Origin of the sequence: Rhodohalobacter sulfatireducens (assembly GCF_022012475.1) — a bacterium.
In the GTDB taxonomy this organism is placed as follows: domain Bacteria; phylum Bacteroidota; class Rhodothermia; order Balneolales; family Balneolaceae; genus Rhodohalobacter; species Rhodohalobacter sulfatireducens.
On sequence record NZ_JAKLWS010000003.1, the window covers coordinates 1 to 115,343 of the forward strand.

The 115,343-nt window shown below is 42.3% G+C and carries 96 protein-coding genes and 1 pseudogene (1 of these 97 running past the window's edge); 46 read left to right on the forward strand and 51 right to left on the reverse strand.

Translation table 11 applies throughout. From position 1 onward, the window contains the following. The 21 genes from L6773_RS21590 to L6773_RS03480 all read right to left on the reverse strand — a co-directional run. Positions 1-5,054, reverse strand: a 5,054-nt coding sequence (locus L6773_RS21590) for a nuclear transport factor 2 family protein (protein ID WP_304622106.1), incomplete at its 3' end; no start/stop codon positions are given. Next, on the reverse strand, positions 5,051-5,248 hold the full coding sequence (locus L6773_RS03390) for a hypothetical protein (protein ID WP_237852444.1): 198 nt from the start codon (positions 5,246-5,248) through the stop codon (positions 5,051-5,053). The genes L6773_RS03390 and L6773_RS21590, both read right to left, overlap by 4 nt. A 96-nt stretch (positions 5,249-5,344) precedes the next feature. Beyond that, a complete protein-coding gene (locus tag L6773_RS03395; protein WP_237852445.1) occupies positions 5,345-5,728 on the reverse strand; it encodes a response regulator in 384 nt (127 codons plus the stop codon). A gap of 10 nt (positions 5,729-5,738) precedes the next feature. Further along, entirely contained in the window at positions 5,739-10,982 is a 5,244-nt protein-coding gene (locus tag L6773_RS03400) for an ATP-binding sensor histidine kinase (RefSeq protein ID WP_237852446.1), read from the reverse strand. A gap of 62 nt (positions 10,983-11,044) precedes the next feature. Beyond that, a complete protein-coding gene (locus L6773_RS03405) occupies positions 11,045-11,959 on the reverse strand; it encodes a hypothetical protein (RefSeq protein WP_237852447.1) in 915 nt (304 codons plus the stop codon). 1 nt (position 11,960) lies between these two features. Next, positions 11,961-14,225 carry an NAD(P)-binding protein gene (locus tag L6773_RS03410; protein WP_237852448.1) on the reverse strand — a complete coding sequence of 755 codons (2,265 nt, stop codon included), beginning with the start codon at positions 14,223-14,225 and terminating at the stop codon, positions 11,961-11,963. A 219-nt stretch (positions 14,226-14,444) separates the two neighbouring features. Next, a complete protein-coding gene (locus L6773_RS03415; RefSeq protein WP_237852449.1) occupies positions 14,445-15,014 on the reverse strand; it encodes a hypothetical protein in 570 nt (189 codons plus the stop codon). A gap of 219 nt (positions 15,015-15,233) precedes the next feature. Next, positions 15,234-16,325, reverse strand: coding sequence for a lectin-like protein (locus tag L6773_RS03420; RefSeq protein WP_237852450.1), 1,092 nt, complete (start codon positions 16,323-16,325; stop codon positions 15,234-15,236). A 602-nt stretch (positions 16,326-16,927) separates the two neighbouring features. Then, a complete protein-coding gene (locus L6773_RS21440) occupies positions 16,928-17,056 on the reverse strand; it encodes a hypothetical protein (RefSeq protein WP_255727691.1) in 129 nt (42 codons plus the stop codon). A gap of 89 nt (positions 17,057-17,145) precedes the next feature. Beyond that, a complete protein-coding gene (locus L6773_RS03425) occupies positions 17,146-18,489 on the reverse strand; it encodes an FAD-dependent oxidoreductase (RefSeq protein WP_237852451.1) in 1,344 nt (447 codons plus the stop codon). Positions 18,490-18,832: 343 nt separating this feature from the next. Continuing rightward, positions 18,833-19,099, reverse strand: a complete 267-nt coding sequence (locus L6773_RS03430) for a hypothetical protein (RefSeq protein ID WP_237852452.1) — start codon at positions 19,097-19,099, stop codon at positions 18,833-18,835. A gap of 153 nt (positions 19,100-19,252) precedes the next feature. Beyond that, complete coding sequence (locus L6773_RS03435; protein WP_237852453.1) at positions 19,253-19,831, reverse strand: nuclear transport factor 2 family protein; 579 nt, start codon at positions 19,829-19,831, stop codon at positions 19,253-19,255. Between the two features lie 122 nt (positions 19,832-19,953). Further along, entirely contained in the window at positions 19,954-20,991 is a 1,038-nt protein-coding gene (locus L6773_RS03440; protein WP_237852454.1) for a methyltransferase, read from the reverse strand. 105 nt (positions 20,992-21,096) lie between these two features. Continuing rightward, complete coding sequence (locus L6773_RS03445; RefSeq protein ID WP_237852455.1) at positions 21,097-21,987, reverse strand: dioxygenase family protein; 891 nt, start codon at positions 21,985-21,987, stop codon at positions 21,097-21,099. A gap of 23 nt (positions 21,988-22,010) precedes the next feature. After that, complete coding sequence (locus tag L6773_RS03450) at positions 22,011-22,955, reverse strand: SDR family NAD(P)-dependent oxidoreductase (RefSeq protein WP_237852456.1); 945 nt, start codon at positions 22,953-22,955, stop codon at positions 22,011-22,013. A 93-nt stretch (positions 22,956-23,048) separates the two neighbouring features. Then, a complete protein-coding gene (locus tag L6773_RS03455) occupies positions 23,049-23,525 on the reverse strand; it encodes a nuclear transport factor 2 family protein (RefSeq protein WP_237852457.1) in 477 nt (158 codons plus the stop codon). Positions 23,526-23,585: 60 nt separating this feature from the next. Next, positions 23,586-24,422, reverse strand: a complete 837-nt coding sequence (locus tag L6773_RS03460) for a hypothetical protein (protein WP_237852458.1) — start codon at positions 24,420-24,422, stop codon at positions 23,586-23,588. Between the two features lie 53 nt (positions 24,423-24,475). Continuing rightward, positions 24,476-25,123 carry a hypothetical protein gene (locus tag L6773_RS03465; protein ID WP_237852459.1) on the reverse strand — a complete coding sequence of 216 codons (648 nt, stop codon included), beginning with the start codon at positions 25,121-25,123 and terminating at the stop codon, positions 24,476-24,478. 87 nt (positions 25,124-25,210) lie between these two features. After that, the gene (locus tag L6773_RS03470) at positions 25,211-27,199 is read right to left on the reverse strand and encodes a copper amine oxidase (protein WP_237852460.1); all 1,989 of its coding nucleotides are present in this window, start codon (positions 27,197-27,199) and stop codon (positions 25,211-25,213) included. A 140-nt stretch (positions 27,200-27,339) separates the two neighbouring features. After that, positions 27,340-31,446, reverse strand: a complete 4,107-nt coding sequence (locus tag L6773_RS03475; protein WP_237852461.1) for a hybrid sensor histidine kinase/response regulator transcription factor — start codon at positions 31,444-31,446, stop codon at positions 27,340-27,342. A gap of 215 nt (positions 31,447-31,661) precedes the next feature. Next, on the reverse strand, positions 31,662-35,156 hold the full coding sequence (locus L6773_RS03480; RefSeq protein ID WP_237852462.1) for a sensor histidine kinase: 3,495 nt from the start codon (positions 35,154-35,156) through the stop codon (positions 31,662-31,664). Between the two features lie 415 nt (positions 35,157-35,571). Between L6773_RS03480 and L6773_RS03485 the strand changes: the two genes are divergently transcribed. From L6773_RS03485 to L6773_RS03505, 5 genes are all read left to right on the forward strand, one after another. Then, positions 35,572-35,910 (forward strand): STAS domain-containing protein, encoded by a 339-nt coding sequence (locus tag L6773_RS03485; RefSeq protein ID WP_237852463.1) that lies wholly within the window; start codon positions 35,572-35,574, stop codon positions 35,908-35,910. A gap of 156 nt (positions 35,911-36,066) precedes the next feature. Beyond that, positions 36,067-36,576 carry a Dps family protein gene (locus L6773_RS03490; protein WP_304622107.1) on the forward strand — a complete coding sequence of 170 codons (510 nt, stop codon included), beginning with the start codon at positions 36,067-36,069 and terminating at the stop codon, positions 36,574-36,576. Between the two features lie 137 nt (positions 36,577-36,713). Next, entirely contained in the window at positions 36,714-37,523 is an 810-nt protein-coding gene (locus tag L6773_RS03495; RefSeq protein WP_237852464.1) for a mechanosensitive ion channel family protein, read from the forward strand. 198 nt (positions 37,524-37,721) lie between these two features. Then, a complete protein-coding gene (locus tag L6773_RS03500) occupies positions 37,722-38,546 on the forward strand; it encodes a mechanosensitive ion channel family protein (RefSeq protein ID WP_237852465.1) in 825 nt (274 codons plus the stop codon). Positions 38,547-38,700: 154 nt separating this feature from the next. Further along, entirely contained in the window at positions 38,701-40,998 is a 2,298-nt protein-coding gene (locus L6773_RS03505) for a DUF349 domain-containing protein (protein WP_237852466.1), read from the forward strand. Here the strand turns inward: L6773_RS03505 and L6773_RS03510 are convergent. Both L6773_RS03510 and bshA read right to left on the reverse strand, forming a co-directional pair. Continuing rightward, the gene (locus tag L6773_RS03510; RefSeq protein WP_237852467.1) at positions 40,995-41,393 is read right to left on the reverse strand and encodes a DUF4405 domain-containing protein; all 399 of its coding nucleotides are present in this window, start codon (positions 41,391-41,393) and stop codon (positions 40,995-40,997) included. The two genes, L6773_RS03505 and L6773_RS03510, sit on opposite strands and share 4 nt — an antisense overlap. A 162-nt stretch (positions 41,394-41,555) precedes the next feature. After that, on the reverse strand, positions 41,556-42,686 hold the full coding sequence (bshA, locus tag L6773_RS03515) for an N-acetyl-alpha-D-glucosaminyl L-malate synthase BshA (protein ID WP_237852468.1): 1,131 nt from the start codon (positions 42,684-42,686) through the stop codon (positions 41,556-41,558). A 273-nt stretch (positions 42,687-42,959) separates the two neighbouring features. On the opposite strand from bshA, the gene L6773_RS03520 reads away from it, so the two are divergent. The 4 genes from L6773_RS03520 to L6773_RS03535 are packed head-to-tail and all read left to right on the forward strand — an operon-like array spanning position 42,960 to position 47,042. Then, positions 42,960-43,721 carry a YebC/PmpR family DNA-binding transcriptional regulator gene (locus L6773_RS03520; RefSeq protein ID WP_237852469.1) on the forward strand — a complete coding sequence of 254 codons (762 nt, stop codon included), beginning with the start codon at positions 42,960-42,962 and terminating at the stop codon, positions 43,719-43,721. 57 nt (positions 43,722-43,778) lie between these two features. Continuing rightward, complete coding sequence (locus L6773_RS03525) at positions 43,779-44,510, forward strand: tetratricopeptide repeat protein (RefSeq protein WP_237852470.1); 732 nt, start codon at positions 43,779-43,781, stop codon at positions 44,508-44,510. Continuing rightward, the gene (locus tag L6773_RS03530) at positions 44,494-46,281 is read left to right on the forward strand and encodes a BatD family protein (protein ID WP_237852471.1); all 1,788 of its coding nucleotides are present in this window, start codon (positions 44,494-44,496) and stop codon (positions 46,279-46,281) included. The genes L6773_RS03525 and L6773_RS03530 overlap by 17 nt, the downstream gene beginning before the upstream one ends. Beyond that, complete coding sequence (locus tag L6773_RS03535) at positions 46,278-47,042, forward strand: SH3 domain-containing protein (protein ID WP_237852472.1); 765 nt, start codon at positions 46,278-46,280, stop codon at positions 47,040-47,042. Before L6773_RS03530 ends, L6773_RS03535 begins: the two co-directional genes overlap by 4 nt. Before the next feature lie 76 nt (positions 47,043-47,118). On the opposite strand, the gene L6773_RS03540 is transcribed toward L6773_RS03535, so the two are convergent. Next, positions 47,119-49,161: a GWxTD domain-containing protein gene (locus L6773_RS03540; RefSeq protein WP_237852473.1), complete on the reverse strand. Its 2,043-nt coding sequence runs from the start codon at positions 49,159-49,161 to the stop codon at positions 47,119-47,121. Positions 49,162-49,317: 156 nt separating this feature from the next. Between L6773_RS03540 and dnaX the strand changes: the two genes are divergently transcribed. The 4 genes from dnaX (at position 49,318) to L6773_RS03560 (ending at position 54,293) form a co-directional block, all read left to right on the forward strand. Beyond that, positions 49,318-51,156 (forward strand): DNA polymerase III subunit gamma/tau, encoded by a 1,839-nt coding sequence (gene dnaX / locus L6773_RS03545; RefSeq protein ID WP_237852474.1) that lies wholly within the window; start codon positions 49,318-49,320, stop codon positions 51,154-51,156. A gap of 190 nt (positions 51,157-51,346) precedes the next feature. Next, a complete protein-coding gene (locus tag L6773_RS03550) occupies positions 51,347-51,694 on the forward strand; it encodes a YbaB/EbfC family nucleoid-associated protein (RefSeq protein ID WP_237852475.1) in 348 nt (115 codons plus the stop codon). 40 nt (positions 51,695-51,734) lie between these two features. Then, positions 51,735-52,340 (forward strand): recombination mediator RecR, encoded by a 606-nt coding sequence (gene recR / locus L6773_RS03555; RefSeq protein ID WP_237852476.1) that lies wholly within the window; start codon positions 51,735-51,737, stop codon positions 52,338-52,340. Between the two features lie 15 nt (positions 52,341-52,355). Continuing rightward, positions 52,356-54,293 carry a M1 family metallopeptidase gene (locus L6773_RS03560; RefSeq protein ID WP_237852477.1) on the forward strand — a complete coding sequence of 646 codons (1,938 nt, stop codon included), beginning with the start codon at positions 52,356-52,358 and terminating at the stop codon, positions 54,291-54,293. Between the two features lie 69 nt (positions 54,294-54,362). Here L6773_RS03560 and L6773_RS03565 read toward each other — a convergent pair whose 3' ends face one another. Continuing rightward, on the reverse strand, positions 54,363-55,214 hold the full coding sequence (locus L6773_RS03565; protein ID WP_237852478.1) for a proline dehydrogenase family protein: 852 nt from the start codon (positions 55,212-55,214) through the stop codon (positions 54,363-54,365). Between the two features lie 209 nt (positions 55,215-55,423). On the opposite strand from L6773_RS03565, the gene L6773_RS03570 reads away from it, so the two are divergent. The 6 genes from L6773_RS03570 (at position 55,424) to L6773_RS03590 (ending at position 60,088) form a co-directional block, all read left to right on the forward strand. After that, the gene (locus L6773_RS03570) at positions 55,424-56,356 is read left to right on the forward strand and encodes a DUF4097 family beta strand repeat-containing protein (protein ID WP_237852479.1); all 933 of its coding nucleotides are present in this window, start codon (positions 55,424-55,426) and stop codon (positions 56,354-56,356) included. Positions 56,357-56,495: 139 nt separating this feature from the next. Beyond that, complete coding sequence (locus tag L6773_RS21445; protein WP_255727692.1) at positions 56,496-56,630, forward strand: hypothetical protein; 135 nt, start codon at positions 56,496-56,498, stop codon at positions 56,628-56,630. A 4-nt stretch (positions 56,631-56,634) separates the two neighbouring features. Beyond that, a complete protein-coding gene (locus L6773_RS03575; protein WP_237852480.1) occupies positions 56,635-57,111 on the forward strand; it encodes a cytochrome c oxidase subunit II in 477 nt (158 codons plus the stop codon). Beyond that, positions 57,108-58,799 carry a cbb3-type cytochrome c oxidase subunit I gene (locus L6773_RS03580; RefSeq protein WP_237852481.1) on the forward strand — a complete coding sequence of 564 codons (1,692 nt, stop codon included), beginning with the start codon at positions 57,108-57,110 and terminating at the stop codon, positions 58,797-58,799. Before L6773_RS03575 ends, L6773_RS03580 begins: the two co-directional genes overlap by 4 nt. 105 nt (positions 58,800-58,904) lie before the next feature. Next, the gene (locus L6773_RS03585) at positions 58,905-59,432 is read left to right on the forward strand and encodes an SCO family protein (RefSeq protein ID WP_237852482.1); all 528 of its coding nucleotides are present in this window, start codon (positions 58,905-58,907) and stop codon (positions 59,430-59,432) included. Positions 59,433-59,515: 83 nt separating this feature from the next. Next, positions 59,516-60,088 (forward strand): plastocyanin/azurin family copper-binding protein, encoded by a 573-nt coding sequence (locus L6773_RS03590; protein ID WP_237852483.1) that lies wholly within the window; start codon positions 59,516-59,518, stop codon positions 60,086-60,088. Positions 60,089-60,167: 79 nt separating this feature from the next. Here L6773_RS03590 and L6773_RS03595 read toward each other — a convergent pair whose 3' ends face one another. Beyond that, positions 60,168-60,551: a Bor/Iss family lipoprotein gene (locus tag L6773_RS03595; RefSeq protein ID WP_237852484.1), complete on the reverse strand. Its 384-nt coding sequence runs from the start codon at positions 60,549-60,551 to the stop codon at positions 60,168-60,170. Between the two features lie 155 nt (positions 60,552-60,706). On the opposite strand from L6773_RS03595, the gene L6773_RS03600 reads away from it, so the two are divergent. Together L6773_RS03600 and L6773_RS03605 are read left to right on the forward strand one after the other, a co-directional pair. Further along, a complete protein-coding gene (locus L6773_RS03600) occupies positions 60,707-61,174 on the forward strand; it encodes a GNAT family N-acetyltransferase (protein WP_237852485.1) in 468 nt (155 codons plus the stop codon). Between the two features lie 126 nt (positions 61,175-61,300). Next, complete coding sequence (locus L6773_RS03605; protein WP_237852486.1) at positions 61,301-61,993, forward strand: hypothetical protein; 693 nt, start codon at positions 61,301-61,303, stop codon at positions 61,991-61,993. 65 nt (positions 61,994-62,058) lie between these two features. Here L6773_RS03605 and ppdK read toward each other — a convergent pair whose 3' ends face one another. Both ppdK and L6773_RS03615 read right to left on the reverse strand, forming a co-directional pair. Beyond that, positions 62,059-64,704 (reverse strand): pyruvate, phosphate dikinase, encoded by a 2,646-nt coding sequence (gene ppdK, locus L6773_RS03610; RefSeq protein WP_237852487.1) that lies wholly within the window; start codon positions 64,702-64,704, stop codon positions 62,059-62,061. A gap of 176 nt (positions 64,705-64,880) precedes the next feature. Continuing rightward, positions 64,881-65,678 carry a sulfotransferase family protein gene (locus L6773_RS03615; protein ID WP_237852488.1) on the reverse strand — a complete coding sequence of 266 codons (798 nt, stop codon included), beginning with the start codon at positions 65,676-65,678 and terminating at the stop codon, positions 64,881-64,883. A gap of 182 nt (positions 65,679-65,860) precedes the next feature. On the opposite strand from L6773_RS03615, the gene L6773_RS03620 reads away from it, so the two are divergent. Next, complete coding sequence (locus L6773_RS03620; protein ID WP_237852489.1) at positions 65,861-66,334, forward strand: DUF456 domain-containing protein; 474 nt, start codon at positions 65,861-65,863, stop codon at positions 66,332-66,334. Positions 66,335-66,511: 177 nt separating this feature from the next. Here the strand turns inward: L6773_RS03620 and L6773_RS03625 are convergent, their stop codons facing one another. After that, positions 66,512-67,723 (reverse strand): 6-phosphofructokinase, encoded by a 1,212-nt coding sequence (locus L6773_RS03625; protein ID WP_237852490.1) that lies wholly within the window; start codon positions 67,721-67,723, stop codon positions 66,512-66,514. Between the two features lie 187 nt (positions 67,724-67,910). On the opposite strand from L6773_RS03625, the gene hutH reads away from it, so the two are divergent. From hutH to lptB, 7 genes are all read left to right on the forward strand, one after another. Further along, a complete protein-coding gene (hutH, locus tag L6773_RS03630) occupies positions 67,911-69,425 on the forward strand; it encodes a histidine ammonia-lyase (RefSeq protein WP_237852491.1) in 1,515 nt (504 codons plus the stop codon). A gap of 57 nt (positions 69,426-69,482) precedes the next feature. Continuing rightward, positions 69,483-70,421, forward strand: a complete 939-nt coding sequence (miaA, locus tag L6773_RS03635; protein ID WP_237852492.1) for a tRNA (adenosine(37)-N6)-dimethylallyltransferase MiaA — start codon at positions 69,483-69,485, stop codon at positions 70,419-70,421. An 89-nt stretch (positions 70,422-70,510) separates the two neighbouring features. Continuing rightward, the gene (locus tag L6773_RS03640) at positions 70,511-70,987 is read left to right on the forward strand and encodes a porin family protein (protein ID WP_237852493.1); all 477 of its coding nucleotides are present in this window, start codon (positions 70,511-70,513) and stop codon (positions 70,985-70,987) included. Positions 70,988-71,100: 113 nt separating this feature from the next. Then, positions 71,101-71,346: a phosphoribosylformylglycinamidine synthase subunit PurS gene (gene purS, locus L6773_RS03645; RefSeq protein WP_237852494.1), complete on the forward strand. Its 246-nt coding sequence runs from the start codon at positions 71,101-71,103 to the stop codon at positions 71,344-71,346. Positions 71,347-71,363: 17 nt separating this feature from the next. After that, on the forward strand, positions 71,364-71,705 hold the full coding sequence (locus L6773_RS03650) for an ATP-dependent Clp protease adaptor ClpS (protein WP_237852495.1): 342 nt from the start codon (positions 71,364-71,366) through the stop codon (positions 71,703-71,705). 6 nt (positions 71,706-71,711) lie between these two features. Next, the gene (purQ, locus tag L6773_RS03655) at positions 71,712-72,413 is read left to right on the forward strand and encodes a phosphoribosylformylglycinamidine synthase subunit PurQ (RefSeq protein ID WP_237852496.1); all 702 of its coding nucleotides are present in this window, start codon (positions 71,712-71,714) and stop codon (positions 72,411-72,413) included. A gap of 27 nt (positions 72,414-72,440) precedes the next feature. Beyond that, the gene (gene lptB / locus L6773_RS03660) at positions 72,441-73,199 is read left to right on the forward strand and encodes an LPS export ABC transporter ATP-binding protein (RefSeq protein ID WP_237852497.1); all 759 of its coding nucleotides are present in this window, start codon (positions 72,441-72,443) and stop codon (positions 73,197-73,199) included. A 213-nt stretch (positions 73,200-73,412) separates the two neighbouring features. Here lptB and rho read toward each other — a convergent pair whose 3' ends face one another. The 8 genes from rho to glgB form a co-directional block, all read right to left on the reverse strand. Continuing rightward, the gene (rho, locus tag L6773_RS03665) at positions 73,413-74,618 is read right to left on the reverse strand and encodes a transcription termination factor Rho (protein WP_237852498.1); all 1,206 of its coding nucleotides are present in this window, start codon (positions 74,616-74,618) and stop codon (positions 73,413-73,415) included. A gap of 176 nt (positions 74,619-74,794) precedes the next feature. After that, entirely contained in the window at positions 74,795-76,111 is a 1,317-nt protein-coding gene (locus L6773_RS03670; RefSeq protein WP_237852499.1) for a tetratricopeptide repeat protein, read from the reverse strand. 50 nt (positions 76,112-76,161) lie between these two features. Further along, on the reverse strand, positions 76,162-77,499 hold the full coding sequence (locus L6773_RS03675; protein ID WP_500809306.1) for a BamG-related protein: 1,338 nt from the start codon (positions 77,497-77,499) through the stop codon (positions 76,162-76,164). Then, positions 77,486-78,853, reverse strand: a complete 1,368-nt coding sequence (locus L6773_RS03680) for a DUF4270 domain-containing protein (RefSeq protein ID WP_237852501.1) — start codon at positions 78,851-78,853, stop codon at positions 77,486-77,488. Before L6773_RS03680 ends, L6773_RS03675 begins: the two co-directional genes overlap by 14 nt. Then, complete coding sequence (locus L6773_RS03685) at positions 78,798-79,604, reverse strand: glycogen/starch synthase (protein ID WP_237852502.1); 807 nt, start codon at positions 79,602-79,604, stop codon at positions 78,798-78,800. The genes L6773_RS03680 and L6773_RS03685 overlap by 56 nt, the downstream gene beginning before the upstream one ends. Before the next feature lie 18 nt (positions 79,605-79,622). Next, entirely contained in the window at positions 79,623-80,450 is an 828-nt protein-coding gene (locus tag L6773_RS03690) for a phosphosulfolactate synthase (protein WP_237852503.1), read from the reverse strand. 80 nt (positions 80,451-80,530) lie between these two features. Beyond that, positions 80,531-82,036 (reverse strand): 4-alpha-glucanotransferase, encoded by a 1,506-nt coding sequence (gene malQ / locus L6773_RS03695; RefSeq protein WP_237852504.1) that lies wholly within the window; start codon positions 82,034-82,036, stop codon positions 80,531-80,533. A gap of 126 nt (positions 82,037-82,162) precedes the next feature. After that, positions 82,163-84,361: a 1,4-alpha-glucan branching protein GlgB gene (glgB, locus tag L6773_RS03700; RefSeq protein WP_439653419.1), complete on the reverse strand. Its 2,199-nt coding sequence runs from the start codon at positions 84,359-84,361 to the stop codon at positions 82,163-82,165. A 106-nt stretch (positions 84,362-84,467) separates the two neighbouring features. On the opposite strand from glgB, the gene L6773_RS03705 reads away from it, so the two are divergent. Next, on the forward strand, positions 84,468-85,694 hold the full coding sequence (locus tag L6773_RS03705; protein WP_237852506.1) for an FtsX-like permease family protein: 1,227 nt from the start codon (positions 84,468-84,470) through the stop codon (positions 85,692-85,694). A gap of 183 nt (positions 85,695-85,877) precedes the next feature. Here L6773_RS03705 and L6773_RS03710 read toward each other — a convergent pair whose 3' ends face one another. Next, positions 85,878-86,765: a hypothetical protein gene (locus L6773_RS03710; protein WP_237852507.1), complete on the reverse strand. Its 888-nt coding sequence runs from the start codon at positions 86,763-86,765 to the stop codon at positions 85,878-85,880. Positions 86,766-86,834: 69 nt separating this feature from the next. Then, on the reverse strand, positions 86,835-87,746 hold the full coding sequence (locus L6773_RS03715; RefSeq protein WP_237852508.1) for a hypothetical protein: 912 nt from the start codon (positions 87,744-87,746) through the stop codon (positions 86,835-86,837). Between the two features lie 316 nt (positions 87,747-88,062). Here L6773_RS03715 and L6773_RS03720 point away from each other — a divergent pair, with 316 nt between their 5' ends. From L6773_RS03720 to L6773_RS03730, 3 genes are read left to right on the forward strand one after another with little or no spacing between them, the layout of a single operon-like run. Continuing rightward, positions 88,063-88,626, forward strand: a complete 564-nt coding sequence (locus L6773_RS03720) for an RNA polymerase sigma factor (RefSeq protein WP_237852509.1) — start codon at positions 88,063-88,065, stop codon at positions 88,624-88,626. Beyond that, on the forward strand, positions 88,619-89,323 hold the full coding sequence (locus tag L6773_RS03725; RefSeq protein WP_237852510.1) for a hypothetical protein: 705 nt from the start codon (positions 88,619-88,621) through the stop codon (positions 89,321-89,323). Before L6773_RS03720 ends, L6773_RS03725 begins: the two co-directional genes overlap by 8 nt. Further along, positions 89,320-90,606, forward strand: a complete 1,287-nt coding sequence (locus L6773_RS03730) for a hypothetical protein (protein WP_237852511.1) — start codon at positions 89,320-89,322, stop codon at positions 90,604-90,606. The genes L6773_RS03725 and L6773_RS03730 overlap by 4 nt, the downstream gene beginning before the upstream one ends. Here L6773_RS03730 and L6773_RS03735 read toward each other — a convergent pair. After that, complete coding sequence (locus L6773_RS03735) at positions 90,584-90,757, reverse strand: hypothetical protein (RefSeq protein ID WP_237852512.1); 174 nt, start codon at positions 90,755-90,757, stop codon at positions 90,584-90,586. The genes L6773_RS03730 and L6773_RS03735 overlap by 23 nt on opposite strands. A 73-nt stretch (positions 90,758-90,830) precedes the next feature. On the opposite strand from L6773_RS03735, the gene L6773_RS03740 reads away from it, so the two are divergent. The 4 genes and pseudogenes from L6773_RS03740 (at position 90,831) to L6773_RS21925 (ending at position 93,903) form a co-directional block, all read left to right on the forward strand. After that, a complete protein-coding gene (locus tag L6773_RS03740) occupies positions 90,831-91,703 on the forward strand; it encodes a sterol desaturase family protein (protein ID WP_237852513.1) in 873 nt (290 codons plus the stop codon). 355 nt (positions 91,704-92,058) lie between these two features. Then, a pseudogene (tnpA, locus tag L6773_RS03745) lies at positions 92,059-92,511 on the forward strand (IS200/IS605 family transposase). A 191-nt stretch (positions 92,512-92,702) separates the two neighbouring features. Next, complete coding sequence (locus L6773_RS03750) at positions 92,703-93,008, forward strand: GNAT family N-acetyltransferase (RefSeq protein WP_237852515.1); 306 nt, start codon at positions 92,703-92,705, stop codon at positions 93,006-93,008. Positions 93,009-93,144: 136 nt separating this feature from the next. Next, positions 93,145-93,903 carry a hypothetical protein gene (locus tag L6773_RS21925; RefSeq protein ID WP_237852516.1) on the forward strand — a complete coding sequence of 253 codons (759 nt, stop codon included), beginning with the start codon at positions 93,145-93,147 and terminating at the stop codon, positions 93,901-93,903. 218 nt (positions 93,904-94,121) lie between these two features. Here the strand turns inward: L6773_RS21925 and aat are convergent, their stop codons facing one another. The 5 genes from aat to sucC all read right to left on the reverse strand — a co-directional run bounded on the left by aat (position 94,122) and on the right by sucC (position 99,147). Beyond that, entirely contained in the window at positions 94,122-94,730 is a 609-nt protein-coding gene (aat, locus tag L6773_RS03760; protein WP_255727693.1) for a leucyl/phenylalanyl-tRNA--protein transferase, read from the reverse strand. A gap of 49 nt (positions 94,731-94,779) precedes the next feature. Next, positions 94,780-95,358 (reverse strand): class I SAM-dependent methyltransferase, encoded by a 579-nt coding sequence (locus L6773_RS03765; RefSeq protein WP_237852518.1) that lies wholly within the window; start codon positions 95,356-95,358, stop codon positions 94,780-94,782. Positions 95,359-95,371: 13 nt separating this feature from the next. Further along, positions 95,372-97,420 (reverse strand): excinuclease ABC subunit UvrB, encoded by a 2,049-nt coding sequence (gene uvrB, locus L6773_RS03770; protein WP_237852519.1) that lies wholly within the window; start codon positions 97,418-97,420, stop codon positions 95,372-95,374. 21 nt (positions 97,421-97,441) lie between these two features. Next, positions 97,442-97,822 carry a transposase gene (locus L6773_RS03775; protein WP_237852520.1) on the reverse strand — a complete coding sequence of 127 codons (381 nt, stop codon included), beginning with the start codon at positions 97,820-97,822 and terminating at the stop codon, positions 97,442-97,444. A gap of 116 nt (positions 97,823-97,938) precedes the next feature. Further along, the gene (gene sucC / locus L6773_RS03780) at positions 97,939-99,147 is read right to left on the reverse strand and encodes an ADP-forming succinate--CoA ligase subunit beta (protein ID WP_237852521.1); all 1,209 of its coding nucleotides are present in this window, start codon (positions 99,145-99,147) and stop codon (positions 97,939-97,941) included. A 337-nt stretch (positions 99,148-99,484) separates the two neighbouring features. Between sucC and L6773_RS03785 the strand changes: the two genes are divergently transcribed. Next, a complete protein-coding gene (locus tag L6773_RS03785; RefSeq protein ID WP_237852522.1) occupies positions 99,485-100,030 on the forward strand; it encodes a hypothetical protein in 546 nt (181 codons plus the stop codon). Positions 100,031-100,162: 132 nt separating this feature from the next. Here L6773_RS03785 and L6773_RS03790 read toward each other — a convergent pair whose 3' ends face one another. Next, entirely contained in the window at positions 100,163-101,581 is a 1,419-nt protein-coding gene (locus tag L6773_RS03790) for an NAD-dependent malic enzyme (RefSeq protein ID WP_237852523.1), read from the reverse strand. A gap of 269 nt (positions 101,582-101,850) precedes the next feature. Between L6773_RS03790 and L6773_RS03795 the strand changes: the two genes are divergently transcribed. Then, positions 101,851-102,531: a sulfotransferase gene (locus L6773_RS03795; protein ID WP_237852524.1), complete on the forward strand. Its 681-nt coding sequence runs from the start codon at positions 101,851-101,853 to the stop codon at positions 102,529-102,531. A gap of 75 nt (positions 102,532-102,606) precedes the next feature. Here L6773_RS03795 and L6773_RS03800 read toward each other — a convergent pair whose 3' ends face one another. From L6773_RS03800 to L6773_RS03820, 5 genes are all read right to left on the reverse strand, one after another. Continuing rightward, complete coding sequence (locus L6773_RS03800; RefSeq protein ID WP_237852525.1) at positions 102,607-103,326, reverse strand: N-formylglutamate amidohydrolase; 720 nt, start codon at positions 103,324-103,326, stop codon at positions 102,607-102,609. Then, positions 103,304-104,548 (reverse strand): carboxylate-amine ligase, encoded by a 1,245-nt coding sequence (locus tag L6773_RS03805; RefSeq protein ID WP_237852526.1) that lies wholly within the window; start codon positions 104,546-104,548, stop codon positions 103,304-103,306. Before L6773_RS03805 ends, L6773_RS03800 begins: the two co-directional genes overlap by 23 nt. A 2-nt stretch (positions 104,549-104,550) precedes the next feature. Further along, positions 104,551-106,011 (reverse strand): RimK family ATP-grasp domain-containing protein, encoded by a 1,461-nt coding sequence (locus L6773_RS03810; protein WP_237852527.1) that lies wholly within the window; start codon positions 106,009-106,011, stop codon positions 104,551-104,553. Between the two features lie 12 nt (positions 106,012-106,023). After that, positions 106,024-106,713, reverse strand: coding sequence for a C39 family peptidase (locus L6773_RS03815; RefSeq protein ID WP_255727694.1), 690 nt, complete (start codon positions 106,711-106,713; stop codon positions 106,024-106,026). A gap of 108 nt (positions 106,714-106,821) precedes the next feature. Beyond that, positions 106,822-107,997, reverse strand: coding sequence for a CynX/NimT family MFS transporter (locus L6773_RS03820; RefSeq protein ID WP_237852529.1), 1,176 nt, complete (start codon positions 107,995-107,997; stop codon positions 106,822-106,824). 151 nt (positions 107,998-108,148) lie between these two features. Here L6773_RS03820 and L6773_RS03825 point away from each other — a divergent pair, with 151 nt between their 5' ends. From L6773_RS03825 to L6773_RS03855, 7 genes are all read left to right on the forward strand, one after another. Continuing rightward, a complete protein-coding gene (locus tag L6773_RS03825; protein ID WP_237852530.1) occupies positions 108,149-108,643 on the forward strand; it encodes a hypothetical protein in 495 nt (164 codons plus the stop codon). A 131-nt stretch (positions 108,644-108,774) separates the two neighbouring features. Then, the gene (gene pyrR / locus L6773_RS03830; protein WP_255727695.1) at positions 108,775-109,323 is read left to right on the forward strand and encodes a bifunctional pyr operon transcriptional regulator/uracil phosphoribosyltransferase PyrR; all 549 of its coding nucleotides are present in this window, start codon (positions 108,775-108,777) and stop codon (positions 109,321-109,323) included. Continuing rightward, positions 109,316-110,263 (forward strand): aspartate carbamoyltransferase catalytic subunit, encoded by a 948-nt coding sequence (locus tag L6773_RS03835; protein WP_237852532.1) that lies wholly within the window; start codon positions 109,316-109,318, stop codon positions 110,261-110,263. Before pyrR ends, L6773_RS03835 begins: the two co-directional genes overlap by 8 nt. A 131-nt stretch (positions 110,264-110,394) precedes the next feature. Continuing rightward, the gene (locus L6773_RS03840; protein ID WP_237852533.1) at positions 110,395-111,072 is read left to right on the forward strand and encodes a TetR/AcrR family transcriptional regulator; all 678 of its coding nucleotides are present in this window, start codon (positions 110,395-110,397) and stop codon (positions 111,070-111,072) included. A gap of 62 nt (positions 111,073-111,134) precedes the next feature. Beyond that, positions 111,135-112,610, forward strand: a complete 1,476-nt coding sequence (locus L6773_RS03845; protein ID WP_237852534.1) for a TolC family protein — start codon at positions 111,135-111,137, stop codon at positions 112,608-112,610. A 21-nt stretch (positions 112,611-112,631) separates the two neighbouring features. Then, entirely contained in the window at positions 112,632-113,720 is a 1,089-nt protein-coding gene (locus L6773_RS03850; RefSeq protein WP_237852535.1) for an efflux RND transporter periplasmic adaptor subunit, read from the forward strand. Between the two features lie 9 nt (positions 113,721-113,729). Further along, positions 113,730-115,343 carry the 5' end (the start) of an efflux RND transporter permease subunit gene (locus L6773_RS03855; protein WP_237852536.1) on the forward strand. It continues 1,896 nt past the right edge of the window, so only the first 1,614 of its 3,510 coding nucleotides appear in the window; its start codon is at positions 113,730-113,732; its stop codon lies off the right edge, out of view.

Consider the following 115,343-nt stretch of genomic DNA (forward strand, 5'->3'; position numbering starts at 1 on the left):
ATCACCCGGCTGAAGTCTTCGGTGATCATTTCGACTTCTCCAACATTCTTATCTAAATCCAGTTCAATATCAACGTTGATTGGATCCTTTCCGGCGCGCATTCCGTGAAAGGCCAGGTTGCTGTACTCTTTAATAAGAGCATTGATATTGGTCGCTTCCATTTTGCCGGAGCCGCCGCGGCTGTGCTGGAGCATCGATTTGACGATACCATCGGCGCGTGTGCCGTGTTTGTGGATGGTTTTGAGATTGGTTTCGATGTCGTTGAGGATTTCGAGGATCAAGCCGTGGTTCGTGGCCTCATCAGACACCCCTCGCCTTCGCTCCGCTTCGGCACTCCCCTCAAGGGGAGAGTTCTTCGGTCCCCTGTCCCCGGTCACACGTCGTACTTCATCCCTTGCTTCTTCCACCAATTCAATACTCAAATCCGAAAAATTATTTACGAAGTTCAAAGGGTTCTTGATTTCGTGAGCGATGCCGGCGGTAAGCTGACCCAAACTCGCCAGTTTTTCCTGCTGTACTAGCTGATCTTTTGCGGCTTCCAGCTCTTCGAAGGCTTCTTCTATTTTCTGTTTGGCCTGCTCGAGTTTGTTGAAATCTTCGTACCTGTCGTAGGCTACTGAAAATGCGCTGGCCAACGACTGGCCAAGGTCCAGATGCTCCTGCGAAAGAGGCTCGGTATTACCAATGTACAGCATGCCATGTTTGAAAGGAAGGAAATGCAGATCCAGCGTTTTTGGGACGGACCCGGCGGAGTATTTCTTTTTGGATTGAATAAAACCGCCTTCAATCAGACTTTGAGACCAGTCTCTGAAATCTTGCTCATCCCAATGAACCGTGTAGATCTCCTTGTTTTTCCAGGATGACATAGAGTTTTCCACCAGTGGGAACTCCGTTAAGGGGAGATGCAGAGCCGCAATAGGTTCACCCTGGGATGTACTTAAATAGGTGTGAGAAACTCCGTTTTCTTCATCGATAATAAATACCCCGCAGCGGATAAAAGGAATCTCGAGAGTTTTGAGTTCATCCCAGATGATGGGGGTGATTTGATTCAAATCCTCGGCACTTCGCATAGAGGCGATTTCGGCCCGGATACGATCAAGTGAAGACTGCCGGGCGGTTTCGAGAGCCAGTTTTTCGGCTTTTTGCAAATCCTTGAAACGAATATATGCTTGTTTAAATATCCGGGTAAACCGGACAAACAGATCCTCCTGTTCTTCCGTAAGTTTTGTTCCCGTTACAAGAGTCATGTATCCATATTCAAAATTTCCACAGTAGAAATAGGTCGGATTCGGTAATTTGTTCGTGATTTCTTTCACTTCTTCCACGTCCACTGCTGGAGTAACAACGGCAATATGATTCGCCAGTTCTTGATCAGCGGCTTCCTGGCAAAAAAGTTCTACCCGGTTTTTCCATTTATTATACCTTTCGTCCAGGATGGGGTCCCCCTTTAACGGGATAACAAATTTTTCTTGAGGGCTGCCGTCCAATCGGGTCATCCAGCAATGCTGGAGTTGAGTTTCTTCATCCATTTCCTGGTATCCACAAGTAATAAAATCAGTGATCCCCAATTTTCTCATTTCTTCATATAAAAGGGTTGCAACATCTCCCAATTCATCGCTTTTTTGAATGCCCATTGAACGAGAACGGACTCTCTCCAAAGCCGCTTCTATTTTTGCTTCCCTGGCTTGATCTTCGGCTCGCTTAACGTCTAAGAAACGAGTATAGGCTTGCTCGAAAGTTTGGGCAATTCGCTTTAATGTTGGAAATACCTTTTCGGGAAAGGGGTCTGTATCGATAAACTGGACAAAACCGTGCTTTGTGTTGGCATATTCAAAAAACACCTCATTCACACCGGTGATAGCCTTTTTAACTTGTTTTGGGAGATTTTTCATTCCAGTTTTTTCAAACAAGAAGTTGTTGAAGTCGAATTTCTCTTCATCCTTTAAATGAATACTCAGGAACTCCTCATCACTTTTCCAGAACTGCAAGGTTTTTCTTATCAGTGCATGATGCTGATTATCAATGTCATATGGTTTTGGGTGTTCTTCATTCGAATAATCTGAATACCAGATCTGTTGGTTCTCATCTTCATCGATAACAATCACCTTGCATCCCCAATTTGAAATTCCAAGTTTTTCAACCTCATTGTATATCACCTGGACTACTTCACTCAACTCATCACTGGATTGCATGCCCATAGACCTGGATCGGATACGCTCGAGTGCCGCTTCTATCTGGGCTTCGCGGGCTTGTTCTTCGGCCTGTTTGATATCGTTGAAACGGGTCCAGGCTTGCTGGAAAACTTTTGCAAAGCGTTCAATCAGTGAAAAAGCCGCATCGTCCAGATATTCAACGGAAGCAACAAAAAAAGCACCGAAATCCTGGAAAGAGTTATACAAATGTATTGGATCGGGTTCACGCATCCCCATTTCGACCTCTTCCGGAAGATTCCAAAGGCCCGTTTCACTAAATAGGTGGTCGTCCCAGCTGTTTTTTGCCTCACCCGATAATTCGTAATAGTGTTTTGATTTTCTTTCTTCCCAAAGTTTCCAGTAATCATTATACACCGGATTATCATTATCAGCTATATGAAAGCTCTCAGTACCACTCTCAGCTTCGGGATTTGCAGCCCACCAGGTTACAGATCGGCCTTCAGGATGATAGATCCAGATTACGACCCGCTCTAAATCTACTCGCAGTGATGTGAATTCCTCGAACATTTTGGCAAGCACTTCATTTATCTCTTCTGACTTCTGCATGCCCATCGACCGGGATCGGATTCGTTCAAGAGCTGCTTCGATCTGTGCTTCGCGGGCTTGTTTTTCTGCTTTTTGGAGGTCGAGGAAACGGGTGTAGGCTTGTTCAAAGACTTTTCCTAAGCGCTTAAAAATATCCTGCTCATCCTCGGTAAATTTGTCAAGATTGAATCTGCTTAATTGAAGGCAGGCTTCATTTAATAGTACGGTGCACCGCGTCCAACCGGGTGCATTGAGAATAATATCCTTTCTCTCTTGTGGTATTCTTTTTAATTCTGTTTCATTAAATGCATACTTAAAATAAGACGCTATTTCTGATTTTGAGTAGGTACTACTAAAAAGAGGAAGATCCTTTTCAATGGCTTCGATGAGTTCCGAGTCGATTGGATGATCTGAAAGTGGAAAATGGAATTTTTCCAAGTAGGATTGACCCTCAACATGCAACCAAATATTTATACTTGCATTTGGGTCAACCGAAATGTCTGTCCATATCTGAGAATTATGGACCTCGATTCCCATCTCTTTTAATTCACGGCCGATCTGCTGGACGACATTTATCAACTCCTCACTTTGTTGCATCCCCATCGATTGGGCTCTCACTCGTTCAAGAGCGGCTTCAATCTGGGCTTCCAGGGCCTGGGCTTCTGCTTTTTGCAGGTCGAGGAACCGGGCGTAGGTCTGCTCGAAAATCTTAGCAAAGCGCTGTAGCAACTTTAAGTTTTCTTCTCCTGTCTGTTCTACACCTTGATAGGTCAACATACCGTGAGAAAAATAGGCGTTATGGGTAAACCATTGTTTGATGTGGTTATCCCGGAATTGCCGAATGACATGCTCCCAACCATGGAGGGATGCTAGTTTTTGTAAAAATTTCTCAAAAATGGAACCACTATACTCATTAACGATGAGTAATTCATGTCGCTTCTCCGGCTTTGTTTCTCGCCAACGTATGTATTCCTCATTCAAGGGAAAAATTTCGGTGAAGGGGAGACGCAACATCACTTGTTTACCGGTAAAACTGAAAGCTGTCTGCCAGACTTCCGCCGCTCCGGTAGCTTCATTAATTATGCATACCTCAATATCTATGTTGTCTTCGGCTATTACCAAATGCTTAAACTCCTGGTAAAGCATCGCCACTACCTCCTGGAGTTCTTCACTTTGATGCATAGCCATGGTGCGCGAACGTATGCGCTCCAGAGAGGCTTCAATCTGTGCTTCCCGGGTCTGCTCTTCAGCTTTTTGAAGGTCGAGGAAACGGGTGTAGGCTTGTCCAAAAACGCTTGTAAAACGTTTAAATAGATCTTTCTCTTCATGGTTAAACTCCTCGAGCCTATATCGGGCAAATTGCATCGAGCAGTTATTTTTTATCACAACACAATTTACCCATCCGGGGGCTTCTAAAATGAAATTCTTTCTTTCTTCCGGAATATCTTTGAAATCAGAGTGCTCGAATAACAGTTTGAAATAGGCGTTCTTTTCCGGCTTTGAATATTTTACTGTGAAAGAACCCAGATCATTCTCTAAGGTTTCATAAAATTTTGTAGTAATTGGATGATCTATAAAGGGTATGTGAAATTTTTGAAGATATCGCTGCCCCTCAACAGAAACCCAATCATTCAATCCATCATGTGGATCGTCAGTGAAGTCAATTACGATCTGTGTAACATCAATATCAATTCCCAACTCCATGATCTCCTTTTTGAGTTGGCGAACCACTTCCACCAATTCTTCACTTTTATGCATCGCCATTGATCGCGCCCTAACCCGTTCAAGGGCTGCCTCAATTTCCAACTCCCGGTTTTTATGCTCGAGCTCGGCAGTTCGCCGCTTCACCGCATCGCGAAGCTCGATATTCTCTTTGGTAATCTTTTCAATGGCGAGTGTTTCACCTTCGCCGACTCGCATATCGGGGAGTGACCCGTGCTGTTGTGCCATCTTCCATCCGTCCTCGGTTTCCCGGAGCATGGCAGAGCTTCGAAATTTTGAGTAAAAAGACCAATCGGTTTCCGAAAGCACATAGAGATCGCAAAACTCATTGATCAGCATCACGTTGCCAATTGGTAACTCTGTAACCTCCCTGTTTCTCATTTCTACACTTCCAATCAGCTCTTCTTTTTGTGCTTTGATGAATTCTATACCTTCGGCCTTATTATGGCAATGTTCACTTTCGGACGTGCCGATCATCTCAAAGTTCTCGTCCAGCGTGGCCGCAAATGTATCAATATCCCCAACCAGGTAGCTGTCCCAGAACAAGTCGTATACCTTGCGGGCTTCTTCGATATGTTTAATGGGTTTTTTCATCGAAAATCCCTCTTGTTCGATCCTGGAAATAGTGCCACATGGTTCATGTTGAACAGTCGAAGCACACCGGTCTGCTTGCAAAAAATTGATGGTAAAATGGAGTCCGGCAGTTTTCTCTTTTCAGTCGTCATTCCAATGGTTGAAGTATTGGCAAATAGGGATACAGCTTCCGCTTGCTGCCAGGCGGAAAACACTGCTCCGCGATATACCTTTTATGTTAATTTTTTGCGTTTAAAGAACGCAAAACTTCAAACCCGTTTGGAAAGAAATCCCAGCTACTTTAAGCAGGATCACTCATTATCTTCCAGAACGTCATGAAGTTCCTCACGTAAATTTTTAAAGTCGATAGGCTTCGTGAAAAACTCTTTAGCCCCGATCTCTTTTGCTTTTTGGTAATTCTCTGTATCTCCATAAGCAGAAATCATACTGACATGAATATGCGGATAGTCTGATTTAACTCTCTCCAACAATTCAAAACCGGACATCCCCGGCATATTTATATCAGAAAAAATATAGACAATATCAGGCGGATTCGTACTCTTGATAATCTCTAATGCCTCTTGACCTGAAAAGGCGAATACCAATTCTACTTTGCCGCTGCGAATTTCTCTTCGAAAACGCTGCCGAAACAGGGTTTCAACATCATGTTCATCATCAACTACAAGAAACTTCATATCTATATGACTATCTATTAATATTCAATTCAATTACAAATCGTGTGAATTCATTTTCTTCAGATTGAATGGTTAACATACCACCATGAGCTCTGATAATATCGTTGGTAATATAGAGCCCCAATCCGGTTCCCTCTGTTCCTTTTTTTGTTGTGAAAAAAGGTTGAAGAATTTTCTTTCTCAGCTTTTTAGGTATTCCCGTGCCATTGTCTTCAACAATAATGTTTATCAAACTACCACTTCTGATGGTTCGTACAAATAATTTTGGTGAATAACTTTCAGAAAGAGTCGATTTTAATTTTTCCCGCATCGCATCAAAGGCGTTGTTACACAGATTAACAACAACCCTGCTAAAATCTTCAGAAATTAAAGGAACTTCGCCAATGGAGGTGTCCAGCTCAAATTCAATGTCCACTTCAAATGGCCTGTCGCCGGCTCGCATACCATGGTAGGAAAGATTGACAAACTCCTTCAAAAGCGGGTTTATCTCTGTGGGTTCCATAATTACACCGCTTCCCCTTGAATGCTGAAGGAGTGATTTAATGATCACATCAGCCCTTGAGCCATGCCTGTGAACAGTCTCAAGGTTGGCCTCAATATCATTGAGTAAGTCTTTAAGCACTTGAGAGCTGTCTGCAGTCAATTCACTTTTTGCTTCATCTATCAGCTCGATACTCAACTCCGAAAAATTATTTACAAAATTCAGTGGATTTTTAATCTCGTGGGCAATACCGGCCGTAAGTTGACCCAAAGACGCCAATTTTTCCTGTTGAATCAGCTGCTCCTGTGCCGACTTTAGATCTTCATAGGCTTTTTCAATTTCGCTGGTTCGTTCTTTTACCTTCTCTTCCAGGTTGCTGTACAGGTTTGCATTCTCGATAGATATGGCAATTTGCCCACTTAACATATTGAGCAGTTCAACCCTGTCTTTAGTAAAAGCATTGGACGTTAAATTGTTTTCGAGATAGAGAAGTGCTTTAACCTTTCCCTGGTTTTTGATAAGTGTGCAGAGCAGAGACTTAACATTCGATTTTTTAATGTATTCATCTGCAGACCACTTTTCGTGAGATGAAGCGTCGGGGATAATCAGTTCTTCACCGGTACGAAGAGTATACAAGACAACGGACTGAGGCAGCTTGCCAAACTCCTTAATACTAACTCCGTCAAGGATTTTAATTTTTTTAATCGTGCCTTCTGCCACAACTTCAAGTTTATCATCGTTATTAACGATCAAGATAGCCCGTTGTGCTCCCGCATTTTCAATTACAATTTTCAACAAGGTTCTCAAAAGGTCATTCAGGCGGATTTCCCCCGACAGAGATGTACTTGCTTTTACAACTGTAGAAAGATCGAATATTCCCGATCGTTTTCCACCGCTCCCGGAGCCGCTAGAGGATGATGAAGTGCCGTCTGTACTCAAAAACTCAAACTCCCCGAGAAGCATATTGGCTTTAGCTTCGGCTCCCCAAAACGTGTAAGCCCGGTAAGCTTTATTCATAAATAACTCTCCTTGCACGTTCAGGTCATTGGCCATGCAAAATCGTGCGGCCAGTTCACTGACCATCGCAACAACCTGGGCATACTTCTGCTCACTTGCGTGATGGATCGCTTTATCAAAAAGGGTCGTAGCTTCTGCAATGTTACCGTTCGCTGCAAGCAATCCGGCTTTTACAGCCAGATACTTATGGAGATAATTTTCAGGGGCAGATTCAGACCATTTCTTGAGTTTTTTCAGGCTCTTTTTAGCACTCTTCAGAGCATCGGGTTTATTTTCCAGGAGTGAATGGTAGATAGCTGCAATGGATGCAAAAAACGTGGTAAACGTTAAATCCGGCAGGCCTGCCACGGCTTCTTCAAAAACTTTTGTTTTTTCGGCATGATGAAGTGCTTTATCCGATTCAAGTCGCAGAAGGTGCAGTAAAAGTTTATTGGAATGATAGAAATAAGCAGACGTTTTGTCGTTCATGCCTTCCAAATCTTTCAGCATCTTTTCTTCACCGCCATCGAAATGATCGGCTAAATTCACTCCGATTTCATCTTCACCTGTAAGATTTTGGATAACGTTTTGCAGAATGGAAGTCCGGTTATACGCTGCTTGTTGTTTGAGCTGATCAAATGTTCGTTTGTAAGAATCTACCTTTTCCCCGAGCATCGAAAGCTCTTCTGATATATAAAATTGCCATAGCAGGTAATAATAAGCCGCCCAAATTCCACCAACCAGATTTCCAACCTTTAAACCACTTTTGTATGATTCCAAAAGCGGATCTAAAGAGAGGCTGAGATGTTGCTTCCAGTGATTCAGAAAACAGTCGGTAACAAACAGAACTTTAACGCGGTACTCTTCGGAATCAAATTTGTCGACCAGTTCCAGGGCCATCTGCCCGAAACGGTATCCGCCGTCATAATCCCCCAAAACCGCACTCAGTGAGATACCGTAGGAACCATATCCGAAAGCTGAGTAGGGCATATTTCCGTATTTAACGGAGAGTTCAACCATCTTAAAAACGATAAGCGGAAACATATTACTTCCAGACATGTATGCAGGCGGCACAATCCTTTCAAGTATTGGTAGTGCCGCAGTCATATTCGGATCGGTCATCACCTCCAGTTGCATGAGGTCTTCAGGCTGCTTGCCCTTCAACAACCATTTTGTTTTCGTAAGCCCCATAAGAATATGAAACATCTTTGGATTGCCGGGAAAATCAACACCCAGTTTTTCCAAAATATCGAGCCCGGCCTGTAAGCCTTCCGGCAACATGTTTTGGGATGTCAGGTGATCGATCCTCAACATGTAAACTTTCTTTTGTTCAGGTGGTGTTTTGGAATGCTCGATCACAGAATTTATCAACTGGTCCATTTTTGATGCCTCACCCATCAGGTAGGCTGCTTCAGCTCCTTTTTCTGAGAGTCGATGCATCAGTTCATAGTGCTCATCCCAGGCATTTTCCGGCATGAGACGCAATCCGTTTTCGATCAGTTCGAGGGCTGTGCTGTGCGCTGATGACTCGACCGCTTTTGTTCCCGCATGCAGATTGAGCCTGGCAAGATGAATTTTTTCTTTCGGGTCTTCAATCAAACGGAGGCCTGTATTCAACTGGAAGACAATATCAAAGATTTTTTCATTTCGTTTTTCGCCGGTGATATTTCGATCAAGCAACCGGCCGATTTGAAGATGCACTTTCGTTTTTTCCTCGTCATGTATAAGCGAATAGAACGACTGTTGAATTCTGTCGTGGATAAAGCTAAACTCAATCTTTTGATTTGTAAGATCGGTGTCTGTTAAGACTAACCGGTAGTTATTGTCTTTTGGAAGAATCAGGCTTTCGTCAATGGCGGGATCAAGGAGTTGGATCGTTTTATCGAGGGGAATTTCAGCGATAAGCCTGAGCAGATTCGCATCAAAACTGTTTCCAATACAAGCTGCTAATTTGATGATTTCCTGGGTTTTCTCGGGCAGTCGCTTGATTTTAGACATCATCAAGTCAACGATATTATCAGAAAGCTGCAACCGGTTAATGGCTTCTAAATCCCAGGTCCACTCATCCTCATTTGGATCAAATGTCAGCAGTTCCTCGCTGTGCAGAGCCATTAAAAACTGCTTTAAGAAAATTGGATTCCCGCCGGTTTTCTCATAAACAAACTCAGCCAGAGCTTGGATTGACTTTTCCTCAACAAAAAGTGCATCGGAAATAAACTCAGAAACATCACTTAACTCCAGGTTCCTGAGTTTCAGAAAAGAGAGTGGTATGAACTCTTTTTTTAGATTATCGATGAAAATCTGGAAAGGGTGTGTGCTGTCTACTTCATTATCCCTGTAAGCTCCAATGACAAAAAAGTGGTGATTCTCCTTATCCTCCAGCCACCGGCTTATGAGATCGAGCGACGCTGAATCAGCCCACTGTAAATCATCAATAAAAATCAGAAGAGGCGAATTTTCACGAGAGATAGCATTAATAAACTGCCCGATAACGTAATTAAATCGGTTTTGGGCTTCCTGTCCGCTCAGTTCGGGTACCTCAGGCTGCTGACCGATAATAATTTCTATTTCCGGAATCAGGTTTACGATTAACTGGCCGAGGCCTTCTGTGGAGTCAAGAATAATTTCTTTCCACTCCTCTAATTTTTCTTCCTTTTCCGTTAGAATAATTCGCACCCATTCCGTCAGAGCTTTCTGAATAGCATAGTAGGGAATGTTTCGCTGGTATTGGTCGAACTTTCCGGAGATAAAGATGGCACCCTTTTTGGCAATATCTTTCTGAATCTCTTTCACAAGTGCTGATTTTCCAACACCGGGTTCCCCGTGGATCAGTACCATCTGCGGCTGAATCTGTCCAATGTGAGACAGTGATGAACTCAACTGCTGCAGCTGCTGGTCGCGCCCGTACAATTTTTGAGGAAGGATAAACCTTTGGTGGGTATGCTTTGTACCGAGCTTAAAAGCTTTGTTTAAAATTCCCTCTTCAAAATATTCGAGACATAATTCAAGATCGGCCCGGAGTGAGTAGGCGGATTGATATCGATCATCTGCATTTTTTGAAAGCAGTTTCATCAGGATGTCCGATAATGCAGAGGGTATGGTCTCATCAATCTTCTCGGGACGCTGAGGATTCACTGCCATGTGGGCATGAATAATTTCGAGGGGATCATTTGAAATAAACGGGAGCTGCCCGGTGAGCATCTCATAAAAAACAACACCCAGTGAATAGAGATCGGATCTAAAATCAACAACCCGGTTCATCCGTCCGGTCTGTTCAGGTGAGATGTAGGGCAAGTGTCCCTGCAGCATTTCCGGACTGCCCTGGTGGTTTATAATCAGATCGCGACGCGAAGCGATGCCAAAATCTATCAGGTAAACATCATCCTGATTTGTGAGGAGTATGTTTTTTGTGTTGATGTCTTTGTGGATTATTCCCTCATCATGAACAAGTCCCACAATACGGCTCAACTTGATTGCAAGATCCAAAAACTCCTCAATTGAAAACGATCTCTTTGCTAAAAAGTCTGCGAAAGAATCGCCTTCAATATATTCAAAGACAAGGGCCTCCCTGTTGTTTATGCGGGTTTTGTCAATTAGTTTCCGTACCCCCTCTATCCTGCAATCCTTTAGGATATTATACTCGTTGTTGAGCATCATAATAGTTTCGGGGTCGGGAAAATCTGCTTTGTATGATTTAACTAAAACCTCTCCCCGTTCGGCGAAATCCGATTGTCTCCACAGGCGGAAATTTTCATTTTCGTATAAAATGGGAGGCATAAATAACTATATATTTTTTTGATTCGCTGCTTCTGTGATAAAATCAACAGTTGTTTAAGCTTTTATTGAATAAAAGGATAAACTGGTTTTCCATCATCAATGAAAGACATCAATTCAGGTGTATTGTTGATTTTTGAAGCAGTTTCATAAAGTTCATCGGCATGCGGGAGTATCAATACATCGTCCAGAAAGTGGACCTCCAATTCCCCAACAGAGTGTTTTCTGCCTAAAATGATATCCTGTTCCTCTTTGCTCAGGGGATAGCTGGAGGGATAGAAAAAGTGATCGTTCACAATAAAATTGACTGCAAAACCCCTTGGATTAGCCAAAAATTCCCCTAACCTTCCAAAGGCAAAATGTTCCGCTTCAACCATCGCCTGGGCGTATAAAAGGCGGTATAGTACCATGTTGATAAACACCTGCTCAGGGTGAATCTCTTCGTGAGCAAGTTCCGCATATTTATGATAGCCCGAAATGATACTGCTGTTATGGGCTTTGTACCAGTGTTTCGAGCTGGGTTCTTCAATAAAGTCAAGCCAGTGTTGAACCTGGATTTCAAGATCAGTAAGATTTTCTTCTTCCCAACCTGCCAGGTGTATGAGGGCAGCCAGTTCCGACCAGTATATAAACTGAAGGTTCACCTCGCTCCACCACGGACTGCCTGCAGGATTGCTGTTGGGTGGATGTAACACTCCTCGTTCCTCCCAGTGCAAAAACGCGAGTTCTGAATTGCCAAATCCAAATCTGCTGAAATGGCCGTGACCAAATTCATCGTAGAATAGTTCTCGTATCTGGTATCTTTCATGCGGTTTGTCTCTAATCATTTCAATACGATGCGACGCAAGAGACTTCAGTGAATCCACAGAAACCCCTGTTAAATCGCTTGGGTACAGCAATTCCGGAGCGATGGGCTCTTGTTCAGGCGAACAATAGTCCATGAAAAACCCAAGTGCGAGAAGTAGAATAATTTTTTTCACATTAAAAAATCTCTTTGTTGATTTCTAAACCTTGTGATTCGCGGATGGCGTGTGCAGCCCGAAGGCCTGCGGTTACGGCCCCTTCCATATGGCCTACGTTAAATCCAAAATCGATCCAGTCGCCGGTTAAAAACATGTTGCTGAACCCGGACTCATCAGCTTTTTTTCGGTATTGATTACTGTCCGGAACTGCCAGGACATACCTGTCGGAAGGCTCGATATTGAGCAGGAAGAACTGCTGGTAAAATTTCTCAATCGGGGTCATATCCTCTTTTTCTTCAAAAGGTGCCAGGTATTCAAAATTGAATCCCTGCGGGTTTTCGCGGCTTGTAGTATCCGGCCATAACCATCCCCCGTTTGATAAGAGCCACTGCTCGGTAATTCCCATCATCCGTGCCTGTTGAGTTTTTGGGAACCAGTGGTTTGAGAATGGCTCAATTGGAGAAGCGTCCGGAATGGTGCCGCACCAGTAACTCAGGTGTCCCGGTTTGAGATGCTCGGGCCATTTTTCCATATCTAAAATGAGGCTCATGTCTGTCCAGGAATAGAGATAGTTGGCGTAAATCACGGAGTTGGGTTCATCACCTTCTGCCATTCCCCAGTCCTCAACCTTGAAGCCCATCTCCCTGAGGGTTGGTTTCATCCAAAGCTGAACCTGTGCGGTTTGAGTTGTTTCAACCTTATCAACCATGTTTTTCCAATCTTCTCTCTTATCAACAATTTCGCTGCAGATATGCTTAAGAGCTGCGACTGATATACCCAGCAATACCTGGTCGAAATCTTCTCCTTTTTCGAGTGTAAACTCCCGATAATTTTCCCAGTCGGCCCAGGAGCTTTCGAGGTTAACTTCATTTTCCCGAAGTTTTTCAGCCTGTTTGGTATCAATCTGATCATACAGCGGCTCTGCAGGCCAGGAATTAAGCCCGTCTATTTTTCGGAATGGATTGTACTCGGTTATACCATCCCGAAGTTTTACCTGTTCAGCCATCGATATTTTTTCAATTTTGCCGCTGTCTGAATGGTGAACTTGCTGAACCTTATGGAAAAATTTGAATTTCACTCCGCGATGCATCAGTACCTGGGTAATGGGCGTGATGATGGTATCGGCCGTTCCAGCCCTCAATTTCCAAACCAGGCATCCTTTGTAATCAACGGAAAGTAAAACCATTCTCAGGCCGATGTCAGCTGCAAGCAGCCCGGTACCTCCTTTTAGCATGTTTGCGAAAGCGCCTGTATACATAAAGCGAACTAACGGACAATCGAGCACCAATTCAGAGGCTCCATGTTTTTTCAGCCAATCCAGGTAGTTGTATTTATTGATATTTTGATAGTCAAACTCTCCTGTTTCGGGATTGTAAACATCGTGGAGAATCCCCGTTAAGCTAACCTCCATCCACTCTATCACAGAGATCACTCTTCGAACCTGGTCGTGTTTTTCGATAGCGTGAGAAAACATTTTTTCGAACCAGTGTGTAAATTTAGAAAAGTGATCAACGACCTTTTCCAGTTCTTCCAGCTCAATTTTTTTAGCATTTTCGCCGGTTGTTCTTTCAATTTGCTTATCTATGATTTCCACTGCCTTGTGCAGCATTTTTACTTCAAGGGGTACAACCGTTTTCCGAAAAAGCTTTTTAATTCTATTCAAAATTCGGCCCCACCAGCTTTTTCTGGACTTGTGCACGGCTTTCGTATCACCAAACTTCTGATTTACATCCAAAAGATGTTCCATCAGCTCCTTTCTCAGATATCCTTCGCCTTTTTGGTATGGTTCGCCAATAACCATCTGCAGGGCGATTCCGAGCACTTTTCTGATCAATTCCAAAGGTGTTGATTTACCGGCTGTTCCCGGTTCCTGGTCGTTCATGGGAAAAATAATGGGCCAGTTGATCCATTTGTCATCCCTGTGAGACCATTCCGTAAACAATGAGGCGTTGTCTGGCACGATAGCCTCCGACCATTTTTTGAGCGGGCTGTCCGGATTTAAATTATGCTCTTCCTGGATATGATACGCATCCTTTACCATTCTGAACGCATTGTCGTACCAGCCCTGGAAAATATGGATACCTTTTTCTTCAACCCTGTTGTGTAATCCGCGCCCGGTAGCGGTTTTGCCACCTAACCTCCAACCCATTTGGTAAACCGTAATCTCGTAATGGTCATCCCATCCCGGATAGTCCGTTAATTCATATACAGAGGAGAGAGCACTGAGCCCCCCGCCGAGTACTGCTATTTTCTTTCTCTTTGAATCTTTTTCGGGTCCTTTCATATGATCATTTGTTAGAGCAGCGGCATTGCATGCGCAGAGGTTAAACTACACCGCCGGAATTTATATCTTAAGTGTTGTTTTGGAAAAGCTTAAATCTTCAAGTCTTCCACACATATATACATCAATTATTTTTCTTTTTGAAACAAAATTCGATTGAATTTCCTCAAATATTAATAAAAGCGGCCTAAGTAATTGGACCGCTTTTTCTTATTCAATTTCTTAAATACGGCTGTCTTTCCCGGTATTCACAAATCGAATGCACTGTCCCTGGTTTTTGAACCCGTACTCATCCCATTGGCCATTTTTGCAGTCAGCTTTGTTCTCGGGATTAAAATAGCAAGCAGTAGATCCCGGGCTAAAATTTGTACTACCTTCTGGACAAATAGAACATACGGCGGCGCCCGAAATGTTTGAGAATTTACCAATAGGACAAAGTTCAGCCTGAGCTGCACCTTCACTGCTTACAAAAGATCCGGGTTGGGCAACTTTGCATGCAGCTTGTCCAGTTTCATCCTGATACGTGCCTATTTCGCAAGGTAATGCTTGTGTAGCTCCTGCTTCAGGGACATATTTTCCAACAGGCGCGGGTTCACAAGGTGTGTTTCCTGTGGCACTATAATAACCGGGTTCACAAGGTGTTTCGACGTTTGCAGCAGTAGTTATCTGTGCCGATTGAATACCTTCGTTGGAGGTGCCGGCGATATCCTGGTTACAGCTTACAACGGTTACGCACAGCAGGAAAAGTGCAATCATACTCCCTGTTTTGGAGAATTTTATTAAAGGTTTCATGAGCAATCTATTAGTTGAATGGGTGCAGGTGTCAGCTTAAGATCAAGATATCTGACAGAAATGTAGTTTTTAAATACGGTAATAATGTCGCATACAAGAAGGAGAGAATCTTGTACTTATTGAGCAAATCTTTGGACTATTTAATCCATTGGGCGTTCAAACAAAAAAGGAGGTGATTTGTTATCACCTCCCGTTTCTTCAATTGATAAATTGATGAACTTAATGTATCTGGAAGTTTCCTTTCCCAACGACTAATGAAGCTCCGAAAGCGGGTCCGAATACATCTTCGGTCGGCTGGAGTGTACAGAAGCTGGCAAGATTAAGATCTTCGCCTGTACCCGGATTAGACTCAGTTGCATAGAATCCAACCAGGTCATCATCAGCATTTTTGCCTTGTCCGTTATCAACTATACGCCAGAGAAATGTGATGCCTGTTGGAATAATGGATTCATCCGATGATTGGGTAACCCGGGTACCGATCCAGGCATTGTTGCCCCATACACTAAGGCAGGTTGATTCCATATGGAACGAAATTTTTGATCCGTCAGGATTTTGCAGGCTGCTTTGGGCCTGTCCTTTTACTACCAAATCACCGCCTTTTTGTGCATTAAATCCATAAATACGTTTTTGGATATCGCCATTACCTGTAACAACACGGATCACCTGTCCGCCCCCCGTAACCTTGGTTGGGCATTCGTATTCAACGACATATCCTTCAACAGCATAGAATGTTTCCCCATTATTTTCGAATGAGGTTGAATTTCCGTTCTGATCATTCCATCCTCCGTCTCCACCAGCGAATATTGTTGGAAGAAAATGAATGGAATTTTCATCAACAGCATTTGCATTGTTCGGTTCTCCTAAACGCCAGTTCGTATAGAAAAATGTTTCGCCGGTTACCCACTCCCAGCCCCCTGCTGGTTCATCGGAACCGGATGCTTGAGAACCGCCCAGCCAGTAACCACCTTCTACAGCGTTCGGAAATGTATTAACGATCCAATCCTGTTCATTTTGTGAAGTTATCGTTGCCAGGTGAGCTTCGCATTTACCATAGCTAAGTTCTTGAGCAGCGACATTGGCATCATCCCAGGTAATACCAAGATCCTCTATTGCTGAGTAATAATTCCCGTTGTGCTCGTTGTAAACAAGACCTTCGGGTACACTTTTACCAAGAGCATCGACACCTAATTCCGATTGAATGCCATCGCCAGTATTCGTAGGCAGGGATGATTGGTCGCATGCTGCAACCAAAAGTAAAATTGGCAAAATCCATAAGACAGTATTTTTCAGACTTTTTAATTTGTTATTCATGATCTTTTTTTTGCTTTGATTGGTTTATTCTTGATTATTCCAAACCTGGTAATATGCTTGCCCATACCAAGTAGATGGTGATATTTTTAAACACCATTCCTTAATTTCGATTTATAGAGATCGAAATCTATCCTTCCCGATCGTTTAGTGATATTAATCGGTTGTCTAAAGTCAGTCCATTCTTTATCTGACTTCAAAATCAGCCGGCAACTCTGGAAAAGCTGTTTGCCTCAATAGATTTGAATCTTGGAGAGAAAGTAGACAGTACTTAAATACTGAAAATTCTAAAGGCCTGGTTAGGATTTTCTGACCTAATATTAGGACTAATGAGTTAATTTTCTATCAAAAGTGTACTTTAAGATAATGGTCCAATCAATTTTCTGATTAAGCAACTTCTGGATAAGTAATAGGATGAATTACTTAGAAAAGACTGAGTTTAAAATTATTTGATAAACGGTTTTGGTTCAGAATTTGAATAGCTTTTTGTTGTCGCAGAAAGCCAAAACCTTACTTTCTCTGCGTTGACTGTATCGAATGATTTAAAAAGAACAATCGACCCTCAATCAACGTCGATTAGTGGTGGAAGATATATTTTCCAGACCTCAATCATCAGCCAACTCTTTTATATCCAAAATGATATTGCTGATAAATGCTATACCGTAGTTCCTTGATTCAGATGCAGTATGATTCTCCAGCTCGTATGTGATAGTAGCTTCCTCAAAGTTATGCATCACCATTTCAATACCGGTGAGTTTCCAATCTTCTTCGTTATTCTTTGGGACCCACCATAAAAATCGTTTAAAATCTAATTGTGGCCGGCTTATTTATCCCTAACAAACCAGGAGGTGGTTTGGTTATTCAGTTTTGCAGATGCAGGGTTGTAAGCACTGTTTTGTTTTAAAAGCCTATCACTCCCTAATGCTGCTTTTGTTTGCTGATAGATTGTTGTCTCTTCCTCTTGTTGAAGTAAAAGATTCGCACCAATTAACCCATAGGTCATCGTGCCTTTGGCCCCCACTCCAGACATACCGCCAAGAACAATAAAGTTCGGATCGGGCTGATTTTGATCATCCAGAATATTTGTTACAAAGGGCACTTCCGAAGTTGTGAGTGAATAGACACAGGAATAGCCATCAACATATTGCAAATCTTCATTTTGAACAGGAATATTCAGTTGCTGCAAATAATTCAGAGTTGCCCGGATTCCCCAGCTTTTCTCATCTTCATTCAGTTCCTTTTGCCATACCTGGTCCAAACTTTGAATCTCTTCTCGAATTAGGTGACCACCAATTTTGATGATAGGTACACCGTCGGAGTCCTCTTTTTCAATCATCGAATACATCAAATCCGATGTAAAATCCGCAACAGGGTAAAACTCCCTGATCTTCTGTTTTTGATTATTTGTAAGAGACTTGTACTTCTCCGGATCGATTTTCATAAAAACAAGGAATACGCGCTTTGGGGAGATCAGCTCATCAAATTCCGGCGCAATATCCTTCAGTAGTTTGCCGGTATAGGGGCCTGCAGCTGAAACTACCTTTTTGCTGAGAATAGTCTGAGTTTCCCGGTTTTTCGTGTTTGTAATTTGAATCTCATAGAGACCTTCTTTCTTTTTTAAGCCGGTGACTTCATGGTTATACCTGATCTCATTTCCATGATACTCAATCCCTTTATGGAGTTTTTTAATTAGCTCTTTGGGATTGAGAGTGCCGGAGTATTGTTTAAATTCGCGCAATACGAGGGCTGAATCAGGAACAGACATCCCAAACTTCATTGATACTTCTTCGGCAGATGCCGCATATTCAAACGGATCACTCTGATTCTTGACGAGGTTATTAACTGTATTCTGAAAGGATCTATAATAGATGTAAGAAACAGGAGAGGTTGAATAAATATCATCCATCTGATGATTATTCGCACTCTCTTTTTCATTCAGAAAATCAATGAGCTTTTCTGTTTCTGAAACAGTTCGATTATGCAGGTAGGAAAAAATATCGTTTTCGGGCCCCAAACTCCGGGAAATCCGGGCCTCCCCAAAACTCGATCCGAAAGTGTAAACGGAGTCCTGCTGCTCAATCAGTAAAACATTCTCTCCTTGATTTGAGAGATGCCATGCCGTTGAGCTTCCCATCAGCCCGCCGCCGATCACTACAATATCTTTCATATCTTTTTGCATACAGGAGGTAAAAATAGCAGATATCAGGATAACTGCGAACCTAAATTTTCCTGAGAAATCAGTTTTATTCATTCGGTGTTTTTTCGGCTCAACTAAAAACATTGTCGTAAACCTGGTACGTAAATCGTCCCATTTCCCCTTTTGTAGTGCGAAACTATTTGAAGCAGCATTGCTTTCATTTATCGGGAAATTTAAACGCTTCAATGAATGGAGTATAAACTCTATGATGCCGGTGTTTAATAATTATGAAGAATGAAGCCACGCCGCAAAAGAAGCTGAATAAATAGTTGTTCTAAATATTCAGCATCTTCAACGCGCATGAGTTTGCAGGTTATAATTCAACCTGCGTTGACATACTGATGGGTTCAATCACTGTATGAAGATCTTTAACTTCCTGATTTTTCGGGTCGTTAATGATCGCTCCAAGTAATTCCAGGTCGGTAACTTCCAGGACTAAAGTCACTGAATTTGGGTCATCAGTATTCTGGAATGTTTTAAAACCCGTAACTGCCGGGGCAAAGAGATTGACCCGATCCTGGTGACCTTTGAGCCATGTTTTGATGTTGCCTACTTTGTGTTGAACTACGATTGTTGCCATTTTTTCCATTTTAACTTTTTCTTGCCTACTCTTTGCGGTTTTCGGCTTTCCCCGGTTATGCTAATTTGTTGAAACCAATTTCCTCCCGACCTTCAAAAAACTCAAAGTGCCGGGGATATTATTGCTTTCAAAAAAAGAAGTTCAGTAAATGGATTAATCGGTTTCCGGGTTAAGAATATCTACATTCATCGCTTCAATGATCAGAGCCCTGTCGTAATACGTGTAATACCGGTCGATTAAAGAGTCTTCATTAAAGTGAAGAGCAAAATTCATCCTGAGATTTACAGTATTTCCGTTGTCAAAAGCCAATTCATTCGAGAAATAGGAAATCACAAAAACACCCGTCAATGCCGAGTAATTGAGAGCTTCACTATTTACGCGAATGGGCATTAGATCTGGTTGTGTAATTGTCATCGATTCAATTCCGGATGATGCTACCCAGTTCTTCCACCAGTTGACGACTTCTGTCTTTCCGTTTAAAACGGTTCTTGTTCCGGAATCTCCGTCAGGGAAGTAATACTCAACATCATCTGCAAGCAATGTGCCCCAGGCATCAATATCGAAATCGGACAGATGATTGAGTGCCTCCAACGAAAGATCGACATATTCTTCCGATGCAATTTCATATCGTGAATTTTCAGCTGAGCTTGAAGGCTCCATGGTCTCACCCTCGCATCCCAGGACAGTTAGAATACAGGCTATAGAAAGTATGGGTATTAGGTTGTTTTTCATTGTTTTTTTCATTGTTGTGACCCCAGTTTTTAGTTGGTTAACATGTTTTTTTTGAATGATTGATACATATGATTGTAGAAAGTGAGAGAGAATTGCTTACAAATCATGCCGGCTCGTTCTTGTTATTTGTAAGCAATAGCTGCGCTTGAAGGCCCGGCAAGCGGTAATAATTCAACGGAACTGAAACCGGCTTTAGAGGTCCAGTGGTCGAAATCTGATAACGTGTAATCGAACCCGTTTTGAGTTTCGATCAGCATGTTTAAGCTCATCGTCATCCCAAAAATATTACTGTTTCTCTCGTTGTCTATAATATTTTCGATGACAACGAAAGCTCCATTCTCAGGCAGTGCATCGTACGCTTTTTTGATGAGCACCTGCTTCTTATCCATTCCCCAGTCATGTAAAATATTGCCCATCACAATGACATCTGCTTTTGGGAAATCATCTACAAAAAAATCACCACTAATAGCTTTTACCCGGTCCGTAACCTTAAATTTTTGAATGTTCTCGTTTGCGATGGGTTCAACGGGCGGCAGGTCCAAACTGGTGCAAGACATATGCGGTTGATGAAGAGCTACCTGAATACTCAATGTTGCACCGGATCCGCCAATATCACAAAGGGTTTTGTACTCGGTAAAATCGAAACTATTGGCAAAGCCGACGAAATTTCCCATTTGAACACCGGTCATGGCATTAATAAACTCCTTGAGTCTACCATGATCACTGTAAATGGCTTCGAAAATATCATCCCCGTGTTTAGATTCGTTCTGAGCTTCACCGGTTTTTATCGCCAGGTCTAAATCAGCCCAAAAGCGAAATAACCGGTTATTTGCCATCTTTAGCATACCGCCGATGTAACTGTTTTTGTCTTCATCCAGGAAAACATTCGACTCAAGTGAATTACTGTAAATAGAATCCAGTCCAACGCCTTCACGATTAAGGAAACCGAGTGAGTGAAGCGTATCCAGAAAATCCATAGCATGGCGATCTGTACAGTTCCAATTCATTCGTTTTTTGATGTCATTGATTGATTGAGGTTTATGAACCAGGTGTGTAAAAAGACCTTCATTTACAGCTGTTAGCAAAACTTTTGAAGTAAAAAAGCCCATACCGATCTTCATGATATGAGAGGGATCCGGTTGGTGTTCTGTTATTTCCATGGTGTTCGGGGTTAAGAAATTATGGCTTACCATGTCATTCTATGTGATGCTACAAATGACGAATCGCATCAGAAATTTTCCGGTGCAATTAAGAAGTAAGACCGTTTATGCATCTTTGATATAAATGGAACTATGCTCATTAAAATCCATGTCAGTAAGCGTCATCCTCAGCTTTACTGAACCAGAGGGAAGAATTTCGAAATGTAAATACTGGTACATAGCATCAGGATTACCCGGATATTGGAATCTGTTGTTTCCCACATATTCAAACATTTCACCGTGCACTTCATTTTTCATCCAAAGCTTATTATTGCTTTTAAAAAATTCTACGGCCGATTCGGGATTCTGCTCGTGAATGTATTCTCCGGTCAGTTTATCAATCGAAGAAGGCTCAATAGAGAGAGTTTTTGCCATATTGACCGGAAAATGAACCCGTGTGCTTCCATTGGAAAGCTCTTCAACATCAAGAACTCTTCCTTTTGCAGCTGCAGCCCATGGATCGGACTCAATATGCTGATCTCCGGAAAAGTAGAGCTGTGTGACGAGGGGCTGGTACTCCTCCGTCGAAATCATCATATGAAAATGAGCGGGTCGAATAGTGCCGTCACCTACATCATAAGGAATCGGTAAAATGGTTTGGAAACTGTAACTACCGTCACTATTTGTGTAGGTAGTTCCCCTGTACCGGAAATCATCGGAACTGTTATCATATACCCCGTAGCCGTCGCAGTGCCACAGTTCAACTTTGGCATTTCTGTAGGGTGTTTTGCAATCCTGGTGTCTTACAACTCCGCTAAGCTCGATCTGCCTCCCGGCTTCGCCCTCTATTAAAAGCGAATTTCGAACCGGACTGTCCGGCCTGTAAAATGGCCCCAGGATGTCTGAGGTTGTTTCACAATCTCCAACAAATTTTTCGCCGTCGTATCGAATAAATCCAAATGTACTGACGGCTATGGCTGCAATCCCTGATTTTTTTAAAAAGTCTCGTCGCTTCATATGGGATTTATTTGTTTTAAGTGTTATTGATTGGAAGCATAATCTTTAAAGGATTCAGATGCCGGTTTAAAGGCTAGTGTCAAATCGCGCTCAGCATTATTGGCGCTGTAGACAAATCGGGGCTTACCAAGGATATTCTCACTGTTGAGCATGTGTGAAATATCCGACACTTTCCAGCTCTCGTTACTCAGGTAGTACTGTTTTCCGTGAAGGCCGCTGATGGTTGCAGATTTATAAATTCCTTCAGCAACATCCCGAACATCCACAGTGGCAAATTCTACATCTTCATCAAAAAGCATTTGCACAAATGGGTTGGGTGCAATTTTGTTTTGAAACAGGTATTGCATACCCATGGAAGTCGAATCTTCGCGATTTGAAAGAGCCGGCCCAATTACGAAAACAGGATAAACACTCACGATTTCAGCATTTGACTCGGGGTAATCCTTCACAAACTTTTGTACAATTTGATCTGCGTAGTATTTAGCCTGTGCATAAGGATGTCCCTCTTCATTGAGATATGGTTTGTCTGATTCGGTATACATATCATCCGGAGAACGCCCAACAATCGGCATTGGGAAGTTGGTATTAAATGCGGCAACCGATGCAATAATCACCACTTTTTTTACCGACATCGATTCTTGAACCGCCTTTAAAAAATTTTCAGTACCTCGAATGGTTGGCTCAAACAGATCTTTCGTCGGATCTTTAACATCCAATTGGAAAGGCGTACCTCCGTGGATAACGATCTCGCAATCTTCTACAAAGGGTTTGAGAGAGTCGATATCACGAACATCTACTTGGCAGATATCAAGTTTTTCGGCATTTTCGAGTTGCTCTAGGTGCGCATATTTTTTCTGTTTTGAAGCATCTCTGACGGATACTTTTACATGATATCCTTCTTTAAGAAATTTTTGGGTTACATAACTGCCGATGTAACCAGAACCACCAATAATACCTGCTGTTTTCATAATTGTTTAGTAGTAGAGTTATTAATTGAGGTCTCGAAATGAAGATCTCTAATAATCTTCATTTCGAGATTTTCAGATGATGAAATCTGAACCTTATTCCATCTCTGCGTCAGCCAACTGTTTGGTGTCAACGTACTGTTGGAAGCGAGTTACCATACCATCTTCAAACCACCAAATGTGAACATGTTGTGCATTGATTGTTTTTCCGGTTATTGCATGTTCTCCCTGGTATCTGCCAGTGGCAATAACCATATCTTCACCGACTGCATAAAGGGTTTGGTCGGTCAGGTTAAATGTCTCCCATTCCTGTCCCAGCCGGCCAAAAATACCTTCCGCAACTGCCTGGGGTCCCACGTAAGGATTGCCATCCGCAAGTGAATTACTTTCAGCTTCATTCCAGACAATATCCGGTGAGAACTTTGCCAGGACAGCACCGCCATCGCCGGCGGCAAACGCATCGTACATTCCCTGCAGGATTTCTACATTTGGATTATTGTTTTGTACCTGACTGCACCCAACCAGAAACAGAGATGCTACGAGTGCAATAGTTATTTTTTTGATTTTATACATGTTTTCCAAAGATTTATGAATGTTTTGAGTTGAAAAATCAGATTAAAAAGAGACCTTTATTTATTCCGGCATCGGCCGGCTTAACTCTGTATCTTTTCGAAACATATACGACCATGTTACATCTACAGCTTCCCTGTAATCAGCCTGGAGTTCTTCTCTTCGATTGGATCCATGTTCATTTTCAACAACGGTCCAAACTCCATCCATTTCAACATCCATAGCAGCGAAGTTTGAAAAAGGGGTCACAACAAAATAATGGGGGGCTTTCGTGTTTCCTCCAACTGAACTGTACCAGTATCCTCTTGGTTCTCCCTCAGCTTCACGGATTGTGCTTTCAACTTCTTCAACTGTTTCTCTGAAAAGGGTACTATTATTAACCCTCCAGAAAAATACCGTTATCACATTATTCTCAACCAACTCGGGTTTGCTCAGTTCAGGAATGCTTCTGGCTAAATTAGCTTCAGATTTTTCAATATTAGGCATGATTGAATTTTGAACAATAGATTGGCATTCTTGTCCTGCGGGATCGTTCTCATCCATTTCTGCCCAATTATTCATAAAGGATGATAGTATATAGACGTTTCCTTCACCTTGTACTCTTCTCCACATATTCCAGGCCCAATCTCCATCATTTTCCATATAACAATTAATCCAATCTTTAACACCGGAACGAAACTGACTGTTATGATTAGCTTTAATGGTTAATTCAGATAAGGATAATATCTGACTTTGAGCTTCTTCTTGTGCATATACGTTAGAAGAAGTGATCGTAAAACAAAGAACAACTACAACAGCTCCCAGAGCTTTCTTTAATATTCTCATCGTTTTCATAATATGAAGTGTTTTATTGTTGCCTACTCTTTTTGGGATTTTCGGCTTCTTCCATTTTGTAATCATCCTCTGTGTCGATTCACGTAGCCTAAATCAACTCATGGAATTTTTTGCAAAGGCTAATCCATTTCCATAGAATGAGCGGTTGTATGATGCTCGCAAGAAACGTTTGGATTGAAAGGATTGAACACGCCGTTCGGATTTTCACGATGCACCCAAACATGGCGGTCATAGTGTTCTTCAAACATGTGTGCTTCATCGAGTTCGGTATCAGGATTATCTTTCATATGGTCGAATACCACTCCGTGAAATGTAGGTGGGGCGTCATTTCCATTAGCATGCCATGCTTCAGCAAATACAAGGTTTTCAACAGCGACGAGCTCCATTGAGCCGTCCTCCTGAGGTTCGTATAACAAAATAGCTGGTTGACGAAAGTCAGTGTGAGTACCTGCTCCATCTACACGGGGTTCGGTAGCTGTAATCCCCAGCAGATCAGGTCGAAAATAGTGGATTCCCATTCCACCTTCTTCAGCAGGGCGTCCCATCATCGTTGCCATTTCACACGTATTCATTGGGTCGGCGATATAACCTTCTTCCAACGCAACATTCACATCTTTGTATTTGTTAGTGGCCGTTCGTATCTCTTCAAGTGTCGGCTCATTCATTTTTTTCTGTTGTGCAAGGACTGTATTGGAGATCGGAACAAAAAGAAGAGCTGCAATGACAGACCACAGAACAGTACACAAACATTTTTTTAATGTGTCCATGATCGTTAATTAATTGAATTTAAGTGCCTACTCTGTTTTGGGATTTTCGGCTTTCTCCTGGTAAAACAAACTGTAGTTTATTTGAACCTATTTTTCAGGTAAGTCAAGTGCCGGGTTGCGATTAAAGAAATCAAATGGTCTCAACTCAAATGAGTGCCATAAAACAGGCATCACCGGCCAGTCTTCAGCTCTTACCATATGGTGCATTCCTATTGTATACCAAAGCACAATGTCATCGCTTTCTATAGATCGATTGGCGCTTGTCCACTCAGGCAGGCCTTTTTCGGGTAAGCTCAGTGTTGGAAAATCACCTACTGCAAATCGTTCATTTTCCTGGTATTGAGTAACCCAAAGATGATAATCGATAAACCCAACTCGCATTCTTGGATAATCATCTTCACTTAATAGTGTATTCGCAGTTTTTCCCGGCATCAACTGGTAACTGGTAGGATATCCAACATGATTTTTCCGGTCATTACTAATTACCCGCCACAGGGCCGGTCGGTCGAGATTGATTTTTAACTTGGCTTCTGATTCAGTTTTAGGAATCATTGGCTGGGTAACCCATACACTCCGGCGGGGATGTTCTTCAGGTAGGATTTGTGTTCTCAGGCGGTCCATTTGAAAACTGTTTGTACTACCATCCACATCAAAATCAATTCGAAAACTGAAGTAGTGGTCATGGTTCACAGCCACAATATTTGGGTCAACAAATCGCCCATAGGCATCCCCGGCGGTTCCATTTAGAATTTCTGAGGAGGCATCTTTCTGATTTACAGATTTTGCTTCGGCAATTCCGGTAGCTCCCACCTGGACACGCACAGACCCATCCTGCTGGAATATCCAGTCAAAAATGTAATCATAATTACCCAACACGGCTGCTGACCGCACAACCAGCTCTCGTTTTGAACGGCTTTCATGATTCAATCCGGTGCTGTAATGCCGCCATGATGGATCTCCGGGTTCTCTTTCAAAAATGGCAATCATATTGGCGACAGGTGTAGGCCTTCCATGATCGTTAATTACCAATCCATCCGTATAGTGTGCATAATCTGGTGCATCTAGACCTCTCAGCAGGGGCTTGGTGAGGCCGCCGGCAGTATATTCCCCTGCATCAATAAAATTTCGTGGATACCAACCAAAAGCCGGATCCATATAAGGCACAAAAATTTCAGACATAAATCCTTCATAGAATACTTTTCTTTGATCAGCTCCATCTTGGTAGGTAACGGTCGAAAGAATCATTCCTACACGATGGTCGGGGCGTACGTGAAACTTCCATTTTTGCCATTCGACTACATAATCATTGATTGTAAATCCGGCTCCAAGCGGTTGGCTGATGTTGATAGGTCCGGGCACTTCCCGCGGCGTTCCAATGGAAGCGGGGTCATAGTCGATATTTACATCCGGAATGGAAACGACTCCCTCATCAACCACGCGAAGGATCTCTTCCGTTTGCAAATCAACGACAACAGTAAGGCCACTGATTCCCCGTCCCCAGGTGTTGCGGGCAAATCTTGAATCTACAAAATGGCCGTGTGCAATCCGCCGTCCTGTATCTTCATCGGTTCCAAAATAGCCGGGAGGACCAAAAAACCCTTCAATAAAGGTCAGGTCATTATACCCTCTCTTTTTCATGGCGGCAATAAATTCAGGATGCTCCTTTACCTTTCCAAGCATGCTCCCGAATTCTTCACCTAAAAACGTAGGTTGGATATCTGTAAGTTCTGTCCAGTTTTCAAGAACTTGTTGGGCAATATTGATTTCGGCACGGTAGGTCTTTTCGCCCTGGTGAACAATAGCAAAAGCTCTTCTTTGAAGATTATCGGTCCCATCCCAATTCCACACTTCATTTTTGTCCGGAAGTATTAGGTTGATATGAGAAAACCTTGTGTCTTCGTCAAGATTATCTGTTTGATGCAGTACATCCAACACTACCCAGTATTCTTGCCAGGTTAAAGGATTCAGGGGATGTGTGATGCCTTGGCCTTTAACTGCTGTGGAATAAAGACTTACACAAAGGGTGAGCAGAATCGACAGAGAAATTAGTCCCCCGATTCTTATTCGATATTTCATAAACGTTGGATTTTAGTGGATGTCCCGTTAAAAGCACCATTGTAGCTAGTGCTGAACCCGGAGATCATTTTACCGTTCAGAAATCCGAAAGTCTGGTACTTTTTGAGCTATTATTTGGATTTTCCGGTCAGGGGTGAGAATTAAATCGATAACTTCCTGAAAGTAGATGGACTTTTGCCATACTGCTTTTTGAAAGCCCGGGAGAAATAAGCCTGGTCATTAAACCCAACTTCGTAACAGATCTCCGCAATGGTTTTATCTGTTTGATTGAGTAGTTCGGCAGATCGCTGTAACCGAATAGAGCGAATGAATGTACCCGCAGGCTGATCAATAAGTGCATTGAGTTTCCTGTTGAGCTGGGATGTACTCATATTCAAAGATTCTGCAAAGTGTTCAACACGGAAGTCATCATCACATATATGCGTTTCGATAATTTCAATAGCTTTTTTCAGAAATGTCTGATCAACGGAGCTTTTTGTTATGGTTGACGGCTTGAAATAAGTGGCGCGGCTAAACTGCTCTTTTAAATTTTTTCTTTGGTCAATGAGCGCTTTTACTCTTGTTTGCAACTCCTTTACATGGAATGGTTTAGTGAGATAGGCGTCGATACCAATTTCAAGGCCTTCAATTTTAGGGTCCAGGCCCGCTTTGGCAGTTAACATGATAATGGGTATATGACTTGTTTTTACGTCGCTTCGGACCTTTTCGCTAAACTGGTAGCCGTCCAATTCAGGCATCATTAAATCGGTGATAATCAAATCGGGAATGGTTCTACGCGAAATAGCAATTCCCTCCTGGCCATTGGCAGCTTCAAGAATTTTATAGTCTGCTTCTAGCTGCTCACGGATAAATGACCGCACCTCTGCATTGTCCTCTACAATGAGTATCATCTCGTCATGCTCAGAAAGAAGGGCATCGAAATCTGGAATTTCCAGTTTTGAGGAACCGGTTTCAGCAGATCTTCTTTTACTAATCATAACATCAGATTGGGCAGGAATAAGATCATCTTCAAATGGAAGCTGAATAATAAATTCGGTTCCAACATCTACTTTGCTTTCCACTTCAAGTGTACCGTTGTGGAGTTTAACTAATTCATAAGCTAATGAGAGACCTATTCCCGTTCCTTCATACTTGCGAGTGTTAGATGTATCGACCTGGTAAAATCGATCGAAGATATGAATCAAACGATCTTCTGAAATTCCAATCCCGGAATCTCTGAGCACTATTTCAACAAATCCGGCATTTTTTAAACCAATGGATAGGTCAATTCGCCCACCTGCACCTGTGAATTTAAAAGCATTGGATAAAAGGTTGAAAAACACTTTCTCTAGTTTGTCTGCATCAAAACTAATTTTGATATCAGCTTGGACGGAGGAAAAATTGAGGCTTATATTTTTCGATTCTGCCAACGATTCAAAGGAGTAGAGCAGATTCTTTAGAAATGATACAATGTTGAGGGGTTCTGCATCCAGCTGCATCTTTCCAGCCTCCAGTTTAGACAGGTCCAGGAGTTGATTAATCAGTTCAAGAAGGCGTTCAGCATTCCTGTTTACAGATTCCAGTTTTTGTTTCTCTTTTTGGCCTACTTCTGTTCCAATAAGGGTTTCTATCTGACCAATGATTAAAGTAAGTGGAGTTCTGAATTCGTGAGAAATATTGGCAAAGAAATGAGATTTCAGATGGTCTAGGTTGCGCAAAGTATCGGTTTGAATGCGTTCTATCTCAAGCTGATTCTTCAGGTTAAACCTGTTCAACTCATACCGCCGGGCACCGTAAAGCAACGAAAGCATCAGGATTCCATAAATTCCATACGCCCACCAGGTTTGCCACCAGGGCGAGGTCACAATTACAGCAAGGGCCAAACCATCTTCATTCCACACGCCGTCGTTATTTGAGCCTTTAACACGGAATGTATATTCGCCATGTGGAAGGTTTGTATAGGTGGCCGAGGCCAGGTTACCGGATGAGATCCATTCGTCGTTAAATCCGTCGAGTTTATACGCATATTTGTTTTTTCCCGGTGCTGAATAATCCAGTGCGGCAAATCCAAACGTAATAACATCGTCACGATAGGAAAGGGTTAGCTTATCACTTTCAGATACGGATGCCTCCAAAAGATCAGGATTGGATTTAAAGTAAATCATCTCATCACCGATCTTTAAACTTGTAAGTACAACCGGCGGTTCATGTGGGTTATCTTTTATTTCATCCGGATAGAAATAGTTGAGCCCCTGGATTCCTCCAAAGAATAACTCTCCGCTTTTGCTTCTGAAGTAGGCGCCGGTGTTGAATTCATTACTCTGGAGGCCATCAAAAACATCGTAATTTCGAAACGTTTCTGATTGCGGGTTAAATCGAGATAGGCCTTTGTTTGTACTGAGCCATAAATTTCCGGCTTCATCAGGAAGTATTCCGTAGACGACTTCATTGGGGAGGCCGTCTTCTTCTGTAAAATGTTCGAATATTCCGGCTCTGTAATCAAACTTATTGAGTCCGCCTGAAGTGCCGATCCAGAGAGTTGTTTCGGGATGAACCGGATCTTCAAGAATAGATTTTATAAGATTGTTGCTCAGGCTGTTGGGTTGGTCGGGATTGTTTTGAAATGCAGTAAATGTTTCACCGGATGAATCAAAACGAATCAAGCCGTTAGCCGTGCCAATCCAAAATATGCCATCCAAGTCCTGGAAAATAACCGGGCGTGGGGAATTATTAGAGGGTCCTGATGAATTAAATCGATAATGTTTAAACGTGCCGGCCTCTCTGTCGATCATTTTACTGAAGTGGTTGCGTGTGGCAATCCAGAGGGTACTGTCCCGATCTTCAAAAACGGCATTGACTTCCGGGTAAAGTTGTCCGTCGATATTTTCAAGTGTATGGTTGTATAACCTCGATTCATTTGAAACCGGGTCGTACCTGAACAGCCCCCTCGCAGAGGCCGTCCAAAGATATCCATCAGTAGCCTGGATCATGGAATAGGCATCGGTATTTCCAAAATCATCGGGGCGGTCGGAGATGGTTTCGAAACTTGTCAATTCCTCCGTTTCCCGGTTCCATCGATAGAGTACATCTGCACTGATCCAAACATCTCCGGAGTTATCTTCTAAAATGGAGCGTATACTAAATCCTGTAATCCTGGAGGATGAATCCGGTGTTCTAGTGAGAGTCGGAAAGCGATTCGCCTTGAAGTCAAGGATGTTAATTCCAAGCCCTGATGTCCCTGCCCACAGAATGCCGGTATCGTCAATTAAGAGGCTCGAAATAAGGTTATGGCTGATTGATTCTGGATTGAGTGGTTCGTGCCGGTAGTAGGTATACTGTTTCGTTGACGGATCAAAGCGCATCAATCCCCCTGCTGTACCCAGCCAGAGATGCCCTATTTCATCTTCTGCGATGCGATTCACACTCCCCCAACCGTACCGATGCACCTCATACATGTGTGGATAGAACTCATAATTGCCGGAGTTCCGGTCAAATTGTACCATTCCGCTTTGGGTTCCAATCCAAAAATCGTTCCCTTTTTTACTGAGATGTATTGAGCAGATCTTATAATCTCCGGATGTTCGGGGAGCTTCCGGGTGCTTGGTTTCAAAAATGGTTCGGGTGAACCGTTCACTGTCCGCATGGAATTTATTGATTCCGTTTTCAGTACCCACCCAAAGAGTTTCATTTTCATCAATTAAAAGATTTGAAACAATATTGCTGCTCAGGCTTAGTTCGTTATTCGGATCATTCAAGTATTGCTTGAAGGTGTATGAATTTTCGATGTTCTGATCAAAAATTACGTTGAGAAGGCCATCCCCAATGGTTCCGATCCACATTGTTCCGTCTGACCCCTCAATGATTTCTGTGATTTCATTTGAGTTTATTTTCTCGCCGTTATCATTCAATAGCGATATTCGTTGAAAAACGTCCGATTCTCTGTGAAAAACATTGATCTCTCCCGACAAGGATCCTGTCCAGATGAGGCCGCGGCTGTCTTCATATAACTTCATTACAAACGCATCAGAGATTGTAGTGGAATCGAAGGGATTGTGCTGATAGACGACAAAATTTCGACCGTCGTATCGGTTCAGCCCGTCTTTGGTACCAAACCACATAAAACCTTGGCTGTCCTTAAGAATGGAATAAACGGCATTTTGAGAGAGTCCGTCATCAATGGTGAGGTGACGAAAAGCCGGTTGCTGGGCATACCCGTTTAACGCCTGCAAAAATAACAGGATACAGATGCCCTTTATTAAAGATATCAACAGCTTTTTCATTATTGAACCCAAAGACCCCAATCATCCATTGCAAAGGAAAAAGAACTGCAGGATATATTTCCCAATGTATATCAATGTTCTGCACATATTACTGAATCAGAAACATTAATATCAGCTTTTTTTGGGTTATGAGTTTTTTACTCTTGTCTTTTATCACCTTGGTTCGCAGTTACTAAAAATTCTTAGGGCTTTCTCTCCAATAATTACTTCGAAAGCGTAATCGTAAAACAGGTTGATCCCGGTTCCGATTCGATATCAATCTGACCTCCGTGGGCATTGATAATATCGTTAGTGATAGATAATCCCAGCCCGGTTCCTTGGGTTCCTTTTTTCGTTGTAAAGAACGGCTGCAGGATTTTTGCCTTGAGGTCTTCAGGAATACCCGGGCCATTATCCTCAATATCTATCGAAACCTTTTTGCCTTTTTTAATGGTTCGAACCGTTAATTTTGGCAGGTATTCCTCTTGCCCGTCCAGATTTTTTACTTTTTCGTGCATCGCATCAAATGCATTGTTGCAGATATTCAGAATTACCCGGCTGAAATCCTCTGCAATGACCGGAATTTCACCGACATTTTCGTTGAGGTCAAAATCAAGGTCCACATCATAGGAATTTTCGGTAGCCTTCATGCCATGGAAGGAGAGATTCGCGGCCTCCTTCACAAGTTTATTCAGATCAGTTGGTTCCATTTTTCCGGAGCCTGTTCGGCTGTGCATCAGCATCGATTGTACGATGGAATCAGCACGCTTCCCGTGTTCATTGATTTTACTCAAACTGCCGTGAATATCTTTTAAAATATATTCGAGTTCTTCTCGAGCTTCGCTTTGCTCTTTCAATTTTGCTACTTCGTCCTGTGCCTCCTCAACCATCTCTACACTGATCTCAGAGAAGTTATTCACGAAGTTCAACGGGTTCTTGATCTCATGAGCGATACCGGCTGTCAGTTGACCAAGTGATGCCAGTTTCTCCTGTTGGACGAGCTGATCCTGGGTGCGTCGTAAATTTTCATGAGCGGTTTCGAGTTTGCTGTGAGCTTTTTCAAGATCATGGTAGGCTTTTTCAATCTCTTTGGCCTGTGCCAGTTCACGTTCACGTGTCCGCTCGCGCTCTCTTCGGATGAGTCTTCGTCGCTGCACTCTGTCTACAATAAACATGCCGATTGCAAAAATCAGGAAATAAAAACCGTACGCTAACCATGTTCTGTACCATGGCGGGAGTACACGCAGAATTTTAATTTGGTCGTCGCCGTTACTCCAAATCCCATCACGGTTGCTGGCCATCAGTTTAAAATCGTATTCACCGGGCGGTAAGTTGGTATATGTAGCACTGCTGATGGTTCCTCCGCTCTTCCAGTCCGTATCAAAACCTTCCAGCATGTATCGGTACTGGTTTCGGTTTGGACTTGCAAAATGGAGAGCTGAAAATTCAATGGTAATGGTGGTAACCGAAGGCGGAATGGTAATCTGTTGAGCGGTTAAAAGAGGGCCCTCGATTGCAATACCTTCAGCCGGGTCAACCAGTGTTCCATCGAGGTAGAGATCACGGAAGACCAAGTCTGGCGGGAAGGGATTGGGTCGGATATCCTGTGGATCAAACACATTCAACCCGCCGGCACCACCAAAATAGATCAGGCCGGATGACCCCAAATCACTGACGGTTGGGTTGAAGATATTGCCCTGCAGCCCGTGATCGTAACCAAAATGAGAAATCTCTTCAGTTATTGGGTTGAATTTTACAATACCGTCAATCGTTGAGAGCCAGACATTGCCTTGCTCGTCTGATTGAATGGATGATATTTCGCTGGTTGTCAGGTCTAAATTTTGCTCGGTGTAGAAAACAGATAGTTGACCGTTTAAGGGATCGAATTTCCCAAATCCGGAATTTGTGCCGATCCAATATTCGCCCGAATCTGTTTCGTGGATCGACCGGTATTCCCCGATCTGGTCGATTAAGGGTGTTCCATCCGGAAGCTGCAATACAATGGGGATAACCTCCATATTCTCGTGATTCAGATATAACGGATGTTTTTGACCCTCTTTAAAGATCCAAATATTTTCATTGGAATCTTCGTAAAGAAATTGAGTTCGGTTTTTGTCAACAATGGCGGAATCCGGTAGTTCTACTTCGGTAATTTGTTCATTGCGAGGGTTGATCCAATGGATGTTATCGGTAGATGAGAGAAACCAAACACGGTCACTTCCGTCAGTTTCAATTGCTTGGATATTGTTATTGGGTAATGAGTTCGGGTCCTCCTGTTCGTGCTTAAATCGAGTGATGGTTGAGCTTCCCGGGCGTATACGGTTGAGCCCTCCAAATATAGTTGTTGAACTTCCGGTCCCGGCCCATATTGATCCATCCTGAGATTCAGCCAATGCCATTACATGCGGGTGACTTAATTGACTGGCAACGGTTCTGCCGTTGGGGGCATCAAAATAACTGGTGCCGTACCGGGCCACCACCGATCCATTTTGATTGAGCCGAAGTAAACTATTTCCGAGCATCCGTGTTCCTACCCAAAAAGTTCCGTCACCGGCTTCCAACACAGATATTACATCGTTCGTGGGAAGCTGGTTGAAAATATTGTAGAGCTGAAATCCACCGCTGTAAAGATCAATCCGGCTGATTCCCGAGGCGTATCTTGCAATCCATAGAACCCCCTGGCGGTCGATATACATCCGGCTGTCTTCTCCTGAACGAACAGGTAGTATGGATGTGGGATCTTCCGGATTGTGCCGAAACTCGTCGGCCCGGCCGGTTTCAGGATTGATACGGCAAAGAACTTCTTGGTTTTTTACCCACAAAAGTCCCTCTTTATCGAAAAGTGCTTCCCGAAGATTATCGAGGCACGCGCGGTTACGAACAGGAAGTATTTCCCAATCCTGGCTTTCAACGGGTTTTCTTGCAATATGACTTTCGTTTACAAGCCATTCAGTGCCGTTTTCATCCGAAAATACATGCATTCTGTAAGGGTGACTTCCTGATGGATTTAATCTGCGCGTAACATTTTCATAGGTATATTCGCCTGAGGTGTCACGTCGCCCAATTAAAAGTTCGCCAGTTGGTGCCTGGTGGAAGTAGATCAGTTCTCCATTATTGTAAGCCTTAATTCGATAGGTACTCCCAATTTGCTGGCCCTCTTCGCGGGAAAATCGATCGGTGTCTGAATTCAATCGATACACAGAGCTGTCCGTTGCAGCCCAAACGTTCCCGCTGTTATCTATACTTACTTCAGTAAAGCGTTGTCCTGCGGGCAGCCCATCCGATGCCCTGTACTTTCGAAAGCCTTCAATTTCAGGATCATAGTAATCAAGACCCTGGTCGGTAATCGTTATCCAAACGCCCCCTCTGTTATCGGCTGCCAGGTATTGGGCATCGAGGCTGGAAATGGACAGAGAATCACCGGGATCAGGACGGAAGTGATTGAATGATTCTCCATCAAACCGGCTGACTCCATCCTGAGAACCGATCCAAATGAATCCATACTGGTCCTGTGTAATATCAACCACAGTGGTGGAGGCAAGTCCATCTGCTGGAGTCAGATGTTTGAATTGATAGGAATTTCCCTGTCCGAGCAAACTGGCAGGAATGATTAAAATTAAAGCCAGGGTAAGTAAAAAATGATTCTTCGTGCAATCCATAGTTAACTCATGAGTTTCAAAAATTGTAAAAACATTCAAACGAAGTGCCGAGAATTGCATTCATTTATCTCTCCGGGCACTTTTCTTCTGCACCAGGCTCTGCTGAATGTTGATGCAAAATGTTCGCATTTCATGAACGAAACAATGCTCAGTAATATGGTACTCAGCGTTGAATCGATTTGGGTTTGACGAAGTTAGAAACTGACATCAATCCGAAAAACCAAAATTCCCAGATACAACATAAAACCTTGAAATGGCCAGCCTTAATTAAACAATTGAATTTAATAAAATCTTTCCCCTTGTTTGAATTGTGATATAAAAACTGAATTATGTACTAAGGTAAAGCCAAACAAAAATTTATTCGATATCCAAACTAAAAGAAAGCTAATTAATTCAAAATTATTTTAAATATTATTTATATAAATTATCTTTGATTAACCAAACATCTTAAAAACGAAATTTAACAGAGGTTAACATGAAGACAAATGTAAGCGAAAAGTACGGTTGCGTAATCATTGAACTAAAAGGCAATGTTATGGGCGGCCCAAGTACAGAAGAATTCAGCGACCTCTTGCATTCACTTGTTGAAGAAGACAAAACGAACGTAATCGTTGATCTGGGGAAAGTGAAATTCATGAACTCATCCGGTTTGGGAATGTTAATTGGTGGATTGACGACTATGAAAAAAGCGGGGGGAGACCTGAGAATCTGTCGCGCAGACAATAAAATTGAGAGTCTGTTGGTTGTTACTAAGCTCATTACTGTGTTTAAGCATTTCAAAACACTGGACGAAGCTGTAGAATCATATAGCTGAGATTCTTTTTAAAATTTCTCTGCCCATAATGTGGGCAGAGTTTATCTTATTTAATCCATTCTTTTCGTACTTTTACTAATATCGATGAGGGAATGAAAGGGTACTCATATTTGTATTTATTTATATAGAGAAAGTTGAATACAAATTTCTTAAAACATGAGTACTACAGTTTTAAACGAAAATAAATTAAAAGGCATGGAAGTAAATATTGGAATATCAAAAGAGCAAAGAAAAGAAATCGCTGATGGCCTGTCTAAAGTATTGGCAGACAGTTATATGTTATATTTGAAAACACATAACTATCACTGGAATGTAACAGGTGAACATTTCCATTCGCTTCACGAACAATTTGAAGAGCAATATACAGAACTTGCAGAAGCGATTGATGAAATTGCAGAGCGTATTCGATCACTTGGTTACCGGGCGCCCGGCTCATTTCGAGAGTTCAAAGAGATCACCTCAATAGAGGAAGATACCGATCATGATATTAAAGCGATGGAGATGGTGCGACGGATTGCCGTAGACAATGAAACAGTACTAAGAACCGCCCGACAGGCTGTGCCCGCTTGTGATGAAGCCGGTGATGAAGCAAGTTTGGACCTATTAACTCAACGGCTGGATGTACACTCCAAAACAGCTTGGATGTTGCGCAGTCACCTGGAATAAGTTCAATTATTTTGAACAGATATTTTTTGAACTAAATTTTTTGGAACCGAAGCTGTTAAAATTAGTTTAACGGCTTCGGTTTTCTTATTTGGGAATATCATTTACCAATACTAACTAACCATAAAGGAGAAAGATATATGGAATCATTAGCTAACATAGATTTTATGGGGCTTGTAATTGAATACGGGCCCAGGCTTTTATTTGCAGTACTAACGCTTGTAATCGGTCTTTGGATCGTAAAAATTATTGCCAAGGGAGTTGAAAAAGGACTGGAAAGGGGCGAGACGGATGAAACGCTTAAAGGATTTTTAACCAGTATTGTTTCAGTTTTATTAAAGATATTGGTGTACATCACAGCCTTAGGGATGCTCGGTGTACAGATGACCTCCTTTATTGCCATTCTTGGTGCTGCTGGTTTGGCAGTTGGTTTGGCGCTCTCAGGTACACTCCAGAATTTTGCCGGGGGTGTGATGATACTTCTCTTCAAACCATTCAAAAAAGGTGATTTTATTGAAGCTCAAGGATATTCAGGGACAGTCAATGAGATTCAAATCTTCATGACTATTCTGAAGACTCCCGACAACAAGACTATAATGATTCCAAATGGCCCTCTTTCAAGCGGTTCCCTGACTAATTACTCCACAGAACCAACACGCCGGGTCGACTGGACTGTAGGTATTGGATATGGTGATGACGTGGATAAAGCCTATGAGGTAATACAGAATTTAATAGACGGGGATGATCGTATCCTGGATGAACCGGCACCTTTTATTGCGGTAAAAGAGTTGGCGGATAGTTCAGTAAATTTTACAGTTCGTGCGTGGGTTAATGCGTCTGATTACTGGGGAGTATTTTTCAGAATGAACGAAGAAGTGTATAAAACATTCGAGAAGGAAGGACTTAATATCCCGTATCCACAGACGGATGTTCACATCATAAAGGATTAAAGGATTGCTTTTTAACTTCAAAGCCCTGCTCAACACCAGGGCTTTTTTTATTGGGCAGACAGGTACATTTTTTAGATGACTTTTCATAAAATTTTTATGGTTCTGGGCGGTTGGGCTAAATCGCAATATGTGGAATAACAAATGACTTTCAATAACTCCGCAACACAAATTTTAATCTCTTAAAATTTATATATAGATATGGAAGAGACATTTAATCAATACTCAGAAAGTTTAATGCCACTCTTTGTAGAGTATGGACTCAGTATTATTGGGGCGGTGTTGATTCTGTTTATTGGATGGACCATTGCAGGATGGGCATCGAGAAAAACTGTAAAAAAAGCTACCGACTCAGAAAAGATCGATGAAACGCTGATACCTATTCTTGGGCAAACAGTCCGAATTCTTCTGCTTCTTGTAACCATACTCGCTGTACTCAATCAGTTTGGAGTAGAAACGGCCAGCATAATTGCAGTACTGGGTGCCTCTGCCCTTGCCATTGGCCTGGCACTGCAGGGAACCTTAAGTAATGTTGCGGCTGGAGCCATGTTGTTAATTCTTCGTCCCTTTAAAGTGGGTGATGCCGTAAGCATTGGCGGAACAACCGGTATTGTTGATTCTATCGGGTTATTTACAACCGAAATGCACACGTTTGATAATATCGGGGTTTCGATGCCCAACTCTCGTGTTTGGGGAAACGAAATTCAAAACTTGAATAAGTTTGATACCCGGCGTGTAGATATGGAGTTCGGAATCAGCTATGATGACGATATGGATAAAGCAATAAGTATAATCAAAGATATTCTTGATGCAGATGAACGAGTTCTGGATGAACCTGAACCTTTGTTAGCCATTGGGAACCTTGGTGATAGCTCCGTTATAATCAGAGTTCGACCGTGGGCGGCTACCCCTGATGTTTGGCCCCTTCGATATGATATCATCAAAAAAGTAAAAGAAGAGTTCGACAATAACGATGTAACATTTCCATTTCCGCAAAGAGATGTTCACATGTTCAACCAAAATTAAAATTAGCTGATAATTAGCAAGCCCTGGTAAAACAGGGCTTTTAAATTATAAAGAATATGGCGTTTACCTTGCTTCCAGTTTGAATCTTCGTTAAACTTCAAAGCTTACAGGAAGGCTTCGGGCCGTAATTTTGCAACCAAATGAAGTATCTGTTTTGACTGACACCAATTCAAATAACACCAGTAGTAACCATCTCTTCGAAAATAATTTTGCCTACGTAACCGAAGAGGGTGAGATTTTCCTTAAGAAAACCAAATTTTTTGACAAGAGAGTGCTTACCAAAGTAGATCCCGATTCTGTGGATGCCCAAATCAAAAAGCTGGAAGATGCTTTTTCCATAATCGAAGAAAAATTCGAAACACTATTCGAAGAAGCTTCCACGGAAACGAAAGAACAGGTTGATGAACTTGAGGAGAAATTGCAAAGCCTGAAGAAAGATGTAACCGAAGCAGATGCCATTGGAGATTTTGAGGAATTGATCAGCAATGCTGATAAGAAACTTGCCAAAATGAAGAAATCAGTAACAGAAGTTGCCGAGAAGGAGAAACAATCTGAAACGGCAGAGGAAGAAGTTGAGCAACCATCCGTATCAAATGAGGCAGAGAAGACGGAGGATGGTGAGGTTACTGAGAATGAAAAGGCAGAGGAAAAGAAAACAGCTGCTGAAGAAGAATCTGCGGAAACAGATGATGAAGAAGAGTCGGACGAAATTGTAGTTGAAACGGAAGATGAAGAGTCTGAAGTTTCAGAAGAATCCGACGAAGATGATATCGACGAAGAGGAAACAGCAGAAGATTATTACAAAGGATTAGCAGAGAAAGCAGAGACCCTTGCCGAAATGGGCGACTGGGCTTACGCTTCCATGGAGTTCGATAATATTGATACGCAGTGGGAGGAAGGTCCCGATCCGGAAGGTGCCGACATCAAACCTTACCGGGAAAAAATTGATGAACTGCGGGAGCAATTCGAACAAAAGAAAAAAGATCACTACGAGGAACAGAAGAGGATCAAACAAGAGAATCTTGAGAAGAAAAAGGATCTGCTTGATCAGTTGAAGAAGATTGTGGATGAGGAAAAATGGACTCATACCCGTGAAGTCGGAAAAATTAAAGGAAAGTGGGATTCCATTAAGCCGATTCCTGCAGGTGAGCAGGAAAAGCTGGAAAAATCATTCCAAAAACATCTTGATACCTTTGATGAGCATAAGGTAGACCGGTTGGTTAAGAAGAAGCAGCAGGAGGAAGACAATCTTACGGGTAAGCTGGTCACCCTTGAAAAGATGGAGAAGTTCCTGAACAGTGTAGATGAAGAAGCGGACTGGAAAGAACTGGACAAGAAGTTTTCAAAGTATGCAAAACAGTTCCGAAAAATCGGACGAGTCCCGGCTGATAAAAACCAACAGACTTGGGATCGATTTCACGAGACCCAGGACACATTCCACTCCATGCGGTTTAAGTACGATAAAAAATACCGCAAAAATATTGAGAAGTTTCTATCCAAGAAGAAGAAATTGATTGATGAAGCAGAGGCACTCCTTGATACCGACAATATTGCAAAGGCTGCCCGACAGGTGAACAAACTTCACCGGCGCTGGAAGAAGGTTGGGAATCTGCCTCAGAAAGATGAAAACGAGCTTTGGGATCGATTTAAAGCAGCAACCGACAAGTTCAATGATAAGAAGGGTGACAACATTGAAGTTCTCAGACAGCAGGAAGATGAGAACTATAAGCAGAAGTTGCAGTTGATCGAAAAGGCTGAAGATATTAAGGATTCTGAAGATTGGGAGAATACTCATAATGAGTATCAAAAATTGATGGACCAGTGGAAGAAAGTGGGTCCTGTTCCGAGAAAAAAATCCAGCAAAATCTGGAAGAAGTTTAAAGGAGCGATGGACCATTTTTACGACCGGCGCCGGGATCATTTCAAAGAGGTGAAGGAGGAGCGAAAAGATAACCTCAAAGAGAAAGAGGAAGTTCTTGAAAAACTAAAAGCGCTTAAAACACATGAGAACCCAATTGAAGCGGTAAATGAAGCAAAACCACTTCAGGAAGAGTTCAAAAAAGCGGGCTACGTTCCCATCAAACACAAGAACCGAATGTGGAAGGAGTACCGTGAAACCTGTGATGTTATTTACGATCGGTTCCGCGCTGCAAAATCAGCTGCGCAGGTCGTTGGAAAAGAGAATGTTGATAACTTCTCTACCGACGATATCGCCGAGATTCGGGATAAGAAGAAAAAAGCTGATAAACTCAGAAAAGAGATCAAGAAATTGAGCAGCGAACTCATTCAGAAGAAAGAATCGCTCAGTTATTTCAAGCCTTCAAATAGCGGAAGTTCACTACTCGACGATGTGAAAAAGAAAATTGATGAAGCGGAAGAAGAAATAGCAGAGAAAGAAGACGAACTTCAAGAACTTGAGATTGAGATCGACAAGATTAAACGAGGAGCTTAACGAATAGCTTCAGCATGAACGTCCTGCCTCCCATGCCCTGCATTACTTTTCTCAACAGGACTTAAGAAAGGCGCCATCAAAAGCAGCAGTACAATGATGAAAAGTGCAATTGCAAATGTACTTCTCTTCTTTGTATGGTGAAGATCACCTGAGCTGCCCTGGATTTTTATTTTTATCCATTTCCAATGCAAGATTACGTGAATTGCCATCATAATGAGAAATGAAATTGCGATCCAAAAATGGATATTTCCCCAATCGTGTCGACCCATTCCCCAAACGGCATAACCTGATCCGGGAGGAATTACGAGGAAAATTAAGAATCCTGTAGACAACAGGCACAGGAACAGGAAAAATGCGATGGAGTCCACGAAAAAGTTTACTGCAGGTTTCTTCATATCTCTCTCAATATTTGAAATAATTTATAAGTCTTTATCTAATAGACTATCAATCTGCTGTTAATATTGTATGAAGTGTGTAACATCAATTATGAAAAACCCTAAAATGGCGAAGGTTGTATTGTCTTCGTAGACCTGCTGCTGCTTTAAGAAATGAGATGATTACAAAGAACTTTTCACATCTTCATAGTAGTCTTCGTAAACGGTAACAATCTTGTCGATCTCAAATTTTTCAGCACGTTTCCTGGCGGCTTTCGACATTTTCTGCTGCAATTTTTCATCCGTTAAGATTTCAGTGGCGTGTTGTGCCATACAATCGATATCACCAAGTTCGCACAGGTATCCGGTCTCTCCATGAATATTCACTTCAGGTAATCCGCCAATGTTAGAACTGATAACCGGCACACTGCAACTCATTGCTTCCAGTGCAGCCAGGCCAAAGGTTTCGCTTCCGGAGGGAATCATAAACAAGTCGGAGATTGAGAGTACTTCCTCAACCTGGTCCTGTTTTCCAAGAAATCGTACCTGGTCGCAGATACCGAGCTCGCGACACTTATTTTCAGCTTTAGTGCGTTCCGGGCCGTCACCAACCATCAGGAGTTTTGCTTTTACGCCGTTTTCTAACATTTTACTGAATGTGGAAACTACATCTGTCACACGTTTTACCTCCCTGAAATTAGAGACGTGAGTCACGATTTTTTCATCTTCCGGACAGATCGCTTTTTTGAAATGTTCTTTTTTTGATTTTTTGAATCGCTCCAGGTCAATAAAGTTTGGAATCACTTTAATATCCTTGTTGATGTCAAACAGGCGATAGGTTTCTTCTTTTAGGTATTCCGAAACAGCCGTTACCCCATCACTTTGGTTGATGGAAAAGTCAACTACCTTCTTGTAGGTAGGGTCGGAGCCCACCAGCGTAATGTCAGTTCCGTGGAGCGTTGTGATGACAGGTACGTCTTTGGCTTCTTCTTTTAAAATCTGTTTGGCAAGATAGGCGCTCGTAGCATGCGGAATGGCGTAGTGCACATGCAGAATATCGATGTTTTCAAATTGAATGAGTTGAACCATCATGTTGGCAAGAGCCAAATCATACGGTGGAAATTCAAATAGCGGGTAAGTGCTTAAATCTACTTCGTGATAGGCGATATCTGTTCTGAATGAATCGAGACGGGCCGGTTTTGCATAACTGAGGATGTGTAGCTTATGCCCGCGATTGGCAAGTCCCTTGGCGAGCTCAGTAGCAACAACACCACTACCGCCAAATGTTGGGTAACAAACAATTCCAATGTTCATAGAAAAACGAAGTTTACTTGTTATGAGAATACATTCAACCGAACAATTAAATTTTATCCAGCACGATTATTCAGCCATTTAATGTATCAACAATTGTTGTGAAATACAGGCATGTAAACATAATTTTATATTTATATGATAAATGATCGGTGCGTTCGTTTCATCCATGTACAATAGAGGTGCGTTTCTTTAATTGCAGTATTAGGTGAAAATTCTCAATTCCGTTATATTTAAAACCGTTTTTCATTTAACTCTTTATTGATTCATATCATTATGGCCGGACATTCGAAATGGGCGAATATTAAACACAAAAAGGCAAAGGAAGATGCCAAACGCTCGAAGATTTTTACAAAGCACATTCGCGAAATTACGGTAGCTGCACGCGAAGGTGGAGGTGATCCCGATACCAATCCGCGGCTTTCCCTGGCTATAGACAATGCTAAGGCAGATAATCTCCCGAAAGACAATATTGAGCGTGCCGTAAAAAAAGGTACCGGTGAGCTGGATGACGGTACAGGAAACTACGAGGACGTAACCTACGAAGGATATGGACCGGGGGGCATTGCATATTTCATTGAGGCCACCAGCAATAATTTAAACCGAACTGTAGGCGACATTCGTCACATATTTACAAAGCACGGCGGAAACCTGGGAACAGATGGATCGGTTGGATATATGTTTGATCAGAAAGGATCTATTAAAGTGAAAAATGAAGGCTTGGATGAAGAGGAGTTTATGTTGATTGCAATTGATGCCGGTGCAGAAGAGTTTGAGGCAGAAGAAGATTTTTTTGAAGTTATTACGTCTCGTGAAACTCTTTTTGATGTACGTAAGAACCTCGAAGAGCAGGATGTGGAGATTGAATCAGCTGACTTGATTCGAATACCGGCTACCGAAGTAAAAGCCGATCCCGATACAGCTCGAAAGAACTTAAAATTAATGGAGAAGTTTGATGATAATGATGATGTTTCAAACATCTTCACCAATATGAAAATGGATGATGAAACACTGGCACTTGCAGAGGAAGAATCCTGATTTGAAATATACTCAAGAAGTTTCTTTATCGTTTATATGTCGGATCAAAAAATTGCCATGATGAGAACAACTTTATTTCTGATACTTTTTTTATTTCTTTCGGCGTCCTCCGTTGAAGATGCCCGAAGAGCAAATGATGCCTTTGAAAATGGAAACTACCAACAGGCTGTAGAGCTGTATCAACAGGCGATTGAGGAGGATCCTGAGAACGCAAAGCTTTATTTTAACCTTGCATCAGCTCTGCACAAAGTTGGCAAGACGGAAGAAGCGATGCAGGTGTATGACCGGTTTGAAGATCTGTCGGAATCTGCTGAAGAACAATCGTATGCCAGTTACAACCAGGGCACAATGTTGACCGAACAGAACAAATACGATGAAGCGGTAGAATACTTTCGCGAAGCGTTGAAGAAGAATCCTAATGATTCCGATGCCCGCCACAATTACGAGCTGGCGCTCCAAAAGCAACAGCAGCAGGAGCAGCAACAGCAACAACAGGACCAGGAGTCCGGTCAGAACGATCAACAGCAAAATCAGGATCAGCAACAGCAGGACGGAAATAACAATGAGCAGCAAGATCAGAATCAAAATCAGCAACAACCTCAGGGCGGCCAGCAAGACCAGGAACAACAGGAAAACGAGCAGCGTCAGCCTCAACCACAGCCTACGGAGATGACACCCGAGGAGGCACAAAATATTTTAGACGCCTTAAAGCAGCTTGAACGGGAACTGCTTGAAAACATGAAAAAAGAATCGAGTGAAACACCCACTACAAATGAGAAGGATTGGTAGTTCTCTTGCGGCCAGGTTCGGTATTCTGAGTCTCATTTTATTGTTGATTCCCTTCGGCAGGATTACCCTGGCTCAGCAGGATTTTCAGCTTGAAGCCACTGTTTCGGAAAATAAAATTTTTATCGGGGAACAGTTTAACCTGCGGGTTGAGGTAAGCGGTTCTTCCATGCGCGATGTCTCTCTGCCGGTTGTTCCGGATATTGAAGGTATCGGGTTGCTTTCCCAAATGCCTTCTCGAAGTTCAAGTATATCCATTGTAAACGGGCGAACAACCACATCAACTACGTACAGTTATGGCCTGATTGCACGTGAAAAAGGGTTTTTTACAATCCCTCCAGTCACTATAGAGATTGATGGACAGGAATACCGAACCGAATCGATCCAGGTTGAAGTGATTGAGAAGGGGCAACTTTCTTCAGACGGAAACAGGCAGTTGCCTGAGATATTCCTGGAAGTAGAGATTGATGAACAAAATCCGGTACCCGGACAGCAAATTGTTGCCAGTGTACAGCTCTTTTTTAAACAGGGAATAGAAGTGACCTCCTTTCAGCCCAATGCGGGGTGGCGAACCGACGGTTTTTGGAAGGAAGAGCTGCAAAATATTCGTCAACCCCAGGCAGAGTCAGTGATACTCGAGGGTGTTCGATTTCGTACGGCAACCCTTATTCGATATGCCCTTTTTCCTACACGAAGCGGAGAGTTAACACTTTCTGAATTTCCCTTGAATGTCGGTATCCGAACTCAATCAGCCAGAAACGATCCATTTGGAAGTTTTTTCGGATCGGCTGGAAGCCAGCGGCGGGTTACGCTCGAATCGGAGCCGATCACTATTGATGTAAGAGATATCCCTTCTGCTCCAAATGCTCTTTCTATGAATGCCGTAGGAGATCTTTCCATAGAACGAACTCTGGCAACGGATAATGTTATGGTAGGTGAGACACTGGAGCTTACCACGAGAGTAAATGGTGAAGGAAATATTCCGTTGGTTCGAAAGCCGGAATATAATTTCCCGGATAATCTTGAGCTGTATACACCGCAAGAAAGCAGCAATATTGAACGGAGGGGGCTTACCATTAGCGGAGAGAAGGTGTTTACTGAATTACTGGCACCCCGTGCGCCCGGAGATTACGAAATTCCAGCTGAAAGAATCGCCGTTTTTGATCCCGGAAGTGGTAATTATGATTTTGTAAACCTTCCCGCACTCAGGTATACAGTTCATCCCGGTGGAAATGTGCAAAATGCCGTTTCATATTCCGATGGATCACAGATTCAGCCCGTAACCGGTTTAGCAGTCTGGCATGAGGCCACATCGGAATCGATATTTAGCCGTTTTTGGTTTTGGCTTCTTTTCATTATTCCGTTTGCAGGCTTGATTGTTGCGATTCGCAAAAAACGATTGTTGATGAAATTATCGACCGACAAGGAGTTTGCACGCGCTCATCGTGCGGCTGATTTGGCCCATGAACGCTTGGAGTATGCCCGGTCGATTGTGGATGAGGCTGCCCCGAAAGAGATCTATAACATTTTGCATAAAGCTTTGTTTGGTTATCTCACTGATAAGTTCCATCTGCCGGAGGCGGGACTTTCTGACCAGGAGTTGATCCAAGAAGTCAGAAAGAGTGAAATCGAGGAGGCTCAACAGTCTCAGATCAAAAAGATGCTGGACAAATGTGCCACAATCAGTTTTGCACCTTCCGGCGACAGAACAGATTACAGGAGTGATATAATCAGAACGGAAAAATTGATTTCAGAATTAAACGAACAGCTTTGAAGAGGTACATTTTTTTAATTGCAGTTTTCTGTTTGTTAGTGCCGGGAAGTATGGCCTTTGCCCAACAGCCGCTCTTTGATGAAGCAAATTCCCTGTTAAGTGAGGGGAATTATCAACAGGCTGTTAATATGTATCAATCGATTGCCGATGACGGATATGAGTCCGGTGCATTATGGCAGAATCTGGGAGTTGCATACACCCGTTTGGACTCCCTGGGAAAGGCTAAATATTATTTTCTCAAAGCTGAGAAATTCAGTGAAACTGAACAGCAGGCCGAGACAGCACTCCAGTTTATCAACAATCAATTTCCAAGGCAATCGGCCGTTTTACCTGCTTTACCGTGGATTCGATTTATCAATTTTCTCTCAGAAAATATTGGTTTAAAAGCAATTGCGTTTGCAGCACTCTTCTTTTTATACCTGGGTATTGCGTCTAAAATTGGAGCGTGGTTTCGGTTCGATTTCAAAAAAACTCTTAATTATGTTAGCTACGGTTCAATTATTTTTTCAGTCGTACTGCTGATATGCTCCATCGTTATCCAATACCAGCAAAACCGTTACTCAACCGGTGTGATGATCGATCGCGAAGCTCCCGTGTATCAGAGGCCTGAGGATAATTCAACAGTCATAAGCACAGCTTATGAAGGATACAAGATGCAGGTTGACAAAACCGAGAGTGAGAATCAACAGAGTTGGAAATATATTCGACTGGAAAATGGAATGTACGGCTGGATCCGTGACGGACATATTATGACGTTTTGAAATATTCTCCCCTTTAGGGGAGTACGACTTTAGTCGGGAGGGGTGTAAGAATTGATTTCAATCTCATCAAAAATGATCACTCAACTACTTCAAACCGGATTTTTCTCTCCTTGTTTTGATTGGATTCCGTATCGAGAATGGAAACGACTAACTCGTAAAAACCGGGATTAAGATTCGCGGTTTCAATTTGCAGGTTCTCTCTTACAATGGTGGTTTCATTCGTGAAATTCAATGTGAGGACAAACTCACTTTGATCTCTGCGGATATTGCCCTGCTCATCAACGGGAAGAATTCTGTATGTCATTTCAAAATGGGTGAAACCGTCGGCCTGCCTCATCAAGTTATAGACTTCAAAATGTAATTGAAGTGTTTCACCAAATGGAATCAATCGGTTATTGGCGACTTTAAAATCAAACGGTTCCGTTGTTTCGCTGGGGTGATTGAATCCCAATATCAGATCGGAGACTTCCAGGGTGTCGGGATAGCTGCTAAGAGGCTCTGGTTGACGATACTGCTGTTTGTTCCAGCCACGTAAAGCGGGAGGAAACGGGGTTTCAAAAAGTGATTGCGAATTTGGATTGTAGTTCATCAACTCTACTGATACCGATTGAAAAGTTTTACCGACATGATTCTGGTGGAAAACCGAAGTTGAAACCTGGTCTTCTGTTGGCCTCGTAATAATTAAGGGTGGTTGATCGGATCGATTTGCAGAAATTTCCCAGGATTCGTTATAAGCCTGGAGGTTATGAACCAATTCGTAATAGGTGTGTTGGTCAATCGCATTGTATTGCTGGCCGAGGTCACTCTGCAAAAGGTTCTGTCCCTCATTTCGATTGTAATCAATCAGGAAGGCTTCCTGGGCAGAACTTTCCACATAGGTTAATATTTCCGGATCCAGTGAATCACTCAAAAATCGGTATTGATAGACACTGAGAGGTATTTGCGGGATCAGGTCGGCATAGGTTGATTTTTGTACGGGCGCTTTGTTTACCTGTTGATTGATGATTTGTTGACTCTCCGTTTGAAAGGCCAGATCCATACCCTGGAACGCCTGAATCCCCTGGTCAAGAATTCTTTTTTGAAGTTCATTCAAGCGCTGTGCAAAAAAATCATCCACCTGTGCAAGCTGTTCGTAGTACAAAAGTTGAAGAATGAGCGCGGGAGTGATACCGGCACGCGTAAAGTTTAGGGATTCCTCATCTTCCTCTTCATCAACATAAAAAGCGCGTTCGGGGATAAAATCTTCCAGGCTGGTTTGAAGGGCGAATTTGTCATTTCGAACATCAGTTCCAAAAAGAAAAATGATTGGTTGATTTTGTGGCTCAACAACCTGGTCATAAAACCAGATTTCATATTCGGGGTAGCGATGAAATTCATAAATGGCATCTTGCAGCCGTTGCATCACCTGGCGGTCAGCATCTTGTAAGTTCTCCGGTGTACGATTTTCATTTTGTCGATCCGGTGCCAGTTGATTTTCAAGCCAGTTTCGAATATTAAAACTCTGCAGAGTAAGGATCCCATTTTTAGAACGGTCCGGTTCACCATAGCGAATATAAATCAGTGCACGCTCGTCCGTACCATAAACTGTTTCTTCATTTTTGGTATAGCGATTCTGTGCTTCCGCAATGCGCTGCCAGTGTTCAATTAACCGTTCATTCGTAATATTTGCCGGAGTTGGATCGTGCTGAACCCAAAACCCTTTCATATCAATTCCAAGGTTTGGATTTTCATTATTCCACCAATTCAACCACTGGCGAGAAATTCCATCACCAATTACTGGTTTAAGCCGTTCTATTTCCTGACGAACGGCTACGTGACTTTCTATACCGTTGCCATCCGTCATTGCCCGGTAGTATAGCAGGGTGGCGGGTTCATAGTAGCTGCGCATATTATTTGCCGATACTACCCGAATAAACTCAATGCCAATACGGGAGTCCACAGAGGATGAGTTCTGGTAAGAATCGTACCAGATATCCAGCGCTTGGGAGGTGTTTCCACGGTTCAACTGCTCCAAACCCCGTTCATATGCTTGCTGTGCCTGCCCAAAAACAGGTGCAACATTCAGAAACAGGAATGCCAAAAACAGTTGTATGGATATTCTTTTTTTAAATCTCAACATCAGGTTATACAAATTAACGGATTCTTAAAAAAATACAACGTACAAAATAGGGGTTTCTTTGAATCAAAAAGTCGTGGAAATGTTCAGAAAGAAATTTCATTTTTTGTACCTTGTATCAGTAGCTTCAAAATGGTCTTTTAGTATCCACTTTCTTCCATGGCAGATAATTACAGAGTTTTAACGCGCACATACCGACCACAGACTTTTGATGATATCGTATCTCAGGAACATGTGAGCAGTACTCTGAAAAACGCGATCAAGCAGAACCGAATTTCGCATGCCTATATGTTCTGTGGCCCGAGAGGGGTTGGTAAAACCACAATGGCGCGTGTACTAGCGCGTACACTGAATGAGATTGATGCGTCTGTTGATGGTGAATCTCTAAGCCAAACGTTAAATGTAGTTGAAATTGACGCCGCCTCTAACAACAAGGTAGAGGATGTTCATCACCTTCGCGAAGTAGTTCGAGTACCTCCTCAAAGCGGAAAATACAAGGTATTTATTATTGATGAGGTTCACATGCTCAGCAAATCGGCGTTTAATGCGCTGTTGAAAACACTGGAAGAGCCGCCGCCGCATGCGATCTTTATTTTTGCCACGACTGAACCACACAAAGTTCTTCCCACAATACTTTCACGCGTACAACGATTTGATTTCAAGCGCATTAGTGTTGATGAGATTGTTGAACAGCTTCGAAATGTGTGTAAAAATGAAGGAATTACTATAGATGATGAATCCCTTCACGTAATTGCCAAAAAAGCTGATGGTGCATTACGTGATGCTCTTGGATTGATGGACCAGGCGATTGCCTTTTGTGGAAATGAGATCACCTATTCGCAGATTACCCAGGCCCTGAACATTGTTGGGAATGATGAACTCTTTGAGTTTACCGACGCGGTCAGTAAACAAAATGCTGAGCAGGGATTGCTTTTGATCGATCAACTGCTGAAGGATGGTGTGGATATTCTCGAATTTTTAGTATCGCTGACCTCACATTTTAGAAATTTGTACGTGGCGCATCAAAATGAGCAGATGCATTTGGTTGAAGCTACAGCGGAAACCAAACGGAGATACCAGGAAACGGCTCAACTATTTTCTGAGGATGATCTGTTGAGAATGCTTCACATGGTGAGTGATGCGCAAACGAAAATTCGTGATGTACAACAGCCGCGAGTTCATTTCGAAATCCTGATGCTGAAATTGGTTCACATGAGCCGGATCAAAAATCTCAAAACTCTCCTTGATGAAGCAGCTCAGTTAAAAAAAAAGGGCAGTAACAGGGTAGCTGCCAAGAATTCTGCTCAAAAAGAAAAATCGGGAGAAAAACCGAGTCTTAACGGTCATTTAAAAGAGGAGAACCCGGATAAAGGCCCGTCCCGTCCAAATCAACAGATGTCTGAAGAGATAGAACCGAAAGAGGAAGGCACCAATGAAAGTAAAGAGGTCTCTACTTTAGAAGATAAATCCCCAGTCGAGGCAGCTCAAACGGAGGTTACCGAAGAGGAGGACGAAGATCTTGATGAATTGTTGATGGGTAAGCCCAGTCTCGGATTTGCGAAAGGAATCAGTACAGCAAACGGTGTTAAGAAGAAAAAATCGGTTCAGAAAAAAGAGGTACAAAAGCGGGCACTCCGCGGTGTTGAAGATGTTGAGGAATGTTGGGATGAGTACCTGGAGTTACTGAAAAGCGAAGTTCAGTATTTATTATTCGAACAGATGAACCGTGTGCGTTTAAAAGACTTGAAAGGATCGGAAGTGATCGTTTCGGCGAGTGATGAATTTTCTCGAAAACTGATTCATGAAAATCAACAGACGCTAACTGCATTGTTTAAAGAACAGAACGGTGTTTTTGTACGTTTTAAATGTGTTGTTGAGAGAGCTAAAAAGAAAAAATCTCAACAACTAAATCCGTACGAACGCTTCCGGGAATTACAGAAGAAAGATCCTCAACTGCGATCGATTGTAGAAATTTTTGGTGCTGAATTTGAGTATTAAGACATAAGTTTTACGGTCATCCAGAACCTGTCTGACGAAGCTTTAGCACAGGCAGGCTTAATTCAGGATCTCCTGTCGTAATTAATGTTGGAGATTCTGAGTCGAGCTCAGAATGACAAATCGAAACGAATCATATTGGTGAGGATTCCGTTTCACTAATTCAAACAGAAAATTAAAAAAACAGAATATTATGAGTGATCAGAATATGGCCGATATGTTTGGAAAGATTTCCAACATGCAGGCAAAAATGAAGGAAGTACAAGACCGTTTGGGAGAACTGACTGTGGAAGCGGAAGCCGGCGGCGGTATGGTAAAAGTAACTGCTAACGGAAATCGCAAGATTGTAAGTATTGACCTTGATAAAGATGTAATTGACCCGGAAGACAAGGAGATGGTTGAAGATCTTGTTGTTGCGGGTGTAAATAAAGCATTAGAGAAAGCAGAAGATGCAGCAAAAGAAAAAATGCAGGAAGTGTATAAAGATATTCTCCCCGGCGGCGGTATTCCGGGCATGGATATGAGTAAGCTCGGCCTGTAATTTTTGCTCAATAATTAAAGTCTCCTTTATAGAACTCTAAATGCAAATCACCTCTGAAGCTCTTGAACGGGCGATTGAAGAACTGGCTAAACTCCCCGGCACGGGTCGGAAATCAGCTCAGCGTATAGCTATCCATCTGTTAAAGCAAACAGATGAGCATGTTTCAAAATTGGCTGATGCTCTTATTCAACTCAAAAAATCTGTAACACGCTGTTCTGTTTGCGGAACCATTACGGATACCGACCCCTGTTCAATTTGCAGTAATCACAAGCGGATGAATGGTGTAGTTTGTGTGGTTGAGGAGTTCCAGGATGTGTATATCATAGAAAAAACGAATGAGTTTCGAGGGCGATATCATGTGTTAGGCGGAACCATCTCTCCATTGGAAAACATTGGCCCCGATGATATTCGTATTAAAGAACTTCTGGATCGCATCGCCGATGAAGATGAGTCGATTGAAGAGGTGATTCTTGCTCTCAACCCCGATGCCGAAGGAGAAGCGACCTCCTACTACATCAATAAATTGTTAAAAAATTACGAGATAGAAATCACTCGAATTGCCTATGGGATACCGATGGGTACCGAACTTGAATTTATTGACGAAGCTACTCTCAGCCGTGCATTCGCCAGCCGAACATCTTTTTGACTAATTTAATATTTCATGCTTTTTCTCTACAATCGATTTTCAACGAAGGTTCTCTATACTCTTTTATGCCTGATTATTACAGGATTTATTCGACCTGATCCATCTAACGCCCAAAGGGCCGGTTACTGGCAGCAGGAAGTCCACTACGAGATGGAGATCGATATGGATGTGGAAATGAATCGGTTTGATGGAACGCAAAAACTAACTTATACCAATAACTCACCGGATACACTGAATCGGGTGTTTTATCACCTGTTTTTCAATGCGTTTCAGCCGAACAGTATGATGGATAAGCGCTCGCGGACCATCGCAGATCCCAGCAGTAGAATTTCTGATAAGATTGTTGGGTATGATAGCACTCAAATCGGGTATCAAAGAATTGATCACCTGAAACATAATGGTCAAGAGGTGGACTATACTGTTGAAGGAACCATCCTGGAAGTGCAATTGCATGAACCGATTTTGCCCGGTGAAGAAGCTGTGTTTGAAATGGATTTTAATGCTCAGGTTCCTCTTCAAACTCGCCGTTCGGGAAGAGATAATGCCGAGGGTGTTCGTTTTTCTATGTCGCAGTGGTACCCAAAAATTGCAGCTTATGATGAAGATGGCTGGCACCCAAACCCATATGTGGCTCGAGAGTTCTATGCTCCCTTTGGTGTGTTTGATGTTACGATACACATTGACCGGGATTATGTAGTCGCGGCGGGATCCATTCTTCAAAATCCGGAAGAAGTAGGTTATGGTTATGAATCGAAAGGTATGACGGTTAATCGGCCGAGTGGTGAGAAACTTACCTGGCAATTTCGGTCGGAAAATGTACACGATTTTATGTGGGCCGCCGATCCTGACTTCAAGCATACAACAGCTCAAGTACCCGACGGTCCACTGCTTCGATTCTTTTATCAAACCGATCCGGTGGCTGAGAACGCTTCGGAAGAAAAAAACAAGGAGCTGGCTGAACGATGGGAGAATTTACCGTGGTATACCGTGAAAGCATTTCAGTATATGAATAGAAACATCGGGCCATATCCTTATGATGAATATTCGGTGATTCAGGGCGGAGATGGCGGCATGGAATATATTATCGGAACTTTGATAACTGGAAATCGGAGTTTGCGAAGTTTGGTGGGGGTGACCATTCACGAGCTGGTTCATTCCTGGTTTCACGGGGTTCTGGCCAATAACGAGGTTTATGACTCGTGGATTGATGAGGGATTTACCAGCTACTTAGATGAGTTTGTAGAAAATGCGGTATTTGGAGAAACTGTTGAAAATCCAATGGCTTACAGGTACAGGAGCTATAAACAAATTGCCACAGCCGGGGGACTGGAGGAACCGATGCATATCCATTCAGATCACTATGAAACAAATACGGCTTATTCGAGAGCCTCGTACACGAAAGGCGCGCTATTTCTGCATCAACTCGGTTATATTATTGGACAGGAGACGTTGAATAGAAGTCTCAAAACATTTTACAGGGCCTGGCAGTTTAAGCATCCCACTGGAAAAGATTTTATCCGGATAGCAGAGGAGGAAAGTGGAATGGTACTGGACTGGTATTACGAATATTGGGTTACAACGACCAAAACTATCGATTACACCATTCAATCTGTAGATGCATCGGGTGAACAGACCGAAATCACACTTGAGCGAACAGATCTGATGCCAATGCCCATTGAAGTGGAAGTGACATCCACAGACAGCTCTTCAACCGTCTATTACATTCCACTTGAAATTATGTGGGGTGAAAAAGAAAATGAATATTCAGAAAAAGAGTGGGTTCAGAAAGATGATTGGCAGTGGGTATTCCCTGAATATACATTGACGATTGATCAACCTAAGAGTGATATTCAAAAGATTGAGATCGATCCCACCCATCGCATGGCTGATATCAACAGGGAGAATAATGTATGGCAGGCTCCTCTCCCCGAAGTTGAAACTCAATCACCTTGAAAGTTCTCAAAGAAATTCTCAGACAGACATCCTTAAAACTTTCACTTAACACCTAATAAATATAGGATCTTATTTTTTGAGTAGAGTTTTAAGTACGAAAAAGATGTTCTCCTTTCTCTCCATTAAGCGTCGTTTAAAGTAGGGGAACCACATTGTACCGAACGGAACATATATACGGGCGTTGAACCCATTTTTGGTGAGATTTTCCATGGTTTCCTGTCGCAGCCCGTACAGCATCTGGAATTCAAAGCGGTCTTTATTGATGTTGTTTTTGTCCGTGTAATTCTTCACGAAGTCAACCAGCTCCTCATCGTGTGTGGCAATTCGGGGAAAATCGGTTTTTTCGAGGAGTACTTTCGAGTAGTTTTTAAACGCCTCGCGTATATCAGCCATATCTTGCAATGCAATCAGCTTTGGTTCTTTGTACGCTCCTTTGCATAACCGTATATCAGCTTCCAGATCGGTAAGTTCTTCTATATCCTCTTTTGTTCTGTGTAGGTACGCCTGAAGAACAATTCCCACATGTTTGCCATATTTTTCAAATGCATCTTTAAAAATATCGATTGTTCGCTGGGTATAATCCGAGCCTTCCATATCAATTCGAACAAACGAATTAAGTTCTTTTGCTAAATCGAGAAGTTTGAAGACGTTGTTTTTGCAATACTCCTCATCAATATCCATCCCTAACATGGTAAGCTTTATGGAGATGGTGCTTTTTAACCCGGCATTATGAATTTCTTGCAGGAGTTGTCGATAGATCTCTACGGTGTCGTCAGCTGTGGTTTTCTTCTTGACATTTTCACCCAGCAGGTCGAGCGTTACCTTAATTCCCTTATCATTCAGATCTTTAATCTTGGGTATTGTCTCATCAAATGTTTTGCCCGCTACAAAGCGTCTCGCAAGAAAAAAAGGTAATTTCATAACAGAAAAATACTATTAATATGGATTAAGATGAAAAGGATTGGATTCAATAATCGTTAAAGAAAACAGAAATTAAGCAGAGATTCATTCAAAAAAGCGTAACCCTTTAATGCTTTCTCCGTACTAATTTCTTGTAGGGTGGAATGAACTATTCTAAAAAAGAAAATCTCATTTCACACATATCGGGTCAAGGAAAAAACATTAAAATTATGATAGAAAAAACATATAAAGCAGTCGTTGCCTTTTTGGTATTGGTCCTATCTTTTGTCTGCTCGGCGAATGCCCAAAATAGTGACCGGGCTTATCGTATTGATACTTTTAACACCACTGATTCTCCATCTGTCATGATTGAGACATCGGGCGGTTCGATTGATGTTATCGGACAAAACTCAGGCGAAGTTCGGGTTGAGATGTATGTTCGCAGAAATGGCAGATACGTAGATCCATCAGATACGGATCTGTCGGATTTTGATATTGAGATAGACTCGAACGGAAATACCGTAGTTGCCAAAGCCGATCGACGTGGCAGAAGCGGTTGGAGCCTCTTCGGCGGCAGAAATATTTCGATCTCTTTTGTGGTATTTGCTCCTCAAGGTTCTGCGGTTACGGGAAATACCAGCGGAGGAAGTGTTTCGGCCGAATATATCATGAATTCAGTCAATCTGAGAACAAGTGGCGGTAGTGTGAATCTAAAAGATCTTTCCGGAGAAACTGATGCACGTACATCGGGTGGGAGTATAAATGTAGAAAATGTTTCCGGAACGTTGAGTGCCCGCACAAGCGGTGGATCCGTATCTGCCTATAACGTTGATGGCGTTGCTGATCTGCGCACGTCCGGCGGAAGCATCCGTCTTGAAAATATTTCTGCTAAAATGTCTGCTCGAACAAGTGGCGGTAGTATCCGGGCAGATTTTTTATCCTTTTCGGATGATATTGAGCTGCAGACCAGTGGAGGAAGTATCCATATTGATATACAAAATGCATCAGATTTTGAATTGGATTTAAGTGGAAACCGGGTTAATACGGAACTCAGAAATTTTACCGGAGAGTTTGAGAGAGACCATATAGAAGGTAGAATTGGTAATGGCGGGCCAAAATTAACGGCTAGAACTTCCGGAGGATCTGTTAACCTGGATTACTAAATATATCGCTCACAATGAGTTAAAAGTGCGCATCTAACGGTGTCGCACTTTTTTTATTTTGGACACACTTGTCTTTTTACTTTTACATTTCTTTAAGTTTACATTAAGTTCTTTATTAACCAAAATAATCGGAGGATAAATGGGGAACACAGACCAAAGCACCGAACAAGAAGATTTCCAGCCTAAAGGGGCTATCGCTTTTTTCCTGATTCTAATTGTGATGTATACTGTGATGTGGTTTTCACTTTACTTTGAACTTTTAGGGAGGGGATAGCAAAATGGATAAATCAGAGAAAATGGCCTTAAGCCTTAGTGGAATGCTGTTAGTTTTGTTCTTTGGAGCAATTATGTATGCAGCAGTTGTTGAAGATATCCAGGTTCCAACATGTATTACAGATATGGAACCGTTCACATCAGACACGCTGTTCCAAAGTGGCCCGGAAACGTACGAGTTACAGATGGTTGCTCGGATGTGGGCATTTCAGCCATCAACAGTTCGCTTGCCCGTTGGCTCAACAGTAGATATGTATTTAACGTCTCAGGACATTACCCACGGGTTTATGATTGAAAATAAGAACGTAAACCTGATGGCGGTGCCGGGTGCAGTAAACTATATTCAAGTTACCTTCGATGAACCGGGCGAATACTTCTTTGCGTGCCATGAATTTTGTGGGGCAGCACATCACACTATGTCTGGACGGATTATTATTGAAGAAGAAGGAGTAGCAGGTAATCAAATGGGGGCATTACAATGAATTTAGAGACATTTCAATTTTCAAAATCAGCTAAGAAGCTAAATTCACTACTCATTATTATCCCGATGGTACTGCTGTTTATCGGGGTATATGGTGGCTTGATGCAGACTCTATTCCGAGCGGGAATCATCCAGAGTGATCCTTTTATGGGTGGAGATTATTACAAGGGATTAACTATTCACGGTGTTTTAAATGCAATTGTATTTACCACATTTTTTGCGGTAGCACTTGGCAATGCATTGATTCCGTATTCTCTGAAGATGAACCTGAATACGAAAGCTGCCTGGGCATCGGGTATACTGATGCTGGTAGGATCAGTGATGGCAGGTGTTGTCATGCTAATGGGTGAGGCAACGGTATTATACACATTCTATCCGCCTTTGAAGGCACATCCGCTGTTTTATGTGGGCCTGACCTTATTGGTTGTTGGTTCATGGGTGGCATTTTTCAACTGGATACCGATGTACCTGAAATGGCGTCGAGAGAATCCCGGCGAAAAAACCCCGCTAACAGTTGTGGGAATGTTCACCACGTTTATCGTATGGCTGATTGCCACGGCATCCGTTGCTGTTGAAATTTTGTTTATGCTTCTGCCATGGTCTCTTGGTTTGATAGATGAGGTAAATGTGATGCTTGCAAGGACATTATTTTGGTTTTTTGGTCACCCATTGGTGTACTTTTGGTTATTGCCGGCATATGTGATGTACTATTCATTCATGCCAAAACTTGCTGACGGTAAGCTCTATTCCGATATGGCCGGCCGACTGGTATTTATGATGTTTGTGGTATTTTCCGTTCCGGTTGGTACACACCACCAATACATGGACCCGGCTATTGGATCGCAATGGAAGCTGATACATGGTATCTTTACGTTTGCTGTTGCGCTGCCAAGTTTAATTACAGCATTTACCCTGGCGGCTTCTCTTGAATATGCAGGACGACAACGCGGAGGTAAAGGATTGTTCGGATGGATTACGAAACTCCCCTATTTCGACAAAGAAAAATGGTTTTTCTCATATCTCATTTCCGGATTGATCATTTTCATCTTTGGCGGGATTAGTGGAATTGTGAATGCATCCTATCAAATGAACACGGCTGTCCATAATACAGCATGGGTTCCGGGACACTTTCACCTGACGGTTGCCGGTCCGGTATTGCTTGCTTTCTTAGGCGGCAGTATGTATTTAATTCACCAGTTTATGGGTAAACCAGTGAAGATGAAAGGCTGGACATTATCCGTTCCGTATATCTATACAATTGGTGTCTCGATCTTTTCATGGGGCTTGATGCGAGGAGGCCTTTTGGGTATGCCGAGACGTACTAACACCGGGGCATCATATGCAAATCCGGAAAGTGTTTTATATCAACCCGACTGGATGCCATACATTGATATTACGGTGATTGGCGGAATTATTATGTTCCTGGCAATTGTAATCTTTGTGGTTGCATTCTTTGCTACGGTATTTGCCCGAAGTGAGGTAACAGCCGAGGAACCCAAGGTTACATTCCCAATTACGGCTCCGTTGCATAACGAACCTTCACTATGGTTAAGAAATTTCAAACCATTTATAATAATTGCTATCATCTTAATCGTACTTTCATATACACCTGTTATATATGATGTTTTACAGTCAACATACGACGGTTCACTACCCTATTCACCGAATAGTCCGGTACCGTTACGTTAAAGAATGATAAAGACAATTAGTCTGGCAATGTTTAAAAAGAAGTTTTTTTGGCAAATCATAATATTGCTGGGGATCACAGTTCTGTATCTGCAGAGCTGTGATCGTTTGTCAGTAGAAAAAGACCTGGAGGGTGTAGAATATAATTTGGTTGATCAGGACAGCAGTAAGATTGCATTTCCTGAAGACTTTTCCGGAAAAGTAATGCTCGTGGGGTATGTTTACACACACTGCCCGGATATCTGTCCCATGATTACCTACAATATGAGAGACGTACAACAGGAACTGGGGCAACACGAAGATTTCATGCTGGTGAGCGTTTCATTCGATCCGACACGAGATACGCCCACTGTTTTATCTAATTATGCCAACAGCTATAGTATCAACCAAAATAATTGGCGGTTGTTAACAGGTGATAAAGACGAGGTAGATTCACTCCTCGAAGAGCTTGAGATTGCAACCGTGAAGACTCCCACTCGATTTACGGAAGATAATACTCCTATCTACTTTATTGATCATACCGATCGAGTAAGTCTGATAGATCGGGAGGGTCGTGTGCGGAATTCGTATCTTGGGAGTGAATTAAGTTCTGAAGAAGTTATTCAGGATTTAGAAAAACTTTTAAATGAAACTTGAAAAAACTTTCTCGTATGAATGTTGTATTTTTAATACTTGTTCAAAAGAGAAGAATTTTAACACAAAACATATAACACATTACAATGAATAAATTACTTTTCAACTCTATTTTTGTAGCCCTGCTATTTGCGTTTACAGCCTGTGGTGGTGGCGGTGATACCGCTGAAGAAACAGCCAGCCAGGATGCTGAATCAGCAGAAGCAGTAGATGATGGTATACGAACGATCGATATCATCGGTACAGACGATATGAAATTTGTAGTAGAATCGGAAGGCGAGGGGCTGGTAACAGGAGGTACTGCCGGAGAATATATACTTCTTGAGGCAATTGAAGTTGCACCCGGCGAAGAGATTCGAATTAACCTGACTACAGTAAGTAATCTGCCGCCTACTGCAATGTCTCACAACTGGACACTTGTAGAGATGGGAACCGATACTGATGCGTTTGCACGTGCTTCTATAACTGCCAGGGATAATGAGTACATCGCCCCTGACTTTGAAGACCAGGTGATTGTACACACCGCAATGCTTGGAGATGGTGAAACAGACTCAATAACATTTACTGCTCCTGAAGAGCCCGGTGATTATGATTATATCTGTACATTCCCGGGTCACTATGCCGGTGGAATGGTTGGTATTTTAAGAGTACAAGAATAATTATAAAACCTTCAACTACTTTTAAAACGAAAGGCCATGTGTTAAACATGGCCTTTTTTATTTTTGATATCTGTAGTGATTATTTAAACTCGATATACACCGGTTTTTTTGTTTGCGAGGCAACGGAAACTGCTTCACTATAGGTCTTTTGCTGGATTTCCTTAGATGATGACTTTGCTAATTCAATAGGTTCATTGTCACCTTCTACAGCTCCCATCCCGGATGCACATGTTACAGTTATTTCCATTGGTGAATAAAGACTAAATGTAATCGCTTGTGCAACCATATTAAGGAAGCTATGTCGGGTTTCGACTTTGGCAACACCGTTAGAGCAGTGCTCAGTTGCGTCGACAATATCCGGCGGTACCAGCCCTGCAATAAACCCGGTGGCCCATTTTTTCTGGTAAACTTCACTTGAGGCTTCAAGCCCGGTTGTTACCTGTGCGTGATAGCAGCCAGACATCAACATGGCGAGCGCGAAAAGAAATACAGACTTTTTAAACATAATATTAGGATGATTTTGTGATTGTTTTTTACATATTTGGTGAAGAGTGTATCTTCATTTTTAATATGCGTTAATTTAAAGTAAAAAGTCTCAAAAGGATTTAAGTATAAGAGATGAAAGAGCTGAATATTATAGAAGCCGATTTATCAAATGAAAAACATACGGATGCAATATTGCATGTAACTAATGAATATGCAAAACATCCAATGGGATTGGGAAAACCTTTGCCCGAAGATATCCGGGAGAAATTAATTGATGAGATTCAAAATTTTCCGGTTTGGTTTAGTTTAATTGCATTCTATGATGATCAACCGGCTGGAATTGTCAATTGTGTTTACAGTTTTTCTACATTCAATGCTGCCAAAGTCATAAATGTTCACGATTTAGCGGTATTAAAAAATTTTCGAAGTAAAGGCATTGGTGAGGCTCTGCTGGCTGCTGTTGAGAAAAAGGCTAAAGAGACGAATTGCTGTAAAATCACGTTAGAAGTTCGTGCAGACAATCGTGCAAAAAATCTGTATGAAAGAATGAATTTTGAATATGGAGAACCAAAAATGTTTTTTATGAGTAAATACCTGTAAAGGTTGTTTTTATTGATAAAGCTTAAATAATATTCAATAAGACAGAGCCGAGTAAAGTGATCATGCAACTACAGGATTCTAATTGCGTATTATTATCAACGTGCAAAAATTGAAAGTAAAGATGGGATGAGTCAAAAAAGTAAAGATCGAAAGACAAATGTAAGGGATTCAGGAAATGATTCACTTTCAGATTTCCTGGCAAAACACGAACAAAACACGCCTCAGGCTGAAACGTCTTCTAATAACTTCACGAAAAATGTTCTTCTGGTATCAATTGTTGTTGTGCTCGGTCTCTATTTTGTACAAGATATCAGCAGAATTTCTCTAAACCCGATTAACTCTATTGTTAATACCATCAATTTTGATGGTTACAGTGAAGATCTGCTCAATAGCATGAATGAGATGATGGCCGATATGGGGTATACAGCTCTGACACATGAAGACTTAACGGAACTTCGGGATGAGGGAGTTACAGCCACATATATATCTAATATACGATCGCTGGGCTATACGGGCCTTACACTTGATGAATCTGTTCGACTCGCCAATGCTGGCGTGTCATCCACGTTTATGGCGATGATGATTGAACTGGGATACGATCTGACAATCGATGAATTTATTGAACTCGAAAGGGCAGATGTTACAGCCTACTATACCAGCAATATCCACGATTTGGGATATACCGATGTTACTACAGATCAACTCATTAGAATGCAGAGAATAGGTGTAACGCCCGAGCTTATCCAAACACTGCAGGAAGAACGTGGAGAAGATATCCCTCTTGAGGAGATTATTCGATATCGTATCAGCAATCAGTAAGCCATTTCGGAATTATTCCGAAACGACTTACGATCACTAATCATGTCTTACTCAGTAATATATCTTTAAACATTTAAAGCTGCCTGAGCTGCTGCCAGCCTCGCAACAGGCACACGGAATGGTGAGCATGAAACGTAGTTCAATCCCTGTTGATAACAGAACGTTACACTGTGTGGCTCACCGCCATGTTCGCCGCAAATTCCCACTTTTAAGGCAGGTTTTTGTTCCCGACCTTTTTTCGTGGCCATCTCAACCAATTGTCCGACCCCTTCCGTATCAAGCACCTGGAACGGGTCTTCCTGAAGGATGCCTTCTTTGAGATATTCTCCAAGAAATTTTCCGGCATCATCGCGGCTGTAACCGAATGTCATTTGAGTTAAGTCATTCGTACCAAAGGAGAAGAATTCAGCATCCTTAGCAATCTGGCCGGCCACAAGTGCAGCCCTTGGGATTTCAATCATCGTTCCCACTTTATAATCAATGGAATCCCCGAGCTCCTCAAATACATCTTTAGCCGTACGGTCAATCACAAGTTTTTGACTCCTGAACTCTTGTGGTGTACCTACCAGGGGAATCATGATCTCGGGAAAGAGTGTGTATCCTTCATTTTTCAGTTCAATTGCAGCTTCAAGAATAGCCCGCGTTTGCATTTGGGTAATTTCCGGATAGGTAATTCCAAGCCTGCAGCCTCGGTGCCCCAACATGGGATTAAATTCCCGAAGTGAGCGAACTTTCTGAGCAAAAACACTCGGTTTTATACCCAATTCTTTCGCAACAATCTCGATATCTTCTTTTTCTTCAGGTAAAAATTCATGTAACGGAGGATCAAGCAGCCGAATCGTAACTGGAAGATTATCCATGGATTTAAATATCTCCTTGAAATCGGCTTTTTGATAAGGTAAAAGTGTTGCTAACGCATCTTTACGATTTTCAAAACTATCCGAAATAATCATTCTCCTGATTGCACGAATTCGGTCTTCGCCAAAAAACATATGCTCGGTTCGGCAAAGTCCAATACCCTCTGCTCCAAAATCTCTTGCTCGGCTCGCATCTTCCTTGGTATCTGCATTCGTACGAACGTTCATATCTCTAAACTGGTCTACCCAGCTCATGAAGGTCTTATAGTTTTCGTCCAATTCAGGTTTGATTACATCTTTACGCCCTTCAATAACAGTTCCGCGTGCCCCGTCAATGGAGATCCAGTCACCTTCGTGAACCGTAATTTTGCCGTTTGTGAATGAAAGGTTTTCATAATCGATAATAATATCGCTACACCCGGCAACGCATGGTTTACCCCATCCGCGGGCAACAACGGCAGCGTGGCTGGTCATGCCGCCTCTGGAGGTCAGAATTCCCTCAGCAGCCGACATGCCACCTACATCTTCAGGGCTGGTTTCAATTCGAACTAGAATCACGGGATCGTCTTTTAAGGCAGCTTCTTCTGCTTTTTCTGAATCAAATACAACCTTTCCAACGGCCGCACCCGGTGATGCTGCAAGGCCTACCCCAATTACAGATTTCTCTTTTACGGTGTCAGCGTCAATTTGTGGGTGGAGTAATTGATCTAAGTGATTCGGCTCAACCAGGTTCTTTACAGCATGCCGTTCATCAATTAAACCTTCAGCAACCATATCTGTTGCAATTTTAATTGCTGAATGTCCTGTACGTTTACCATTTCGAGTCTGGAGGATGTAAAGTGTACCTTTTTGAATGGTAAACTCAATGTCCTGCATATTTCCATAGTGCTTCTCCAGTTCCTTGCCCCAATCTAGTAGTTCATTGTATGCTTTGGGCATTACCTCCTTCAGTTCGGTTATATCCTTTGGAGTTCGAATACCTGCTACTACATCTTCACCCTGGGCATTCACGAGAAATTCACCATAGAGTTTATTTTCTCCGGTTGATGGATTCCGAGTGAAGCAAACACCTGTTGCACAATCATCACCCATATTTCCATAAACCATCGCCTGCACATTAACGCCGGTTCCAAGCAGTCCGGTAATGTGATTTATTTGTCGATACTTAATAGCACGATCACTATCCCAAGATTTAAAAACAGCGTTAATGGCCCATTCTAGTTGCTCAAATGGATCCGTTGGAAACATATACCCTGTGGCTTTCCGGTACACTGCTTTGTATCGATTCACTAACTCTTTCAAGTCTTGCTTGTTCAAATCGGTATCCAGTTCAGCCCCTTTTTCTGATTTGAGTGATTCCAACGCATGTTCAAATTTTTCGTGAGGAATGCCCATCACGACGTTTCCAAACATATCGATAAACCGCCGATAGCTGTCGTAAGCAAATCTTTCGTTATTCGTATGGCTGGCCAAAGCTTCTACAGAGGTATCATTCAATCCCAGGTTCAGAACAGTATCCATCATTCCGGGCATTGAAACAGCTGCACCCGATCTCACTGAAAGCAATAACGGATGTTCTGAATCCCCTAAATTTGTTTTCATGATATCTTCAATGAAATGAACTCCTTTTTTAACCTGTTCCTTTAACCCTTTGGGCCATTCTGAGCCGTGGCTGCTGTAGTAATTACAAGCTTCCGTTGTAATCGTAAACCCAGGAGGGACTGGCAAACCGATTGAGGACATTTCTGCGAGATTAGCTCCTTTTCCTCCCAATAGCTCCTTTAAGGTCTTGTCTCCATCAGCTGAGCCAACACCAAACTTATAGACGTGTTTCTCTTTTACATCTTTCTCCATAATTATCACCTTTTTTGTAGTTGAAGGTCTCTTGTAAATTTATTTCAATAGGTAACATAGTTCACAATTGTTATGATTTTATGAACTTTTATAGAATTGTAATTTTTCTCCACCCATTTTACCCTACCGGAGAAAGAAATGATTTTTTTCAACGGAAAATCATAATTAAGTGAAGCCTATCTGATCTGTTTCAGAGAATCTAGTATGTATGTTTGTTCCTCTTCATTGAAGATCTCATAAAAAATTTTACCATTTTGATTTGTAATCGGTTGAAAGATTATTTTATGATGTTTACCGGTAGAATGGGGCGCTATTTCTGCTTGAATTTTTTTGTACTTATGAAGCATGCTTTCTTCAAAACCTGTACCTAAAAATGAACAGACATTTTGTAATACAACATCCGTTTGCTGGCAAAGTTCTTCATACGAAACAAAATAATGAGCGGGCTGGCTTGTATAAATTTCTTCAACCTTTCTGTCACGCATACAGCGATTAATGCAATCATCAATGGTCAGCGGCGAATTCCATTTTCCTCTCGATCTTTTATACAGTGAGGCCACAACATCAGCACTATTCCTCTGTATGTGTAGAAAAACAGCACCTGGTAGATGGTATTTAATGGTCGGAATGACACTGAGATGTTCAGGTGTTTTTTCAATCCAAATGTTTGCACCGTAATTGTGTGCTAATTGGTCAAGTAACTGTTTAAAAAAAAGTACTGCGCTCTTTTCTCTAAAGAATAATGGGACTTTACTATTAATTTTTTCTTGATGTGAAGGCGGTTGTTTTTTAATAAATGTTATTAATCGTTTTTGAACGTGAGGTGTAACAAAACCTGAAAATGAGTATTTATCCAAGACCGTAAAAAATTTACTTTCTGAGAAAGAGATAATTTCAGAATGTGCAGCCAATAGATTCCGAAGCAAGGTCGTTCCCGACCTTGCTGTTCCAACTATAAAAACCCGTTTTATCATACTCTTAAATATTTATTCTCTTTGGGTCAGAGTAAATGCGTCAAATATTTTAAACCAATGTAACAAGATCTGATTATTGCATCATGACAAATAAAAATCAGTTTATGCTTACAGATTTCGATATTTTTTGTAAATAATGAATCAAACAAAAAACTGACTCGTAATTTCTTAAAAAGATTTTCATGGAAATTCTCTGGATCATAGTAGGAAGCTTATTTATTGTCGCCGGATTTGCAGGCGTATTTGTTCCGGTTATTCCCGGAACACCACTCATCTATGTTTCACTATTGATCATGCAGTTGGCATTAGGGGCACCCTTTACATGGACATTTTTAATCTTATGGGGAATTGCTGTTGCCATTGTTGCTACATTAGACGGCCTGATTCCTGCCGAGGGGGCAAGGAGAATGGGAGGTTCTAAATATGGTATTTACGGATGTTTAATTGGTGCGTTTATTGGATTGGTTTTTTTCCCACCATTTGGAATTATTGTAGGGCCGATAGTTGGAGCTTTTGGAGGTGAGCTGTTAGCCGGTCGAAAATCGGGATCAGCACTGAAAGCTGCAATGGGATCATTTATTGGTTTCCTTGTGGCAACGGTCCTGAAGATGAGCGTGTCAGTTATTTTGGCATATTATTTCTTTTCTAACATTTGATTATTGAGATAGGGTATGTCTAATGCTAATTATTTGGATTTAGCATTTATTAGATAAAAAGAACTGAAAGTTTGATCAGACATATCACGTCTTAGTATTCATCCGATGAATAGATCAATAAAAAAAGCCGGATGGAACTGAATCCAAGCCGGCTTTTTGATTCCTGTAAGAGGTCAATTATTTGGCAATTTGGCTCGCCATAATGAAGAGCGGCTGATCCTCAAAAATATTGTAGTAAGGTCTGTAGCGATCTGTGTTGTAATACTTTTCAACATCTACAGTTTTACTTCCGCTTTCAATCACATCGATTGATCGGTCTCCATACTTACCATTATTCAGGACTACCAGGCGACCATATTCTTGTCTGAGAACCAGATCAAGCGCAATGTTACCAAATGCCATTGGAGCAATGCTGTCAATTGCATCCGGATTTCCGCAACGCGTGGTATATCCGAGTTTCTGGTTAATGGTTCCAATGGAACGTCCGTTATTGAATTTCTTCGAAAGTGTTTTCAGCCTGTCTGAAACCATATCACCAATTCCGCCAAGTTTCTTGTGGCCGAAAGCATCGGCTTCACTATCTTCAAAAACCATCTCTTCTCCTTCAATCACGGCTCCTTCAGAGATCATCACCATCGAGTAGTTGCTCGGGTTTTTCTTGCGGTCTTCAACCAATAGCTCTGTAAGTTGTTCCACGTTGAACTTGTGTTCCGGGATGATGCACCTGTGTGCAGCACCGGCAAGTGTAGGTAGCATAGCGGTAAATCCGGCATAACGCCCGAAAACTTCCATTACACAGAACCGTTCGTGCGAACCGGTTGGAGTTCTCAGTTCATTTGCAAGTTGAATGGTTCTGGAAATACAGGTACTGAACCCAATGCAATAATCTGTTCCGGGGACGTCGTTGTCCATTGTTTTTGGAATGGCAACCACATTAAATCCTTCCTGGTGGAGGCGTAATCCATAACTCAGGGTATCGTCGCCACCGATGGGTATCATAATATCAATACCGAGCCAGTCGAGATTTTTCAGTACTTCTTCGGTCAGGTCATTAATGTCATCAGTATACTTGTCTTTATACTGATTTGGCATATCTTCCTTGCTAACCTTACTTGGATTGGTTCTCGATGTATGAAGGAACGTACCGCCGGTTCTTGCAGCTTTGGTTACTACTTCTTCAGTTAGTTCGAAAAAGTTTTCGCTGTTATCAGCATTTTCATCACGAACAATGTCAATTAATCCGCCCCAGCCACGACGAATACCAATCACTTTATAGCCTTCGCGAATGGCCCTTATCGTTACACCTCTGATTGCAGGGTTTAAACCCGGTACATCGCCACCACCGGTTAGAATTCCAATAACTCCTTTTGTTTTGTTTATGTTGGCCATAATGTGGATAAAATCTATTTGATTACGATTATATTTCTTTCAGTAAGCATGTAATATAAAACTATATAGGGAATGATTAGTAATACGAGCGTAAAATTAACAGCCTGATAATGAAAGCGGTTTCATTCCCGTTATTTTATAAATATATCTGATATCACAAAAAAACCGAATTTTGCTATTTAGTTCAATGAAAAAATCACGGGTATCTGTAAAATTATCATCCCTTTACGAAGATTTACATGAAAGTTTGAGAAAACTCAAGAGTGATCCATCACAAGTAGTGGATTCGAGAGAGATTGTGGAAAGTGCATTGAACGATGGTGAGGCTTATTATGGAATTAACACCGGTTTTGGAATTTTAGCGAATAAAAAAGTGTCGGAAGAACAACTTTCCCAACTACAGAGAAATCTGATTCTTTCTCATTCAGTAGGTGTTGGAGATTTGGTTCCAAAAGAGATTTGCAGGCTTATCATCCAGTTAAAGATTCATGCACTTGGAATTGGGTACTCGGGTATCTCGTTGGCGACTTTCAATCGACTTATCAAATTCCTGGAAAATGATTTAATTCCGGCCATTCCTGAAAAAGGGTCTGTAGGTGCATCGGGGGATTTGGCACCGCTCGCTCATATGTCTCTGCCTCTTCTGGGATATGGATATTTTTGGAATGATGCGGGATCGGATATTATCGAAGCATCAGTAGCTCTGAACCGGATGGAGATAGAACCTATCGAATTGCAACCCAAAGATGGATTGTCTCTTATTAATGGCACTCAACTAATGTGCGCCTATGGAGCTTACGTTCTTGAAAAGACATTGCACCTGCTTCAAGTGGCAGATGTCGCCTCAGCGATGAGTTTGGAGGCTCTGCAGGGAAGTATTGTTCCTTTTGATGAGCGAATTCATGAAATAAGACCACATAAGGGACAGAGAGAGGTCTCGGCGAATATTCGCTATCTGCTTCAGAACAGTGAGATCCTGGAATCGCACAGGCATTGTGGAAAGGTTCAGGATCCATACTGCCTGCGATGCGTTCCGCAGGTTCATGGTGCAAGCCGCGACGCTATTCACCATTCTATTCAAACAGTGGAAACTGAAATGAATTCAGTGACAGATAATCCACTTGTATTTGAGAATGGGGATATTTTAAGCGGGGGCAATTTTCACGGTCAACCATTGGCGCTCGCACTTGATTATGCGAAAATAGCACTCGCAGAATTGGCAAGTATTGCTGAACGAAGAACCTACCTTCTGCTTGAAGGACACGACGGGCTTCCAGAATTACTGATGGAGAAAACAGGCATTAATTCCGGGTTTATGATTCCGCAGTATACTTCGGCGGCATTAGTATCAGAAAACAAGGTATTGTGTCATCCCTCATCGGTTGATTCCATTCCAACCAGCATGGGTCAGGAAGACCACGTAAGTATGGGAAGTATCAGCGCGCTTAATCTTTTGAAGGTGTATGAGAATGTAGAAACCGTTATGGCTATTGAGTTATTTACTGCCGCCCAGGCGCTGGATTTCAGAAAGCCTCTGAAACCCGGTGATGGTGTAGAAAAAGCACACCAGGTTATTCGAGAGGCTATTCCGCATGCAACGGAGGATCACTATTTTAAAGATGATATCAGCAAAGCGGTGGATCTGATTCGTCAACGAAAGCTAATAGAGAACCTGATGGAATCAGACGATGATTTACTTTAAGCTATAAAACGGCGATGTTTTCAGTTCAGCAGATCAGAAATTATAGAATAGCCACTTTTGCAAAATAATAAAGAAGATAATCCAAGAATTATGATTGCCGGGCCTACGGCATCAGGTAAAAGTTCACTGGCAGTTTCGCTGGCTCAACAGATTGATGGAGAAATCATTTCAGTGGATTCGCGCCAGTGTTTTAAACGGATTGATATTGGCACAGCTAAGCCATCGCAAGCGGATCTCAAAGAAATACCTCATTATAATATTTCCGTTCTCGATTTAACGGAAGAAGACAGCGTAGCTGATTTTAAGAAAAGAAGCGATCAATACTCGGCTGAGATTGAATCAAAAGGGAAAACGGTGATCTACTGCGGGGGGAGTACTCTACATCTGAAATCACTCATACAACCCCTGGATGACATCCCGAAGGCCGACCCTGAAAATATTAAAATGCTTTCTCAAGAAGCCGGGGAAAAGGGACTGGAGTACCTGTATCAAAAACTAGAAGAAGTTGATCCTGAATACGCTGAAAAGATGGATGGCCTGAATCGCCAGCGAATCATTCGGGCGCTGGATGTTTGGCATCAAACCGGGAAACCGTTCAGTAGTTTCCACAGCGACGATCCTGTTACCCTGCCCGAGAGATTCCACTTTTTTGCACTTCATCGTCCCCGAAAGATTCTTCATGAGCGAATTTCAAAACGTGCTGATCAAATGTTTGAAGCGGGTTTAATTAATGAAACCAAACAATTGTTGGAGGAAGGGTACAGCAGGAATTTGCAAGCATTCAATACGGTAGGTTATAAGCAAGTTATTCAATTTTTAGATGGCGAAATCACCAAAGAACAGATGATTAAAGATGTGAAAACGGCAACCCGCAGGTATGCAAAACGGCAGATTACCTGGCTGAGGAGATGGCCATTTGTGGAGTGGATCAACATGCATGAGAAGACGAACGAGGAAGCCGTAAGCCAAATACGTGACGCTCTGAAAATAGATTGAATTGAAAGTGTACTCTTCTCAGGGAACTATCATTATCTATTTTGATTAAACAATCCAAGACGTATATTCATTTTAAATACAAACGGATTATGAGAACATTATTAAAACTTTCCACGCTTTTTTTGGCGCTACTGATTTTAAATCCACAGCAATCAGAGGCACAGATAAAAGCAGGTTTGGGTGCAGCTTTTGCCAGTGATATTGAACAAGTAGGAGTTCAGGGAGACCTGCACTACCGGATTGCAGATCTGCCTGTACAGATTGGTGGTAGTTTAGTCTATTATATTCCAAAGGATAATCGCGATTTTTTGGAAGCGAACCTCAATGGGTCCTTTATTTTTTATGAGGAATCTATGTTTAAATCATACCTGTATGCCGGTTTATATCTCGCTCGATCAGAAATAAATAATCAGAACAGTTCGGTTCTCAACAGGGCAATTGGAATGAACGTGGGTGTGGGAGCCGAGTACGATTTTGGTCCCCTTCTTGGGTTTGGAGATTTGAAATACGTTACAGGCGAATTTAATCAACCCAACTTTGCTATTGGTTTAAGACTTCCATTCTAAATAGAGCGGTTTACCCGGGTAATTTAGCCCTGCCTTCTTTTCCGGATCATCGGTAGCGGCTGACGCATAGAAAACGTAACTTTAGCCCGTAATCAAAAAATGCGATAATATCTATGTATAAAGCTAAAGTTAATATCACGCTCAGAAAATCTATTTTGGACCCGAAAGGGAAAGCTGCTCATCATGCATTACAAAATTTGGGATTGAAAAACGTGAAGGATGTGCGGATCGGAAAATTTATCGAGATGAACATCGATGCCGATTCTCAGAATGAAGCTCGTGAACTTGCAGAAACGGCTTGCACACAGCTGCTTGCCAATGAAGTGATGGAGGATTTTCAAGTGGAGATTGAGGAGTAAATATCGTCCAGAGTTTTATGCGAACAGGTGCAATAAATAAATTTTTAGAGGTGCGAAGCGAGGTAAAACCGGAGAAGGAGCCGGATACCGAAGTTCTTGAAAAAGAGAAGGAACAAGAAGATGAAGCACTGGATAAGCCCTGGCGATTAATTTTGTACGATGATGATATTCACACATTTGATGAGGTCATCAATCAATTGGTAAAGGCTTTGGGATGCAGCAAAGCTAAAGCCGAAGAGCTTACATTTAAAGTTCATAATGAAGGTAAAGCAACGGTTTTCGAGGGTACTTTCGAAGAGTGTTTAAAAAGAAATTCCGTACTGCAGGAAATACAACTGGTTACTGAAATTAAAGGATAAAATATCGTGTCAAAAAAAATAGGAGTCATCGTTTTTCCGGGGTCTAATTGCGATCATGATGCATACCACGCCATGAAGCATGTGATGAATGCAGATACCACATTCCTTTGGCATAAGGACAAAGAGATAGGTGACCTGGACCTGGTGATTGTTCCCGGCGGGTTTTCCTATGGTGATTATTTGCGTTCGGGAGCAATTGCCCGTTTTTCACCCATCATGGAAGCTGTTCAGGATTATGTGAAAAAGGGATTCCCTGTCTTAGGGATTTGTAATGGTTTTCAAATTTTACTTGAGGCCGGGCTGTTACCCGGAGCAATGCTTCATAACGAAAAACTGCGGTTTGTATGTAAGAATGTGAATATTCGGGTTGAGAATAATCGGTCCCTGTTTACTTCCGGTATGAAAGAAGGAACTGTTTTAAACGTTCCTGTATCTCACGGAGAGGGGAACTATTTTATTGATGATGAAGGACTCAGTGATTTGAAAGAACATGAGCAGATCGCATTCCGATATTGTGATGCGAATGGAAATGTCACCCAAGAAGCCAATTTTAACGGTTCGGTGGATTCCATTGCCGGTATCATCAATAAGCAGGGAAATGTATTGGGAATGATGCCCCATCCCGAGCGAGCGATGGAGCCGCTGCTGGGATCTTCAGACGGAATACCATTTTTCGAATCGATATTTAATTCTCTACAGTTGGCATAGCGCTAAACTCAACCAGAAACTGCTTTAGTGAAAACTCACGAAGATAAATCCTTAAAATTATACAGCAAAGAGCTGGTCAAAAAATACCGAAAGAGAGTTGTTGTAGATCATGTATCGATTAATGTAAACCAGGGAGAGATTGTAGGGTTGCTGGGTCCCAACGGCGCTGGAAAAACAACTACATTTTACATGTTTACCGGGATCATCCGGCCAAATTCCGGCCAGGTTTTTTTGAATGACGAGAACATCACAAGTATGCCGATGTACAAGCGTGCTCGCAAAGGTATCGGTTATCTCTCTCAGGAGGCGAGTGTGTTCCGAAACCTGACGGTTCGTCAAAATCTGGAATCTATTCTTGAATTTTTATCCATTTCCAAAAAAGAAGTTAAACGAAGGGCAGATCAATTAATAGAAGAGTTTGGTTTGGAAAGGGTGGTGGATAGCAAGGGTTATAGCCTTTCAGGCGGGGAGAGAAGACGAACAGAAATTGCTCGAGCACTTGTTACAAATCCAAAATTTATCCTCCTGGATGAACCTTTTGCCGGAATCGATCCTATTGCCGTTGAAGATATCCAGGAGATCGTAGCTGACCTGAAAAACCGGAATATTGGTATTTTCATTACAGACCATAACGTGCACGAAACGCTCGCCATTACCGATCGTGCTTACCTGATGTTTGAGGGCAAAATTCTTCGGGAAGGAACAGCAGAAGTTCTCGCTGAAGATGAGGAGGCGAAGAAATTATACCTGGGGCGCCAGTTTAAGCTGGATCGTTACCAGTCCTGATTGAATTTGTGAATCTCTCTTTTTAAAAGCAGAAAGGGGTTTAAAAGTTTTAAAAAGGGATAAAAACGCACTTATAAGCTTTTCAAGAATTGAGTTGAAGTCGACCAAAAAAACGGGCCCTACCCATCGTGAACACGAGCGAGACCCCGACATTACGGGGCAGGCTGCTCGCCGTCTATTCAATACTAATTTCTCTCTCCAGAAAAGTGTTCGCTAAGTTGTTGCCGCAATTTGTGCGAAAAGCTCTTCGTTGCTGTCGGTTCTGCGGATCACTTGGAGTAGCATGGAAAGGGATTCCTTGGGATTCTTCTTGAGCAGGAAACGGCGAACCATGTTTCTTTCTTCCAGCGAATCGGTTATGAATTTATCTTCATTCCGGGTGCCTGAAGCAGCTATGTTAATAGCCGGGTAGATACGGTCGTTTGCAATATCACGGTCTAAAACAAGTTCCATATTTCCGGTTCCCTTGAACTCTTCGAAAATCAGGTCGTCCATTCGGGAGTTTGTTTCAATCAGGCAGGTTGCAATAATTGTAAGCGATCCACCACCTTCTATCTTACGGGCTGAGCCAAAAATTTTCTTTGGTATTTCGAGTGCACGAATATCCAAACCGCCTGAAAGTGTACGTCCGCTGTTTGCCTGTGCTGCGTTGTAAGCGCGTCCGAGCCTTGTGAGCGAATCAATCAATAAAACAGCATGTCCGCCATACTCTGCCTTCCGCTTTACGTATCCAAGGGCCATTTCAGAAATTCTAATATGGCTTTCTGTGGGTTTGTCGTTCGAGGAAGCAAATACTTCGGCATTGGTAGATCGCAGAAAGTCGGTGACCTCTTCAGGGCGCTCATCAACCAAAAGAATGCCGGTGCTTATTTCAGGATAATTCTCGGTTAGGCTCCTCGCAATTTTTTTCAGAAGAACGGTCTTACCGGTTCTGGGTGGAGCTACAATAAGTGCACGCTGGCCTCGTCCAATCGGTGCAATCAGGTCAATCACCCGAAGCTCTGTGTCATCAGCATTATGCCCCATCTTGATATATTCATTGGGCATAATAGGTGTCTGGAGTTCAAAGCGGTTAATTTTTTGCCATTCTTCAGCCGATTTTCCGTTAATTCTTTCAATGGAATGAATGTGGCGGTTGCCACTTTGATCCTGCTCAAACTCTCCTTCAATAACCAGTCCCGATCGCAGATCGTGTAGTTTTACTTCGTCTGGTTTTAGGAATGGATCTTTGGGATCGTAACTGAATTCAAAATCAATGCGACGTACGAATCCATAGCCTTTTTCATTGATTTCAAGAATCCCATTGTACCGGCCACCAATTTTTGTTTGTTGATTGTGATGGAATTGCGGCACAAAAATGTTCTTTTTCCCTTTTTTTCTGTTAGATTTTCGCCCCTTATTTTTTCGCGAACGAGCCATGCATTTAGTATTTATTTATAGATTTTTTGAAAATTTCTGCTCCAATTGAGAGAATCGGAAGGAAGAGTAATCTTTGATATCAAAGATGAGTAGAGTTGAGTAGTGGACTGAGTGATGCTTTTATTGCATCACTCAATCGTTTACTAAGATAAGGAAGGAATGATTAGATTAAAAAATTATCGTACAGTTGTTGTTTCATCGATCCAACCGTAGCATTCTCTGAGACTTGAATCAATCTCAAAAGTATCACCTGATTCCCAGCCTGCAAAGAATTTATCCTCTGAGGTAGGCATCACAGGTTCATATGTACTGTATAGACGATTCACTGTCGATGCGGTTGATGAATCAACAGATCGTGCACGATCCAAATAATCTAATACCAACCAGTAAACGGGTCTGTCTTCTCGTTCTATCTGTCTTCCCGATGTACAGCTTGAAACGGCTGCTGCATAAATTTGAGCCATACGGACATAGGGTTGTCCCCAGTCGTTGTCCAGGCTGATTGCTTCTCTTGCAGATCGGCGTGCAGCACGGAGATTATCGTTATTCTGATAAATCTCGGCAATTTCAAGTTTAATATTCTTTTTAGCATCTGTATCGTCGGTCAATTCAAACGCTTCATTCAAGTAATTTATCGCATCCTGGCTGCGTCCATCGGCAACTGCAAAGTCTGCAAGACGTCTGGCACTTGAAAAGGATTGCTCCATTTCATAGAGTTCCCGGGCCAGTTCAATAGCTTGATCCCGACGGCCGGTATCTTCATAAAGATCAACCAATTCGGCCATTACTTCGGTATCTTCAGGGTTATCTTCAAGCCTTGATTCAAGGAACCCAACTCTTTCTTCAGGATCAGAAAACAGATCGTTTTGCACCTGGTTCATATTTTGGGTTAAAGCTGGGCTGGCATATGGTTTAACGGTTTCAATCATCTCGAGAGCTTTGTCTCTTTCTTCATTATTTACGTAGCTGCTCAGCAGAACCTGTATGTAATAGCCATCAGCAGCCTGTGAAAGTTTTTCAGGATTAAGTTCATAAGCTCTTTCATAATCTTCATACGCTTTGCTTAATCCATTTTCAATCGATTCTTGGTTTTCCTGGTAGAAACGTCCGCGGTTCAAATGCCATTGATAGTAGTCAATCTCTTCTTCCGAAAAGGTTTCAAAAGCATCCGCATAGATAGTCAGTGCCGTATCTATATAAGCGGAGCTGATGGATGGGTCGGTGGCTTGTTTTGAAAGCTCTGTATAAACCGTAATCATCCGTTCAAATTGTCTGGATAGATTAAATTGTGGGTTACCTTCGATGGAGCGTGGTTTGTTTTCAATAATCCATCTTCCATACTGACGGGCCATATCGTAGCTACCCGTTCTGAAATTCTCATAGAAGATTGAGTAAGCCTGTAGTTCATTCATTCCATAAGGAGGCTCAGTCTGAGCGAAGGCTTGTGACGATAATGTAAAAAGGAGCGCTAATGCAACAATGTACTTTTTCATAATTCTGCGTTTGTTTCTATAGTAGTATAACTAAAGTGACTGGATACTTATTATTGGAATCTCTGCTGGATAAACATAAGCTCAGCTAAATTAAGCGATAATTTAAAGCCCCATATGTTCTCTTTAACCAAATTAGAGGATTCTGTTCCCCGAATTCCATAATGAAAACTTAAATCTATGGATGATCTTGACGTTCTTGACACTAAACCTAGCCCTGCATGAAATAAAACTGTTTCAATATCTTGGTCCTCTATAGAAAGGTGGCCATTATCATAAGTTGTACCAAGACTATACTTGAAATTTGAGAAAAAACCACCTCTCTGACTTGCTCTGTACGGATGAAATTGTGCACCCAACCCCATTCTCATCCTATTTTTGAAATACTCTTGCTGATTAGTATTGAAACTAAACTCAGCGTTGCTCCATTGTTGCAGTTGAAGCTCAGCCACAACATTTGTAAAGCGACTTAAATTATACGTAAGTCCAGTATTAAATTCCAATGGTAACGTAACGTTTCCATTACGATCCGCATTATTTTCATTGAATTCGATAAGTTGCCGTTGCTGATTAATGGATCTGAAGGCCGAAAGAGATCTCTCAGCCTCAATAGTAACAGGCAGTGTTACAGCAGTTCCGAAGGATAATTGATCGCCCTGGCGCAGTAAATTTGCTTTGTAAGCAAAAAATCCAAAGCGGTGACCAAATTCGTAACCTTCAATTCCAATTTCGTATGGAGTTGAAGAATACTGGGGATTTGAAAAGAGGGGAGTAACATCGTTGTTTATTGATAACAAATTTGCCGAAAATCCATACCCAAAAGAAATATTTTCAAACGGTTGGTATCCAAAACCTAATTCAAATCGATTCACCCCTCCAGTGCCCTGTGTAGTTATTACATATTGAACGTTGTCTTGATTGAGGCCCGGCAGAGAATTGAAAAACCCATTTTCTCTTCGTTTAAAATCAGCGCGGACTATTGGTGTAAAAGAAAGTGATACACCTAATTTATTTCTTAAAAGAGGCAGAGCAAATTGGAAACCGTCTATATTCACTATTGTATTCCTTGCAGAGGTAGAGTTATCGACAGATTCGAAAGTGTTCAACCCGATGGCAATGTTGCCCTGTGTGAAATTGATCAATCCCCAGTGAGCCGGATTGGCAATATTAGGAGAGAAACCATTATATGTTGAAACTCCGGGAAGACCTATTCCCATTGTTGCTGCGGAGTGTACATCAGCCGGAACTCCAAAACCAATTGAGGAATAGAATGAACCGGACTTTGCAGTGGTATCATCATCTTGCGCGTACAACCAATTGGTGGTTGATGCAATTAGAAATAAAACGAAAACAAGAGATATGGAACGCTTAAACATCCTACTCTTCAACATATGTGATTACAATTCTTGGTTTTCTGATATCATCTGAGTTGGGATCGTAAAGGTGTGTAGAATAAATAAGCCCATTAACAGATTGAATCGTTATATATATACTTTGTTTATCCGCATTACCATAAAGATCATTCAGTACAAATTGAGTGACATCCATCAAAAAAGCGTCTGATGTATCATTCAAAGAAGCAGCAAAACTGGGTTGAGTAGTAAAAATTTCAGCCATCACGTCAAAAGGGTCTTCTTCAAAAACGTGCGCTCGAATAAAATTCGTATTTGGCCGGGCTACAGATGGTGTACTCTTCTGTGGATCAGTGTTTTTGCTCAGAATTAACTGGGCATTCACAATATTTTTTGATCCCAATTCTTCCGGTAGATTGGGTTGAAATTTTAAAACTCTCTCGGAGTTATGCAGATAAAAGTTACCAAAATCATCAGATAATTCTTCTCTTGTAAAAGAAGCTCCCCAGTCTCTCAGGGAAATAATCTCAGGACCTGTATTTTCCTCATCATCTTCCTGCGTATTTGATTCGAATAAGAAGCTTGTAATTAATTCTTCTCCATCTTCAGTATCTGTATCGTCTCCAATAGTCTGGGTTTTTAGAAAACGAATATTTTGATTGTTTTCTGACGGTACTATCGCCAATCCCGGAAAGTTTTGTATGTAAACAGAATCTCTCTCCGCGGATGATAGATCAGGATCTGAATTATAAAAGCCTGCATATTTATCAATCCAGGCTTGATCTAATTCTACAACAACGGTGTCTTGGGAAGCGGGTACCTGGAAATCAGCTACTTTGCCTGCCATATCCACCGGAATTTCATCATTGATGCGCAACGATGCACCTCGCCAGATTTTCCCCGCTTCATAAATTTCATAAGAAGATGAAGCCAGGCTATCTCCGTAGATTGTTCCGTTGAAAATGAGTCGAAGCGATATTGAGTCGTCTTCTCTTATAGTATCTACATCAGAGATAGAAATAGAAGGCTTCAAGAGTGCAACGGAGTTCATTGCGCCATAGACAGGATCATCGTGGGATCCCACAGCTGTGTACGTTAGCCTTCCGGAAAAAGAATTTTCCTGGATAATGTTGTAATCATTCAGATAAATCGTTTCTGAGGCAACATCTTCTTCGTCTTCAACGATGTCGTCACCTACAGATCCTGGTGTTTCACATGCTGTTGAAAGAAAAGCTGTAATCAGAAGAAGAAAGGCAGCGATTGAAAATCGTCTGCCTTTGTTTGCGTAAAATTGTGTTCCTTCAGAAAAAATGGAATTGTTTTGAGAACAATTAAATCTATTCGTCTTCGCCGGAAATCTCCCGGTAGTAATTGGCAAATTTTTTCGATACATCTTCGGGCGAACCCTGAATTTTGGTTGGTTTAATTTTCAATTGCTCAAACAGATCATCAAATTGATCTTTCAAATGGTTTCCGGTCACTACATGATCACTGTACTGTAAACCTAACTTGAGCATATCAACAGCACCATCATCAGTAAGAGAATCAATATCTACATCTTCCGGTAAACCAAGCAGTTTTAAAACACTATCGTTATCAAAATGACCTTTATTTTCCGGATGGTGCAGATTGTAAACGATCTGAGTATTCTTAAAAATGCTTTCATCTTTATACTTCGTGCGTACAAGAAGTGGAATCAAACCGGCAGGCCAGTCGTGGCAGTGAATAATATCCGGCTCCCATCCAAGGCTTATAACAGTTTCAAGTACTCCTTTATTGTAGAAGGTCAGGCGTTCGTCGTTATCATCGTAAAACTCTTCGGTTTTAGGATTATCGAACATCGCCTTTCTCTTGAAGTATTTATCGTTATCAAGAAAATACACCTGCAACTTGGCATTGGGGATGCTAGCAACTTTGATCTTCATGCTTTCTACATTCTCTCCTACCTCAACTTCAATACCGGAAAGCCGGATTACTTCATGCAGACGGTTCCTGCGATCATTAATAGTTCCATATTTGGGAAGTAAAATTCTTATTTCAAACCCCTGGTCCTGAAGTGATGCCGGTAAGAACCGAAGAAGATCGGCTGTGTAGGTCATTCGGGCAAAAGGGGCGATTTCGGCGGCAGCATATAGTATTTTCATAGTTGTTAATCGGTTCTTTTAGGAAGATGATTCTTGTGAAAGGTCTGACTTATTATCTGAATATAGATCCCGAATTTCTTTGTCATCGATAGAGTAAAAGTCAAAAAGTGTGTCACTTCGAAGGCCCAGTCGCAGAGTTTCAACAGAAATGACTTCGGCAGGTTGAATATTACCGAGGTTAACATTGCTCCCGAACTTTCGGATGAACCATACTTGTTGATCTTTGTTTGGCGCCTCAAAAAGCAGGTGTTCTATAGAGATCTGGTCGGCAATTTCATCAATCAGCCCGGAACGAATTTCACCGTTAGGACGGAAAACGCCCACAGTTCCGGATTCACGAGCCTCACATATTACTTTCCAAGCGCCCGCTTCAAGTTCAGACTCTATCATTTTAACCCATTTGTAGGGAGGGATAATATCATCAGGATTTTTACTTCCTACCTCTGATAATACTGTAAAGTCCTTACTCAGGTCTTTTATAATTTCGTTTTTTCGTTTGTCTGAAAGCCAAATCGTACCGTTTGATACCTCAAGGTATTCAATGTTATGATCTTGTAATAACTGGACATATTTGTCAAGCTCATCTCTGAGTACGTATGCCTCAAAAAGCGTACCCCCAAAATAGACGGGGATATTGTAATTTTTGTAAACGTCCAGCTTTTCCTTGAGATTCTGAGTTACAAGGGAGGTTCCCCATCCCAATTTTACAATATCTGTGTAGTTTGATGTTGCCTCGCAGAAATCTTCGGCCTGTCTAACACTAAAACCTTTGTCTAAGGCGAGGGTGATTCCTTTGTTCCTTGGCTTTTCAGTTCGCTTAGGAAGATTACTTATTGGATGTGACATTCATCAATTTATGTTATTGTGAAACGGCTTAAGATACAAAACGATGCTTTTATTAAAAAGAGTCAATCTGGTCTGAATGATTATTGATCTGAGCCAACATTCCGATTACTTAAATTTACGAGATATAATATCCTTTGTCGATCAAGATTTTGCAGCATTTCGTGGGTATAGCGCCATTCCCAATTTCCCTGTGCTGTGCCGGGAATATTCATCCGGTGTTCGCCGCCTAAATTCATAAAATCTTGCAGTGGAAAAATTGCTTGCTCGGCTACAGAGAGCATTCCATATCGAATTAATTCCCAATTGATGTCGTTTCCGTCTGATCGTGTGTATTCCCGAACACGATGTTTATCAGCATCGGGAGCAGAGTTGTACCAACCGATGGTGGTATCATTGTCATGAGTACCGGTATAAACCACAGAGTTTTGGTTGAAGTTGTGCGGCAGATAACTGTTTCCGGCATCGGATCCGAAGGCAAATTGTAAAATTCTCATCCCCGGAAATTCAAAATCATCACGTAATTTTTCAACCCCGGGTGTCATCACACCGAGATCTTCTGCTATGATAGGGAGGTCGCCGAGTTCTTCTCGAATCGTTTCAAAAAGGTCGTGCGCCGGACCTGTTCTCCACTCACCATGTTCAGCTGTTTCCTCTTCGGCTGAAACTGTCCAGTATTCATCAAAGCCACGGAAATGGTCCACTCGTATCGCATCAAACAAACCAAACATTTGCTCAAAACGGTTGATCCACCACGAGTATCCATCTCTTTTGAGAGTATCCCATTTGTAGAGAGGATTCCCCCAAAGCTGACCTGTTTTGCTGAAATAATCCGGTGGAACACCGGCAACTAACTGACGATTTCCCTGCTTATCTACTTCAAAATATTGAGGATTCGCCCAGACATCGGCACTGTTGTGGTCCACAAAAATCGGGATATCACCTACTACCCGAACATTTCGGTCATTGGCGTAGGCCTTCAGGTCATGCCACTGGTTAAAAAACTCAAACTGCAGCCATGTTTGATAGTCAATCTCATCCTGATGGTTTTTGGCGAATTTTTTGATCGCTTTTGATTTTCTTTGTGCAAGCTCTGGTTCCCATAAATTCCAAGGATCTTGGTTGTGCTCTTTTGAACACGCCATAAACAGGCAATAATCGGGCAGCCATTCTTTGTTGGCCTTTTTAAACTCATCGAGTTTGGTCTCATCCTCAGCCGATTTTGAGCTGTAAAAGTTTTTAGAAGCTATCTCAAAAAGTCGATCCTTTTTCTTGAAAACTTTCTCGTACTCGGTATTGGTTGTTGATGGCAGTTTGGCTTTTTCCGCATCCTCGGAAGTAATCAATCCTTTCTCTACTAAAATATCCGGGCTGATGAGATAGGGGTTGCCGGCAAATGCAGAATAACTGGCATAGGGAGAATTTCCATAACCGGTGGGGCTGAGAGGCAGTACCTGCCAAATAGTTTGACCGGTTTCCTGCAAAAAATGAATAAACTGTTTGGCATTGTCTCCTAAATCACCAATTCCATAACTGGATGGAAATGATGTGGGATGGACAAGCGTGCCGCTGGATCTCGGAAAACGCATAGTCTCTTATATCGAATAAATGATAAAATTTCTTGTGAAACCTGGCTGGTAATGATGAATAAAATACTGAATAAAGTTTCCAATCTCTTAAACCAGTCAAGTTAAAATATTTTTGAGGTGACCGGGTTAGGATTTCGGTTTCAAAACAACTCCGGCAAGGGGAGGAACGGCTATATTTATATGAGCAGGTTGATTGTGCCAGTTTCCCTCTTGGGCATGGACAGCAATAGGCCCTTTGTTTGTACCACCATAATAGTCAGAATCACTGTTAAAAATCACTTCATATTCACCTGCCTTCGGTACTCCGAATTTGTACTGGTCATGGGTGTTTGGAGTAAAATTCAGAATAAAGACCAAAAAGTCATCCGGATCATCGGATCGCCGTATGAATGAGAGGAGGCTGTTTTCTGCATCACTCATATCGATCCATTCAAATCCTTCCCATCGGGAATCGACTTTGTGGAACGCAGGTTCTTTTTTGTAAATATTGTTCAGGTCTTTTACCAAACGCTGTACCCCCTTGTGCGTATCCCATTGCAGCAGGTGCCAGTCGATAGATTGAGATTCTGTCCACTCGTTCCACTGTGCAAACTCGTCGCCCATAAATAGTAGCTTCTTGCCCGGGTGACCGAACATATAAGTATAAAGCAATCGGAGGTTCGCAAATTTTTGCCAGTCATCTCCCGGCATTTTTGAGAGCAGAGATTGTTTCATGTGGACCACTTCATCGTGTGAAAGCGGTAAGATAAACTGCTCAGAAAATGCATAAATCAAAGAAAATGAAAGCTGATCCTGGTGATATTTCCTGAAAATCGGATCTTTCTTGATATAGGTCAGTGTATCATTCATCCACCCCATATTCCATTTAAAATCAAATCCGAGTCCGCCGGAAGATGTGGGTTGAGAAACGCCCTGCCATGACGTGGACTCCTCTGCAAAATTCAGAATTCCGGGATAGTATTCATGAGTCACTTCATTGAAACGTTGTAAAAAGTGAATCGCTTCGAGATTTTCCCGCCCGCCATATTGATTCGGAATCCATTCGCCTTCTTCGCGGGAGTAATCGAGATAGAGCATCGAGGCGACGGCATCCACCCTAAGACCGTCGATATGAAATTCCTCCAGCCAGTAAATAGCGTTGGAGATCAGGAAGTTCATTACCTCGCTCCTGCCGTAATTAAAAATATTGGTTCCCCAATCGCTGTGCTCACCCTGTCGGGGATCTTCATGCTCATAAAGTGCTGTACCGTCAAACCGGCGTAGCCCATTTTCATCTTTGGTAAAGTGGGCGGGGACCCAATCCACAATTATACCAAGCCCAGCCTGGTGACATTTATCAACGAAATATCTAAAGTCATCGGGATTGCCAAAACGGCTCGTTGGTGCAAAATAACCGGTGATCTGGTATCCCCAGGATGGATCGTACGGATGCTCAGCAATCGGCATCAATTCAATATGGGTGAATCCCATCTCTTTGGCGTAGGGAACCAGGTCATCCCCCATCTCACGATAGTTCAAAAATCCCGGATCGTCTCCCACTTTTCGTTTCCATGAGCCTGGGTGAACTTCATACACAGAGATCGGCTCATTGTGATCCTGAATCTGCTGCCGATTTTCCATCCACTCCTCATCCTCCCATTCATAAGATGAGTTCCAAACTTTTGTTGCCGTTCCGGGACGCAATTCCATCAGGCGTCCATAAGGATCCGACTTTTTGAGAGGTGCTTCCGTTGCGTGAGATTTGATCTCGTACTTGTACAGATCGTTTTCAGTCACATGCGGAATAAAGGTTTCCCAAATTCCCTGGTCGTGATATTTGCGCATCCCGTGCACGCGTCCATCCCAATTGTTGAAAGAACCAATTACACTTACACGGCTGGCACTGGGTGCGGCAACTACAAAATGAGTTCCTTCCACACCATCCACTGTTTTTGTGTGCGAACCCATAAACTTATAGGCATGATGGTGATTTCCCTCACCCCAGAGCTGCAAATCAAAATCAGACAGCTGAGTTGCAAACCGGTAGGCATCTTCTATCGTGTAGGTATCGCCTACGTAGGGAGTGACTTTGAGTTTGTAAGAAAATCTATTCTTCCGGCGAGAAAATACGTGTTCAAAAAGCCCTTCATCTGAAATGCGTGATAATTCAACCTCTTTTCCCGAGTCCGGGATCACGATGATTGATTTAGCATCAGGACGGAAACTGCGTATAACCAATTTCTCCTTCCCTTCGATGTTTACAGTGTGTAATCCGAGCACTGAAAACAAATCGCCATGTTCGCCGTTGGATATTGCTCGTATTTCTTCGATTTTTAAAGTCAAGATTCACCCGCGGTTTTAAAATTCCTGGTAGACAGTAAAGTTGTTATTTTCAAAAAAGTTGATTCTATCAAAAAGAACCACATGATCGGGTAAAATACAAGTTTAGAGAATGAATATTATCCAGTTTATATCACGGCGGTACCTGTTTTCAAAGAAGCACATTTCGTTGATCTCCATTTTAACGGGTATCAGTATTGGAGGAATTACGATAGGGACCGCTCTGCTCATAGTTATTTTATCCGTATTTAATGGTTTTTTTGATGTGATTCGGGGATACCTGCTCTCCTTCGATCCGGACATGCGAATTGAAAGGGTCGAGGAAACGACAATGCTTTTCGATCAGCAGATGATGGATCAGATTCTTGATCACGAAGAGGTTGTGAGTGTCTCGCCTTACGTTGAGGGGAAAGTGATGTTGGCATTTCAAAACGGACAAAATGAGGTAATTGATGTTCGTGGCGTGGATGAAGAGAATGATCCGCTTTTTCAAGAGCTTGAAGCAAGCAGGGAAAATACAGAATACGATATTTCTGTTCGTAACGGGAGTCCCGGAACTATTGTAAGTGAATCATTGGTCAACAGATACAGGTTGGAGCCCGGAGATGAGATCGCGATGCTGAGTCCGTCGGGAATGCGCCGGGCGCTGACCCAGTTTTCGTCGCCTCGGGTGAGCCGGTTTGAAGTTCGCAACAGTTACGACACTCATCAAATTGTAGCAGGTGATGTGGTTTACGTAAGCCTTGAAGCGGCACAGCGGCTGTTCAATATGCGGAATGAGATCAGCGGGTTTGATGTGCAGCTGACCGATACGGATTTGGCAGAAGAGGTGAAAGCCGACCTGCAGGGAATTATCGGGAGTGAGTACATGATTGAAACCTGGTATGACCTTCAAAAACCGCTCTATGATGTTATGTACCTCGAAAAATGGGGTTCCTATTTTATTTTGATGATCATCGTGCTGGTGGCTGTTCTGAACATAGTGGGGTCGCTGACAATGATCGTGATCCAGAAAAAACGGGATATCGGCGTTCTGATTTCAATGGGTATGACTCCCAAAAAGATCAAGAAAATTTTCCAAAGTCAGGGATTACAAATCGGGTTGATTGGCTGTGGAATTGGCGGTGTTATTGGGATTGCACTCACCCTGGCCCAAAAGGAATTTGGGCTTGTCAAACTCTCCTCCTCTTTTATTATTGATGCCTATCCCGTGGCCATTCAAATCTCAGACATTGTGATCGTTTTGATCGGGACGATGCTTCTTTGTCTCCTCGCAAGCTGGTATCCTGCAATGCGTGCGGCTTCCGTTGAGCCCGCTGATGCGGTAAGGGATGAGTAGTACGCCGGAGAGCTTTTCCGGCTCTGAAAACCTAAAATTCCTCGACCGTCGGTTTGTAAGTTGATTGGCGTTTGTTCTGGCATACATTGAATTGTGATTGAATTGGTATTCCGAAGTAACGGGCAAAGCCTGTCCCGATCACTATCGGGGCTGTCCGTTGCACATTTATCTCCGAATGTACTCTTACCAAAAAGGCTCTTCCGGTTCACAGGGAATAACATCCGAACTATCTGGTGTCTGGCATGTGAAATAAGGCACCAATTTTGAATCGGTGCCGACCACATACCCCAGACCATTTTCTACATTAGATGCAGTGCCGTCGAGGAAATATTCCAGGTCGTTAATCGATGAGATGTTATCATCCCATTCTGGTCCGCCGGCAGCCACAAAAAATTGTCGATGTAAGACGGCAATATCAGCGCCCGCATTACTCTCAGTAATAAATCGACGTTCCTCGGAATCCCGAACCAATGTAAAATATGCGCCGCCAAATGCCCCGGTATGTTTCAGTTTATTTCGGTAGTTGAATGTATAAACTCTTTTCACTCTTTCAGTCTGCGGGCTTATTAAGACGTACCACTTTGTCTGAAGATCGGCAATGTGTTCTACCGAATCATCAATATAGATCATATATCCCGAGGGATTATTATTTATCCACACAATAGGTGTTGGTAGTTCTTCAGGAATGGTTACCGTAACCACACTCGATTTCCCATCGTCACGTTCTGCTATAATACGATAGGTGTGCTCATTTTTAAGAGGTATGGTAGTCCAGTAATTCAATAAATCTCTGGAAGCAAACAGGGAATCCTGCATCACGGCGGTCTGGCCAGTTTCTACATCTTCCAAAGTAACGGTTATCCCGGCTGGATCGGGTGTTTCATTAATGTTTTCCCGGGGGACTCCTATTCTGATCCACTGCGTATCTTTTTCGGCATCAAGAGTTCCATAGATCGAAAAGTGGTATTTATTGTTTTCCTGAAGAGGTTCGAAGGTTTGATCGCACCCGATCACTAAAAGAAAAGCAACCAGCAGTAAAATGGGATTAGAAATAGGGTGATGTTCTTTCATACCGAAGCCTTAAAATGAAAGGTAATTGAAATAATGTATTAAAATTGATTTCAAAAGGAGAACACAACCTCACCAAAAAGGTTCTTCTTCGGGACAGGGTATAATTTTTGATTTATCAGGTGCCTCGCACGGAGTTTGCGGAAACCATTTGGCGTCGACTCCAACTACATAACCCAACCCATTCTCTACATTCGAGGCTGTTCCATCTAAAAAATACTCGAGGTTATCAATAGAAGACATATCATCCACCCATTCCGGTCCGCCCGCAGCAATAAAGACCTGTCTTTTAACAATAGAATAGTCTGTATTGCCAAGACTTTGTTCAATATGCGCCTCTTCTCTATTCCAGTTTGCAAATGCGAAATTAGACCCGGAGTAAGCAAATGTATGCTGTAAAGTATACCGTATCGGAAACCTATAAACTCTTCTTATATCTTCAGTCCCCGGGCTCAAAATTACATAATACACGGACTGCACATCGGCGATATGTTCAATCTCATCATCAATATAGATGTCTGCGCCATTTGGATTGGTAGGGTTCAATACATATGGCGAGGATAACTCCTTTGGTGTTGTAACAGTCACGCTGCTCATTTTTCCATCACGTTCAACAGTAATACGATAGGTCTGTTCATTCTTGATATCCATCGTGGTCCAGTAGTTGAGGACATTTTTAAAGGTGAAAACCGAGTCGTTCATGATCACAGTTTCACCACTTTGTATGTCTTCAAGAGTTACCTGAATTCCTTCCGGATTTGGCGGTTCATCAATACTCTCCCGAACGGTTCCAACCCGAACCCACTGTGTATCTGCTGAAGCGTTGAGGTAACCGGAGATCGTAAAATTATAGATATTGTTTTCCTTAAGAGGTTCGAAAGTTTGATCACAAGAGGTGAGAATCAGAATTGACGTGATAAAAAATAAACCACAAAGAAGCCCGAAATTTTTGTGTCTGATTCTATGATTTTGATTGAATTGCACACGTAGCTCCGAACAATGAATGTTTCTCTCAATCTAAGAAATCGGGGCAGAATAGCAAGTTGGGGGTTTGAAGTTGGGTAAATTTGTACGCCGGACAGCTTGTCCGGCCGGGAATGCCATTGTGCAAGAGGAAGAAATTTTCTTGAAATTATCCCTGAGCGCATGTCATATCCTCTCAATCCATTTTGAGAGAACGGGCAAAGCCTGTCCCGATCACTATCGGGGCTGCCCGTTGTACTTTTTTTAAAACTATTTCCCCGCCTCGTTCGTCTTACATTTGAAACCCACAACACGAGGCTTCGAAAATTTGGAACAGATGGATGATTCGGCATTGGTCGAACAGATACAACGGGGTGATCAGCAGGCATTTACGGTGCTGATGGAGCGCTGGCAAACGCGCATCCACCGGTTCGCATTCCGGTTTTTTGCGGATGTGGATGAAGCCAGCGAGATCACACAAAAGACGTTTATTAAAGTGTATCAAAAAGTGGATACACTCGATGAGCCGGGAAAATTCTCGTCGTGGATCTATCGTGTTGCGAATAATCTATGCCTTGATGAACTGAAACGAGCCGGACGGCGAAAATCGAGTCCGCTTGAAGCGTGGGTGGAGCAGATGGAAGCCAGCCAGACTCCGGCCAAAAAACTGGAGACCAAAGAGCTGGGCGAGGTTCTGCAGAAAGCATTGTTGACACTGCCGGATGAGCAGAGAGTGGTCATCATTTTAAAAGAGTACGAGGGAATGAAATTCAGAGAAATTGCAGAGATCCTTGAGGAGCCGGAAAACACGGTAAAGTCCCGTATGTACTACGGGCTGAAATCATTACGACGAGTTTTAAAGAAGTGGAATATCCAAAACGAATATTTGAATCATGACTGACAAAGAGATCAAAAACCTGTTTATGGATTATCTCTATGATGAGATGTCTGATGAACAGAAAAAGGAATTTGAAAAAAGACTGGAAGACCTTCCTGAGCTTAAAAAAGAGCTTGAGGAACTGGAGTCTACCAAAAATTTGATTGAGGGTGTGCCAATGGAAACGCCTTCCCACAAACTGGTGATGATGGCCCCGGATCACAATCAAAAAGAGGAAGATCAGAGATCAACCAAACCGGTTTTTCTGAAACGATATCCGGGACTGATTACCGTGTTGGCCGCGGCCGCTTGCATGCTAATTGTTCTGATGGGAGCGGCTTTTACGGATCTGAAAATGGGTCAAAATGAGCAGGGTTTTTACCTGGCGTTTGGCGAGGCTCCATCAATACAACCGGTTCAACATGGAATGAGTGAGCAGGAAGTTCGTGATATGATTGACCAGATCAGGCAGGAAAATTCCATTCTTTTGGCTTCCATGATAGAACAAGTTCAGGAGCAACAAAACGAACAGCTGGAGGAAGCGATCAGTGTGTTAACTGATTATTACGATCAAAGGCGTCAGCAAGATCTGCGGCTTATTTCGGAAGGACTAGCACAGCTTGAAGAAGATACTTATTACCGTTTGAGGCAAACAGACGAAACATTGGGCGATCTCATCTACGCACTGAGCTATCCACAAACCCAATCCACACAAGAATGAAAACTATGAAGAAATCGATTCTATTTTTAATTACGATACTCCTGGGCATTATCTCGGTTACGAGTGCTCAAACCAGCGAAGACCGACAGCGCGACCGCGATATTAAGATTGCCGAGGGTATTCTTACTGAAATTTTTGGAGAGGAAGGATCGGGGGATATCGTATTCCCCGGTTTCGAAAACAGGTCGGTTCGCGGAGAATATATCCCGGGATATGGGGTCCATTTTACGGTTTCACCGGGTTCAAGTGCTTTTGTGATTCATGGACTTCGATTGGGAGATGACGAGGATGTTCGCGTAGAATTTTCTGGTGACGATGACTCTTCAGAATCTTCAGGGGATGCAACTCAAGCTGCAGAGGAGAAAATCATTGAATATATGACCCGGTATGCTTCTTTGATCAGCGGTGTGCCTGACGATGAAACAGTACGTGTGACGTATGCCCCAAACCGAACTTCCTCCGTGAGATGGGTATTTGTTGGTGATGACAATCATACGCAAAAAACTTTATCCGGTGTATCTGTCTGGGCACAAATGGGTGATTTGAAAGCGTTTCAGGATGGTGATATTTCCGAGCAGCAACTGATGAATCGAATCGACACACACATGCTGGATGAGGAGGAGACCTATAAAGATTTCAATGTATTTGCCTCTGTTTTGGAAACGGCATTGAATAGTGTAGATACTGAATACTTACGGGTCAATCGCAAACCTCAGATGGAGTATCTGCCGGGTTTGGGAGTTCGATACCGGGTACAGGTGACCACCCGACCCAGCGTTATACTGAATGAAATCAGCATTCAGGATGGAAATTTCGAGTTCAGGATGGACAGCCTTCGGTTTAACCTTGATGAGTCACTTAAGCTGATGGAGGAATCATTGAATCCGTTGATTTTAAAACTTGATAGTGTGATCGACTTAGAATTGACGGAAGAGGAACGAGAGGAGATGCGCAGTGAATTAAGAGAGCAACGGCGCGAGATCCGGATTCAACAGGATTCATTGCGCAGTTCAATGCCCCTCCCTGCGCCAATAAGTCCTCATGCAAGAGTGGACAGCGTTGAGTTAGAACCTGAAGCAGATGCCATTATGGATGAACTGTTGAGTGTTATCGAAACGTATGGCTCAACCCTTAGCTCCCTGGGTAATGACGAGATGTTGATGATCTCTGTAAACTGGAGCGGCCGGAGTGATGCGCTTCCCGAACGAACCGAAGTGCGAATAAAAAAGTCAGATCTACTGAACGGTCAAGAGCCAGAAATTAACGAGATAGAGCGTAGATGACCGCATCCATTGTAGATGCCTCATAAGTTAAAACCTCCAGGGATTTGGAACCCCTGGAGGTTTCTTTTTTACCGGTTCTGCTGTATCTGCTATCGAAGTCTTGGCCTAATAGATCTCCTTCAGAACCAACGAGTTTAGCACTCCGGTTCATGCCTCATTATTCATTTGCAGGAGTCACTTCGAATTTTAAAATTGTTTCAAACAGCATTTAATCAGCCAGGACTATGGAGTCGATCATCGCATTTTTTGAGGATGTGCCTACCACATTTCGAGCTGGAATACTGATCGGTGGTATATTCATTTTTTGGGTGATTGAGGGTGTTTTTCCACTGTTTGAGTTCAAATACAAGAAAGTGCGTCATGCTGCAATTAATTTAGTATTGACCGGGTTTTTTGTTTTGATTGGCCTTGGCTTTGCCGGGTTATTATTGGGGGCATCGAACTATGTGACCGCAAATAATTTTGGTCTGTTGAATTGGATATCGATGCCCGTCTGGTTGCAATGCATCGTGGGAGTGATGCTTCTTGATTTCTTTGGTGCTTACCTGATTCACTGGATTGAACACAAAGTAAAATGGATGTGGAAATTTCATCTTGTTCACCACAGCGATACAACTGTTGATGTAACGACCGGACTTCGGCATCATCCCGGGGAAGCAATATTCAGAATGTGTTTTACCATTTTAGGTGTGATTGTAGTCGGAGCACCCATCTGGATTGTTTTTCTCTATCAAAGTATTTCGGCGCTGTTTGCGCACATCACCCATGCCAATATCAACATGCCGAAAAAGGTGGACCGCGCGTTGTCGTATATGTTTATCACTCCGTTGATGCACAAAGTTCATCACCACTATACACAGCCGCTGACAGACACCAATTACGGTAACATTTTCGCTGTTTGGGATCGATTGTTCGGGACGTTTGCCCAGGTTGAGGATACCAGGGAACTTACCTACGGAATCGATACACACATGGATCCGGAGGAAAATGACAGGATCGGAAACCTGCTGAAAATACCATTCCAGGAATATCGTCCGCCGGTGGGATCGAAATTCAGTATAGAAAAGGTTGATGAGGAAGAGAAGGCCTCTAAATAATAAATATTGAATGGTGCGAGCGTCTCGCTCGTGCCTGACACTGAAGGCACAAGCGAGAATCTTGCTCTATTTTCTGGTTCTAAAGAATAAATTCCCTACAACGAATACTTGATAAAGAATTCAAATCTGCTTTTCTATGCTAAGGATTGTAGAATAAAACTTTTCTAAAGAACAGAAGAGGCCAGCGGCCTCACACAACTCAGCTTGGGACACCGTCCCAAGAATGTAGATTTAACAATATAAATGCAGACTGTAAGTCTGCGATAGAATATACCCTTTCTAATTTTTGTAAGGTATTCATCATATCCGGTTCATAAGAGAAAGAACTGATCAATTAAAAAAACATAAAAATCTTATGAGCCAATCACTCTCGAAACTTTATGTGCATCTGACTTTTTCAACCAAAGCCAGACAACCTTAGATTGACGAAGGAGTTAAAGACAATCTTCATTCTTACATGGCAGGCATCTTCAAGAATGTTGATAATCCCGCACTTTTTATCAATTCAGTTCCGGATCATGTGCATACACTGTTTAGGCTATCCAAAAATGCATCTTTAGCTAAAATTGTAGAGGAAGTAAAGAAGGGATCATCCAAATGGATGAAAGATGAAATAGGCACTCGTTCGTTTTATTGGCAGACAGGCTATGCGGCATTTTCGGTAAGTAGTTCAAAAGTGAATTCGGTAAAACGTTATATCGCACGGCAAGAAGATCATCATAAACAGATGAATTGTCGGGGAGAAATAGAAAGGTTTATGAAACAGTATGATGTTGTTGAGTATAATTCGGAATATTTTTGGGAGTAAGGATTGTTCTATTACAGGCTTTCAGCCTGTTGTCCGGAAAGGTTCGTCAAATAAACTTGGGGCGGTGCCCCAAGCTGGTTTGTGTAAGACCTTTGGTCTTGGTTTACTGTTTGAAATGGCGACTGAGAATCCTAAAATTATCAGAACCACATTTCCTATTATTCAGGTTATTCAGGAAAAAGTTAAAAAGTATGGAAAAAGAACCCAAAGGAACCTTTTCGGATAATAAAGAAAAGAAACGTTTTGAACTCCAGGTTGGAGAGATTACTGCCTTCGTCGATTATATCATCAACAAAAAGGGAAACATCTATTTAACGCACACCGAAGTTCCCAAAGAGGCTGAAGGGCAGGGGTACGCAAAGGAGTTGTTAGAAAATGTGTTTCGAGAAATAGAAAAGAGGGAATTAGAGCTGGTGCCTATCTGTCCGTTTGTAAAAGCTTACCTGCATCGGAAACCGGAGTGGAAAAAGCTTTTAGCTGATTTCGCTCAATTCTGAGCTCTTTTGGCTTGATCTGTTGCATGATAGAGTAAGAGTCCAAAAAAAGGGACTCAGACTCAACTCAGTAAACTCAACAAGATCAGCGATGACGCCCAAAAATCAGACAATCCTCCCATTCAGTTTAATATTTATAATGCTAACAGCTGTTGGTTGCAGTGATAACTCAACGAATAATCAGGTAGGTAATCTGCAATCTGAAATATGTGCAAATGTAAATGGAATCGAAGCTCTGTTCTGGGATATTATGAATGGAGTTCCAAGGGGTGATATTCCGGGCGGGGTTCCAACAATCAATAATCCGGGCGGTACCTACAGTCACCCCGGATTTCCGCTGTTAGGTTTCCAGTATCCGGCAGGCTATACACCTCAAACGGATACAACACCCAATGCAATCGGAGTGAACGTGATTCGAAATGACGGTTTGGTAATTTGGAAACGATCTCAGCTTGCAATTCTGAATCCGGTTCGGGCTCGGGATGTACTGGCTTCTGAAATCAATTCGTTGTTGGCTTTCTTCGGTGGAAATGGTAATAATATCCAACGGATATGTATCAATGAGGGAAATCCACCGGTAAATCAACTGGCACCGGGTTTTGCCGCTGAATTTTCGAACCGGTTTATTCGGTTTGGTAATGTTTCTGCCGTAATTACTGCAAATGTAACTTTCACACCAACGGGTTTAACATCTATCGTCATTCAAAAAATTGCCGCTCCCACCAATCAATTTGAAAATGAGATCATGAATACATTTTTGCCGATATCCTATCAATTGCTGTTTACAGGTGGCGGAGAACGAGATTCCGATGGAGATGGTGTACCTGACAACCGAGATCTTTGCCCGAATACTCCTCCCGGAACGCCAGTGAATGCCAATGGCTGTCCGGTTGGATAATTAACGAAAGTTCGACATAAGAATCGTAAATATTTTGCTCCCCTCCTGTGTAAGGAGGGGCTGGGGGAGGTAGCTTTTCGATTTAAAACTTCCAATCTGAACAGCTTTTGGTTTTCCCATTGGGATGCCTTTGGCACAAACACCCCTAAATCTCCTCCTTCTGAAGGAGGGGATTTTTCAATAACCTCGTAATTATTTTAAATAGAATTTCTTATCACTTAAGTTTTTTCAAAAACAGCTTCCTTTTGAAGCGCTTGGTTCAATCGTCTTTTATACTCCTCAGCGGAGATCTCAATACATCCAAATTGAGCAAGATGATTGGTATAGAATTGTGTATCCCAGAGTTCAAATCCGTTATTATTTAGTATTTGATGGGTATTCCAAAGGGCAATTTTATCAGCCTCCCGGGCTTTTTTAAACATCGATTCGCCAAAGAAAGCGGCTCCGAGTGAAACTCCATACGAACCACCCACAAGATTTTCATCCTTATCAAACATCTCTACTGAATGTGCATGACCCGCAAGATGTAACATCTCAAACGAGTTGATTATCACTTCGGAGATCCACGTGGTTTCACGGTTAGCACACTCTTCCATCACTTCTCTGAAACAGGTATCAACCCGGCAGGTATAGCGCCCCTGGCGAATGATTCTCTGGACATTGGATGAGACCCGAAAGTTTTCAATTGGGATAATGCCTCTTCGGCGAGCAGAATACCATCCAACCGATTCATCTTCTCTTGATTCACTCATCGGGAAAATCCCGTTTTTATAGCCGTTTAACAGTACTTCTGGTGGGATGATTTTATTTTTTGAAAACGACTGCATCAATAAATTATATATGATGAAGCTCCATATTTAACTTCATCTGATTTTTTCAAATTACATCAACGCCGTTACTGCCGTTGTTGTAAACCTTGTAAATGAAATATGGAGGAATGTTCAGTGGAACAAAATCTGTATCATAATTGCCAAAAACGTCCATGACCGGCTTCTTTAAATGTCCGCTTGTTTGATAGGCAAGAAACATACCGCCATCTTTCAAAATGTTTTTGGTAGCCTGGAGAACTTCACGTTTTCGATCTTTTTTAAGAAATGAAAAAGGAATCCCGGAAAGCACATAATCAATCTTTCCGACATCTTCAGAATTCAGAACTGATTCTACATTTCCGGCCAGGGCATTATGGATTTCTACTCTTGGATCATTAATAGTTTCTTTGAGATGTTCAACAAAATCTTCATTCGCCTCGATGAGAATCAATCGGGAGTTGGGCGACATTTTTTCGAGAATGTATTTTGGGAAAACCCCATCTCCCGGCCCGTATTCCACAAGGGTAAAATCTTTTGAAAAATCGATATTTGAACACACTTTTTTAACGCAGTGCTTAGACGTTGGCGTGACGGATGCCACATCTTTATCTTTGATAAAGGTCTTTAGAAAATCAATTTTACTCATGGAGTTATTTTAGTCATAGTTCTTCTTCCAGTTGTGCGATTTGGTCGCGAATTCTCGCTGCTTCTTCAAATTCCATGTTCTTTGCTGCCTGCAACATAGAATCGCGTAAATATTCGAGAAATTTTTCCTTGCTTTCAAATGTAACTTCTTTCATTGCCGGATTGGCCTTGTATTGAATGCCATCCTCGGCAACTTTCACAACCTCAAGATAATCTTCTTCATCCTCTTTTTTAGGATCAAGAGTGAAATCCTGGGTTGAAATTAAAGACGGATCTACAAGCGGCTTCAGTTCTTTCTTCACCGTTTGCGGAGTGATTCCATGCTTCTCATTGTATTCCTTTTGAATTTTCCGGCGCCGGTTTGTTTCATCAACCACCTTTTGAATGCTGTTAGTTATCTTATCGGCATAAAGTATCGCTTTGCCGCCTACATTTCGTGCGGCTCGTCCTACGATTTGAAATAGTGATGTTTCTGATCTCAGGAAACCTTCCTTATCCGCATCCATAATGGCTACAAGGCTCAATTCCGGAATGTCAATCCCCTCACGAAGCAGGTTGATTCCAACCAAAACATTGAAATCGCCGCGCCTGAATTTATAAAGAACTTCAACTCTTTGCATAGCGTCAAGTTCACTGTGCATGTATGCCGCACTGATTCCAAGGTTTTTAAGATATTCACTGAGCTCTTCACTCAGACGTTTGGTCAGCGTGATACACAAAACCCGCTCATTTTTTTCAGCCCGGATCCGAATTTCTTCCAGAAGGTCATCCACCTGGTTGCCAAGTGGACGAACCTCAATTTCCGGTTCCATCAAGCCGGTTGGCCGGATAATCTGTTCGACGTACACTCCGCCGGATTGCTCCAATTCATAATCACTTGGTGTGGCACTCACGAAAATTGCCTGGTTGATCATTCCTTCCCACTCTTCAAAAGTCAGCGGTCGGTTATCGAGAGCCGATGGCAATCGAAACCCGTGTTCAACCAATTCCACTTTACGGGATCGGTCACCACCATACATCGCACCGATTTGTGGTACGGTTTGATGGCTTTCATCCACAACAAGCAGGTAATCATCCGGGAAATAATCCATCAAACAATAAGGCCGTTCACCCGGTTTTCGGGCACTCAGATATCGCGAATAGTTCTCAATTCCGGAACAGTAACCGATCTCTTGCATCATTTCTATATCGAAAAGGGTTCTCTGTTCAAGGCGTTTAGCTTCGAGAAAACGCTGTTCATCTTGTAGAATTTCCACACGCCAGTGCATCTCTTCGCGGATCTGTTCAATAGCTTCTTCGAGTCGTCCCTGGGAGGTCACATAATGCGATGCCGGATAGATTCTGAATTCGTTCACCTGGTCTAAAACCTCACCGGAGTCTACATCAAAAACCTCAAGATTTTCAATTTCATCGCCCCAAAATGAGACCCGAAGTCCCTCTTCAGAATAAGCGGGGTAGACATCCACCACATCCCCGCGAACACGAAAAGTGCCCCGTGTGAAATCTAAATCATTTCGGTTGTAATGGAGATCCACCAGGTCATATAATAGAGTATTGCGAGGAATCTCAATGCCCGTTTCAAGATTAATAATCAGCTTTTCATATTCAGATGGGGAGCCGATACCATAAATACAACTTACGGATGAGACTATAATTACATCACGCCGGCCGGAGAGAAGTGAACTGGTTGCCCGCAATCGAAGCCGCTGAATCTCTTCATTGATAGAGAGGTCTTTTTCGATGTACTTATCCTGAGTAGAAATATAAGCTTCGGGTTGATAGTAATCGTAGTAAGAGATAAAAAACTCAACTCGATTTTCCGGGTAAAAATCACTGAGCTCCCGGTATAACTGAGCCGCCAAAGTCTTATTATGGCTCATTACCAAGGTGGGTTTTTGTACGTTTTCAATTACGCCGGCTACAGTACGTGTTTTTCCGGATCCGGTAATTCCGAGAAGCGTCTGAAATTTATCGCCGTGCTGAACGCCCTCTGTTAATTCCTCAATAGCCTGGGGTTGATCTCCGGCTGGTTCCCACGGGGAGTGTAAATTAAATTCTGACATGTATGAAGTGAATACCTCTCATTAAATAAGCAAGTACAGAATATAAGGGAATAACATACAGGAATCATTTTTTGAGGGGAGGAAATTTTCAATGGTTAAATTGTGATGCGTAGGTTGATCTGATTCATCGATATTCGCCGTAATTCCAAATATGGCATGCATATGATTTGGCATGATCACAAAAACATCCAATTTTACATTGTCACGAATATTTTCGGTTTGCAACCATTCCCTGTGGGCAATTTTCCCGAATTCGTTTAAAACCATCTCCCCATCCAGAACCTCGCCGAACAAACAATCCCGGTTCTGCGCGCAAATTGTGATAAAATATTCTCCTGGCGATGAATAATCGTAATCCCGCAACCTGATAGATCGGCGATTGTGTTTTTTGCGGGATGGCATGATGAATAGATTGTATAATACTTTTCGTCAGGGTGTATCGCTATACGCCCTGACAGGTCATGGTATGTAACGGGGCGTATTCGATACGCCCCTACATAATTCTGGCAAAATCTAAATTATGCTGCCAATACCTTCGAAACCTCTTCGGCCGCCTCTTTCAACAGAACGGCAGAAATCACATTCAGATCGCTGTTGTCGATGATCTCTTTTGCTTCTTCGGCGTTGGTTCCCTGCAATCGAACAATAATCGGTACGTTTTCAACTTTTTTGGCGATTTCCGGATCTTTTACAGCTTCAATCACGCCATTGGCAACACGATCACACCGAACTATTCCGCCAAAAATGTTAATCAGAATAGCTTTTACGTTTTGATCTTCAAGGATAATTCGGAATCCGTTTTTCACGGTCTCCACATTCGCGCCGCCACCTACATCGAGGAAGTTGGCAGGGTCACCACCGGAGAGTTTAATGATATCCATAGTGGCCATTGCAAGACCGGCGCCGTTCACCATGCAGCCCACGTTACCGTCAAGCTTGATGTAATTGAGCCCGTATTTAGAAGCCTCAAGCTCAATCGGATTTTCTTCGGATTCATCTCTCAACTCCTGCAGATCTTTGTGCCGGTACATTGCATTTCCGTCGAATGTTACCTTAGCATCCAGTGCTAAAACATCGCCCTCCGGGGTAAGAACCAGTGGATTGATCTCAACCATGTCCGCATCTTGTTTCACATAAAAGTTATAAAGTGCGTTGATAAACTTAACAGCTTTTTTAAACGCGTCTCCTTCAAATCCAAGAGCAAAAGCCAATCGCCGAGCTTGGTTTGGGGCTAAATCCATTCCTGGTTCAACCCATTCTTTAACAATTTTGTCGGGAGTTTCTTCGGCAACTTTTTCAATCTCAACGCCGCCTTCGGTCGAGACCATAATTACATTCTGACTTTTGGCTCGATCCAACAGAATTCCGAGATAGAACTCTTTCTGGATATCCACGCCATCGGTCACGTAAATGGTTTTAACTTCCTGTCCCTCTTCACCGGTTTGAATGGTAACGAGTGTATCACCTAAAAGTGATTCGGCCGCTTCCCGAACTTCATCGATTGAGTGACATAGAATCACACCCTTCGCATTACTCTTTTTGGTGCGGCCTTTACCACGTCCGCCGGCATGGATTTGAGCTTTTACCACAAAAAGGGATGTACCGTTTTCTTTCATCTCTTCAGCGGCTTTTACAGCTTCTTCAACCGAGGAGGTTGCTACGCCGTCAGGTACGGCGATGCCGGCTTCTTTAAATAACTCTTTGGCTTGATACTCGTGAATTTTCATAATGCAATGCGTTTAACTAACAATTTCAAGGGTTTGATTTTCCGGTTCAATAATACCCAAATCACGTGCTAAAAAAAAGTTGGGAGATTGGGTGATCGTAATGAGATAGTGCAAGCACCTTGCTTCTGCTTCATCATAGCGTTAGTTACAAGCGATTCTACTACGCCAATAGTTTCGTCGGCCGGGGAAGATTGCGCCATGAAAGTACTTGAATTATCATAAACATCTGAGATCGCGAACCCGTCAGACCACTCTAAACGGCCAGATGGGTAAATTTTTTTGTAAGGAATCAGAAAGATTCGGCTCATACAATAAAGAACTAAATTTGAAATAACCGATGAGAAGAAAGAGAAGAAGACGAAAGGAACTGTTTTCTGTTGAACTGAGGATTGCCGGCGCAGTACCACTTTTTATTCATCAAATTATGCGTAAAAAAATAGTGGACGGCCTGCAATGGTGCTGCGATAAGCGAGGGCTACGAATTTATGAATATTCAGTATTGCCCGACAGAATTCTTATGATTGCCAACACAGCATGGGGCTCATTGCCTGATGTTATCGAATCATTGAAAGGGTTTTCTTCGAAAGCTGTAATGCTAATGTTGAGAAACGGCCGATCTAATCTTTACACATCCTGGATGTTATCCGTGTTCCAGGAATTTGGTCCGCGGAATAAGCCAGAAGGAATTCACATTTGGGAAGAAGAGACACAGCTGCGTTCGGTTTATACGCAGGATCAGATTGATGAAGCGGCACTATCAATCCTGAATCAATCTGTTAAATCGGGATTCGTTGAAAAGCCGGAACACTATTTGAATTGCAGTGCTCATCCCCAAAATCCTCTGCAGGATTGGATTGTTGTGGCCACGGATCCCTGGAGTTGATATGAGGCCCACCCTAAATCCCTCTCTATCTCGAAAAGCACGTGACAAGAAGAGACTTTAAATTAATTTCCCCTTCCTTGTTGGGCCGTTTTCTTGCAGTCCAATAGGGAAGGGGATCAAGGGGAAAGGTTTTCAAGGCCTCGCCTTTCTTGCTACTCCTGTTCTAAAGGCGGCTTCTTTCACAGCCCGGGAAACTTTCCGCACCACTTGTTTACTGAAAACGCTGGGTACAATGTACTCTTCGCTCAAATCTTCATCAGGAATATGATCGGCAATGGCATGAGCCGCCGCCAGTTTCATCTCCTCATTGATGTCAGTTGCCCGAGCATCCAATGCTCCCCGGAAGATGCCGGGAAAAGCCAGAACGTTGTTAATTTGATTGGGGTAATCACTTCGTCCTGTGGCGATAATTCGTGCTATGTTTTGGATTTTTTCGGGTCGAATTTCTGGTACTGGGTTTGCCAATGCAAAAACAATTGGATCTTCGGCCATCTTTTCAACAGCTTCTACGGGAATAATATCAGGTCCGCTTACCCCAATCAAAAGATCTGCGCCATCGGTGGCATCCAGGATATCTCCGCCCAGGTTATCCGGATTCGTATTCTCTGCGATCCACTTCTTGCTGTCATTAAGGCCTTCCATTCGATCGCGGTTTATAATGCCCGAACTGTCGCAGCAAAGAATGTCTTCCACACCTTCATCAAGCAGAATCTGCGCAATGGCAACTCCGGCAGCACCGGCTCCAACGATTACAATTCGAATATCCTTTAAATTCTTGCCTATCACCTTTAATGCATTGATGGTAGCAGCATGCGCTACAACTGCCGTCCCGTGCTGATCATCATGAAACACCGGAATATCGAGTGATTTTTTTAAACGCTGTTCAATTTCAAAACATCTTGGGGCACTGATATCTTCAAGGTTAATTCCACCGAACCCCGGAGCGATCATCTCGACAGCCCGTACAATTTCATCCACATCTTGTGTATCCAGACAGATGGGATAACCGTCAACATCCGCAAACTCCTTGAAGAGCATCGCTTTCCCCTCCATGACCGGCATGGCAGCTTTGGGTCCGATATTTCCTAAGCCCAACACAGCTGAGCCGTCACTTACAACCGCCACCGAATTTTTTTTTATGGTAAGGGTATGAGCTTTTTCAGAATCTTTTGCAATCGATTTACATACTCGCCCAACACCCGGTGTATAAGCCATCGAAAGTGCGTCCCGTGTATCCACCGGCATTTTATTTTTAATGCTGATTTTTCCGCCCAGATGAAGCAGAAATACGCGGTCTGATACATTTCTGACTTTAATCCCCTCAATTTTTTTGATTGATTGGACGATCGCCTCCGCATGATTCTCATCTCTGGCACTTACAGTGATGTCACGGATTTTGTAATTCCCTTCAACCCTTACAACATCAACTGCGCCGGGATCTCCTTTTTCATCGGCAATCGCATTCAAAATTTTAGCCAGTTTTCCCGGTTTATTTTCGATGTGAACTCTCATTGTGAAACTGTAGCTGACACTTGTCTGGATTTCACTCATATGCAGTGGTTTATTTCTTTTTAGTTTATTTTCCGTTATAAGATAATGAAATCCGAATAAGGTGTTCAGTAATGAATCAGTAATTTATATCCTGGAAAATGCTCAAAATCATGTTCCAATCATCCCCTATTGCCCCTTTGTTCAGACCGGGGACACTCCTTGGGTAAATCTAACAGCAAGACACGTTAATTGATTCTATTTATATTACATTTAAGCGATTTCATTTACGACTCTTTTAATTTATGATAAGCGCAGAGACAAAAAATTTAATGGCCAAAGCTTTTCCTAAGTTTCGGGAAATGAAATGGAGGATTGAAGTCCTTGGGAAGCCCAAGGTTTTTTGTATCGGGAGAAATAAAACGGGCACTACATCTGTTAAAAGGGCATTTCAAGATTTAGGGTACAGGGTGGGTAAAGAAGAAATGGCGTATAAATACCTGCATGCTTATGCAAAAAGAGATTTTAAACCGATTAAAAGGTTTTGTAAAACCGCCCAGGTTTTCGAAGATATCCCATTTAGTCTGCCTTATACCTATCAGGCAATGGATGATGCCTATCTCGGGAGTAAATTTATACTGACCATTCGGGATAGTGCAGATCAGTGGGTAAAATCATTACTCAACCACCATAAAAGAAGATTTGGAAATAATGGACAGTTACCATCCAAAGATCAGTTGAAAAAGCTTTATAAAATCCCGGGTTTGAATAGGTTGGATTTTGAGAAAATTAAGTACGATACGACTGAGAATGATCTCTATGATTCAGAATTTTTGAAAGAAACTTATCATCGTCACAATGATGAAATTCTAAATTATTTCAGGCACAGAAAGAACGATTTACTTGTAATAAATCTATCTGAACCTGACTCATATCAAAGGTTTTGCGATTTTCTTGGTGAAATCCCTTTGTATAAAGAATTTCCCCACCTTAACAGATCACAAGACCTCTAGATTTTTTGTCTTTTTTCACTCCATGGTCCCTTTGAAATGAGTCACTTCTCAACTCATTATTATCTTAGAATCCTCTCAAGTGTATTTTTTATTCAATTGCTGAAAAGATTGGACCCATTGAACACAGGCATTTTTCCATGCTTCAGTATTGATAAAGAAAAGGTTTTGATTGATTTCCAGCTCAATTCCCAAGTATAAGTTCTCATTGAAGGTTTTCCTCAAATAGGTAGTAAATCCGTCAGATGCACCTTTATAGGGTTGATTCATCCGAATTCGCAACTCCGTATCTATTTGTTCCAGGAATGATTTCCAGTTAAGGCAAAGGTTTTTCTCACGAGTTCTTTTCGGATCATACAGCAATCCAATCTCAAAATCCCGGGTTTTCTTATTGAGTACAGGTGTAAATGTGTGAATACTGATATGAATAGTGGGAACACTTCTTAATGTGTTCTCATTGATAATTTCCGTCACCCTCTTTCGGTATGGAAGATAGAAATTGTTGATGATCTCTTGCTTTTCTTCTGTTGAAAGGCCTCTTGTGAATTCTGAGAATAGCTTTGGGTGGCCAAGTGATCGGTTTGGTTCAATTAAAAGGCGTGTATATGGATAAGAAATGAGCTTAACTTTTGTTTTCACGGCAAACAGTTCAGCCAGCTCAAATGCTCCGGGATCCCAGCCACGATGAGATTCTAAAACTTCATTGGCATTCCCAAAAAGGTATTCATACTCTATCGGAATCTTATTGCCGGCATGCTCACATGTAAGAATCCATTCAGGGGATGTAAGGCGTTCCATTTCTCAAACAGTCACAGAGGTTTTCGTAAACTTCAAATAGATCTTCATGATCATAATTATTGGGTAGAGTATTCAAAATTCGTCTTGCAAGCGGGCCTTCGTTGAAGATCATTTTAAGGTGATCAATAGCACCATCGGAAAATGAGTAATCTGATTTCAGAGACTCGAAAATATGAATACAGAGCTCATTTGCTGAAATTTTTTCATTATTCAATCCGAAAAGCGACAAATATTGAGAATTGGAAATCATAGCCTGTTCTCCATCTCTGACAACCGCCATTAGAATATCATATAATGAGTTTTCCGACCATTTTTTTTGATCGTCAAGTGATGTCCATATTTCATCAACCATTGCCTTTGTGAGGTTTATAATCCATTCAAGAATAGCAAGGTCGGCTGCTGGATTTTCCTGGATGTCGATTACCCGAATTTCAATTGTTTCCCGATCCCAACGAGACATTGCTCCACGCGAATTCAGCCATTCATCCTGCAGGATTCCATCGGAATCAAACGGAGAGATATCCTCGTACATCCGGTCAAAAATTTCTTTCTGATAATCTTCTTGAGTGAAGACCGCCTCCGGAACAATCAGCCCGGTTACCGAGGGAATTCGTTTGGAGTTTGTACGATACATTTCCATTCGAAAATCCAGGAACGGTTTGATTTCGCCATCGGCAATGGGAGAGCTAGCGGCGAGAGCCGGAATTAACGGCAAAACGAGTCGAACGGCGGCATGAAGTTTTTCAAAATCTTCATCACCGTGAAACGGGAGGTTCAGATGAGTACTCTGCAAATTCGCCCATCCATGACCGCGGCAATCAAAAATGCGGTTATAGGCTTCGTAGACAGGATTAAATTCATGTGGCCAGAGTTTCACTTTGAACGGATCCATCCAGGGATGAATGGCACCCGGCATAAGCCGGGCATTAAATTCAGTCAGTATTTCTTCTATTCCGCTCACCTCTTTTTGAAATGCATCAGAAGCTTCCTCAAGGCTTTCTGCAGGCCCGTTTGTTTTGATCTCGATGAGATGAAGCACCAGCTCATTACTCCAAGCCATGGACCCGCGATCGTACTCACTGATAATTTCACCGGCGGCTTTTTTAAGAAGTTTATCAGAAATGGGAAGGGCACTTAACTCAGAATTACTGACAATGATATACTCCATCTCAATTCCATAACCTTCGAAAAGATGAAGAGGACGTTTCTTTTGGATCTTCATAATCAGTTCCTTTTCTTCTTCAATTCAACCCGGCGCAGGAATTCATCCATTATGGCTTGGTATAACTTATCTTTCAAAATTGCGTCCTCGCACCCTGAGTCGATGCTTGGGTTGTCGTTCACTTCAATTACATAAACTTTGCCGTTCACCTCTTTCACATCCACACCATATAGGCCGTTTCCAATCAAATTGGCTGCTTTGAGGGCATTTTTTACGACTTGTTCGGGCATCTCTTCAATTGCCAATGTATCCGCATTTCCGGAGTAGGTTTTTCCTCCTTCCGTACGCTCATAAATTTGCCAGTGTTTACGCGCCATATGATATCGACATCCGTAAAGAGGTTCGCCGTTCAGAATTCCAACCCGCCAGTCGAACGTTGTAGGAATAAATTTTTGGACGATCAGCAGATCTGATTTGTCGAACAGTTTTTTTGATTGCTCATCGAACTCGGCATTGTCATTCACCTTTACCACTCCATGTGAAAACGAACTGTCGGGTTGTTTCAGAATGCATGGAAATCCCATTTTCTCAGGAACCAATTCGATGGTTTCCGGGCTGATAATGAGCGTTTGCGGTGCCGGTATTTGATGCTTTGTCAGCAGTTCAGCAAGATATACTTTATTGGTACACATCAGGATCGATTCCGGGTCGTCTATCACAACAAGGCCTTCAGCGGCGGCTTTTCGAGCCATTCGGTAAGTGTGGTGCATCACGCTGGTGGTTTCACGGATAAAGAGGGCATCAAATTCGTTGATTCGAGAATAATCATCTTTGGTGATCAGTTCAGTGCGGAAATCAATGGATTCGGCTGCACGGATGAAGCGCTGAATAGCTTTTTCATCAGACGGCGGTAGTTCTTCATTCGGGTTTACGAGAATAGCCAGGTCGTAGCGGGCGTCTTTTTTGGGAGTAACCGAGTATCTTTTCTTAAAAAACTCCTGCGCCATTTGTGTGACGAACGGTCTGTGTTCGTCGGGAACATCATTGGCGGCAATTGCCTGGATATTCTTTAGAATCCATTCCTGGTCTTTTTTAGCAAATTCGGCACGCAAAAAAGGGGCCTGAAACTGGTTAAACAGTTTTTGTGCCAGCCGATCATATCGCTTGGCCAGGTTTTTGCCGAAATAGATACTCAACGTAAACGTTTCGGCATGAATTGGTTTTAGATTTTTTTGAATCAATTGATTCAGTTCATCCGAAACAATACGAATGATCGACTGCGACTTGATATCCTGGATAGCCAATACATTCGGGAAGGGTTTATGTCCGCGGGCGTTCGCCAAGAGTGAAACATAATAACCAATTGACTGATAGCGATAACTCCGGCAGAGATTATAGATCTTTAAATTTTTTCGGGTTGAAAATTCAGGTTCCGTGATGTACGATTTTGCGGCAATTACATCAACTCCGGGAATTTCCAGGGGCCAGTTTTTTGGGTTGTTTACAACAATAATATGATCCATGAGGGAGCTGTCTTAAGGAGTAATAATGATAAGATTCGCGTCGTATGTTACAATTCCAAGTAAAATGGCATTCATCACACGGTCAATATTCATTTTATAGAGTTGTCCTTCCTTCAGTGGATTTTTTATGATTGGGTCAGCGATAAATACTTCTCTTGTCTTTGAATCATATCCGTGGAGAAGAACAAAATGCCCGGAAGGTTCTCCGCGCAGATCGTCATAGTCCATATTTGGGCCAAACTCTCTTGCACTTTTGTAAAGATATGTTGCGCTGAGTCCAACCATTATGGGTTGTTCATTTTGGAGGTATTTTGTGATAACATTGGAACGTAGGTCTTTGAATTTGACCTTCCCACCCAGGTGCAGGAAATCAAGGTAAGCACTTGCAGCGGTTTGAAGTTTTGGGTCTTTTTTGAAGACCATCTGTTTTTGGAGTCTCTCGATCAAAAAGTCAGAATCTTTATCAAACCAAGTTGGATCAAATACCTGAAGATTGTAGGAATAGATTGTTGTATTGTAACCACGATTAAGTGCGTGAACGGCCAAGAGTGCGCCCAGTGTTCCTCCATCTTTAAGATGATGAACCTCATTTATAATCGTGTTTAGTTCAATTGAGTCACCATAGAACTGGTACAGTGTATGCAAGCAGGTAGCCCCGCAGGTCGTTTCGTTCGGTTGTGGTTTTATAGGAATTGATAACAATTTTTAAAGTCCTCTCTGATGTAACGGGAAAAGAGTTGAAATGAGTAACAAAAATAAGATGAAAAAACGAGATTTCATCTATATTCAGATATTATTTATTCAGATGGGCTATACAAACTCATTTTTACCTGCCTTCCAGCCCGACCAAAGTTTAATGAAAGCTACCAGGAAAAGGAAGAGAAGAGGAACCGTCCAATTTTGGGTGAGGTCAAAAAAAGCACCAAACAGAACCGGGCCAACAGCTGCTATTGTATAACCAATGGACTGCGACATTCCCGAGAGTTCATTTGCCGAATCTGAATCACGGCTTCGCAGTAAAATAAAGAATAGTGCTAGACCAAAACTTCCACCGAGGCAAAATCCGAGAATTGCCGACCAGATAGCTACAAACAAAATAGATGACTGGAACACTAATCCAATAATACTCACCATCTCAAAAAATGCAATCCAGAAAACAAGAGTTTGTTGGTTTGTTTTTTTTGATGCCATGGGAGGAATTGCAAACGTACCCAAAACGCCTACTCCGTGCATAATGGAAAGCATCCAGCCTGCATGCGAAGGTGTCATCCCGCGATCGATTAAAATTTCAGGTAACCAGGCAGTAAGAGTGTAAAATGTAAGAGACTGAAGGCCCACAAAAACTGCGATGTGCCATGCAAGTGCAGAGGTTCCCAAATCCCGCAGAGAGGAACGGAAAGACTTTCTCATGATGACGGGCATATTTACCTTCAATTGTGGGAGCCATGCAAAGAATGCCAGTGCAGATAATATTCCCCAGCTCGCCAATGTCCATCGCCATCCTAAACCTGCACCTTCAGAAAGAGGTATGCTTACTCCGGATGCAATCGTAGCCCCCACGCCCAGCATGGATGAGTAAATACCCGTCATTAAACCGGCTTTTTGAGGAAATTGTTTTTTTACGATTCCCGGCAGCAATACGTTTCCAAGTGCTATACCGATTCCCAATATCAGCGTTCCACCAAAAAGCGCCAGGTGAGCGGGGATGACTCTCAGAAAAATTCCAATTGTAAGAATAGACAACGCAAATGCCATGGTTCCCTCTGTTCCCATTTTTCGAGTGAACAGTGGTGTGAGAACTGAAAATATTCCAAAAGCCAAAACCGGCAGTGTCGTGAGTAGTCCGATCAGGCTGTTTGAGAGCCCGGTGCTCATCCTGATCTCAGTCACCAAAGGACCAACCGCAGTTAATGAGGGCCTCAGGTTCAGAGAGATTAGAATTATTACAAGTATCAGTAAGTATTTCTTTTTTTGATCGGTAGACATTCGCCTGTATTTAATAAGCATACAAATTACAAAGAATCCACTTGCAGATAAGGAAAATCTTTATCGATGCGGAGACTTATCTTCAATTATGAAATACAGGATTTGCGACATTAATTTACGATTCAAAGCATTTTTTTAAGATCTTGAATTCATGAAAGATTCAATTTTACTACCATCATTTATCTTATTCTATAGCATCTGTTTTTTGTGGATCCCAGGTTGTTCATCCACTTCAAACTCTGTTGAAAATGTGCCCCGTCAGGTATTGCTTTCAAGTTCGGAAGCTTTGATGATTGAGGGGCGTACAATTACACTCTCTGCTACTTTAACCAGGGATTATGTCCCAAACTCTGCAGAGGATGAAAGTCCGTTGATTGCAAGAATAGAAATTGTAGCATCAAAGGGTGAGGTGTTGCCTGAAGGCCTGAATACGGACGCTGTTTGGGTAATGGTTGATGAGCAGGTTTGGGGATCATCTTATTCCGGTGAACAACTTAAAGATGACAAAACCCGAATTGTTAAAATTGCAAATGAAGGACCGAATTTTGGAATCGGAAAAAAGGCAGTGGTCATCGTTCGCATCCGTAATAATGGTTCCACATACTTGTTAAGGGCCAACAACCAGGAGATAGAGCGGGCAAATTAATGGCAGTGCGAATGGATTTTGGTAAGTAGATCATTGCACTTGCCATAGTTTATTCTTCTTTACTGTATTCCGAATTGTTTACAATACGTACAATTCCTAATTTTGAGTTTAAAGTCACCCTGAGGTAATTTTTGAAACAAGCCAAAATCATGTCGGAAGAGGATGTTAATCGTACCTACCTGCGGTTCGCATATCAATTCCTGGAACCTCACGATAATCCATCCGAGCCTGCAGTGATTGGAATGCAGACCAGAGGGGTTTACATCGGACGTCGAATTGTGAGCATTATTGAAGATATCAGCGGCAGCAAGCCCGATTTCGGAGTTTTGGATGTTACATTTTATCGGGATGATTTTCGATCGAAGCTTAAAATGCCGGAAGTAAAAATCACTGAAATCCCCTTTGACCTCTATAATCGGGACGTCATTTTAGTGGATGATGTTCTCTATACCGGTCGTACTGTTCGCTCCGCGATGGACGCTTTGATGGATTATGGTAGGCCCAGAAGTATAAAGTTTTGCTGTATGATCGATCGTGGACACAGAGAGTTACCAATTCGATCAGATTATGTTGGCCTCACGGTTCCAACCCATGCTGATGAAGAGGTCCAGGTGAAAGTAAAAGAGCTCGACGGAGAAGATGCAGTTTATGTTCTGAAGGGAAGGGGGACGGATGCCTGAAACCACAGATTATAGCTTCAATCAAAAGCATCTTCTGGGTTTAGCCGATTATAGTAAAGAGGATATTGAATATGTTCTCGAACAAGCCAAAACATTTCGCGAAGTTTTAGACCGGCCGGTCCCCAAGGTTCCCACACTGAGGGATAAAACAATCGTGAACCTCTTTTACGAGAACAGTACACGAACCCGCTTATCTTTTGAACTTGCCCAAAAGCGTATGGGGGCCGATGTTGTAAATTTCTCCACAAGCTCCTCGAGTACTAAAAAGGGAGAATCGCTAAAAGATACGATCCGAAATATCAGTTCAATGAAAATTGATATGGTGGTTGTTCGTCACGAAAGCCCGGGCGTTCCTCATTTTTTAACAAGATGTGTGGACGCTGCCATTTTAAATGCCGGTGACGGTGCTCATGAGCATCCAACCCAGGCCCTGCTGGATATGTTTACAATTCAACAGGAATTGGGGGCGGTTGAAGGTAAAAAGATCGCAATTATTGGTGATATAACTCATAGTCGCGTGGTTCGGTCGAATATTATTGGTATGAAAAAATTGGGAGCCGAGGTTACTATCTGCGGGCCAAAATCTCTGATGCCAAATCATGTTAATGCACTTGGAGCAAATGTATCATACAATCTTGAAGAAACACTCCAGTGGTGTGATGTGGCGATGGCACTTCGAATACAGTTGGAACGAATTGAAGGATCTACGGATCTGTTCCCCAGTCTTCGGGAGTATCACCAGCTATTCGGAATTCGAATGGATCACCTTGAAAAATATCCTCAGTTTACTGTTATGCATCCGGGGCCCATTAACCGGGGCGTAGAGATGGAAAGTGAAGTAGCGGACAGCGACAGGGCTGTAATATTAGACCAGGTTACGAACGGACTGGCGGTCAGAATGGCGATTCTATATTTACTCAGTGGTGGTGTAAGAATTTAAATCCCTCTTCTTTCTTCTTAAACCACGAATAACAACTTAAACTTACATCAACCTTTTTTATTGGTTAACGTAGAAAAGGTCTGCAAAAGTTATTATTTTGACTGCCATTCAAATTTTGACCGTTAGTCAGTATGGAGAAAAAACTTACCAGGAAAGAGCGAGAACGCAACGCCCGTAAAGAGCTTATTATCGATGTAACCGAAAAGATCATTGAAGAGCGGGGTTTTGAGAATATTACGATGGATGAAATTGCTGAGAAAGCGGAAATGGGGAAAGGTTCTCTCTATCTCTATTTCAAAAACAAGAATTCAATTTTTTTGGCCATTTGTGATCGTGGATCCAAGGTTTTGACTCAAGCTATGAGCCAGGTTCTTGCAAAGGATATTACAGGTTTGGAAATGGTTGAGAAATTGGGGCAGACTTATTTCGAATTTATTACCAATAACCCATTGTATTTTAATGCCTTCAATTATTATGAGGGTTTGAGGAATCGTGATGCTTTGCCTGAAGGGCCTATGGCTGAGAAATGTGAAGAAAATGCGCGGCAGGCTATGACGTATATTGTGCGTTCTCTGCAAATAGGTATGCAGGATGGAAGTATCGATTCAACATTTGATCCAAAACAACTCGGCCTGATTATCTGGGGTGCCTCTAAGGGAATCGTCCATATGGCGTTTATGAAACAGAAAGAGGACCACATGGCAGTTCTCGACGATATCGATTTCAGCCTCGAATCACTGATTGCCACATTCATGCAGTTGGTTGGACAGGGGATGAGAAATTATGACTACCAGTCAGAAAATGTGTAACAATGATATGAACCGTTCGTAATAAGTATCTGTTTAAATAAGATTTTTGAATAAATAAGGACATGCAGCTAACAAAGAATCAACTAAAAAGACTTTTCGTAACCACTCTTATTCTCTGTTTAGGGACATTTCAGGAGGCTTTCTCGCAAGATATAAAGGTTGAATTACCTGAGAATAATGAACTAACTATAGACCAGGTAATTAAACTTTCAGTTGTAAACAATCCGGAAGTGAAGCGGGCAATATTATCCGTTGAAAATGCAGATGAACAGGTAAAACTGGCATGGAGTGAAGTATTGCCGGATGTAACAAGCTCAGCTTCATTTACACGGAATATTGAGATCCCGGTAAACTTTGTGCCGGCTACATTTTTTGATCCCAATGCAGACCCGGATGAATTAGTACCCCTGCAATTTGGTACTGATAACAATTGGCAAGGTGGAATTACAGTTTCACAAAATATTTTTCGGGGTGAGGCAATTGTTGGAATAAGCAGTTCAAGTGTATTTAAATCGGTGCAGGAGGAAGCTCTGAGGTCAACTATTCAGCAGATTATCACCCAGTCCAGGAAAGGATTTCATGCGGTTTTGATTGCTGAAGAACAGTTGCGTTTGCAAGAAGCAACAATTGAACGGATCGAAGAAAATCTTGAAGAAAACCGATCAAGATATGAGGCCGGGTTGATTGAGGAATACGACGTACTGCGCCTTGAAGTTCAACTGGCCAACCAACAACCGCAACTGAAAGATGCTCAACTTTCAGTTGAAGAAGCCTATCGAAATCTAAAAGAGTTGATGGCTCTCCCTCTGGATTTGCCATTGGAGATTGTTGGAAGTCTGAGTGAGTATCAAATCAACAATCCCGCGGAAGGAGGCAATGAAAATGAAACGATTTACAATTTAGTAGAAGCTACCCCACTCCCGATGCTTAACGAGGGCGAGGCTTTAGATGTAATGAGGAACAAACGGGGCGATTTAAGGGTTCTGGAAGTTCAGCAGAGCCTGAAAGACCGAGAAATCAGGGCAATTAAGAGTCGTTTTTTACCAACTGTCACCGCAGATTATAATCTTCAATGGACAGCAGCCCAACCAGGCACCCCCAGGCCTTTTGAAAGTGCGGTTAGGTTTCAAACGCTAATGGTGAATGTGAGTGTTCCAATTTTTACCGGTTTTGAGAGAATGGCAAACCTGAATATCGCACAGATTGAGAAAAGAGACCTTGAGGTACAGGAATGGGCGGCTGAAAAGACCGCGCTTAATGAATATGAAACAACTTTAGAGCGTTTGAGAAATCTTGAGGAGACTGCTAACGCCAGAAGGCAGGCAGTAGATCAGGCTCAGCGCGGATACGAGATTGCCGTAAATCGATATGAAAACGGAGTGGGGTCGCAACTTGAGGTGACCGAAGCAGAACTTCAGGTACGTGAGGCTGAACTAAATTATGCACTCTCCGTAGCAGATTATCTGAATTCGAAGGCAGACTTTGATTTAGCTATCGGCATGGTACCAATGATTGACGAAACTGAATACGAATTTTAAAACGGATCAAAACTACTAACAATGAAAAATATTCAAACAGCAATAATAGTAATCTTTGCTTTCGGGTTTTTATATGCCTGCGAGACAGAAACTGCCGAGGTTGAACAGGCTGTAAAAACAGTAAATGTGGAAACACAGAAAGTGGAGCCTGAAATTTTTGAGAGTTATCTGCAACAGGTGGGTATGGTAACTACAAACCGTGATGTACGTGTCTCTTCAGAGGTAAGCGGCCGGATTGTGAACCTTAATAAAGAAGAAGGTGAGCAGGTACAAGAAGGCGAAACAGTTATTAAAGTTGATGACCGAAAACTGCAGCAAGAACTCAATCGATTACAGGCCACAACATCTCAGTCAAAAGAAAATTATGAGCGCCTGAAGCGTTTGTACGAAGAGCAGGATATTGGCTCTGAAATAGATTACCTGAACGCTAAATATGCGTATGAGCAAAATTTGGCTGCTTTGGAATCAATACGGGTTGATCTTGAAAACACATCGATATCTGCACCATTTACCGGTATTTTAGAAACTGTATTGACCGAAGTGGGTGAGATGGTTTCACCCGGTACACCGGTTTTCAGACTCATCAGCAGGCAAAGTAAAAAGGTAGAACTCGGTGTTCCTGCACGATTTGCCGGTTCAGTTGATTTAGGTGATATGGCAGAAGTTTGGTTCGATTATGATACCGAAACCAGGTACCAGCTTCCCGTAACCTTTATCGGAAACACAATTGATCCTATGAACCGAACATTCACCGTTGAAATTGATCTGCCAGCTGAATTGAACCAGGTAAAAATTGATATGATCGCGAATGTACGACTTCGTACAGAACGGATTGAAGATGCTATAGTGGTCGGAGAAGAGTATGTATTCCAAAAAGGCGGAAACAATGTAGTATATGTTTCTTCGCAGGATGAGCAGGGTAACCCAATTGCTGTAGAACGGGTTGTGAGCCTGGGGTCAGCTTATGGAAATAATATTGTGATACGCAACGGCCTTGCCACAGGTGATGAGTTGGTGACTGTAGGTGCATCGTATCTGCAGGACGGCTCCAGAATTGTGAATGTTGAAGATGAGCAATCTCAGATGGTTGCCGAACAAGAAAGTGAGTAGAATTTAGCTATGAGCAAAGATCTAAACAGTAGTCCTATCAAAAAATCGATGGCCCCGGCGGAAGACCGAAAAGAGTTTGGCCTTAGTTCATTTTCCATCAACAACAGGGTAAGTGTACTCGTAATGGTGGTTTTGATTGCCATTTTGGGGGTTCAGTCGTATATGTCCATCCCAAAAGAGGCTCAGCCAGATATTACAATTCCAAATATTATTGTGATTACACTCTATCCGGGTGTGAGTCCGGTGGATATGGAAAGTTTAATTACCCGAAAGCTGGAAGAGGAGCTTGCAACAATCTCTGATATTAAGGAGATGACTTCGACCACTACCGAGGGATATTCAAGTATCAACCTGGAGTTTAATACAGATGTAAATATTGATGAAGCGCTGCAAAAGGTTCGTGAAAAAGTAGATTTGGCAAAACCGGAACTCCCCTCTGCTGCTGAAGATCCGATTATACAGGAGATTAATGTATCTGAATTTCCAATAATGCAGGTGAATGTTTCGGGCTCGTACGGCCTGGATGATCTGAAAATTGTTGCCGAAGATCTGCAGGATCGCATTGAAATGATCCCGCAAGTATTGGAAGTCAACCTGGCCGGTGGTATAGAGAAAGAAGTTCAGGTGGATGTAGATCTCCAGATGCTTAAATACTACGGAGTGTCGATGGGCGATATCATCTTAGCCATTCAGAATGAGAATGTGACCATTCCTGCAGGGACAGTAGATGTGGGAAATAAGAAATTCCTGATGAGAGTTCCGGGCGAGTATGACAGCCCCGCACCAATCGAAGATATTGTAATAGATGCACCTAATGATGCACCGATCTACATCAGGGATGTGGCTGATGTTCGATTCACTCAAAAAGAGAGAGAATCGTATGCTTATTTGAATGGCGATCCTGTAATTACACTGTCTGTAACTAAGAGAACAGGTACGAATATTATTGAAGCGGCACAAAGCGTGCGAAACATCATCGACCAACGGCTACCCGGAATGCCACCCACTACAAATGTGAAAATTACCTCCGACATGAGTGAGGAGATCAACATGATGGTGAGCAGCCTGGAGAATAACATCATCTCAGGCCTGTTTCTTGTAGTAGGTGTGCTGCTTTTTTTCCTGGGGGTTCGAAATGCATCCTTTGTGGGTATCTCAATTCCATTGTCGATGTTTATATCGTTCATTGTGCTTCAGGCTTCGGGAATCACGATGAATATGATTGTCCTGTTCTCCCTGATTCTTGCACTGGGGATGTTGGTGGATAATGCGATTGTAGTCGTAGAAAATATATTCAGGTATCTCGAGGAAGGATACGATAATTTTGAAGCTGCAAAAAAAGGGACCGGTGAGGTTGCTCTGCCGATTATATCGGGAACCATGACCACATTGGCGGCTTTTCTGCCCATTGCTTTCTGGCCCGGAATTGTAGGTGATTTCATGTCGTATCTGCCAATTACGCTGATCATCACATTAAGTAGTTCGCTGTTTGTAGGGTTGGTCATTAATCCAGTATTGTGTGCTGTATTTATGAAGCTGGAAACAGGTGAGGGTAACAGAAAGGTAACTCTAACGAAAAAAGGAAAGTGGGCATTAAGAATTATTGGAGCGGTACTTCTTGGA

What these genes read in the sequence shown, in the direction of transcription:
- L6773_RS03395 (WP_237852445.1), bottom strand. Translation starts at nt 5,728, where the DNA reads ATGAAGTTTCTTGTAGTTGATGATGAACATGATGTTGAAACCCTGTTT.
- L6773_RS03400 (WP_237852446.1), bottom strand. Translation starts at nt 10,982, where the DNA reads ATGCCTCCCATTTTATACGAAAATGAAAATTTCCGCCTGTGGAGACAA.
- L6773_RS03410 (WP_237852448.1), bottom strand. Translation starts at nt 14,225, where the DNA reads ATGAAAGGACCCGAAAAAGATTCAAAGAGAAAGAAAATAGCAGTACTC.
- L6773_RS03415 (WP_237852449.1), bottom strand. Translation starts at nt 15,014, where the DNA reads ATGAAACCTTTAATAAAATTCTCCAAAACAGGGAGTATGATTGCACTT.
- L6773_RS03420 (WP_237852450.1), bottom strand. Translation starts at nt 16,325, where the DNA reads ATGAATAACAAATTAAAAAGTCTGAAAAATACTGTCTTATGGATTTTG.
- L6773_RS21440 (WP_255727691.1), bottom strand. Translation starts at nt 17,056, where the DNA reads ATGCATAACTTTGAGGAAGCTACTATCACATACGAGCTGGAGAATCAT.
- L6773_RS03425 (WP_237852451.1), bottom strand. Translation starts at nt 18,489, where the DNA reads ATGAAAGATATTGTAGTGATCGGCGGCGGGCTGATGGGAAGCTCAACG.
- L6773_RS03430 (WP_237852452.1), bottom strand. Translation starts at nt 19,099, where the DNA reads ATGGCAACAATCGTAGTTCAACACAAAGTAGGCAACATCAAAACATGG.
- L6773_RS03435 (WP_237852453.1), bottom strand. Translation starts at nt 19,831, where the DNA reads ATGAAAAACAACCTAATACCCATACTTTCTATAGCCTGTATTCTAACT.
- L6773_RS03440 (WP_237852454.1), bottom strand. Translation starts at nt 20,991, where the DNA reads ATGGAAATAACAGAACACCAACCGGATCCCTCTCATATCATGAAGATC.
- L6773_RS03445 (WP_237852455.1), bottom strand. Translation starts at nt 21,987, where the DNA reads ATGAAGCGACGAGACTTTTTAAAAAAATCAGGGATTGCAGCCATAGCC.
- L6773_RS03450 (WP_237852456.1), bottom strand. Translation starts at nt 22,955, where the DNA reads ATGAAAACAGCAGGTATTATTGGTGGTTCTGGTTACATCGGCAGTTAT.
- L6773_RS03455 (WP_237852457.1), bottom strand. Translation starts at nt 23,525, where the DNA reads ATGTATAAAATCAAAAAAATAACTATTGCACTCGTAGCATCTCTGTTT.
- L6773_RS03460 (WP_237852458.1), bottom strand. Translation starts at nt 24,422, where the DNA reads ATGATTACAAAATGGAAGAAGCCGAAAATCCCAAAAAGAGTAGGCAAC.
- L6773_RS03465 (WP_237852459.1), bottom strand. Translation starts at nt 25,123, where the DNA reads ATGGACACATTAAAAAAATGTTTGTGTACTGTTCTGTGGTCTGTCATT.
- L6773_RS03470 (WP_237852460.1), bottom strand. Translation starts at nt 27,199, where the DNA reads ATGAAATATCGAATAAGAATCGGGGGACTAATTTCTCTGTCGATTCTG.
- L6773_RS03480 (WP_237852462.1), bottom strand. Translation starts at nt 35,156, where the DNA reads ATGCAATTCTCGGCACTTCGTTTGAATGTTTTTACAATTTTTGAAACT.
- L6773_RS03485 (WP_237852463.1), top strand. Translation starts at nt 35,572, where the DNA reads ATGAAGACAAATGTAAGCGAAAAGTACGGTTGCGTAATCATTGAACTA.
- L6773_RS03490 (WP_304622107.1), top strand. Translation starts at nt 36,067, where the DNA reads ATGAGTACTACAGTTTTAAACGAAAATAAATTAAAAGGCATGGAAGTA.
- L6773_RS03495 (WP_237852464.1), top strand. Translation starts at nt 36,714, where the DNA reads ATGGAATCATTAGCTAACATAGATTTTATGGGGCTTGTAATTGAATAC.
- L6773_RS03500 (WP_237852465.1), top strand. Translation starts at nt 37,722, where the DNA reads ATGGAAGAGACATTTAATCAATACTCAGAAAGTTTAATGCCACTCTTT.
- L6773_RS03510 (WP_237852467.1), bottom strand. Translation starts at nt 41,393, where the DNA reads ATGAAGAAACCTGCAGTAAACTTTTTCGTGGACTCCATCGCATTTTTC.
- bshA (WP_237852468.1), bottom strand. Translation starts at nt 42,686, where the DNA reads ATGAACATTGGAATTGTTTGTTACCCAACATTTGGCGGTAGTGGTGTT.
- L6773_RS03520 (WP_237852469.1), top strand. Translation starts at nt 42,960, where the DNA reads ATGGCCGGACATTCGAAATGGGCGAATATTAAACACAAAAAGGCAAAG.
- L6773_RS03525 (WP_237852470.1), top strand. Translation starts at nt 43,779, where the DNA reads ATGATGAGAACAACTTTATTTCTGATACTTTTTTTATTTCTTTCGGCG.
- L6773_RS03530 (WP_237852471.1), top strand. Translation starts at nt 44,494, where the DNA reads ATGAGAAGGATTGGTAGTTCTCTTGCGGCCAGGTTCGGTATTCTGAGT.
- L6773_RS03540 (WP_237852473.1), bottom strand. Translation starts at nt 49,161, where the DNA reads ATGTTGAGATTTAAAAAAAGAATATCCATACAACTGTTTTTGGCATTC.
- dnaX (WP_237852474.1), top strand. Translation starts at nt 49,318, where the DNA reads ATGGCAGATAATTACAGAGTTTTAACGCGCACATACCGACCACAGACT.
- L6773_RS03550 (WP_237852475.1), top strand. Translation starts at nt 51,347, where the DNA reads ATGAGTGATCAGAATATGGCCGATATGTTTGGAAAGATTTCCAACATG.
- recR (WP_237852476.1), top strand. Translation starts at nt 51,735, where the DNA reads ATGCAAATCACCTCTGAAGCTCTTGAACGGGCGATTGAAGAACTGGCT.
- L6773_RS03560 (WP_237852477.1), top strand. Translation starts at nt 52,356, where the DNA reads ATGCTTTTTCTCTACAATCGATTTTCAACGAAGGTTCTCTATACTCTT.
- L6773_RS03565 (WP_237852478.1), bottom strand. Translation starts at nt 55,214, where the DNA reads ATGAAATTACCTTTTTTTCTTGCGAGACGCTTTGTAGCGGGCAAAACA.
- L6773_RS03570 (WP_237852479.1), top strand. Translation starts at nt 55,424, where the DNA reads ATGATAGAAAAAACATATAAAGCAGTCGTTGCCTTTTTGGTATTGGTC.
- L6773_RS21445 (WP_255727692.1), top strand. Translation starts at nt 56,496, where the DNA reads ATGGGGAACACAGACCAAAGCACCGAACAAGAAGATTTCCAGCCTAAA.
- L6773_RS03575 (WP_237852480.1), top strand. Translation starts at nt 56,635, where the DNA reads ATGGATAAATCAGAGAAAATGGCCTTAAGCCTTAGTGGAATGCTGTTA.
- L6773_RS03580 (WP_237852481.1), top strand. Translation starts at nt 57,108, where the DNA reads ATGAATTTAGAGACATTTCAATTTTCAAAATCAGCTAAGAAGCTAAAT.
- L6773_RS03590 (WP_237852483.1), top strand. Translation starts at nt 59,516, where the DNA reads ATGAATAAATTACTTTTCAACTCTATTTTTGTAGCCCTGCTATTTGCG.
- L6773_RS03595 (WP_237852484.1), bottom strand. Translation starts at nt 60,551, where the DNA reads ATGTCTGGCTGCTATCACGCACAGGTAACAACCGGGCTTGAAGCCTCA.
- L6773_RS03600 (WP_237852485.1), top strand. Translation starts at nt 60,707, where the DNA reads ATGAAAGAGCTGAATATTATAGAAGCCGATTTATCAAATGAAAAACAT.
- L6773_RS03605 (WP_237852486.1), top strand. Translation starts at nt 61,301, where the DNA reads ATGAGTCAAAAAAGTAAAGATCGAAAGACAAATGTAAGGGATTCAGGA.
- ppdK (WP_237852487.1), bottom strand. Translation starts at nt 64,704, where the DNA reads ATGGAGAAAGATGTAAAAGAGAAACACGTCTATAAGTTTGGTGTTGGC.
- L6773_RS03615 (WP_237852488.1), bottom strand. Translation starts at nt 65,678, where the DNA reads ATGATAAAACGGGTTTTTATAGTTGGAACAGCAAGGTCGGGAACGACC.
- L6773_RS03620 (WP_237852489.1), top strand. Translation starts at nt 65,861, where the DNA reads ATGGAAATTCTCTGGATCATAGTAGGAAGCTTATTTATTGTCGCCGGA.
- L6773_RS03625 (WP_237852490.1), bottom strand. Translation starts at nt 67,723, where the DNA reads ATGGCCAACATAAACAAAACAAAAGGAGTTATTGGAATTCTAACCGGT.
- hutH (WP_237852491.1), top strand. Translation starts at nt 67,911, where the DNA reads ATGAAAAAATCACGGGTATCTGTAAAATTATCATCCCTTTACGAAGAT.
- L6773_RS03640 (WP_237852493.1), top strand. Translation starts at nt 70,511, where the DNA reads ATGAGAACATTATTAAAACTTTCCACGCTTTTTTTGGCGCTACTGATT.
- purS (WP_237852494.1), top strand. Translation starts at nt 71,101, where the DNA reads ATGTATAAAGCTAAAGTTAATATCACGCTCAGAAAATCTATTTTGGAC.
- L6773_RS03650 (WP_237852495.1), top strand. Translation starts at nt 71,364, where the DNA reads ATGCGAACAGGTGCAATAAATAAATTTTTAGAGGTGCGAAGCGAGGTA.
- rho (WP_237852498.1), bottom strand. Translation starts at nt 74,618, where the DNA reads ATGGCTCGTTCGCGAAAAAATAAGGGGCGAAAATCTAACAGAAAAAAA.
- L6773_RS03670 (WP_237852499.1), bottom strand. Translation starts at nt 76,111, where the DNA reads ATGAAAAAGTACATTGTTGCATTAGCGCTCCTTTTTACATTATCGTCA.
- L6773_RS03675 (WP_500809306.1), bottom strand. Translation starts at nt 77,499, where the DNA reads ATGTTGAAGAGTAGGATGTTTAAGCGTTCCATATCTCTTGTTTTCGTT.
- L6773_RS03680 (WP_237852501.1), bottom strand. Translation starts at nt 78,853, where the DNA reads ATGTATCGAAAAAATTTGCCAATTACTACCGGGAGATTTCCGGCGAAG.
- L6773_RS03685 (WP_237852502.1), bottom strand. Translation starts at nt 79,604, where the DNA reads ATGAAAATACTATATGCTGCCGCCGAAATCGCCCCTTTTGCCCGAATG.
- L6773_RS03690 (WP_237852503.1), bottom strand. Translation starts at nt 80,450, where the DNA reads ATGTCACATCCAATAAGTAATCTTCCTAAGCGAACTGAAAAGCCAAGG.
- malQ (WP_237852504.1), bottom strand. Translation starts at nt 82,036, where the DNA reads ATGCGTTTTCCGAGATCCAGCGGCACGCTTGTCCATCCCACATCATTT.
- L6773_RS03705 (WP_237852506.1), top strand. Translation starts at nt 84,468, where the DNA reads ATGAATATTATCCAGTTTATATCACGGCGGTACCTGTTTTCAAAGAAG.
- L6773_RS03710 (WP_237852507.1), bottom strand. Translation starts at nt 86,765, where the DNA reads ATGAAAGAACATCACCCTATTTCTAATCCCATTTTACTGCTGGTTGCT.
- L6773_RS03720 (WP_237852509.1), top strand. Translation starts at nt 88,063, where the DNA reads ATGGATGATTCGGCATTGGTCGAACAGATACAACGGGGTGATCAGCAG.
- L6773_RS03725 (WP_237852510.1), top strand. Translation starts at nt 88,619, where the DNA reads ATGACTGACAAAGAGATCAAAAACCTGTTTATGGATTATCTCTATGAT.
- L6773_RS03730 (WP_237852511.1), top strand. Translation starts at nt 89,320, where the DNA reads ATGAAAACTATGAAGAAATCGATTCTATTTTTAATTACGATACTCCTG.
- L6773_RS03735 (WP_237852512.1), bottom strand. Translation starts at nt 90,757, where the DNA reads ATGAACCGGAGTGCTAAACTCGTTGGTTCTGAAGGAGATCTATTAGGC.
- L6773_RS03740 (WP_237852513.1), top strand. Translation starts at nt 90,831, where the DNA reads ATGGAGTCGATCATCGCATTTTTTGAGGATGTGCCTACCACATTTCGA.
- L6773_RS03750 (WP_237852515.1), top strand. Translation starts at nt 92,703, where the DNA reads ATGGAAAAAGAACCCAAAGGAACCTTTTCGGATAATAAAGAAAAGAAA.
- L6773_RS21925 (WP_237852516.1), top strand. Translation starts at nt 93,145, where the DNA reads ATGCTAACAGCTGTTGGTTGCAGTGATAACTCAACGAATAATCAGGTA.
- aat (WP_255727693.1), bottom strand. Translation starts at nt 94,730, where the DNA reads ATGCAGTCGTTTTCAAAAAATAAAATCATCCCACCAGAAGTACTGTTA.
- L6773_RS03765 (WP_237852518.1), bottom strand. Translation starts at nt 95,358, where the DNA reads ATGAGTAAAATTGATTTTCTAAAGACCTTTATCAAAGATAAAGATGTG.
- uvrB (WP_237852519.1), bottom strand. Translation starts at nt 97,420, where the DNA reads ATGTCAGAATTTAATTTACACTCCCCGTGGGAACCAGCCGGAGATCAA.
- L6773_RS03775 (WP_237852520.1), bottom strand. Translation starts at nt 97,822, where the DNA reads ATGCCATCCCGCAAAAAACACAATCGCCGATCTATCAGGTTGCGGGAT.
- sucC (WP_237852521.1), bottom strand. Translation starts at nt 99,147, where the DNA reads ATGAAAATTCACGAGTATCAAGCCAAAGAGTTATTTAAAGAAGCCGGC.
- L6773_RS03785 (WP_237852522.1), top strand. Translation starts at nt 99,485, where the DNA reads ATGAGAAGAAAGAGAAGAAGACGAAAGGAACTGTTTTCTGTTGAACTG.
- L6773_RS03790 (WP_237852523.1), bottom strand. Translation starts at nt 101,581, where the DNA reads ATGAGTGAAATCCAGACAAGTGTCAGCTACAGTTTCACAATGAGAGTT.
- L6773_RS03795 (WP_237852524.1), top strand. Translation starts at nt 101,851, where the DNA reads ATGGCCAAAGCTTTTCCTAAGTTTCGGGAAATGAAATGGAGGATTGAA.
- L6773_RS03800 (WP_237852525.1), bottom strand. Translation starts at nt 103,326, where the DNA reads ATGGAACGCCTTACATCCCCTGAATGGATTCTTACATGTGAGCATGCC.
- L6773_RS03805 (WP_237852526.1), bottom strand. Translation starts at nt 104,548, where the DNA reads ATGAAGATCCAAAAGAAACGTCCTCTTCATCTTTTCGAAGGTTATGGA.
- L6773_RS03810 (WP_237852527.1), bottom strand. Translation starts at nt 106,011, where the DNA reads ATGGATCATATTATTGTTGTAAACAACCCAAAAAACTGGCCCCTGGAA.
- L6773_RS03820 (WP_237852529.1), bottom strand. Translation starts at nt 107,997, where the DNA reads ATGTCTACCGATCAAAAAAAGAAATACTTACTGATACTTGTAATAATT.
- L6773_RS03825 (WP_237852530.1), top strand. Translation starts at nt 108,149, where the DNA reads ATGAAAGATTCAATTTTACTACCATCATTTATCTTATTCTATAGCATC.
- L6773_RS03835 (WP_237852532.1), top strand. Translation starts at nt 109,316, where the DNA reads ATGCCTGAAACCACAGATTATAGCTTCAATCAAAAGCATCTTCTGGGT.
- L6773_RS03840 (WP_237852533.1), top strand. Translation starts at nt 110,395, where the DNA reads ATGGAGAAAAAACTTACCAGGAAAGAGCGAGAACGCAACGCCCGTAAA.
- L6773_RS03845 (WP_237852534.1), top strand. Translation starts at nt 111,135, where the DNA reads ATGCAGCTAACAAAGAATCAACTAAAAAGACTTTTCGTAACCACTCTT.
- L6773_RS03850 (WP_237852535.1), top strand. Translation starts at nt 112,632, where the DNA reads ATGAAAAATATTCAAACAGCAATAATAGTAATCTTTGCTTTCGGGTTT.